Raw genomic sequence first — 115343 nt, forward strand, 5'->3', positions numbered from 1 at the left:
GGATGTCGGCCCAGAGGCTACCCCGGGAGGCCAGGTACGAGCCGTGGTGCCCGCCGCCGTGGTCGGCGGGTCCGGCATGCGTGTCCACGGTGGTCATGGTGCGTCCCTCCAGAAGTCGAATCGGGCGGCCCGGGCGAATCGATCAGCCATCGCCCGGCTCCATCATGCCCGTGCCATCACCCGCGGCGCCGGCCTGCCCGTCGGCTTGCTCACCCTCGGCCGCCTCGCCCTCCGCGTCGGGATCGACCTGCGCGGCGTCGAGCTCGGCCTGGGGCGTCGAGGTGCTCAGCGTCTTCATGTACGCGATGATCCAGCCGATCTGCTCGCTGGTCAGGATGCCGTCGTAGGGCACCATCTGATTGGCGTAGCCGGCCCGGATCTTGGCGCCGGGCACGAGGATGGACTCGCGGAGATGGTTGTCGTCGGCCAGCACCATGCTGCCGTCGGCGTACTGGTTCTCGGTGTTGTACAGGTTCAGCCAGGTCGGGCCCGTGCCGGTGCTGCCGTCGACCGAGTGGCACGAGAAGCAGCCCTGCTGCTGCGAGACCAGCTGGCCCCGCTCGGCCAGCGTGCCCCGCGGCGAGCCGAAGACCTCGAGCTTGGCGTCGTAGATCTCCCGCGGCACGATGCGGATGATCGCCGCCATCTCGGAGTGCGAATCACCGCAGAACTCGGCGCAGTGCATGACGTGGTCGCGATAGGGATAGGGGCCGAGTTCATCGTCCTGGGGCGACATGGTGACGGCAGTATCGTCCAGCATGTCCGGCGTGAACGTGTAGCTGGTGTAGCGATTGGGGAAGAGATCCATCTTGGTGCGGAAATCGGGCACCCAGAAGCTGTGGATGACGTCCGTGCTGGTCATCCGCAGCAGCACGGGCTCGCCCTCGGGGAAGTACCAGACCGGCGCCTCCAGGGACGCGAAGGCCTGCTCGTTCTCGCTGGCCCGGGCGCCGCGGGTCACCGTGGCGGTCTCGTTAGAGATCTGGCCGTTGGGGTACTCGAGCTTCCAGCTCCACCGGAAGCCGGTCAGGTTGCACTCGATGGCGCCGGCGGGCGCGTAGTTGAGGTTGACGTAGCCGCGGAAGCCCTCGAAGAACATGAACAGGAAGAACAGCGTGGGGATCACCGTCCAGGTGATCTCCAGGATCGTGTTGTGCGACGCGCTCACGGGCGCCGCGACGCCCTTGCGGCGGCGGTAGCGGATGGCGAACAGCACCATCAACGCCATCAGCAGCAGGAAGAAGGCCACCGACGACCACCAGATGAACATGAACATCCAGTCGGCCTGGCGGGCGGCATCGGTGAACGGCCGGTCGCCGAACCAGAAGACGTCCCAGAACTTCTTGGCGGCATCGAAGCCACCCCCACCCGAGGAGCCCAGCAGCACGCGGCCCGCGTCAACGGAATCCACAAGCCCATAGATGGACGCCAGCAGCGTGCTCATGCGTTCACTCCCACCGCTCTCACCGCTCCCGCGGCCGGGCCGCGCTCCGAGTCCGCGCGTGCGTCGCGCGCCTTCACCACCCGTTCGCCCAGCTTGAGCACGGCCACGAGGCCGCCCACCAGCACGATCGAGATCGCCGCCCCGATCTGCATCACCCGCGTCGCCGCCAGCGCGTAGGAATTGCGATTCGGGTCGTACGAGAAGCAGAACAGCAGCACTCGATCTCCGAAGCTCGCGCCGATGCGGCCATCCGCGGCATCGAGCAATGCCAGGCGGACCTGCCGAGGCTCGTAGCCGAAGCCATAGAAGTACCGCGAGACGGTGCCATCGGGCGCCAGCACGACCACGCCCGTCGCGTGGGCGTACTCGTTGACCTCGGGCAGATAGCGGAAGCCGAAGCCCACCGAATCGGCGATGGCCCGCGACGTATCGCCGCTGGCCCGCAGGAAGCGATAGCCCTCGGCCACGGTCTCGGGATTGTCGGCGTTCTGCTCGTAGCCCGAGCGGTACAGCGTGGCGTACTGGCTGGCCTGGGCCTGTGTGTTGGTGGGGTCGAAGGACACCGCCAGCACGTTGAACTCATCGCCGATGGTCCAGTCGTCGAGGCCGTTGAACGCCCGGTTGAGGTTGTTCAGCAGCGCGGGGCACGCGATCGGGCAGTCGTAGTAGACCATCAGCAAGAGCGTCGGCTTGCCCCGCTCGGGCGCATCCCGCGAGTCGAAGAAATCGCCCAGGCGGACGGTCTCGCCCTCCACGGTGGTGAGCTCGGCGTCAAGGGGCACTCGCTCGCCGAGCTTCTCGACGATGTCCAGACCCCGCGCCTCCTCCGGCACCTCGCTGTTGACCACCTGCGCACGCACGGGCGACGCGGCAATGGCCGCGGACGCCGCGAGGAAGGCCAGGATGGTGCGCATCGAGCGTGTCATGGGTCGTGCTGGGTCCGTGCGTGCTGCATCCGTTCGTCGTGCGTGCTCCGTCCTGCGGGCGGTTCGCCCGCCCGCTTAGCCCCCTCCGGTGCCGTAGCCCGCCAGTACGCGATCCCGGGCCTCTGCGATGGGGACTCGCACCCGCGTTCCCGTCTCCTCGGCCCAGCCATAGCTCTCGAGGGCCTCGAGGGATTCGTCGCGGTAGGCGTTGGCCTCGCGAGCGAGGTTCAGGGTTTCGATCTTGTCCTGGCGCACCTGCCGCATGTAGTGGCCGTAGAACAGGCCGACGCCCACGACGCAGACCACGACGAAGACCACCATGCCGGCGTAGAAGACGAGGATCCCGCGCGTGCTGATGTGGCTGCCGTTCTCGCGCTGCGGCAGGCCCTCTTCGCGCGAGTGCGCAAACCAGTCGTCGTGCTGGTCGTGTTCGTCGTGATGGACGGGCGCGTCGGACATGGTTGCTTCCTGGATCGTCGTTCCCTGGGATCGTCGTTTCTTGCCCAGCAGTACAATTTACTGTATGACAGCGTCTAGACGTAGTTCTTGTGCACGAGGGTTTCTGGCAGCCTCGGTTCGCGGACGTTGAGCAGCGGCGCCTTGGTCAGCCGCCAGACCAGCACGCCGGTGTACAGCAGGACGACCCCAGCGATGGCCGGGATGTCCACGAGCAAGCCCGGGGCGAACCCGACGGGATCCTCTCGGGCGATGGTGAGCGCGGGCCGGATGATCCAGTAGATGTCGAGCACGTGCATGAGCACGAGCCAGCCGCCGATGCCGCAGTAGAGGATCGTGTTGCGGCGGAAGACCCTCCAGAGCAACGGGAAGAACGGGACGATGAAGTGGCCGATCACCAGGAAGGCCGTGAGCACCGGCCACTCCTGCTTGCGGTGGATGTACCAGACGGTCTCCTCGGGGATGGCGCTGTACCAGATCAGGAAGTACTGGCTGTAGGCGATGTAGGCCCAGAACACCACGAAGCCGAACATGAACTTGCTCAGGTCGTGGTGGTGCTCCTCGGTGACCAGCCCCACGAGCGTGCCCTTCGAGCGGAGGAAGGTCAGCAGCAACGCCATCGCGGGGAAGGTGACGAAGAAGGCGCCCGCGAAGAAGTACACCCCCCACATGGTGCTGAAGAACTCGTAGTCGGTCAGCGCCATGAGCCAGTCGAAGGCGAAGAAGGCCGTCGCCAGCGCGAGCACCAGCAGTCCCCAGGCCGAGTGGAACGACGCCTTGTTGTTCAGCCAGCGGTCGCCGGAGGCCTCGAGCCTGCGAGAGATGCCCCAGAGCAGGCGGGCCAGGCCGATCCAGACAACCAGATAGAAGACCAGCCTCGCCCCCACGAAGAAGGGATTGAAGTAGGGCTTCTTCTTGGTAATGAAGTACTCTTCGGCGGTGATGGCGTCGTTGAGCCAGGTCGACACGATGCCCGTGCCGCCCGACATGGCGCTGACCAGCTCCGATAGCACGAAGAGCAGCACGCCGATCGCCGGCAGCCAGATCAGCAGGGCGACCTGCTCGAGCACCCGCTTCATCGCGATCATCCAGCCGGCATTGACGACGTAGTTGATCATCAGGAAGAACAGTGCGCCGAGGCTCGGACCGAGCACGGCCACCACGCCGACGAACAGCGCCCCCTTGGTGTGCGCGATGGCCGACGAAACGCTGTGCGACTGCGCGACGATCACGCACGCGACGATGGACGCGGCGATGCCCACCACGCCCGCGGCAACGAGCGCCTTCCACAGCAGCGCGACCCGGCCCGATGCGAGGTTGATGTTCTCCTCGGTGAGGGCTGGATGGTCGGGGATGGGTGCGTCGGCGGCGGCCCCGGCGGCGTCAGCGGTGATCTGGCTCATCCCGCGGCTCCCTTCTCGGCCGGGTCGGCGGCGCCGTCGGCGGGCCCGGCATCGGCGCGGCCCCGCAGCTCGCGGAGGCGGCGGGCCTCCTCGGGCGGCAGGTCGTCGATGTCGTTGTTGAGCGCCTCCTGCAGCACCCGGATGTGGGCAACGATGGCCCAGGTGTCCCGCGCGGTGAGCGCGTGGCCGTAGCCCGGCATGCGGTAGCGGCCGTCGGGGTGCTTCAGCCCGTTGCGGGCGATGTGGAACATGTAGCCGTCCGTGCCGGTGTCCAGCGAGCGGTCGAGGTACTTCTCGTCGTGGTAGCTGGGCACCGGGGCGGACCAGCGGCGGCCGACGGTGCCCAGACCATCGCCCTCGTAGCCATGGCAGGCGGCGCAGTAGATGTTGTACCGCTCGGCCCCGCGCTCGAGCAGCGCCTGGTCGACGGCGACCGGCATCCGCTGGACGAACTCGCCACCCTCGGTAAGCCCGACGTAGAGCGCGGTGTCGCCGGCCAGCGCCTCCTCCCGCTCGAGGAGGAAGGGCTCGGCCCAGTCGGCGTCCTCGGGCAGCATCGACTCGTCGAGCATGAATGCACCGAAGGCGACAGTGCCGTCCTCGGGCGGCCGCATCGCGCGACCGTCGGCGAAGAACTCCGTCTCGGTCTGCGGCTTGAACTTGGGCGAGTCGTCCATGTCGGGGAAGAACTGCCGCGGCGGCTTCTCGGAGCGTTCGCCGCGGCACCCCGCGAGGGGCGCCGCGACGCCGAGGAGCGCCGCCACGCAGACGCTTGCCCGAACGAACTGTCGGATGGCGGGCCGCATGGCGTCTACTCCTCCACCAGTTCGACGTGGACGGCGCCGAGCTCGCCCAGCATGGTCGCCGTCGGGGCGCCCTCGAACCTGGGGTCGCCCGCCTCGATCACGATGGCGTAGGCGTCGTCGCTGGTCCGCAGGAAGCGGTCGTTCTTCATGAGTGCATGGTGCCAGCGGGGCAGGCCGTTGAGCGCCAGCATGCCGAAGAGCGCGCTGAAGGCCGCGAAGAGCACGCCCAGCTCGAAGGTGATGGGCACGAAGGGCTCCCACGCGTTGTACGGCTTGCCCTGGACGACGATGGGGTAGTCCACGCCCGTCATCCAGTACTGCATCGCGAGCGCACAGCCGATGCCGGTGAAGCCGCCCATGGCCACGATGAGCGGCAGCTTGGTGCGGGCGATGCCCATGGCCTCGTCGATGCCGTGGATGGGGAAGGGGCTAAACACGTCCCACTTCTTGAAGCCCGCGTCGCGGACCTTCTCGGCGGCGTGGTAGACGTCCGCCGGCGTGGCGAACTCGGCCAGCACGCCGTGCACGACCGCGCCGTCCTCGGTGCGGAAGGCGTGCGTGGGCTTGTCGGGGAGACCCAGGATGCCCATGTCAGGAGCCCTCCTTCGAGTCGCTGGCGCCCGGCGCGGCGGCCCGGCCGTGGCCGGGCTCGTCTGCGTGTCCATCACCATGGCCATCGCCGTGATGATGCGGATCGGCCTCGGGCAGGATGGCCTTGATCTCGGCGATCGGGAACACCGGCAGGAACCGGAGGAACAGCAGGAACAGCGTGAGGAAGATGCCGCAGGAGCCCGCGAAGGTCAGGATGTCGACCCACGTCGGATAGAACATGTGCCACTCGCCCGGCACGAAGGCCCGGTGCAGGCTGGTCACGATGATCACGAAACGCTCGAACCACATGCCGATGGTCACCAGCAGCGCCACGATCCAGATGACGATGGGGTTGCGGCGGAGGCTCTTGAACCAGAAGACCTGCGGGCTGAGCACGTTGCAGGAGATCATGGTCCAGTAGGCCCACCAGTAGGGCGCGCCGTCCTCGTGCAGCCAGATGGGCAGTGCCCGGTTGAAGGCGAACACGTCGTACTCAAAGCTGTTGCCGCCGTACCAGGCGATGAAGAACTCCATCGCGTAGGCGAAGCCCACCAGCATGCCCGTGACCAGCAGGATCTTGGACATGTTCTCGAGGTGCCTCAGCGTGATGAGGTCCTTCATGTTGGGGAACAGCTCGCGCGCGGGGATCAGCAGCAGGAGCACCATCGCGAAGCCGCCGAAGACGGCGCCCGCCACGAAGTACGGGGGGAAGATCGTGGTGTGCCAGCCCGGCAGGATCGAGGTCGCGAAGTCGAACGACACGATCGAGTGCACACTGAGCACCAGCGGCGTGGACAGGCCCGCCAGCAGGATGTAGGCCTTCTCGTACCGCATCCAGTGGCGGCTGCTCATCCGCCAGCCCTGCGCCAGGAAGCCGTAGATATACACCCGCAGCGTGTCGGCGGCGATCGGCAGGAAGGGGATGCGCACCGGGTTGGGGTTCTGGCGGAGCCGGAGGTCGGCCCGGTCGCGGAGCGTCGCGAAGTCCGGGATCATGCCCATGTACCAAAAGAGCGCCGACACCGTGGCGTATGTGCTCACGGCGAATACGTCCCACAAGAGCGGGCTGCGGAAGTTGGGCCAGATCCAGTTGTAGTTGGGGATGGGCGGCAGGAACCACGCGAACCACACCCGGCCCACATGGATGCCCGGGAAGATGCCCGCGCAGATCACCGCGAAGATGGTCATCGCCTCGGCCGCGCGGTTCACGGCCGTCCGCCACTGCTGCTTGAAGAGGCACAGGATGGCGCTGATGAGCGTGCCGGCGTGGCCGATACCGATCCAGAATACGAAGTTGGTGATGTCCCAGGCCCAGTCGACCTGGTTGGTCAGGCCCCACACGCCCACGCCGGTGATGATCAGGTAAACGATCATCAGCTGGCACACGCCGGCGAGGGTGGCGGCCATGCCGAAGAGCGGGAGCCACCAGCGGCCCGGGCTCTTCTCGGCGTAGCCACACACGATCTCGGTAATCTCGCCGACCGAGCGGTTGTTGAGCACCAGCGGGCCCCGGAAGGCGGGGTCCTCGGTCAGCGAGCCGTCGCCCAGCCCGGGATCGACGCGGCCGTCGATGGCCTCGGGACGGCGACCGGCGAGCCGCTCGGCGGTGACCTGGTCGGGGTTCAGTGAGGTCACAGCAGGCCTCCGGTCGGTCCAGTCGCCGCACCGCCGAGCACACGCAGGCTCAGCGCGTAGCCGTCGTCGTCCTCCCGCCGCAACAGATCGATGAACGTGCTCCGCGAGGCGTGGCCCTCGTCGCCGTGCTCGCCGTGCCCGCCATGCTCATCGAGGTGCTGGTAGTGCGGCTCGAGGCCCTTCTTCTTCCACTTCACGTCGTGGGGGTGCCAATCGAGGTACTCGTAGCGCTTCTTGTCGTAGACCTTCAGGATCTCGGGGTTGGGGTTGTGCACCGCCATCAGGTGCGTGGTGCGCGGCCGGGTGTTGAGGTAGCCCAGCACGGCGTAGTTGCGGCCGCTCGTGCGGGTCCGCGTTACGCGGCTCTCGGGGTCCTGGATGTCGCCGAAGGTGATGCAGCCCGTGGGGCAGGCTTGCTGGCAGGCGGTCTGCACGAAGCCATCGGGCACGTGCTCCAGGCCCGTGAGCTTGGTCTCGATCTTGGCCTCGTTCGTCCGCTGGATGCAATAGGTGCACTTCTCCATGACGCCGCGGGAGCGCACGGTGACGTGGGGGTTCTTCTGCAGCTTCTCGATCTCGGAGAGCTGCTTGCGGAGGCGGGGCGGGATGAAGTGCTGATTGGGTGGCAGCTTGTCGTCGAAGAAGCCACCGGTGGCCCTGCTGGTCTCCTCGTTCAGCCCGCCATCGAGCGGCTTGACGCCATAGTCGAAGAAGTTGAACCGCCGGACCTTGTAGGGGCAGTTGTTGGCGCAGTACCGCGTGCCGATGCAGCGGTTGTAGACCATGTAGTTGTGGCCCTCGGGGCCGTGCACGGTCGCATTGACCGGGCAGACGACCTCGCAGGGCGCGTTCTCGCACTGGACGCACGCCACCGGCTGGTGCAGCACCTCGTCGGGATCGTTCAGGTCCTCGCCCACGAAGTAGCGATCGATGCGGATCCAGGCCATCTCGCGGCCCTTGGCGACCTCCCGCTTGCCGACGATGGGGATGTTGTTCTCGCTCTGGCACGCAACGGTGCACACGCCGCAGCCCAGGCACGAGGCCATGTCGATCGTCATGCCCCACTGCGGCCGCCGGGCGTACTCCGATCCGGGCTCGGGCTCGCCATAGCCCTCGTTGTACGGGTTCTTGTAGATCGAGCGATTGGGCGGCGCGTGGCTGACCACGCCCAGCTGCTCGGCGAAGTTCAGGTCGCTGGTGCCCAGATCGTACTGATCGTCGTGATCGATCCGCAGGTTGCCGTAGGTCTGCCACGCCGGCAGCTCGACGCGGCGGACGATCTCGGTGCGGCCCTCGAGCGACCAGTGGTTCTGCGTGCTGGCGATGAGATAGTCGCCGGGCACGCGCTCCATGGTTGCGCCCGACGCCCGCCACTGGCCGGCGCCCCGCAGCGCGTAGGTGTTGAAGCCCGAGCCCTCGGCGATGGGGCCGCCCCGCTCGCGGCCGTAGCCCAGCCGTAGCACGATGGTGTCGTCGGCGATGCCCGGGCAGATCCACGCGGCGATGTCGAGGGTGCGGCCTTCGACCTCGAGGCGGACCATCTTGGCGGTCGTGTGCTCGCGCAGGTAGACGTGCCGCGGGTTGCCACCGCCCGGCACCAGGCCCAGCCGCTGGGCGGTGCCCGGACTAATGAGCGCCGGGTTGTCCCAGGTGGTCATGCTGCCGATGTCGGGCAGCTCCTGCAGCCAGCCGTTGCCGGCCATCCGCCCGTCGAGCGTGCGGCCCGGCGTGAAGAGCACGTCGAGCGACGACTCGGCGGGCGCCCCACCCACGCGGATCGAGCCGATGCCCCGAACCACGCCAGCGACATTGAGCGGCGGCGTCTCGGCGGGCGTGCCGCTGCCGGTCACCAGGCCATCGTGCAGGGCCCGCCTCCAGCGCTTCTCGAAGCCGCCGGCGCTCATCATGCCGAATCGGTCGGCCAGCAGCCGGCGCCACACGCTCCGCACGATGTGGTGCCCGCGGGGCCACGCGGGCAGCTCCGATCCTCCGGCCTCGTCACCATCACCAGCGTCGGCCTCGAGGTCGGCGACGTACACGTCGTCGGGATTGCCCACTCGCTGCAGGCCCTCGGCGCCGCTGACGACGACCGCGCCCTCCTCGCGCGCCGACTGGTGCAGCGCGGTCAGGCGGGCCTCCTCCTCGAAGGACTCGCCCGCCAGGAAGGCCAGCAGCTCGATGTCGGTGCGGCCGCCGTAGAGCGGCGCGATCATCGGCTGCACGACCGACAGCGTGCCGTCGGCGGCGACCGCGTCGTTCCACTGCTCCAGGTAGTGCGTGCCGTTCAGCCTCCACGTCGACGCCGCCGCGGTCTCGGTGTCGTGCACGTCCAGCGTCACGCGGACGGGCACGCGGGCGAAGGCGTCGGCGAAGCCACACTCGACGGGCGCGTCGTACACCGGGTTGGCATCGATGCACACGATGGCCTGGATGGCCTCCGACCCCGACTCGATGTCGCGGCACAGGCGGACGAGGTCGGCGTGGCCGTCGCTAGCGACGTCGTCGGCCATCGGGCGGTACCGCACGATCGGGCCGACCGCGCCCAGGGCCGCGTTGATGGCGTGCACCAGCGCGTGCACGCCCGCGGGCAGCGAGCGGCCGGCGAGCACTACCGAGCGCCCGGGGTTGGCCGCGAGATCGTCGGCGCACAGGCCGATCCAGGCCTCGTCGAGCGTGGCGTCCGGCGGGATCGACACGCCGTCGAGCGCGGCGCGGATCCGGGCGTCGCCGCCGAGCCGTTCCATCAACGCCCGAGCCAGCGCGACCACGAAGGCCGGCTGGAGCGACGGGGCCATCCGCAGGCGATGGTCGGCGCGGCCACCGGCACTAGAGAGCGCGCCCTCGACCGCGTAGATGCGGCTCATATCGACCGGCGTGCCGTCTTCGTTGGTGGCGTGCATCGGCGCCCGCTGCGAGACCAGGCCCCGCGCGTTCTTCAACTCGCCGGCGCCGCCCGACGCCGGATCGTGCTCGATCAGCAGGATGCGGTGGGCGTTCTCGAGCCGGAGATCCTCGACCATCGACGAGCCGAAGGCGAGCCGCGAGCCTTCGACGACGGCCGGACTCTCAAGCGGCTCGTAGGCGATCCACCTCGCGTTGGGCCAGCGGCGGAGGACGGCGTCCCGCATGGCGTCGCGGCTCGGGCTGGTCTTCTTGCCGACGACGAACGCCAGGCCCGCGCCACCCGTGGCGTCGAAGCGGTCGAAGCCGTCGCCGCTGCGGGCCCAGACGGCGAAGTCATCCCAGGTTGCTTCCAGCGGCCCGCGGTCCGGGTTCTCGAAGGTGACGCCCATGAGGCGGTACGGGTCGTAGAGATCCAGCACGCTGGCCTGCGACCACGCACTGGTGCAGCCCTGGTTGATCGGGTGCAGCGGGTTGCCCTCGACCTTGATGGGGCGGCCGTCGTAGGTCGCGATCAGCAGGCCCTCGGCACCGCCGCCGGGCAGCGGCATGGCCGTGGCGTAGTACAGCGGGCGGCCCGGGGTCTGGTCCTCGGGGACGTCCTTGGAGTAGGCGTAGATCGTGTGCTCGGGACGGCGGCAGCCGGGAATCGTCGCCGCTCCGGCGAGCGCCACCGAGGCGCCCATGATCTTCAGGAAGTCTCGCCGGGAGCCCTGCAGCAACTCGCTGGCGCGCGCCGGGAACTCGCGGTCGAGCCACTCGCGGAAGCCCGGCGTGTCGACGAACTCGTCGGCACTCCGCCAGACGCTCCGGCCGTTGCTCTGCTGCAGCGTGCGGGGCGTCCGATCGACGGCCTTGGCGCCGCGGGTCGAGGGACACTGATCGATGGTCTTATCCGCCATGGTGCGCTCCGGGAGCCGTCCCTAGTAGTGGCACGCGCCGCAGTTCTCGGGCGGCGCCCTGCGGATGCCCTCGATCAGCTGCTGCACCGCGACGGCCTGCCGGTCGGTGCCCATCCAATCGCCCAGCCAGACCGTCTCGACCCACTCGATGTCGGTGACCTTGTCGTGCGGCACGAGCCGCTTGGCGACCGCCGTCGGATCGTCCTTGTCGTCCCATGTGTCGCGGTGGCAGTCGAGGCACCAGCCCATGCTCAGGCTGTGCGCCTGGTAGACCACCGGCATGCCCTCGATCTGGCCGTGGCAGCTGTAGCAGCTCACGCCCGCGTTGACGTGGATGTGGTGCGGAAAGTCGCGCACGTAGTCGGGCAGCTTGTGGATCCGCACCCACGGGATGCTCTCGTCGTCGGCCCACGCCGTGCGGACGAACTCGACCTTCTCGCCGGGGTCGTACGTCGGCGCCAGCATGCCCTCGGTGTGGCAGCCCATGCACGTCGAGACCGCCGGGACGTTCGAGTGGGCCGCCTTCTCGACGTTGGTGTGGCAGTAGCGGCAGTCCATGCCGAGCTTGCCAGCATGGATCTGGTGGCTGAAGCCAGATCCCGGCTGCACCGGCATGTAGCCGACCTCCCAGTAGGAGGGCGTGAAGTAGTGCGTGACGACGGCGATCACCAGGATCGCGCCGCACACCGTGCCCAGGGCGCCGGCCGTGGGCAGCAGGTTCATCCAGACGGGGAATCGTGCGGACACCGGACGCCTCCCGAAAACTTGCCGTGCCGCGGGTGGCCCGACTGCCATCCCGCATCTCGCCACCCGGCATCCCGGACCGCGGACGGCATTCTCCCCTCTGTCGACCCTCAGCACCCGATTTGGTGTACACTTAGACAGAAAAAAGTACTGTCTTACCGTAATTGAGATCTAGTCTCATTCATGCAGGGGGAGCTCGGAGGGCATGGCATCAGGTACGGCTAACGCCAGCAGCACGCGCGACTCCGCACCGCCCAGCCGCATCGCCGGACCCACGATCGTGCTGGGCTTTGCGGCCGCGATCTCGATGTGGCTGGCGTGGCTGGTGGCGCACCAGCCCTGGATCGACCTGCCCGCGGGGCTCTCCGGGCCGGCCATGGTGCTGCTGCTGGCCGCGGGCGCGGCCGTCGCGGGCGGATGCGCCGGGAGGCGGCTGGGGATCGCCGTTGGGGCGGCCACGGGCTTGGTGGCGGCCGCCCTCAACCTGCTGGTGATGGGCTCGCTGGTGTCCGAGCAGGCCGATGAGGCCGCCCGGGCCGCCGGCGAGGCCGCCGCGTCGCTCACGCCCTCGGGCCAGACGGCGATGCTCGGCTTCCTCGGCCTCGGCGTGGCGCTCGGCGGGGTCGCCGGCGGCATCGCCGGCCTGCTGCGCGCGAACCCCTCGCCGGTGCCGCTGGCCCGGTGGACCGCCCGCTTCGCGATCGTGGCGGTGCTCTCGGTGGTCCCGCTGCTCCTGCTGGGCGGCCTGGTCACCAGCACCGACGCGGGGCTCGCGGTGCCCGACTGGCCCGGCAGCTACGGCGCCAACATGTTCCTCTATCCCATCGCGCTGATGGCCGATCCGCGGATCTTCCTGGAGCACTCGCATCGCCTGTTCGGCACGCTGGTGGGCGTGACGATGATCGCCCAGGCCGTGCTGGTGTGGTCGCAGCGATCGATGCGGAGACGCTGGGACCTGCGCATCTCGGTGGCGGCGGTGCTGGTGTGCGGCTTGCTGCTCGTGGGCGGCATGGCGATGCACACGCGCGGGGATCTCGACGGCCTGGCGTTCGGCGGCGTGGCGCTGCTGATCGGCGTCGCAAGCGTCGCGTGGTTCCTGCGGGGGCTCGCGGCGGAACGTCCCGCGCAGGCGGCGGCGGCGTTGCTGCTGATGGTCGGTGCGCAGGGCGTGCTGGGCGGCACGAGGGTGACCGAGGCCAGCCCGCTGCTGGGATCGATCCACGGCGTGCTCGGACAGGTGTTCTTCGCGTCGACGGTGCTCTTTGCGGCGTGGCTATCGCCGAGCGCCGCGACGCTGCGCGCCGACGGGGCCGCCCGCGCCTGGGTGCGCGGGGCGGCGTGGTTCCTGCTCGCGGCGCTCGTGCTGCAGCTGACGCTCGGCGCGCTGCACCGCCACGGCAGCCACGCCGAGGAGCACCTGGCGCCGTGGGCGCTGCACGGGCACATGGGCTTCTCGGTCGTGGTCGTGCTGGCGGCGGCGATCACGGGATTCGCGATGGTGGCGCAGGGACGCGGGCCGTCGGCGTCGGCCGATACGCCGCACGAGCGCACGGCCGCCCGCGCGTGCGGCCGCATCGGCCTGCTGCTGGCGTTGATCGTGTTCGGGCAGTTCGTGCTGGGCTGGGTGACGTTCTTCGTCGTCAGCGGCGCCCCGCCGCGGACGGTGCCGACCGCCGGCGAGTTGCAGGCGGTCCCACCGGTGCCGGTGGCCGAGGCGATCGTGACCTTCCTGCACCAGGCGACGGGCGCCGGGCTGATCGCCATCGCCAGCGCCGCGGTCGTGTGGGCCGGGCTGGCCCGCCCCGCGGTGCACGCACGGCCGGCCCGTGCGGCGGTGCAGCCGGGGTAGACGCGTCCGGAGCCGCCCGCATCGATCTAGGACCATTCGCGGCAACGCGCTGCAATGCTGCCTCATAGATTCCGTTTACCACTCGGGTACGGGCGGGCCGATGCTCGCCCTGGCGATTCGATATCGGATGCGCGGGAGGCCTCCCATGGCCCAAACGACCGCAGCGGGACAGGCGACGCAGGACGGCACCCGGCCGAAGGAGCGGCCGCGGCGCACGCCACGCCGGGAGATCTGGCGGCCCATCGACCGGCAGGACTTCGGCTTCGACGAGGCGCGGCACCTGTTGTGGCGGGCGGGCTTCGGCGCGACGCCCGACCAGATCTCGGCGATCGAGCGTTTGGGCCCCCAGCGCGCGGTGGACTACCTGCTGAGCGCCGACGAGATCCCCTACGAAGATCCGCGGGCCGACCTGTTCGATCCCAACATCATCCGCCCCTACACGCAGGAAGAGCAGCGGATGGCCGCGCTGGCGCGGCGGCAGCGAGACGAGGACACCCTCGCACGCCTGCGGGCCATGCGGCAGCAGGCCCAGCGGGAGGACCGCCGGCAGATCCGCGGCGTGCAGCGGTGGTGGCTGGAGCGGATGATCGAGACGCCCCGGCCACTCGAAGAGAAGATGACGCTGTTCTGGCACGGCCACTTCGCGACCAGCTACCGCACGATCGAGAACAGCTACCACATGTACCTGCAGAACCAGCGATTCCGCCGGCACGCGCTGGGCAGCTACGCGGACCTGATGTTCGAGATCATCCGCGACCCGGCGATGCTCGCCTACCTCGACAACAACGACAGCCGCAAGGGCCAACCCAACGAGAACCTCGCCCGGGAGCTGATGGAGCTCTTCAGCCTGGGCGTGGGCAACTACACCGAGCGGGACATCAAGGAGGGCGCGCGGGCGCTCACGGGCTACACCTTCCGCGACGACGAGTTCTACTTCGATCGCGGCAACCACGACGAGGGTCCCAAATCGATCCTGGGCGCGCGGGGCGGCCTCGACGGCGATGGCTTCGTGAACGCGATCCTGTCGCGCGACGCCACCGCCGAGTTCATGACGCGGAAGCTGTACCGCTACTTCGTGGCCGACCTACCCGAGAGCAACCGCGACGACCCGCGGGAGGCCGCCGAAGCGCTGCGGAACATGCGGAGCGTCTTCCGGCGATCGAAGTACGAGATCAAGCCGCTGCTCCGCGAGCTGTTCCTGAGCAACCACTTCTACTCGGACGCGGTGCGGGGCGAGCACATCAAGAGCCCGGCCGAGCTGGTCGTGGGCGGCGTGCGGGAGCTGCGCACGCCGGTGCGGGACCTGTCGGTGCTGCTGGATGCGATGGAGTTGATGGGCCAGAACCTGCTGTTCCCGCCGAGCGTTGCGGGATGGGCCGGCGGCCGGGCGTGGATCAACACGTCGACGATGTTCATCCGCCAGAACACGCTGGCGTTCCTGCTGACGGGCCGCAAGCCGGGCGGGGCGGACGCCCTGGCCGATCGCCAGGTGTACGACCCCGGGCCGATCCTGGGGCAGCTGGCCGAGGCGCTCGGTGCCGGGGACGAAGCGCACACGGTGCGATCGGTGCTTCGGTACGCGCTGGGCCGCGTGCCCGGGCACGCCCGGGAACCGCTCGCCGGCGCGCTGCGGAGCGCGCGGGGCTCATCGAGCGAAGCGATGCGGGACATGCTGCTGCTGGTCACCGCGATGCCCGAATACCAGCTCTGCTAGCCTCTCGTGGCCCCGCGCAACAGAACGACACTCAGGACGACCGGTTCACGACGAAGGAAGCACGACGATGGATCTGCACAACAGCAAGGCGTTCACGCGGCGGACCTTCCTGGGCCGGGGCGTGATGCTGGCGTCGGCCTCGGTGATGGCGCCGGGCTTCGTCCAGTCGTCGGCGCTCGGCCTGCCCGCACCCTCGGACCTGCTGGGCAGCCTCGCGGGCGTGCCCGAGGACCAAGTGCTGGTCATCGTGCAGCTCTCGGGCGGCAACGACGGGCTGAACACCGTCATCCCCTACGGCAGCGACGAGTACTACCGAGCCCGGCGGAACCTGAACGTCTCCAAGGAGAACGTGCTGCCGATCAGCGAGAAGCTGGGCCTCGGCCTGCACCCCTCGCTCGCCCCGATGAAGGAGCTGTACGACGAGGGCATGTGCTCGATCTTCCAGGGCGTAGGCTACCCCAACCCCAATCGCTCGCACTTCAAGAGCATGGACATCTGGCACACGGCCGACACCAGCGGCGTGGGCACGGGCTGGTTGGGTCGCTACCTGGATAGCGAGTGCGTCGGATTCGGCGCGGGTGAGAGCGGCTCGCGTCCCGATGCGCAGGTGAAGGCCGGCAACGGCGCGCCCCCCGCGGTCGCCATCGGCCGCAGCGCCCCGCTGGCGATGCAGGGCGGCCAGATCCAGCCGGTCGCCTTCGAGACCGCCGACCTGTTCCGCTGGCTGGGCGAGGATCACGACGCGCGGCTCACCGACGAGTACCACGCGCTCAACTCGCACGAGCCGGCGGATGGGAACGACGGATCCAACGCCTCGTTCTTGACCAAGACCGCGCTGGATGCGCAGGTCAGCAGCGAGCAGATCCGCAGGGCCGTCGCGCTGCGGCCGCTGGTGCAGTACCCCGGCAACCCGCTGGCGCAGCAGCTGGCGATGATCGCCCAGATGATCCGCGCCGGGCTCAAGACCCGCATCTTCTACGCGACGCTGGGCGGCTTCGATACGCACGCCGGCCAGGGCGGACGCTTCGGGCGGCACGCGCAGCTGCTGGGACAGATGGCCCAGTCGATCCGCGCGTTCTACCGCGACCTGAAGGAGCAGGGCAACGACGGCCGCGTCATGACGCTGACCTTTAGCGAGTTCGGCCGTCGCGTATCGCAGAACGCCAGCGGCGGCACCGATCACGGGACGGCCGCGCCGATGTTCCTCTTCGGGCCCATGGTCCGCCCCGGCATCCACGGCACCCACCCGTCGATGAGCGACCTGGACAACGGCGACCTGAAGCACACGCTGGACTTCCGCCACGTCTACGCCGGCGTGCTCGATAGCTGGATGGGCGCCGACGCGAGGGCCATCCTCAAGCGGAGTTACCGGCCCGCGCTCGTGCTCCGCCGGGGCTGACCGGACCGGCCCGAGCGGCAGCCGCGGCGGCGATGGGCCGCGTGACCGCGCCAGATGGCTCTACCGGCGATCGCGTCCGCGATGCCGCGGCGGTTGGGCGAACCACCGCCCCAGGAACCCCGATGCCACCGGCGGGTATGCCCGCACCCCTGGAGGCCTCGGCATGTTCACGCGGTTCCGCAACGGCTGGTCGCTCGGCATGGCGAGCGTCGGCCTGCTCCGGCAGAATCCCAAGCTGCTCGTCTTCCCCTTCTTCAGCACCATCGCGTGCGCCGTTGTGCTCGCGAGCTTCGTGCTGCCGCTGGTTGGCACGCCCACGGGGCAGGCGATCCTCGCGTCCGAGGATCCCAACGCCGGCATCGGGCACATGCTCGTGCTCTTCCTGATGTACTTCTGCTGCTACCTGGTGATGCTGTTCTTCAACTCGGCCCTCGTCGGCGTCACGATGCTCTACCTCGATGGACGGGACTACAAGCTGACCGATGGCCTGCGGATCGCCTGGGATCGCTTCTCGCTGATCATCCTGTGGGCGCTCATCGCGGCATCGGTGGGCTTTGCGCTCAAGATGATCGAGCAACGCTCCAAGCTCGTCGGCAAGATCATCGCGCTGCTGCTGGGGTCGGCGTGGACCGCCATCACCTACTTCGTGGTGCCGGTGCTGATCGTCGAGCGAGCCCCGGCGCACCAGGCGATCGGTCGATCGTTCAGCCTGATGCGGCAGACCTGGGGCGAGGGGCTGGTGGCCAACTGGGCGACCGACCTCGTCGTCGTGCTCGGCACGCTGCTGTGCGTGCCCGTGATGCTGCTGGGCTTCGCCACCGGCGATCCGATCGTCATCGGCATCACCATCCTGCTGTGCCTGGCATGGTTCGGCTTCATGATGCTGGTCTCCATGACGCTCGAGACGGTGCTCACCGCCGTGCTCTACGTGTACGCGCGGACGGGCGAGGCCCCCGAGGGCTTCGACGCCGAGATGCTGGGGCTGGCCTTCGCGGGCCGCGGCGGATCCGAGGCGATCCGCATCGGCAACGAGGGACCCGAGACGGCCGAGGCGCAGTCGGCGATCTCCGCCGGCGGCGGCCTTCCCGCGATGCCCGCGATGCCCGCCGCTCAGGCCGGGCCGTCGCTGGCCGACATCCGGGCGCGGCAAGACGCGGACGCCGGTGCGTCCACCGACGCCGCGTAGCAGAGGGGATCGCGTTCGGCCCGCGGGCCGCCGAACCCTGAGCGTTGATTGAGGTCCGTCCTCACGCCGGGCGGGTGCATGCGGCGTCTGCTGGCCGGCGTACACGAAAACACCCCGGACGATGCGTCCGGGGTGCTGGTATCGAGCATGCCAGGGTGCGTGCCCCCTTGGGCTTCTACGCCGCGATGCCGATTACGGGCAGCCGGCGTCGAAGAGGTTCTGGAACTCGAGGAAGTCGAAGATCGTCAGCTCGCCATCGCCGTCGAAGTCGGCGGCCAGGTCGCCGGCGTCGAAGAGGTTCTGGAACTCGAGGAAGTCGAAGATGGTGGCCTCGCCGTCGCCGTCGAGGTCGACCGGGCAGCCGGTGCCGAGCAGCGCGTCGATGGCGTCGAGGTCGTCCTGGTTGACCACCAGGTCGCCGGTGACGTCGGCCGAGAGATCGAAGAGCACCGCCTCGGCGATGTCGTCCCAGTTGGCCTCGCCGTCGCCCACGGCGTCGATCTGGGCCTGGATGTAGGCGCGGTCGTTGGCGTCGACGACGCCATCGGCGCCGGCCTCGGGCGACCAGCCCGGCGTGGTCAGGCCCGCGGCGTTGGACACGTCGAAGCGGGAATCGCCGCTGGAGTAGGCGATCGAGCCATCGCCGATGGTGGTCATGAAGAAGTTGCCGCTGGCCGAGGCGTCGTCGATGGCCGTGAAGCCGGCGACGCGATCGAGCAGGCCGGTCGTGGGATCGATCGCCAGGCCATCGGCGGCGTAGCGGGCGTCATCGGCGTCGAAGTTGCCGTCGCCGTCGAAGTCGCCGATGATCTCGAGGACGAGATCGCTGCCCGGCTCGAAGCCTGCACGATCCTCGAGGGCCTCGACCAGCTCGTCGAGGTCGTCCAGGTTTCGCTCGCCGTCATTATCGAAGTCGCCGGCGATCTTGTTGCGGTCGGACAGCTCTGAGGCGTAGAGCACCGGGGCGCCGGACTGGTCGACGTAGTTGCCGCCGCCGACAACGCCGTCGGTGTAGGTGACGCCGGTGGTGCGGGTGGGCACCAAGCCGGCCTCGTCGAAGTCGAAGTCCTGGGCCCGCGGGTCGCCCAGCACGTCGCTGTTGACGCGGATGAAGTCCTGCAGCGACTGGTTGAAGTCCGGGTTGGCGATCAGGTTCAACGGATCGTTGAGGTCCTGGACGAAGTCGGTCGAAGCCGTCAGGGTGAAGTTGCGGGCCAGGAACTCGGCCGGGGTGAACTCGGCCTCGGGGACGGTGGGATCATCCTCGAACACCGAGATGCTGCCGGTGATGTTGTTGAGGTAGGCCGCGGCCTGCTCGTTGGCCATCGGGGGCAGGGTCGAGCCGGCCTCGCCGCCCAGCGACGGGGCGACGGCCTTCGGCGAGCCGATGGTCGTGAAGCTCTCGGGGCCGCCGATGGTGTAGCCGTTGGCGTCGTTGTCGAGCACCTCGTCGATGACCGCACGCGAGAACTCGGTGCCGCCCTGGAGGTCGTTGCGGACGGCCAGCATGTTGGCCTGGCCCGAGAAGAGCCAGCGGCTCAGGCGCTCGGCGCCGGTGTGGCCGATGGCCAGGCGGGTGTTGATGACGGTCTGCTCAAGCGAGCCCGAGCCGCCCTTGTTGCCCGGCACAAAGTCCGGACCGAGGATGTTGAACTCGGCGCGGTTGTTCTTGACGCCGATGTTCTCGCCGCGACCCCACGAGGGATCCAGGCCGATGGAGTTCTGGAAGCCGTTGCGGGTGCCCGAGCCCGAGTCGCGGACGACGAACACGAGGTTCTCGCCGTTGCTGCGGCGGCCGGTGGCGTTGCCGTAGCGGAGGTCGCTCATGTCGATCTCGCTGAGGCCGACGCCGTAGTTGACGACCGGGGCGATGGGCACGAAGGCGATCGGCGTGTCGAAGATCACGTCGGTGGCGTCGATGGCCGGCGGGTTGGTGGGATCGAACAGCGACAGGCCGCCCAGATCCTTGAGGCCCTGGCCCTGGCCGCTGGGCGTGCCGTCCTTCTCGACCGACGAGATGCCCGAATCGCCGTAGCCCACGGCGCCAGGGTTGGCCTCGAACGAGCCGGTGCCGGCGATGGTCACGAACCACGACGACGGCACGTCGAGGACGCCCATGTCGATGCGCTTGCCGCCGGCGCTCTCGGTGCCGGGGAAGGTGTAGGTGCTTGCCAGGAAGCTGCCGTCGGTGGCCGACCGGAACGGCGAGCCGCCCGGGTTGGCGACATTGAAGACGCCGGCGACCGGGCCGGTGTCCTCGTTGATGAACAGCTCGCGGTTGGCCAGGGCGTTCTCGGCGTCCTCGGAGAACAGGCCGACCTGCGGATCATCATCGTCGCGGGTCTCGTCGAAGAAGGGGAAGCCGCCGCCGCCGAAGGGGCCATCGGGATCGCTGGTCAGCACGAACTCGGCGAAGCCGTTGCCCGAGCCGGTCGAGCGGTAGGTGACGATCCAGTGGGCGTCGTCGTCGAAGGGCACGGTGCGCTGGCCGGCGGGGGCGAGCTGGTCGACGCCCGGGCCGATGCGCCGCGCGAATCCATCGAAGTCCGGATCGAGGAAGTCGTTGGTCGAGGCGGGCGCCTCGAAGAAGCTGGCGAACAGGGTCGCACCCGAGATGTTGATCAGGTACGGGCCCTGGACCGCGAAGTCGAGCGGCGTGACGCCGGGGCTGGCGACGCTGACGTCCGGGCCGGTGCCGGCCGGGGCGCTCTCGACGGCGCCGTCCTTGCCAGCGGTCGAGAGGGCGTAGCTGGTGCCGTCGGTGTCGTCGTAGAAGGGGTTGGTCAGGTAGATCGAGGACACGCCGTCATCGGCGGGCCAGACCGTGCCATCGTCGTCGTAGGTGATGTCGACGACGGCGGCCGAGAAGTCGCGGACGCCGCCGTGGGCCGCGAAGCTGTCCCACAGGCCGAACTGGTCGCCGCCGTTGTTGAGGGCCTGCCAGGGATCGACGGCCACGAAGTTGATGCCGGTGCCCCAGGCGGCCTCGACATCGGCGAGCGTCAGATCGCCGCCGTTGTACAGCACGGCGGTGCCGCCGGCCGGGAGGGTGCCGCCGGCGATGTTGGCGGCGCCGACGGGGTCGCCGCCGATGTCGTCGATCACCCAACCGGTGAGATCGATGTCGCTATCGGAGGCATTGAAGATCTCGACGAACTCCCAGGAATTGTCGGGCTGGAACAGCGGGTTGTACAGGATCTCGGTGACACGGACGTCCTGGGCGGCGGCGCCGGCGGCCAGGCCGCACGCGGCCAGCAGGGTCGAGACGCGAATCATGGTGTTCATGCGGAATCTCTCATCTACCACGGTGCTTCGGCCCGACCGCCGATCGCGCGATCGGCGGCTCTCCTCTCGCCACGCATCGGGCCAACGAACGCGGCGTGTACGCGCGTGTTCTGAAACACGAGCGGCCGCGGGTTACCGCGGCCGTCGCGGGTTTGGTTAGCCATCTTCTTCGTACAAGTCCACCTTGATGTTGGTACCGGTGAGGCTGTAGAACCGCTCGCCCCAGAGGTTCTCGCGGATGCTGTCGCGGACGTCCATCAGGTCCACGTGGCCGTCGACGAACACGAAGTTCGCCTTGCCACCGTGGGTGCGGCCAACGGCGTTGAGATTGGTCCGAGCGTCCTCGATGGCGCCATCCCCGGGCTCGGTAATGTCGCGATCGGGGTCGGGGTAGGCGAACCGGGCCTCGCCGCCGCCGCTGCCGGGCGGCTCGCGGTACACGTCCTGGCCGGCGCTCTTGCCGATGAAGGGCGTGATCGGGCGGTGGCTCTTGATGACCTGGGAGACGCGGAGGGTGCCCCAGTCGCGGCCATCAGCGAACTCGGTCGCCAGAATGGTCTCCGAATGGCTGTTGATCCAGTCGGGATTCACCAGCCGGTTGCGCCGGGGCGTGGCGATGGAAAACTTGTTGCGTGGGAAGATCGCCGCATTGCCCGTGAACGCCATCCGCTTCAACTGGCGATCCTCGGGCGTCGGGGCGCCGATCGTGCCGCCGGTGTCGTTCACCTGTCCCGGTTCCCAGTCGTCGGGGTCGCGCCCCGGATTCGTGGCGGGAGCGCCCCCGTTGAGCACCGCCGGCGACTCGAAGGCGTCGCCCTTGATGTTGCCGCTCTCGAACAACGCCCACGACCAGTGGATGTACCCGTTCGAGGGCGTCGGATGGCTCTCGATCTGATCGTTGACGTCCCAATCCTCCCCATCGGGGGAATTGCCGTAGACATACGCCGGCGGGAACAACGTGTTGTCGACGGTATAGGCGGTGACCGACTGCCCAACCCCGCGGATCTGCGCCGCGGCCTTGATCTGGCGGGCGGCGTCGCGAGCCCGACCCAGCGAAGGCAGCAGGATGCCGATCAGCAGGGCGATGATGGCGATGACGACGAGCAGCTCGATGAGCGTGAAAGCGGGTCTTGTGGCCGATTTGAGCGATTTGTTGGACGGCGTGCGTTGCACTCTGCGAATCATTAAATTCCCCCGGAAAACCAGGTCCATTGATGGACGGCGGGCACGGCTAGGGTCCGTGCGATGATGGTACAGACGATCGCGAGGACGCCCAGGACCGCAACGGCCGCGCGGACGCAAAGGGCGATGGTTGCGAGCTACGCCTTCGTTAAGGCGACACCCCCGAGCGACAGCCGCTCGCACGCGATGTATTTAGATTTTGCTAAGACGCATGCGGCGCCTGCATGGCCGGACGTGCACCAACTCCCGTGCATGCCGCGGATTTCACGATGAAGGGCCGAAAGCCGGCCAGAGCCGCGCTGCCGGGATGCTCAGGAATCATGCAGATTGCGCTAGCGTGCCGATGCGGCTTCGGGCGACGGGGGTTCATCAAATCTTGTTGAACAATGCACGAAAGATGAAGCCGCGGATGGGGTTCCATGGACGCGCAGACGCTGCACTACGTCGGCATCGATGAGGCGGGCTACGGGCCGATGCTCGGCCCGCTGTGCGTCGGCGTGGCCTGGCTCGTGGTGCGACCCTGGACGCCCGGCGGGGCCGCACCCGATCTGTGGAGCCAGCTCGCGGGCGCAGTCAGCCCGGCGGTCCGCGGCGCCGCCGGGCGGCTCGTCGTCGCCGATTCCAAGAAGACCTGCCAGCCGCTGGCCTCCGGGCCGGGTCGCCTCCGCGAGGCCGAGCGGACGGTGTCGGCCTTCGCCCGCGCCGCGGGCTCTGCTGTGGCGGCATCGGACGCGGATCTGTTCGAGGCGTTGGGCGTCGGCATGCCGCCGCAGCCGTGGTACGCCGGTGCGCCCGCCGGCTTCCCCGCCCACGCCGACGCAGCCGAGATGGCGATCGCCGCCAATGCGCTCCGCGCCGCGTTGCCGGCTGGGGGTGTCGAGATCCGCGCACTGCGAGTCATCGCAATGGGCGAGGACCGATTCAACGCGATCATCGAGCGGGGCGGATCGAAGGCGGCAACGACGCTGGCAGCCATGAAGGAGGCTCTTCCCACGATGCTCTCGGCGATCGCCGGCACCGACGAGCCGGCATGCGTGCGGATGGTGCTCGATCGCCAGGGTGGCCGCACCCGCTACGCCGCCGCGCTCGCGGACGTCCTGGGCCGGAGCGTGACGCCCGTGGCCGAAGCACCCGCGGCGAGCGTGTACGCCATCGACGGCCTCGCCGACGCCCGCGTCCGGGTGCAGCCCGAGGCGGAACTGGAGCACTTCCCCGTGGCGCTGGCGTCTATGGCCGCCAAGCTCGTCCGCGAGATGCTGATGGAGCGATTCAACGCCTACTGGGGGGCGCGGCGGCCGGGCATCCGCCCGACCGCGGGCTACACCACCGACGCGCGGCGATGGCTTGGCGACATGGCCGACGTCCTGGACGAGACCAACCGCCGGGCGATGATCCGGCTCGCGTAGGCCTAGCTTGTCGTGATGTCGGACGCCGGACCGGACCACGCGCACGCCGATCGCCCACCCGCCGATCGCGCGCCCACCGATCCCGCACGCCTCGATCGCGCCATGCTCGATCGTGCCGGGCGGCTGGCGCTGCTCGGGCTCGGCCGGGTCGAGCCCAACCCGATGGTGGGCTGCGTAATCGCCAGGAATGGCCAGATCCTGGGAGTGGGCGCCCACCGCGTGTTCGGCCAGGCCCACGCCGAGCGTCGCGCACTCGACGACTGCCGGCGACGGGGCCACGACCCGGCGGGCGCGACCGCCTACGTCACGCTGGAGCCGTGCGCGCACACGGGCAACCAGCCGCCGTGTGCCGAGGCCCTACGCGAAGCGAACCTCGCCGAGGTCGTGTACGCCGCCGCCGATCCCAACCCCCAGGCCGCGGGCGGCGCCGCGGCGCTGCGCGACGCGGGCCTGCGGGCGCGGTGGAGCGATGCCAGTGCGCTAGCGGCCGCGGTGTCGGCCCCGTTCCGCCGGCGGGTTTCGGCGGGGCTGCCGTGGGTCGTCGCCAAGTGGGCGCAGACGCTCGACGGCCGAATCGCCACCCGGAGCGGCGAGAGTCGCTGGATCTCCAACGACGCGTCGCGGCGGCGGGTGCACGCCCTCCGCGGGCGGGTCGACGCCATCCTGACGGGCATGGGCACCGTGCTGGCCGACGACCCGCGGCTGACGGCCCGCGGCGCACACCCCCGCCGTCGGCCGGCGCGCGTCGTGCTCGACCCGGACCTCGATCTCCCCGCCGACAGCCAGCTCGTGCGGACCGCCCGCGAGACCCCCACCATCGCGTGCTGCAACGCGGCGTTGGCGACCGCGGCGATCGCCGCCGATGCGCGCGCACGCCTCGGCGACGCCGGCGTCCAGATCCTGCCCTGCCCGCCCGGACCCCGGGGGCTAGACATCTCGGCGACGCTGCGGCTGCTGCACGAGCGGCACGGCATCGGATCGGTGCTGGTCGAGGGCGGCGCGGGGCTGCTGGGCTCGCTGCTCGAGGCCGACGCGGTGGACATGGCGATCGCCTACGTCGCACCGCTCATGCTGGGCGACGACCTGGCGCGATCCGTCGCCGTCGGCCGCGTGGCGGCGGTGCTGTCGGCCGGCGTCCGGCTGCGCCTGTCGCGCGTAAGGCCCACGGGCGAGGACGTCGAGCTGACCTACTTCCGGCGCGACCCACGGGACGGCGCGGCGTAGAACTCCCGTGACCCAGGACGCGCTCCGGGGGCCAGAGCTAGTCCTCGATCAGCGTGAAGTCCGTCAGCAGGAGCGAGAGCGGCCGCGGGCCCGCCAGCTTCCACTTCCACAGGTGCAGCTGCACGTCGTTGGCGCCCTTCTTGAGCCGCACGGGCAGCGTGATGGCGTGGTCGGCCAGCTCGCCGGTCACCGGCACCGCCATCTCGCCGGCGGGCTTGCCGTTCACGACGACCCGCAGCCGCTGACCCTTGAGATGGTTGCGGCAGGTCAGCGCGAGCTTCGCCGGTCCCGGCTTCGACGCGTGCATGATCGCGCCCGCCGAGCCGCCCTTGATCCAGCGGTGCCGGCCTAGGTTCTTCTCGGGCATCGCCGGCTGCCAGTACTCGAAGCCCCAGCGAGGCTCATACGCCGGCAAGGTCGGACGAATCAGCGCGGGCTGGTCGGGCATCGGTGCCGGCCGGGTGAAGTCGATCTTGCGGGACAGTCCGATCCGCGACCCGGCGCCGCTGGACGCGAGCGCCGTGTGGATCCGCTGGTAGGAGGCGAAGAGCGAGAACTCGTTCTCCGCGTGGATTCGGGCCCAGCGCCCCAGGTCGCGGCGGTACGCCTCGTCGCGGTGCAGCAGCTCGATCGCCTCGGCGAGCGCCCCGGCGCCGACCTCCCGCGCAACGACGCCCGTCACGCCGTCGCGGATCGCCTCGGGCACGCCGCCGACGGGGAAGCCGACGCTCGGCGTGCCGCAGGCGGCCGCCTCGATGAACACCTGGCCGAAGGCCTCATCGGTGCTGGGGGCGACGAAGACGTCCGCGGCCGAGTACAGCATGGCGAGCCGCTGGGCGTCGCGCATGTAGCCCATCGCCCGCATGCCGGGGATGGGCAGTTCGGCCTTAGGCGGCACGTAGCCCACGCCGACGACGGTCGCATCGGGCAGATCCAGCTGCCGCATCGCGTCGGCCAGCAGCGCGATGCCCTTGCGCTCGTCGTCGAGCGAGCAGGCCGACGCCATCACGATGAAGTCGTCCGGCGGCAAGCCGAGCAGATCCCGGCAGGTTGCCCGATCCCGCGGGCGGAAGACCTGGGCATCCAGGCCGAGCGTGATCGGCCGCACGGGCGGGCGGTGGCCAAGATCGACCGGCGTGCCATCCTCGGCATCGGCCATCGGGGCCGCGAGCGCGTCCTCGGCGCACCGGGCCATCCATCGGCTGTTGGTCAGCACCGTCAGCCGATCCGACCCAGTGAGGAAACGCCGCTGCGCCTCCCACGTCGGCCGGATGCGATCGGCCGGCATCACGGGGTAGGACGCCCCGAGGGCCTCCCGCGACACGCCGCCGTGCAGGTGGTCGGTGGCGTCGCCCACGTAGGTCTGCTTGCCGGTCAGCAGCCACTGGTCGTGCATCAGGAAGACGGTCTCGTGCCTTGCCGCAACGGCCGAGAGCGCCTCGGCGGTAATGCCCGAGCCATGGACGTTGCCGACGACGACGAGATCGGGCTTCTTGGCGGCGACGGCCTCCAGCACGTCGGCGACCGCGATCTCGGTGGACTCGCGGTAGGGCTCGGTGATCGTGGCCGACAGCGCATCGACGTGGTGGCCCGCGGACGCGAACGCCTGGCCCACGCGTCGCTGGCCGATGCCGGCGCCGTACTCGAAGCCCACGTCGTTGAGCAGCAGCACGCGGAGCCGCTTCTTGGGCGTCTCCTTCTCGCGGGGCTCCGGCTCCATCTTCCTCGTCTCGCAGAAATCGGCGACGACCTTGGGAAGCTCGCCCTTGAAACCCCCGCCGCCGTCCTCGCTGGTCTTTTGGTCGTCGTGGGTTCGGAACCACACGATGGGCCGGCCGATGCTGTGGACCCGGGCGCCCGCCTCGGCGAAGCGGAGCCACAGCTCGTAGTCCATCGAGTAGTACCAGTCGACGCGGACGTGCGCCCCCGCCCGCTCCCACAGATCCCGCGTGAAGAAGCAATCGGGCTGCCACCAGAACTGGCCAGTAAGCCAGCAGTTCTCCAGGTCGAGCATGTCCCGCAGCGGCATCGGGCCGTCCGCGCACGACGTGATGCACTGGTGGCTCAGCTTGCCATCCTTGAATACCTGCGCCATGCCGTTGAGGAAGTCGGCCCCCGACGTGCGATAGGCGATCGCGGCCGCCGCCAGCGCGCCCGGCGCGAGCATGTCGTCGGAATTGATCCAGGTGAGCAGCTCGCCCGTCGCCCGCTCGAACCCCTTGTTGAGCGCGTCGGATTGGCCCTTGTCCTTCTCCGAGACGGCCACCGCGAAGTGGTCGCGGTATCGCTCCGCGACGCGCATGGTGTCGTCGGTGCTCGCGCCGTCCATCAGGATGTGCTCGAGGTTGGGATAGCCCTGCCGCTGGATGGACAGGATCGTCTCCTCGATGAAGTGGCCCTGGTTGTAGCTCGGCGTGACGATCGTGATCCTGGGCCAGGGGCTGCCGTCGGGCATCGTCGACGGCAGCGGCGCCGCATCGGGCGTGACCCAGGGCCAGCGACCGAGCCCCTCCAGCAGCCGGCGCTGCGGCCGGGGATCGATCTCAACCCGGGCAAGATCGAGCGCCGCCGCAAGTTCCCCATCGCCCGCCCGCGCTCCGACGCCGGGCGCGGGCCGAACGACGGGCGTCCGTGTCGTCGTGGCGTCACCGCTGCCATCGTCACGCGATTGTGCGAGCCGCTCGCGGACGGCCGAAAACTGCTCGGCGGGCCACGCCGCCGGCTCGACGCCCGCGCCCCCCTGGTCGAGGCGTAACGCCACCGCGTTGCCGACGCTCCGCACGACCCGCCACGCCCCCGCATACCGCGACGATCGCAGCGCGGCGGCGTCCGCGCCGACCACGATGGCCGTCGTGCCCGCCGCCATGCACCCGGCGAGCGGGCCGAGCGCCGCGTCGATCTCCGCAACGTCCCGCGCCGCGACGATCGCGAGCGTGGGCCGCACCGGCAGCTCGCGGAGCGTGCGGTGCAGCGTGGCCTTGGATATCGCGGCGTCCGGCGCTCGCGGCCGTAGACCCTCCGCGTTCTCGGCGTCGCCCGCCGCAACGAAGACCTGGCCACCACCGCCCGCGAGCGCCCGCATGATGGCATCGGGCAGCACTCCCGCCGCGAGCACGACCCGGCCGGCGGTCGGCACCGCGGCCGACACCAGCGCCGCCGCGTCGGCGGCGGCGGGAAGATCGATCGACGCGAGGTGGTCCGCCAGCCGCCGCGCCGCCTCGAGCAGCTCGCCTTGATTTTCTGAGATCGTGGTGGCGCTCATGCGTTCCTCGCACTCGCGTGGCCGTTGCCGCCGACGTACTTGCGGCGGGCCTGCTCCTCCCAGGGAAGCTGCTGCGCGACGCCCAGCCGCTGGCCGAGCAACCGCCAGCGGGACGCCAGCAGCTCGCTGAGCTTGTTCTCCGTCCACTGGAGCGCCTCGAGCCGCTGGTCGGCGAGCTTCTCGATCGCCCGCCGCTCGCGGACCAGCCGCTCGATGCGGAGGGCCATGTCCTGCTGGCGGCCCTGGGCGGCGGCGGCCACGCGGCGGGCGGCGGACAGGTCCTTCCGCAGCGTGGCGACGTCGACCTTGCTGGCCCGCTCGCGGAGTGCCCTAGCGTCCTGCCGGGCGGCATCACGCTCCTGCTCGGCGGCCCGGACCTCGCCGCGGGCCTCCTCGATCCGCTGCTCGGCACGACGCTCGGCCTCTGCAACCCTCTTCTCCGACTCGCGACGCAGCGATTCGATCGCCGCTTGCTTGTCCTGGAGCTTCTGCCGCAGCTCGGCCACCTGATCGCGGAGCGCCTGGGCCTGCTTGCCCGAGCTCTCGGCTCGCTCGGCGGCGTTGGCGAGCTTCTTGCGAGCCTCGGCGAGCTGCGCGCTGCTCTGATCGAGCTTGCGGGAGATCTCGCTCGCGCGCCGCTGCGCGTCGCCCCCGGCGGCGTTGCGCTGGATCGCTTGTTCCAGCCGCTCGAGCCGCTGCATCACCGCCGATTCGCTCATCCTCGTTCTCCGTGCTTCGTTCTCGGCGTCGGCGAGCCCCCGCTTGGTGCGCAGCAGCTCGGCCTTGTAGTCCTGGGCCGCCCGGGTGGCGTCGCCCGCGATGGTCGCCAGCATGGCACGACTGGGCTCGACCTGGCGGACCTCGGCCCCGGCGATCGCGCCCGACTCGAAGCGGTCCGCCGCCGCCCGGACCTCCGCCAGCGGCACGTCCTTGACGCAGTACGACCGCCGCTGCTCGCACCGCCAATCGCACGGCGAGCATGGCACCGCGAGCGTGATGGTGTAGCTCGGCATCGCCAGCGGCCGGAAGCGGGGCCACGTGCCCCCGCCGAAGACCGCGAACACCGGCCGGCCCACCGCCGCCGCCAGGTGCATGGGTCCGGTATCGCGGCCGACGTAGCACCGCGCCGCCTCGAGCAGCGCCGCCATCGCGACGGTGTCGCCCTCGGCGCGGCCGAACCAGCGGCGGGGCTCGAGCCCCTTGGTCTCCAGGCCCTCGGCGATACCGTCCGCGACCGGCCGCTCGTCGTCGCCGCCAACCAGCAGCAGCGGCCGGCCGTGCCTCGCCGACCAGTGCGCCAGCAGTTCGACCCAGCGCTCCGGGGGCCAGTTGCGGACGGCCGTGTGCTCGTGGTGCGCCACGCACGCCGCCAGGAACTCGCCCCGCGGAAGGTCCAGCCCGGCGAGCACCGCGTCGGCCGCGTGCCGCGCATCATCGCCGACGTCGAGCGTCGGATTCTCGAGGGTCACGCGCCGACCGAGCACCGCTCGCGCCAGCGCCTCGGACTTGCGCAGCTCGTGCAGGTCCTCGTTGACGCGGATGATCTCGTCGAAGCGTGACTCGTCCGCGGGCGGCGGGTAGGACGGCGGCACGAAGCGGCCGCCCGACATCCCGATCCGGCGCGCCTCGGACAGTTCGCCCGCGAGGCGGGCCTCGAGCGTCGTCCACGTGTATGGGGCCGCCAGGAAAACGTCGGGCGCGAACTCGCGCGCGGCCTCGGCGACGCCGTCCAGCGACTCGTCGTCGGCTTCGAGCCCGCCCTCGTAGGGATTGGCGCCGCACTCGATGAGCCTCGCCGTTGGCGCCGCGAGCCCCGCGATGGGCTGGACGAGCGGACGCACCACGACCGCCAGTTCGTGACCCTCCGCGGCAAGAGCCGCGAATAGCGGCTGGCGGAGCACCACGTCGCCGATGGTGTCGGGATTGGAGATCAATATCCGCATGGATGGCCGGCCCGTGTGCGGGCCGCTGGGCTCCCCCCTTCCGGCAGCCATGACTTTAGGGCTCCGCCGGCCGCGTTTGGGCCCCGGACCTACCGCCCCTGCGCCGCGGGCTCGGCCGCGGGCGGCCCCGCCAGCGCGTCCATGAACTCGCGGTGGTTGGCGCAGCGGGGCACCTTGTGCTGGCCGCCGAGCTTCCCGCGATCGGCCATCCACCGCTGCACCGCTCCGGGCTCCAGCGGCGAGACGATCGGAGCGGCCATGCCCAGCCCGTCGGTCCGCTTGACCTCGTAGTCGTGGCACTCGTGCTGCAGCGTCGCGTCGAACTCGGCCGCGAAGGCGTCCAGCCGTCCGCGGAAGGGCTCGGCTACCTCCACCGCCAGCTGCAGCCCGGCGCGCAGGCCATCGCCCGGGTACACCGGCGAGGCGGTGAACTCGCCCACCTCGATGCCGGTGGCCTCCGCCGCGTGCGCCACGGCGGTCTCGATGTTCTCGACGATGATGTTCTCGCCGAAGGCATTGATGAACAGCTTGTGCCGCCCCACGATCCGCAGCCGGCAGGGACCGTCGCCGCCGATGCCATCGAAGCCCGCGGGCACGGCATCGAACTCGACGACGTCGCCGATGAGGTACCGCCAGAGCCCCGCGCAGGTGGTCATGACCACGACGTAGCGCTGGCCCTTCTCGACCTCGTGGACCGAGAACGCCGGCGGGTCCTCGCGGCCGGCGTCCTCCAGCGGCACGAATTCGTAGAAGATGTCGTGGTCGGCGTTCAGCCGCAGCCCGCGGTCGCCCGGCTCGTCCTGCACGGCGATGAACCCCTCGCTGGCGGGGTAGAGCTCGAGCCGCACGGGGATGTCGCGCTCGCCGCCGCTGAACAGCCGCCGGATCGTGGGCGCGAACGGGTCGTACCGAACCCCGCCGTGCGTGAACAGCGTCAGGTGGGGCCAGACCTCCTCGATGGTCCGCGTGCCGGTCTTCTCCAGCACCCGCTCGAAGAGCGCGACCGTCCAGCTGGGCATGCCGCTGATCATGCGGACGTCCTGTGCGGCCGTCCGCTCGGCCATGGCCTCGATCTTGGTGGGCCAGTGGTCCATAAGGGCGATATCACGGCCCGGCGAATACACGGCGCTCAGCGGCCAGCGGATCTGCTGCGTGGCGATGCCCGAGAGGTCGCCGATGATCACGCCGTTGTCGCCCGCGGTGAGCGCGCTCGACCCGCCCAGGAAGAGCGCATGCCCGCCGAACACCCGGAAGAACGGCACGCCCCACCGCACCGCGTGGGCGAAGATGTCCAGCGACGCGCGATAGTTGGAACGCATCATCGCGTCGCTGATGGGGATCCGCTTGTCGCCCGCGGTCGTGCCGCTGGTCTGCGCGAAGCAGCGGACGAAGCCCGGCCACAGCACGTCCCGCTCGGCGTCCTCGTACATCCGCCGCAGGTACGGCAGCAGCGCAACGTACTCCTTGGTAGGAACGGCGGTGCGGTACGCGGCGGCGAGCTGGTCGTCCGGCGATCGCAGGACGGCGTCGTAGCCATGCTCGCGGCCGAACGCCGTGGCCGCCCCGCGCTCGAGCAGCCCGCGGAGTTGGCGGGCCTGGATGCCCGCGGTGTGCCGCTGCCAGAAGCCGCGGTCGCCCAGCCGCCGCGCGCGGCCCCGGACCTTGGCGGCCAGCCCCGCCCCGATGGCTGACGTCCACCGGAACCCGCCCGGACTCGGAAGGTACACCGTCGATCGGCTGGGATCGGGCGCGCTCACCGCGCCGCCGCCGAGGCCAGGCTCTCGACGAAGTCCACCAGTTCGGCCGCGAACGGCTCGGGGTGCTCCATCATGGGCACGTGGCCGCAGCGATCGAACCACACGATGCGGGCGTTGGGCAGCCTGGACGCGAACTGCTCGGCGGCCTCGGGCGGGGTGACGATGTCCTCGCGGCCCCAGATCAGCAGCGTGGGCGTCTCGATATTGGCGATCCGCTCGCCCAGGTGGTTGCGGCGGGCCGACCGCGAAAGCCGCACCATCGCTCGCGCCCCGCCCCGCTCGGAGAGCTGCTGGTGGGCCCGCTCGATATCGCTGGCCCGCATGTACCGCTCGGGGTCGTGGAACAGCTCGGCGATCTTCCGTTCCAGCCACGCCCGGCTGGGACGCAGCTGCACGTCGCTCACCATCGATTTCTCGATAAGCCCGCTCGAGCCCGCCAGCACCAGCCCGCGGACGAGATCGGGCCGCTGCAGCGCCACGCGCAGCGCAACGTGCCCGCCGAAGGAGTTGCCTACCAGCACGACGGGCCCGTCGACGTGCCGCTCGAGGAAATCCACCGTCAGGCGGGTCACGCCGTCGATGGAGCAGTCGTCACCCCGCAGATCGAGCAGCGGCACCTGCAGCAGCACGCAGTGGACCGAGGCTTCGACCTGGCGGACGACATCCTCCCAGTGCTCGTTGAGGCCGACCAGGCCGTGCAGGAAGACCACCGTCGGCCCGCCGCCCAGGTGCTCGACCTTGGCGGTGACCGACCCCGCGCTGCCGCGCAGCGTGATCACGCGGCCGTCCGAGAGGGCGGCCTCGTGGTGCCCGGTTGCACTTGATGGTGTCAACGCGACCGCTTCCCTGCACCGTGTCTCGCCGGGCGGTGGTCCCGCGGGCAGGCGTCCACCAGCCGAACATCCCCGCTCCGGCCCATCCAGCATACTACGCCCCGCGGCCGACACGGGCCGCATCTAGCCCCCGTGGGACGACCCAGGCTCAGGCCGGCTCGATGCGGCCGTCGACCATCCGTACGACGCGATCGGCCCGGGCGGCGACCCGCTCGTCGTGGGTGACCATCAGCAGGGCGCGGGGCCGCGCCGCGTCTCCCTCGCCGCGGACGGTGGCCTCGATCGAGTCGAGGATGGTCTCGCCCGTGGCCGCGTCCAGGTTGCCCGTGGGCTCGTCGGCCAGCAGCAGCGGCGGATCGGTGATCAGGGCCCGGGCGATGGCCACCCGCTGCCGCTCGCCGCCGCTGAGCTCCGCGGGCTTGTGCCGCAGCCGATCGCCCAGGCCGAAGGCGTCGAGCAGGCTCCTGGCCCGCCGCCGCGCCTCGGCCATCCGCTCGCCGCCACCGGCCAGGCCACCGGTGGCCCCCCGGCCGGTCATGGCGCCCAGCAGCACGTTGGCCATCACGTCCAGCTCGGGCAGCAGGTGGTAGAACTGGAAGACGATGCCCACGTGGCGGGCGCGGTAGCGGTTCAGCCCGCCGCGGCCGACGCTCCGCAGCGGCCGGCCCTCGAACAGGATCCGGCCCTTGTCGGGCTTGTCCAGACCGCCGATGAGGTGCAGCAACGTGCTCTTGCCCGAGCCCGACGCCCCGAGGATCGCCACCCACTCGCCCGCCGCCAGCTGAAGCGACGCCCCCCGCAGCACCGGCACCGACACCCGCCCGAGGCGATAGGTCTTGGCCAGGTCTTCGACGACCAGCAGCGGCAACGCCGTCGTGACCTCGGCGGCATCCGCCGCACCCGAGGCCGCCACGCTCACGAGCCCTCCTTCGCTTCGAGCGCGCCCAGCGCCCGCTGCACGGCCTCGTCCATCGGCACGATGTCGCCCTTGCCGGCGTCCCGGCGGAGCTTGAGCTCCACACCCCCCTGCTCGAGCGCCTTGTCGCCCAGCGTGATCCGCACGGGGATGCCCACCAGGTCGGCGTCCTTGAACTTGGGGCCGGGCCGCTCCTTGCGGTCGTCGATCAGCACGTCCGCACCGGCGGCCGACAGCTGCTCGGCCAGCTCGCCCGCGATGCGGTTCTGGTTCTCGTCGTCGTGCTTCATCAAGATGATCTGCACGTGGTAGGGCGCGACCGCCGCGGGCCAGACGATGCCGCCGTCGTCGTGGCTCATCTCGACGCACGCCGCCATCGTGCGGCTGACGCCGATGCCGTAGCAGCCCATGGTCACCGCCCGCGGCTTCTGGTCCTCGGCCAGCACGGTGAAGCCCATCGCGTCGCTGTACTTGGTGCCCAGCTTGAAGATGTGGCCGACCTCGATGCCCCGCTGCGTTGTGAGCTTCGCGCCCTCGGCCCGCGGCGACGGGTCGCCCTCCTCGGCATCACGGATGTCGGCAACCTTCGCCTTCTCGAGATCGACGCCCAGGTCGCGTGCCCAGTGCCAGCCCGTGACGTGGTGGTCCATCTCGTCGGCACCGGTCGCCCACGCGGTCGGCTGGGCCGCGTCGGGATCGACCACCAGCGTCGCCCCGGCGAGCCGCCCGATCATGCACGGGCTGACGTAGCCGATCGCGAGCCCGTCGGCCTTGGCCCTCTTCTCGTCCGCCAGCCGCACGCCCGAACCGACGGCGTCGCGCACCTTCGCCTCGTTCACCTCGTGGTCGCCGCGGACGACGCCGAGGACGTACTTCGTCGCATTCGGATCCTTCAGCACCCGCTCGAACACGATCGTCTTGAGCATCTGCGACGCCGCCACGCCCAGGTGCTGCGCCACGCCCTCGATGCCCGGCGTGCCCGGGGTGTGCTTCTTCTCGAGATCCCTCGACGGCGTGCCCTCGAACGACCAGGGCCGCTCGCCGATCTCGGCCTTCTCGACGTTCGCCGCGTATCCGCTGACCGGGCAGACCAGGATCTTGTCCTCGCCGCTCTCGGCGTGCACCATGAACTCGTGGCTGGCCGACCCGCCGATCGGACCGCTCTCGGCCTCCACCGCCGTGAAGCTCAGCCCGCACCGCGCGAAGATGCGCGAGTAGGCCTCGTAGAACTTGTCGTAGACGACATCCAGGCCGCCCTCGCCCTCGGCGTGGAGGTGGAAGGAGTACGCGTCCTTCATCAGGAACTCGCGGCCCCGCAGCAGCCCGGAGCGCGGCCGCGGCTCATCGCGGAACTTGGTCTGGATCTGGTAGAGGCTCAGCGGCAGCTGGCGGTAGCTGGTGATCGCCGCCTTCATCATCTCGACGATCGGCTCCTCGTGCGTCGGCGCGAGCGCCAGCTCCCGGCCGTGCCGGTCGATGAGCTTGAACAGGTCGTCGCCGTACGCCTCGCGGCGGCCGGTCTCCTCCAGCAAGCTCATGGGCTCGAAGGCCGGAAAGAACATCTCCATCGCCCCGATCCGCTCGTGCTCCTCGCGGATGATCTGCTGGATCTTGCGGAGGCTCCGCCAGGCCAGCGGCAGCAGGTCGTACACGCCCGCGGCCAGCTGCCGGATGAAGCCCGCCCGCACCAGGTACACGTGGCTGGGCGTGATGGCATCCGCCGGCGCCTCCCGCGTGGTGGGGATCAGCGTCTGCGTCCAGCGATGGACGTCGCCGCGGCGGGCGGTGGTCAGGACGGGCGGCAGCGATTGCGCAGGGGCCTCGGCGGTGGTCATGGCGGGAGAGGGTAGGGGAAGCGGGGGCGTCTATGCTGCGCGGAAACCGGTCACAAGGAGACCCTCCCATGCCCAAGCCCGCCCCCGTCGTCCACTTCGAAATCGGCTGCAAGGACCTCGCCAAGACCCGCCAGTTCTACGGCGACCTGCTCGGCTGGCAGTACGGCATGGCCGACGACACCATGGCCATGGTCGGCAACCTCGGGCCCAAGGCCAGCCCGGCCACCGAGGGCGTGGGCGGCCACCTCACCGCCCTGGGCCACGAGCCGCACCAGTACGTCACGGTCTACGCCGAGGTCGAGGACATCGAGGCCACGCTCGAGCATGCCGAGGAGCTGGGCGGCTCGACGGTCGTGCCCAAGCAAGAAGTGCCCGGCATGGGCTCGTTCGCGTGGCTGGCCGACCCAGAGGGCAACGTCGTCGGCCTGTGGACGTCGATCAAGGGCTGACGCCAAAGAGCCCGCGCCTGACGATCTAGCCCCCGAACAGCTCCTCGAAGAGCCCGCGCATCGCCCGCCACGAACGGCGGTCGGCCGTGGCGTTATAGGCCACCGGGCTGCCCTCGCGGCGCTCGCCAGCGGCCCTGCTCGTGAAGCTGTGCACCGCGTCGGCGTACTCGATGAACTGGAAGTCGGCGCCCGCGGCCTCCATCTCGTCGATGAACGTCCGGCGATCCTCGACGCTCACGAGCGGGTCGTCGTTGCCGTTGCACACCAGCACGCTCGCCCCGACCTGGCCGGGTCGCGGCGCACGCTCGAAGCTCAGCCCGCCGTGGAAGCTCACGGCCGCGTCGACCTCCATGCCGGCGCGGGCGCACTCGAGGGCGACGGTGCCGCCGAAGCAGTAGCCGATGATCGCCGTCCGGCCCGCCTGGGCGAAGCCCTTGTCAGCCCGGAGCGCATCGATCGCCGCCTGCACGCGGCCGCGCATCAGCTCGCGATCGTTGTAGTAGATGGTCGCCTGCGCGGAGGCCTCTTCGCTCGTCGCGACGTAGAGCCCGTCGCCGTACATGTCGAGCGCCATCGTGTAGTAGCCAAGCCGCGCGAGCATGCGGGCCCGCTCGCGTTCCTCGTCGCCCTGCCCCTGCCATGCGTGGACGATCAGCACGGTCGCGCGGATCTCGCCGGTGTTGGCCGGCTCGGCGATGAAGCCGCGGAGCGTCGTGCCGTCGTGGTCGTACTCGAAGTACTGCTCGGCGATGGCCACCGGGGCGGCCTGCTGGGCGAACGAGAGCGGCGCAACCGCCGCCACGAGTGCGGCGGCAACAAGCATCAGGGCGTTGGGCATCGGATCCTCCGGGCTGGGACTGGATCGGCAGCATAGTGGCATCGCCAGCAATCCTCCTAGCACCGAGCGGGATGCCCGCAGCCGCCGGTCCGCGAACACCGGCCAACCAGCCCCTGCCGTCTATGGTGCCGCATGCCGGCGTTCACCCTCAGCCCGGGCGACGAGCGTGCCAAGGCCCGCACCATCGCGGTAGTGCTGGGCGACCAGCTCGATCGCGGCAGCGCCGCTATTCGCGCTCTCGACAAGGGCAGCGACGCCATCGTCATGATGGAGGTCGACGAGGAGGCCAACGCCGGCCCGAGCCACCGCCAGCGGACGGCCCTGTTCTTCAGCGCCATGCGGCACTTCGCCCTGGACATGAAGGACGCCGGCCACCGCGTGCGGTACACGCCCGTCGACCAGCGGGGCAACACCCACGGCATCTCGGGCGAGGTCGAGCGGGCCGCCGCCGCCCTGAAGGCCGAGCGCATCGTCGTCGTCCGGCCCGGCGAGTGGCGGCTGCACGAGGAGGCCACGACCTGGGCAGAGCGCACGGGCTGCGAGGTCGAGATCCTCGAGGATGAGCACTTCACCTGCTCGCTCGAGGATTTCGACGACTGGGCCGACAGCCGCAAGAACCTCACGATGGAGTACTTCTACCGCGAGCGTCGGAAGGCCCTGGGCATCCTCGTGGACGGTGACGGCACGCCCGAAGGCGGCCAGTGGAACTACGACCACGACAACCGCGAGAGCTTCGGCAAGGACGGACCCAATGCGCCCCCGCCGATGCACTTCCGACCCGATGACATCACCAAGGATGTCATCGACCTCGTCCGCGATCGCTACCCCGACGCACCGGGCAACCTGGACGAATTCCGCTGGCCGGTCACGCGGCGCGAGGCCCGCCGCGCCCTGGACGACTTCATCGAGCACCGCCTGCGAGATTTCGGCCCCTTCGAGGACGCGATGTGGACCGGCCAGCCCTGGCTCTACCACAGCGTGCTCAGCGTGCCGCTGAACCTCAAGCTGCTCGATCCGATGGACTGCGTCGAGAAGGCGCTCGAGGCCTACGAAGACGGCAAGGCCCCGCTGAACTCGGCCGAGGGCTTCGTCCGCCAGCTCATCGGCTGGCGGGAGTACATCCGCGGCGTGTACTGGCGGGAGGGCCCGGACTACCGCGACCGCAACTACCTCGGCCAGCACGGCGAGCTGCCCGGCTTCTATTGGACGGGCGAGACCGACATGAAGTGCATGCACGAGTGCCTCAAGCCCGTGCTCGATCATGCGTACGCGCACCACATCCCGCGGCTGATGGTCACCGGCAACTTCGCGATGATCGCCGGCGTGCATCCCAGGGCCATCGGCGACTGGTACTACGGCATGTACGCCGATGCCGTGGACTGGGCGACCACGCCCAACACCATCGGCATGTCGCAGCACGCCGACGGCGTCGCCCGGGGCACGCACAAGAAGAATCCCGTCGTGGGCACCAAGCCCTACGCCGCCAGCGGCAAGTACATCAGCAAGATGAGCAACTTCTGCAAGCACTGCCCCTACGACGTCTCCCGCCGCACGGGCGAGGGCGACAAGGGCCGGGCCTGCCCGTTCAACACGTTCTATTGGGACTTCCTGATCCGCCACGAGGACCGCTTCGGCGGCAACAACCGCATGGCGATGATCATGAAGCACGTCGAGAAGATGGGCCGCGAGGAGAAGGTCTCCATCCGCGTCACGGCCGGCAACCTCCGCAAGGAGATGGGCATCGGCGACATCGAGAGCTGAGGATTCCATGCGCGCACTGATGTGGTTCCGGGCCGATCTCCGCACGCGGGACAACACCGCCCTCGCGGCCGCGTGCGCGGCGGCCGACCGCGGCGTCTTGGCGGTCTTTGCGATCTGCCCCGAGCAGTGGAAGGAGCACGACTGGGGCGACATGAAGGTCGACCTCATCCGCCGATCGCTCGCCGGGCTGTCGGAAGGACTCAAGGGCCGCAACATCGCGCTCAAGATCCTCGTGCACCCGTCCTTTGCTGGCATCGAGGACGAGCTGCTCGCGCTCGCGCGGGAGCACGGCTGCGACGCGCTCTTCTTCAACGCCGAGTACGAGGTGAACGAGAAGCAGCGCGACGGTCGGGTCGCCGCCGCCTTTACGAAGGCGAACATCACCGTGAAGACCTTCCACGACCAGGTGGTCTTCCCGCCAGACTCGGTCCGCACCAAGGAGGACAAGCCCTACACCGTCTACTCGCCCTTCAAGCGGCGGTGGTACGAGTTCTACAAGAACGGCGAGGCTCCCAAGAGCCAGGGGCTGCCCAAGAAGCAGGCCGAGATGGTCTCGACGCCCGACGCCATCCCCGATGCGTTCGAAGGCTTCGACCCCGACGGCGGCCGGCCCGACCTGTGGAAGGCTGGCGAGGACTTCGCGCTCAACCGCCTGCGGGCCTTCGTCGAGTCCCGCATCGACCCCTACAAGGAAGACCGCGACTACCCGTCGATCAACGGCACTAGCGTGCTGAGCCCCTACCTCACCGTTGGCTGCGTCTCCAGCCGCCAGTGCATCGACGCCGCGCTCGACGCCAACAACGGCAAGCTCGATAAGGGCGGCAAGGGCCCCGTGCACTGGATGAGCGAGGTCATCTGGCGGGAGTTCTACAAGCAGATCCTCGTCGCCTTCCCCCGGGTCTGCAAGGGGCGGCCCTTCAACGCGAAATACGACATCGACTGGCGCCGCGACGACGAGGCGCAGGGGCAGTTCGCGCTGTGGTGCCAGGGCCGCACGGGCTATCCGATCATCGATGCTGGCATGCGGCAGCTCAACCAGACCGGCTGGATGCACAACCGCCTGCGGATGGCCGTCGCGATGTTCCTCACCAAGGACCTGCTCATCGACTGGCGCTTGGGCGAGCGGTACTTCATGCAGAAGCTCGTCGACGGCGACCTGGCCAGCAACAACGGCGGCTGGCAGTGGTCGGCCTCCACCGGCACCGACGCCGCCCCCTACTTTCGCATCTTCAACCCCATCAGCCAGAGCAAGAAGTTCGACGGCGACGGCGAGTACATCCGCAGGTTTGTCGACGAACTCGGGGGCTTCGAGGGCGACGCCGTCCACGAGCCCTGGAAGCACGACTCGCTCTTCGGCGATGCGAGCTACCCCGAGCCCATCGTCGACCACGCCGAGGCGCGCGAGCGGGCGCTCGACGCCTTCAAGATCGAGTCGGCGAATTCGGGCTGAGCCGGCGGCGTCGCGGCTCGCGTCAATCCCAGAACGGATCGACGATCGTGAAGCTGCCCTCGCGGCGGACGTTCTTGTAGGCTCGCAGCAGCGCGTTCTCGCCTACGCCGGCCCGCTGGTCGGGCTGCGACGGCGCCCCACGGCGATCGTCCTCGTTCACGAAGATGTTGTCCGACTGTGTGGGCAGCGAGTACTCGCGGAACACGAACGTCAGGTTCTCGGGGTCGGGCTGGGTCTCGAATTCAACCCGCAGGTCGTTGTACGCGACGTTGCCCTCCCACGAATTCTCGCGGCCGTGGATCTCGAGCGTCTTGGATTGCCGCCCGAGCAGACCCGGCGCGAGCCCCCAATCGCCGGGCCGGCCGCCGTACACCGGGCCGCGGTTCGAGACGATGGCCTGGTTGGGCTCGGCGTTGGCGGTCCACAGGTCCTCGCGGTCGTCGAACACGGGGCTGTGGCCGTAGGACGTGTTGCCGATGCGGCCCTCCTCGCGGCGGACGTCACCGCCCGCGCTGCCGCCCCGCTCGACGGGCACCCCCGTGAAACCCGGATCGAAGACCGCCAGCGTTGGATTGACCGCCGACTGCGGCAGCCTGTTCTCGTAGCCGCGATCGACCTCGATCTGCAGGCTCGTCTCCGCAGGGCTCACCAGCAGGTCGGGCTCGACCAGGCCCTGGAAGAGCATCAGCGAGAGGATGTTGCCGGTGTTGTCCTTGAATTCGGGCTCGTCGGCCACCACCGTCGCGTCCCGCTTGTCGATCAGGCTCGGCCGGGGGTACACCTCGTCGTTGTTCTGGCCCCAGATCGCGAGCGCCTGCGCCACGCCGCGTATCTGCGAGGCGTCCTTGACCTGCCGCGCCGTCGCGCGGGCCGAGCCCAACGCGGGCACGAGGATGCCCAGCAGCAGCGCGATGATCGCGATGACCACCAGCAGCTCGATCAGCGTGAAGCCGCCGCCGCTCCGTCCAAGCCCCCGCGTGCCGACCATGCCCACCACCTTCCCCGTGCTCCGGCGAATGGTACGGGACGGCCCGGGGGCGTGTTGCACACCGGATCTCGTCTCCGACGCACGCGCGACCGGATCGGGCCGAATGAGCCGCGAAACGTTGGTGCAAAAAAGCCGCCGGAAGCCTTCGCTCCCGGCGGCCGAGTAATCTCATTGACAAGGTGGGAGCAGGCTCACGCCCGCCCACCTAGGCACGTTGCATTAGTCGTGCCAGACGGTGACCTGGAAGGTCCGGGCGCCGCCCGAGGCGACCACCGCATGGACCGGACGCAGGTAGGCGTTGCTCTGGTCGAGCGCCTGCGAGCCACCGGCGGCACCGGAGCGACCGGTCGACCGCTGCGTGGACTCGCCACCGAACGAGCCGCTGCTCGGATCCTGATCGGTCGGGTCGCGATCCTCGTCGGCCTCCGACACGAAGAGGTTGTCGTTGAAGGTGCTGCCCTCGGTGCCCGAGGCCAGGCCGAAGAAGGTGAAGGTCAGGTCCTCGGGATCGGGCCGGGTCTCGAAGTCGACGTGCTGGTCGCCGTAGCCGATGTTGCCCTCCCACTTGGCCTTGCCGCCGTGGATGAGCAGCGTCTTCGACTGGTCGCCGAACTCGTCGTCCTCGGGCAGACGCCAGATCTCGCCATCCAGCTCGTAGACCGGGCCACGGTTGCCGAGCACCGCGTTGGTCGACTGGAACGTGTTGCTCCAGCTGCGGCGACGCTCGCCCCAGTACATGGTCTGGGCGTAGGAGTTGTTGCTGGGATCGCCGGTCTGGCGCTGGTCGAACGCGTCATCGAGCGGGGTGCCGGCGAACTCCGGATCCCACAGGGCCGACTCGGGACGCTCGGTGCCACGGGGCTGGCTGTTCTCGTAGCCGTTCATCTCCTCGGCATCGCCGACCTCGGCCGGGCTGATGGCCAGCTCGACGGGGATCGAGCCGTTGAACACCAGCAGGGACAGGGCGTTGCCCGTCGTGTCCTTGGTGAAGTCCGGGCTGGTCTCCGGGCCGGTGCCCGAGAAGGGCAGCGTGGCGTTGTTGCGGTCGATGCGGCTGGGCGTCGGGTAGTCTTCCTTGTTGTTCTGGGCCCAGATGTCCATGGCCTGGATGATGCCACGGACCTGGGTCGAGTCCTTGAGCTGGCGGGCCGTCGACCGCGCCTTGCCCAGGGCCGGCAGCAGGATGCCGATGAGCAGCGCGATGATCGCGATGACCACCAGCAGCTCGATGAGCGTAAATGCCTTGCGAGTCCTCATTGTCGAATCTCCAATCGCCTGTTGGCCCGCACGCACTCGCGCAGGCCAGCATCATCATCGGATCGCGTGATGAGCGCACGATCCACACGCCACCGGCGAGAGATCGCTTCGCCACCCGTCGCAGCGCCGGCAGGCTGCGCACCGCGAAACGCGATGCCGGGGGCTGGCCCGCCAGCGACGCCCGAAGGGACGGTCGGAGCGGCCATCGAGTTGTCGGAAGGGAGTGCCGCGAACCGGGCGGTGATGATGCTGGGCGAGGAACCTCGACCCATCAGAACGGTTATTGCATGCCCTGCTGCGTGCGCCTTCCAGCCACGTGGCTCCACAGAATACGAGATACGGTTCGCCGGTCAACCCCATCTGGTTGCATTCTCGGATGTCGACGGACGTTCCGCACCAAACACAATGCTATCAAGGACCGAAGCACGCATGAGCACCCCCCATAACCGACTCCGAGAACTCGGCATCGAGCTGCCCGAGGCCCCCGTCCCCGTGGCCGCCTACGTGCCGGTGCGGCTGGACGGCGATCTCGCCTACGTGAGCGGCCAGGTGCCCTTCGAGGGCGGCCGGCTGGCCGAAACCGGTCCGGTCGGCGACGGCGGCATGACGCTCGAAAGGGCCCAGGCGGCCGCCCGGCGGTGCGCCATCAACGCCCTGGCAGCCCTCGACGCCCACGCCGGCGGACTGGACAACATCGCCGGCATCGTCCGCGTGGGCGTCTTCGTGGCCTGCGGGTCCGAGTTCACCGACCACCCCCGCGTGGGCAACGGCGCCAGCGAACTGTTCGTCGAGGTCTTCGGCGACGCGGGCCGACACGCACGGGCGGCCGTCGGCTGCTCGTCGCTGCCGCTGGGTGCATCCGTCGAGGTCGAGGTGCTCGCCCGGCTGCGCGAGCAGCCGGGCTAACGGTGGCGGTCAGGCGAAGGCCTTCTTGTAGTCCGCCAGGAAGCGCTCGAGACCGATGTCGGTCAGCGGATGGGCCATCATCTTCTCGATAACGCCCAGCGGCACGGTGGCCACGTCGGCCCCCGCCAGCGCGCACTGCAGCATGTGGTTGGGGTGGCGGATGGAGGCGGCCAGCACCTTGGTCGCAAAGCCGTAGTTGTCGTAGATCTGGCGGATCTTGGCGATCAGCTCCATGCCGTCCTCGCCGATGTCGTCGAGCCGCCCGATGAACGGGCTGACCAGGAAGGCCCCCGCCTTGGCGACCATCAGCGCCTGCAGCGGCTGGAAGCACAGCGTCAGGTTGGTGCGGACGCCCTCGTCGCTCAGGGCCTTGCACGCCCGCAGGCCCTCGGTGGTGCTGGGCAGCTTGACCACGATGTTGCCGGCGATCTGCGCCCGCTCGCGGCCCTCGGCGAGCATGCCCTCGGTGTCGGTGGCGATGACCTCGGCCGACACCGGTCCCGCAACGATCTTGCAGATCTCCTCGAGCCGCTGGCCGTAGTCCACGCCCTCCTTGGCGATGAGCGAGGGGTTGGTGGTCACGCCGTCGAGCACGCCCATGTCGTGGGCCTTGCGGATGTCCTCGAGGCTGGCTGTATCGATGTAGAGTTCCACGGGTGACCTCGCTGGCGGACGCTGGGCCCCGCCGCGGGGCCCGTCAGGCCGGCACGGTAGCCTGCGCCTCGCGCTCCAGCATGGCCTTGAGTTCCCGCCGCATGATCTTGCCCGTGGGGTTCCGCGGCAGCTTCTCCAGCGTGCGGATGTCGCGGGGCACCTTGTAGCCCGCCAGATGCTGGCCGCACCAGCGGCGGAGTTCCTTGGTGTCGATGTCCTCGCCCTCCTCGGGCTCGACGAAGGCGATGATCTCCTCGCCCCGCACCGGGTCGGGGCGGCTCGAGGCCCCGCTGGCGTGGACACTCGGGTGGCGGTTGAGCACCTCCTCGATCTCGCGGGGGAAGACGTTCTCGCCGCCGACGATCATCATCTCCTTCAGGCGGCCGGTGATCAGCAGCCGCCCCTGCTCGTCGAGCCGGCCGATGTCGCCCGTGCGGAAGTAGCCCCGCTCGTCGAAGACCCTGGCGGTCGCCTCGGGGTCCTTGTAGTAGCCCTGCATGACGTTGGGCCCCTGGACGCGGATCTCGCCGGGCTCGCCCGGGGCGGCGTCCCTCCCGGTCTCGGTGTCCACGATCCGCTGGGTGACGTCCGGCAGCGGCCGGCCCACGCTGCCCGAGAGCCACTCGCTCGGGCGGCACCAGTGCGTCACGGGGCTGGTCTCGGTCAGGCCGTAGCCCTCGTGGATCGTCAGGCCGAACCGCTCGCGGAAGCGATGGCAGACGTCGGCGGGCAGGGGCTCGCCGCCCGAGACGATGAATTCCAGCTGCTCGAAGTCCTCGGGCGTGGCGCCCTTCACCGACAGCAACGCCCCGTACATAGATGGGATGGCGACCATGACCGTGGGCTTGTGCTCGCGGAACAGCCGCACGATCTGCTGCGGCACGAAGCGGGCGGTGTACACCACGTGCTGGCCCAGCAGCAGCGGCACGAGGGTCATGACGGTCAGCCCGAAGCTGTGGAACTGCGGCAGCACGCTCATGAAGGTGTGCTCGTGCCTCGCGAAGCCCACGAAGGAATCCACCTGCCGGACGTTGGCCAGCAGGTTGCCGTGGCTGAGCATCACGCCCTTGGGCCGCCCGCTGGTGCCCGAGGTGTAGAGCACGACCGCCAGATCGTCGTCGCGGGCGGTCGCGGGCCAGCGCAGCTCGGGGATGCCGCTGAAAGAGACCTCCTCGAGCATGAGCAGGTTCTTGCACTCCGGCCGATACCCCAGGTGCTCGAGCATCGGGCCGGCGGTGATGATGGTGTCCACCCCGCTGTGGTCGATAACGTACTGCAGCTCGTCGCGCTTGAGCAGGTAGTTGAGGGGGACCACGACCTTGCCCAGCATCCAGCCCGCCAGGGCCGCGATCGGGAACCCGCCGCCGGTGGGCAGCAGCACGCCCACGGTCTCCGACGTGCACCGCCGCTCGACCTCGGAGGCCACGAACAGGCTGGCGCCCAGCACCTTGCCGCCCGTGTACGACCGGCGGTCGTCGGTGATGAGCCGCCGCTTGCGGTACTTGAACAGCGACCGGCACAGCCTCCACTGGATGCTCACGACACGCCCCCTCGTTCCCCGAACCGCGGAGCAGACCCCACGCCAGCCCCGGATGGATCGACGATGGTATACCAGTCACTAACTTATAGCCGCCGCCTGGGCTTCCGCGTTTCGCTCGGGATCATCGCCGGGACGATAGCCGTCGCCGCGGGCTGCACCGCCACGCCGGGCTCGGGCTACCGGGATGCCTACGCCGGGGGCCGCTACCACGCCGCCATCTCGGGCGCGCGGGCGGCGGCCGGCTCGCCCGGCAGCACCAACGAGGCGGCGCTGACTACCGGGCTCGCGCACGAGGCCCTGGGCAACGACGCCGAGGCGCGGGCCTGGCTCGGGCCCATCGCACGCGGCGGCGATGCCACCATGGCCGCCCACGCGTCGGCCGGCCTGGCGCTCATCGACCTCCGACGCGGCCGCACGCTGCAGGCCGCCGAAGCGCTGGATTCGGCCAGCCTGCGGATGCGGGGCACGGCCGCCCGGGACGCCGCCCGCGTCGCCGCCGACGCCTACGAGCGAGCGGGCCGGCCCGACGACGCCGACCGCCTCCGCACCCGGGCCGCGGGCCTGGCCGACGCGGGCGGCCGGGCCTCGGGGGGCGGCTTCGCGGTGCAGGTGGGCGCGTACAGCACCCGCCATCGCGCGCAGCAGCGGGCGGCCGAGCTGCGGGCGTCGGCCCGGGCGTCGGGCTTCGGCGACCCGCGGGTCGAGCCGGGCGGCACGAGCCGGCGGCCGCTGTACCACGTCCGCATCGGCCGCTTCCGCACCGAGGACGACGCCAACCGGGCCCGGCGGCTGCTGGGCGGCGAGTCGATCGTCGTCGGCGCCTCCTGAGCGTCCGGCACGCACCGGGACGCGAGCCGCACCAACAAGGAAGGGGCCCGCGTGATGCGGGCCCCTTTGCACTCCTCCCCGAGTTCGATCGACGCGCTACGGGCAGCCGAGCGTGAAGATCTGGAAGGTGTCGACGGCCGCCTCGGTCACCGAGTCATTGGGGTTGTCGGTGGCCAGGAAGCGGAACTGCATGGTGCTGGTCAGCGGGACGAAGTCCTCGATGGTCCAGCGCTGCTGCACCCAGCCGACGGTGTCGGGCACGCTCTCGATGGTGACCCAGGTGGAGCCGCCATCGTTGGAGACCTCGACGTCGAGGCGGTCGATGTCCGCGTCGTCGTTGGTGAACCAGCGGGCGTAGCTGAGCTGGGCCCCGGCGTCGCCCGCGAGGTCGAACACCGGCGAAGTGAGGATGGTCGGGCCGCCGTCGACGTCGCTGTTGCCCGCGACGTTGTCGGTCAGCCAGCACTGGCCCGAGCCGTCGAAGTCGGCGAAGGGATCGCCGCGGCCACCGGCGGCGGGCACGCCCCGGTCCCACGCACCGTCGGTCAACGCGATGCTGTCGACCGTCCAGCCCGGCGACGTCTCGAAGTCGAGATCGACGATGAAGCTCTTGGCGACGACCTCGTAGCCGAAGGTGTCCGCCGGCGCCGTCGGCGGGAAGGTCACCACGCCCGAGACGGTGCCCTCGGCCTGGACGTAGAACTCGACGTCGGTGCCGCAGGGTGCGGCCGGGATGGTGCCGTCGAACAGGCCGCCTCCAGCGTCGGTCAGCGCGACGCTGGTGAACGGTGCGCCGTCGAAGCTGTAGAGCAGCGCGGGCGAGCCGGCGACGAGCTCCTCGCCGTCCTTCACGTCGATCTCGACCTGGATGTCGAGCGGCGTGTCGGGATCGACCAGCCCGGGGATGAACGTGGGCACCTCGAAGTCGATGCCCAGCGGCGGACGGTTGTTGTTGACGTAGATGTCGTCGATGCCCAGCCGGCCCGTTGCCGAGCCGTGCGAGGGGCCAAAGTCGAAGCGGACGGCCGAGATGCCACCGAGGTCCAGCCCGCTGTCATTGTGCAGGAAGTCGGTCAGGCGGATGCGGACGGTCTCGTACTCGTTCTGCCAGCCGGCGCCAGAGCCCGAGCCGGTCCGCTGGTAGGGCTCCTCGATGCCGCCGGAGAAGACGCCGGTCTGGATGGTGCTCTCGGTGCCGTCGCCGTCGATGAGCGTGACGCTGAAGGTCAGGTCCCGCAGCTCGGCGGTGGTCCGCGGGTGGCGGGTGCCCTGCGCGGCGCGGAACGACAGGAACTCGTCGTTCGAGAAGTCGGCCTCGGCCGCGATCACCTCGAACTCGATGAAGCTGTCGGCGTTCCAGTCGAAGACCAGGCCGCGGGAGTCGTCGCCGCCCGTAGCGCGGGTCATGCCGTTGCTGGCCTGGCTGCCCGTCCACGTGTAGGCACCGTCGGTATCGGTCTGCAGCACCTCGGCGGCGTTCTCGACCGTCAGCGTGACGGTGCCGCCCGAGCTGCTGACGCCGACGGCCGGGTTCTCCTGGAAGTCGTCGATGTAGAAGTCGTCGCTATCGGTGCTCTCGCGGTACTCGCGGACCACCGTGGTCGACTGCGACACGCCCAGCGACTCGAGCGCCTCGGCCTGCCGCCAGAGGTACTCCAGGCCCATGCGGCCGCCAACGCTCTCCTCGGCGTGCAGCTTGGCGAGCACCAGGTACACCGAGTTCATGACCCGCTGGGCCTCGGCGCGGCCGATCTCGGTGCTCGGCGGCCCCGAGAAGTCGTTGAAGCCGCAGCAGTTGAAGTCGTTGTGGTCGGCGCCGTGGACGTAGGTCGAGTAGCGGTTGCCGAAGGCGCGATCGTGGATGGCAAACGAGTGCACGCCTGCGAAGGGCGCGCCCGAGATGTCGCCGTCGGCCGAGCCCCACAGCAGGTGGTAGTTCACCAGCTCGGGCTTGGTCTGCGAGCTGCCCAGCGAGTTGTTGGGCGCGATGCTCGAGACCAGCAGCACGTCGTCGGAGTCGTAGTTGACGGTGCTGACCAGGCCATCACGCACGCGGGTGTAGGCGCGGGCGACACCCTCGCCGCCGCGGCTGTGGCCGATCCACATGATGCGGCTGGAGTCGACCTCGCCCTGCAGCACGCCGCCGCCGATGGTGTCCAGTGACCCCAGGAAGGCGTCGGTGTGCAGGTAGGTCGTGGTCGAGGCGGTCTCGATGCCCGGCACGGTGTCGTTCTGGTTGGTCACGACGATGAAGCCGTGCGAGGCCAGGTGCTGCTGGATGAAGTCGTACCAGCGGTAGTCGTGGCCGTTGCCGTGGCTGATGAGCACCATCGGCAGCGGGGGCAGATCGGCGATGTTGGCCGGGTACACCACCGTCTGGCGGTTGCGGCTGGCGATGATGCCGGGCCAGCTGACGGCGTAGTCCAGGGTCGGAGCCGTGGCGAACGGGCCCAGGTCGTTGAGATTCTTGAAGATCGCGAAGCCGCCCAGGTCGGCCCCGAGGTCGCTGGTCAGGCCGTCGATCAGGTCGCCCGCGCCCAGCTGGCCGTCGCGGTCCACGTCGACCACGAGGTCGTAGGCCTGGGCGATGTCCTCGTCGGCCGGGCCGGCCAGCGTCGTCGAGCCGGTGAGCGGGAAGGTGTTGCTCTGGATGTCGCCGCCCGGGAAGGTCACCTCCTGGGCCGAGCCGCGGACGTCGGTCAGGCTCGGGTCGGCGTCCCACTCGGCCGCGGTCCGGTTGGCGACGATGTACACGTCGGTGGTCGCGCCCGCGACGCCGGGGAACTGCCCGGTGTCGACCGCGACCCGCACCGTGGAGCCGGTGTTGAACGCGTCAACAAAGGTCGTGAACGGGAAGCCCGGCACCGCGATCGACGCCAGTTCGGCCTCGAGGATGCCATCTACGGGGCAACCCGCGTCGAACTGGTTCTGGAATTCCAGGAAGTCGAAGATCGTCAGCGAGCCATCGCCGTCGAAGTCCGCCGCCAGGTCGCCCGCATCGAAGGCGTTCTGGAAGGCCAGGAAGTCGAAGATCGTCAGCTCGCCGTCGCCATCGAAGTCCGCGGGGCACTCGGGGGTGGCCATCGCGGTGCTGGCCAGCAGGCCTGCGGCGAGCCCGGCAGCGAGGGTCAACGCCCTCGGACGCTTGGTGCATCCCATCGCCTCAACTCCTTCTCAATCTCTTGGTTGGGCTCTTGGTTGAGCGTTCTCAATGAGTAAAGCGGCGGGCTCTCCACCCGCCTCCGGTCCAGCATACAGGCGATGCCCCCGTGGCGCAACGTCCCGCGGGACGGAATCCCGCGAAAACGTCGCGGGATGCCCGAGTCACCCGTGGGTTATCAGGACGCTGATCGGGTCGCCGGCCCGGCAAGCGGCCGCAGGTCGGTCTCCGCCGCCACCGCCTCGATCTCGTCGAGCACCAGCGCGAGATCGGCCTCGGTCGCGCGGTCGTTCGAGGCGATGTGCCGGAACGCACGCACGCCGAACACCGGGGCGTAGTTGGTCAGCACCCGGCCCCGCAGCCGCACCCGCTCGCGGAGCACGTGCGTGCCGGCATCGAGCGCCCGCAGCTTGGCATCGGGCGGCAGCCCGTCGAGCGACTCGGCGTGGTACACGAAGCAGGTGTTGCAGCCCCCGCCGGCGGCGTCGCTGTCCGAAAGCAGCTCGAAGCGATCCCGCTCGGAGACCAGCCGCCGCATCGCGGCCGCCAGTTCGAACTTGCGGTCGACGATGTCGGCCATGCCGGCGTCGCCCCGAGCCTTCCAGGCGAGCCAGACCTTGAGGGCGTCCACCCGGCGGCCGCACTGGATGCTCATCTCGCCGGTGTCCAGGTCGGGCTCGTCGTTGTCGGCGTGGTAGAGGTACTCGGCGTGCACCGCGTTGCACCGGTGCAGCAGCCCGGGCTTCTTCACGAGGATGACCGAGGCCGACAGCGGCACGTTGAGCATCTTGTGGGCGCACCAGGTCAGCGAGTCGGCCCGCTCGATGCCCGCCATCAGGCCGCGCCGCCGCTCGCTGAGCAGGGCGCTCGCGCCGTAGGCGCCGTCCACGTGCAGCCACAGGCCGTGCCTCTCGGCGATGTCCGCGGCCTGGTCGATCGGGTCGTAGCCGCCCAGCACGGTCGTGCCCGCCGTCGCGACGACCAGGAAGGGCTCGTCGCCATCGGCCTCGGACCTCGCGACCGCGTGCTCGAGCGCATCCATCCGCATCCGGCCGAAGCCGTCGGTGGGCACGCCGACGACCGCCTCGCGGCCCAGCCCGAGGATCACCGCGGCTCGCTCGACCGAGTAGTGCGATTCGGCCGACGCGAATACGACCGGCCGCCGGCCGGCGGTGCCCCGCCGCTTGGAATCCGGGAAGCGGTGCTGCCGCGCGAGCAGCATGGCCATGAGATTCGACAGGCTCCCCCCCGGCGTGAACAGCCCCTCGGCGTGCTCGAAGCCCGCCGCTCGGCCCATGCGTGCGATGACCTCCCGCTCGACGAGCGTCATCGCCGGCGCCACTTCGTAGGTGTACATCGAGGCGTTCATGACCGCCGCAAGCCACTCGCCGACGATCGCGATGGGATCGAATCCGCTGAAGAGCTGGTTGGAGAAGTGGACGCTGCCGGTGCGGACCGAGAGATCGAGCAGGTCCCGCGCCTGGGCCATCAGGTCGTCGACGCCCGCCGCCTCGCCGAGCGCCAGCGGGATCCGCTGGCGGATGGCGCTCGGCGCCGGGTTGGCCGTCACGGGCTCGTCGCCGTCCGCCGACCGCGCGAGGTACTCCGATGCGAGATCCGCCGCGGCGCGCAGCACCTCGGCGATCTGCGCGTCGCCGAGCTGCGGGCGGGCGTCCGCCTGGCCTGGGTGGTGCATGCAACTCCTTGGGTGTGCGTCGTTTCCGGGAACCGGTCGAATCGGGAAGAGGGTATTCGCGCGACGCCGCCGGGCCGTACGCTGCGGAGTTCCCCGATGGTCGCCCACGCGACGGGAGCCGCCGATGGACGTGCCCCATGCCACGCCGCCCGAGCAGCCCATCGTGCCGCACGACGGCCGGTTCTCCGAGCGTCTCCGGCCGATCGAGGCCTACGCGCCCGGGCCCTCCGATCGGCAGCCGATCGCGATCCTGGGCATGCCCGACGACACGGGGGTGCGGCTCAACAACGGCCGGCCCGGGGCGCGGGAAGGCCCGAGCGCGATCCGGCGGGCCTTGTCGCGGATGGGCGTGGCCGACCCCGCGGGCTTCGATTGGCCCCAGGTCTTCGACGCGGGCGATGTGCTGCCCGCGGGTGACGATCTCGACGAGACCCACCGCCGCATCAGTGAGGCCGCCGAGGCGCTCGTCCGCGCCGGATTCTTTCCCATCGGCCTCGGCGGCGGGCACGACCTGACCTTCGCGTTCGTGCGGGGCGTCATGCATGGGCTGCCGGAAGCGGAACGCCCGCTGAGCGGCCACTACCTCGATCCCCATCTGGACGTCCGCGAGACACCGGGCTCTGGCATGCCGTTCCGGCGCTTGCTCGAGGACTGCGGCGTGCGGACGCTGCATATCTACGGGTTTGATCCGGTGGCCAACACCCGCGAGCACCACGACTGGTTCACGTCGCACGGCGGCGTCGTCGATCGCGGGCACGCGCGGCTGCCGTCCGAGCCGTTCTTCGTGAGCCTGGATCTCGACGTGCTCGATGCATCCGCGGCGCCCGGCGTGAGCGCGGCCAACGCCGCGGGCTTGCAGCCATCCGCGCTCGTTCCCTGGCTGCGCGAAGCGGCTGGCAACGCCAACATCCGGTGCTTCGACGTCATGGAGCTGTGCCCGGCCCACGACGACGCCGACCGGACCGCCCGCGTCGCCGCACGGTTGCTCCTGGCCTTCCTCCAGGGGCGCAGCGAGCGCCGCACGAAGGGTCTTGCCTGATGGCGCCGGCGACCACCACCATCGCCAACGCCCGCATCCTCACGCTCGACCCGAGCCTCGGCGATGGGCCGCTGGGCATCGTCGGCCGCGGCTGGGTCCGCTTCGACGACGACCGCGTGGCGGAGGTCCGCCCGGGCGATCCGTCGTCGCCGGCCGACCTCGACGCCGGCGGCCGGGTGCTCATGCCCGCCTTCGTCGACTGCCACACGCACGCCTGCTGGGCGGGCGACCGCGTCGACGAGTGGTGCCTGCGGTGCGCGGGCGCGGACTACCTCGAACTGCTCGAGGCCGGTGGCGGCATCATGAGCACCGTCCGCGCGGTGCGCGCCGCGTCGCAGCAGCAGCTCGCCGACGATCTCCTGGAACGGCTGGGCACGATGCTGCGACTGGGCACCGCCGCCGTCGAGGTCAAGTCGGGCTACGGGCTGGCCACCGCCGACGAGTTGAAGATGCTCCACGCCATCACGGACGCCGGCGAACGCTGGCCGGGCCGCGTCGTCCCCACTGCCTGCATCGGCCACGCCCTCGACCCCGACGCGCCCCGCGAGCGGTTCATCCGCACGACCATCGACGAGACGCTGCCCGCCGTCATCGCGGAGTTCCCGGGCGTCGCCGTCGACGCGTACTGCGAGCGGGGCGCATGGACGATCGAGGAGTGCATCGAACTCTTCGAGGCCGCGCACGCCGCGGGCCACCCGTGCCGCGTGCACGCCGACCAGTTCCACGCGCAGGGCATGACCCAGGCCGCCATCGAGCGCGGCTTCCTGAGCGTGGACCACCTGGAGGCCACCAGCGCCAGCGGGCTGCGGACGCTCGCGAAGAGCAACACCTTCGGCGTGATGCTGCCCTGCAGCGGCTTCCACGTCGACCGCCGCTACGCGGACGCGCGGACCTTCCTGGACGCCGACGGCCGGCTCGCCATCGCCACCAACTACAACCCCGGCAGCGCACCCTGCCCCGGCATGCCCACGGCCATCGCCCTCGCCTGCCGCTTCAATGGCACTCCGCCCATGACGCCCGAGGAGGCGATCATCGCCGCGACGCGGACGCCCGCGGCGCTGCTCGGCTTCGATGATGCCGGAAGGCTGGTGCCGGGCGCCCGGGCGGATGCGGTGCTGCTCCGGTACACGAGCGAACGCGAGCTAGCGCACACGTTTGGCGGCGATGCCGTCGAGCGGGTGTGGGTAGCCGGAACGCCGATCTAGCGTGCGTGCGGATCGATGAGGTGGTCGTGCAATGCCCGTTCCACCTCGCGGACGTTGGGCACGCTCATGAAGCCGACCTCCTGCACGGAGCGGCGGGCGTCGCCGTCGCCGTCCCGCCAGCGCTTCTCGCGGCGCTCGAAGACCAGGTCGCCCGAGCCGTCGGACCGCTGGCGGCGCTCGAGCACGGCGAGGTCCTTGGCCCAGTGGCTCGACACCTGCGTGCCCCCGAACACCGCGCCCTGCCAGATGATCGCGCGGCGATCTGTAATGGCGTACAGCGACTTCTTGAGCCTCCGGCGATACCAGATCGGCGTGGACATCATGCCGAGCCCGACCAGCACGAACGGCAGGCCGAACAGCGGAAACACCGTCCCCATGACGCCGCCGCTGGGGCCGGGACCGCCCTGGCCGGGGCCGCCCATCCCGCCGATGAGCCCCGCCGCCCCGGCGATCCAGAATACCGCGAAGCCGGTGAAGGGAATGGAGAACAGCACGGCCGACACGGTCGCCTTGTTGAAGGCCCGCGGCACGGGTCGGTCGGCCCACAGCACCCGCTCGTCGTCGCGCAGCTCGGGGGCGATGCGGGGATCCTGCGTGGGATCGGTGATCGGGAACACCATGGCGAACGCTAGAACATCTTGGAGCGCTCCGTAGCGGCCTGCCGGCCGCACACCCGCTTCTTTGCGGCCTCGCCGGAGTGAATCCGGCGGGCCTACCCCGGCGCACACGCTACGCCCGGATCGAGTCTGCTCTGCGCCGCGTTAGGATTCGCCATGCCGGCCGCCACAGAGCCATGCCCCTCACCCACGACCGGAGCGGCCCGCGCCTCCGCCATCGGCAGGCCGCTGGTCATCGGCGGAGTGCGGCTGTCGACCAACCTGCTGCTCGCACCCATCGCCAACTACTGCGACCTGGCCTTCCGCCTGATCTGCCGCGAGCAGGGCGGCGTGGGCCTGGCGTGCACGGACCTGCTCAGCCCCCAGGGCCTGCTGCGGGGGACGGCCACCTCGCTCGACCTGGCCCGCACCAACGCCGAGGACTCGCCGGTGGGCATGCAGCTCTACGGCGCGGATCCGGCGATCATGGCCCAGGGCGCCCGATGGGCGGCCGATCACGGCGCAACCATCGTCGACATCAACATGGGCTGCCCGGTCGACAAGGTGTGCAAGAAGGACGGCGGCAGCAAGCTGATGTGCGACCCAGAACGAGCGATCCGCATCGCCGAGGCCGTTCGCACCGCCCTGCCCGACGGCGTGCCCCTGACCGCCAAGATGCGGCTGGGCTGGAGCGAGGCCGACTGCCGCAACGGGGTTGCCGGGGACCTCGCGGTGCGGCTCGTCGGCGTGGGCGTGTCAGCCATCACCGTGCACGGTCGGACCACCGAGATGAAGTTCTCGGGCGCCTGCCGCCGCGACGAGATCCGCCGCGTCGTCGAGGCCGTGAAGTCCGCGTCCCCCGACGTACCGGTCATCGGCAACGGCGACGTCCGCGAGCCCCGCCACGCCATCGCCATGCTCGAGGACACGGGCTGCGATGGCGTCATGATCGGCCGCGGGGCGCTGAGCACGCCCTGGATCTTCCGCGATGCCTGGACCCTCCAGACCATGGGCCGCGTGCCGCCCGAGCCCAGCGACGCCGAGAAGCTGGCGATCGTGGAACGATTCTTCGATCTCATGGTGCGATACCGAGGCGAGCACTTCGCGATGACCCAGATCCGCCGCCGCATCAGCTGGTTCGGCAAGCGGATCAACGGCGGTCGCTGCAAGGACTTGAAGGAGTCGGTGCGGCTGGCAGGGACAATATCGGACGTTCGGCGGGCCCTCCGGCGTGGTTCTGGGGCCCCTCGTGCACATCGTGGGGTTCCCGCGCTACAGAAGGCCTTCTCCTAGCGCCCGGTTTTCGGTACACTGGGCCGAGAAATACGCCGGAACGCGACGCCGGCTGTTCCCTTGGGGGGGACGGCCGCCTCCCTCCCCGAATCACGCATCCGCGAAGCCGGCATGGAGAGTTGTGATGACGAACATCAATCGCTGTGGAATGCTCGCCTCGATTGTCGGCCTCGCCGCCGGCGCCAGCCTCGCCCAGACCGACAACGAGGCCTGGCTGCTGCCGGACAACCAGCCCCGCACCAGCGGCGGCTTCTCGGCCATCGGCGATTCGGTCGGCTGCCCGATCGACGTGGACACCATCACCGGCGACCGCACCTGCCTCGGCGTCGAGTTCGCGTGGGGCTTCTACTGGATCAGCGGCCGCAACATCGACGGCGGCGACGTCCAGATGATCTACCAGCTCGATGAGGACTTCAACCTCGTCGACATGTACCTCCAGGAGACCGCTTCGCCGCTGTGGGGCGGCCGGGACGGCGAGGCCATCGAGTCCGAGAACGCCCTGTTCTTCGGCTCCGAGGGCGGCGAACTCGTCGAGTACCGCTACGACCCCTCGACCGAGCGCCTGGACCTGACGCAGACGACGGTCATCGAAACCGACGCGGCGGGCACCGTCCGCGCGCTGGCGTGGGACCCCGATCGCGAGGTCTTCTACACCAAGAGCTTCGGCGGCGAGATCGAGGTCTTCGATCGCGACGGCGTCTTCGTCGACCTGTTCCTGGACCCGGGCTTCAGCACTTATGGCGCCGGCTACGACCCGGTCAACGGCACGGTGTGGTTTAACGACTACATCGACCTGACCGTGGACCCGCTGGTCAGCATCCCCAACGTGCGGGCCCAGGAATGGGACCCCGACACCGGTGCGCTCACGGGCCGGATCTTTGAGGCCATCTCGAGTTCGCCCGATGGCACCGTTGGCTTCATCCCGGGCGGCATGGACGTGATCAGCGACGGCACTACCGTCACCGCGATCTTCATGAACCAGGCCGATCCGAACGACTTCGTGCAGGCGTTCGCCATCGAGGGCGATGGCGTCCCCTGTGACGCCGACTGCCGCGCCGACATCGACGGCGATGGCTCGCTGACCATCTTCGACTTCCTCGGCTTCCAGAACCTCTTTGACGCGGGCGATCTGGGTGCCGACTTCGACGGCGACGGCGTCCTGACCATCTTCGACTTCCTCGAGTTCCAGAACGAGTTCGACGCCGGCTGCCCGTAAGCGCCGCAGGAACCAGCATCTCGACGGTGACGGGGTGTTCGCCTCGCACCGATGAACGCACGGCGGGCCCTTGGGGCCCGCTTTTTTTGTGCGCCGTGGCCGGGCTACGCTCGGCTTCTTTCGATCCGTACGGCCCCCAAGCAGGAGCTCGCGTATGTCCGGCGGCGACGTATTCGTAGATCAGGCGCTCCCCCGGCTCGAAGAAGCCGCCTCGCACTCCAGGGCCCACCCCGAGACGGTGGCGCGGCTCCGCCAGGCCGAGCTGTTCACCGAGGTGGCCATCCCCGTCCGCAAGGACGACGGCTCGCTCGAGGTCTTCACGGGCTATCGCTGCCGCTACAACACCGTCCGCGGGCCCGCCAAGGGCGGCATCCGCTTCCACCCCGACGTCGACGCCGGCGAGGTGCGGGCGCTGGCGTTCTGGATGACCTTCAAGTGCGCCACGGTGGGCATCCCGCTGGGCGGCGGCAAGGGCGGCGTCATCGTCGATCCCAAGAAGCTCAGCCAGGCCGAGCTCGAGCGGCTCAGCCGCGGCTTCGTGCGGGGGCTTGCCGACGTCATCGGCCCGGACATCGACGTGCCCGCGCCCGACGTGTACACCAACCCCACCACCATGGCGTGGATGATGGACGAGTACAACACCATCAAGCGGGGCCACTTCCCCGGCGTGATCACGGGCAAGCCGGTGCCGCGGGGCGGCTCGGTCGGCCGCGGCGACGCCACGGCCCGCGGGGGGTACTACATCCTCAAGGACCTCGAGGAGAAGCGCGGCTGGACGCCCGAGGACGTGACCGTCGCGATCCAGGGCTTCGGCAACGCGGGGCAGCACTTCGCCACGCTCGCGGGCAACGACGGCTACCGGATCGTCGCGGTCAGCGATTCGAGGGGCGGCATCCACGCCAAGGACGGCCTGGACGTCCAGAGCACCATCCAGACCAAGCTCGATTCGGGCCGGCTGCCCGACGCGGGCGAGTCGATCTCCAACGAGGACCTGCTCGAGCTGGACGTCGACGTGCTGGTGCCGGCGGCCCTGGAGAACGTCATCACCAAGGACAACGCCGGCCGCGTGCGCGCCGGGACGCTCATCGAGCTGGCCAACGGCCCGCTGACCGGCGACGCCGACAAGATCTTGCACAAGGCCGGCAGCCTCGTGGTGCCCGACATCCTCGCCAATGCCGGCGGCGTGACCGTGAGCTACTTCGAGTGGACGCAGAACCAGAGCGGCTACTACTGGACCGAGGACACGGTGCACGAGCGGCTCCGCGAGATCATGGTCCGCGAGTTCAACGCCGTGTACGACCTGGCCGAGGACAAGGACCTGCCGATGCGGACCGCCTGCTACGTGCACGCCCTGGACCGCCTGGCCGAGGCGATGGAGGCCACGGGGACCGAGAAGCTGTTCGGGACGTAGTTTCCCGGGCGGGCGTTCTGCGTTTGCTTGGTTTTCCCTCGGATCTGCGGTTCCGATCGTGACGGATAGCGGGGTTCGACGTCTCTAGGGATGTGGCGTCTTTGGCTGCCATCCGGCCCGGGATTGTGGTATCGTTTATGGGTGTCCGAGCCCAGCGAAGCCGCCCGAGCGGACCGGAGACGTCCAGGCCGGATCGCCGTGGATGGCCGAGCGAGAGACGACCGATCCTGAGCGGTGCCGACAGTCCCGCGAGAGACCCAAGCCCAAGGGGATACCGACATGGCCCATGCCCGACCACGCGTTGCCCTCCTAACCGCCCTGCCCGTGTTGCTCGTCGGACTGGCCGGCGCGACGGCGTCCGCGCAGTCGTCGGCCCAGCAGCGTGAGGTGCAGGACGGCGTGGCCGAGCCCGCGCCGAAGTTCGAGATCGAGTCGCAGGTGCTGGATTTCGGCCGCATCCTCGATACCGAAGAGGTCACGCGAGCCATCGTGTTCCGCAACGCGGGCGACGCGCCGCTCGAGATCGTGAACGTCCGGACGACCTGCGGCTGCACCGCGGCGGAGCCGCCAGACGGCCCGCTCGCCCCCGGCGAGAGCTTCGAGCTAGAGATCGGCTTCAACCCCATCGGCAAGCGGCCCGGCCAGCAGGAGCAATCGGTGACGCTCCGCACCAACGACCGCGAGAACTCGGTGGTCGTCGTGAAGGTGCGCGCGAACATCCAGGCACTCGTGGCGGTCGAGCCCGCGTCGGTGAACATGGGCAGCGTCGCCAAGAAGGCGCGCAAGGACGCGATGATCTCGATCACGGGCATGACCTCGGACTTCGAGGCCCACACGATCACGATCGTGGGCGAGGGTTCGAAGTACTTCGAGACCGAGATCCTCGATCCGATGCAGATCGAGAACGAGGACGGCACGATCTCGCAGCGGACCGACATCATCGTGTCGCTCAAGGCCGACGCGCCCCCCGGGCGCGCGCAGGCCATGGCGGTGATCCGCACCAACGAGCAGCGCCGCCGCATCGTCAACGTCGGCCTGACCGCGGAGGTCAAGGGCGACGTCGTCATCAGCCCCACGCGGATGCAGCTGGGCGTGCTGCGGGCCGGCGAGGGCGTGACCGAGACCATCGAGATCACCAACGCCAAGGGCCAGCCCTTCCGGGTCGTGGGCGTCGAGATGCACCCGCTGGATCCGGCGGGCCTCAACCCCTTCCCGATCGAGTACGAGATCGTGCCGGCCAACCCCGATCCCGCCGCCACCGAGGCCGACAAGGCCAAGCCCAGCGATGCCTACCGGCTGACGCTGCAGGTGCCGGCGCAGGAGGCCGGTGGTCGCGTACGGGGCAGCATCGTGATCCGCACCGACGTGGCACTCGAGGAAGAGATCAAGATGCCCTACGTCGGCCGCGTTCGGGCCGCCACGGGCCAGTAGCGGATGCGCTTCGTCGGCTGGGTCGCGATCATCGTGCTCGTGTCGCTGGGCGCGGCCGTCGCGCATTCGATGATCTGGGAGATCACGACCGATCCCGCCGCGGCCCTCGCCGAAGCGCGGGCGCAGGGCCGGGCCGCCGCGCGTCCGCCGGCCGGCGATGGCGCGTCGCAGCCGGGCGGCGACTCGGGCGGCGACTCGGGCAGCGAAGTGGCCGACCCCACGGATCCGATCGAGGGTGATCGGGTCGAGGGCGGTCCGGGACCGGCGGCGGACGTCGCGGGCGCCGACGGGGACGCCGACCTGCCCGACTACTACGTGTCGATCGCCCGCGCCCGCGAGTTGTGGGACGAGGGCTACGACTTCATCGATGCCCGGACCGACCGCGAGCGGGAGATCGGCTGGGTCGAGGGCTCGTACCAGCTCGAGACCCGCAACTTCATCGACGGCAGCGCGTTCGGGGTGCTCGCGGGGCTCTCGCCCGAGCTGCCCATCATCGTGTACTGCGACGGCGGCGAGTGCGACGCCTCCGAGAACGTGGCGCTGCGGCTGCAGCAGAACGGCTTCACCGACATCTACATCATGCACGAGGGCTTCCCGGCCTGGGCCGAGGCGGGTCACCCGGTGGAGATGCCGGAGGGCGGGCCGTGAGCGCGTGGCGGCGCTTCGACATCGGCCTCACGATGCTGGTGCGGGTGTTCCTCGCGGGCGTGTTTGGCTTTGCGGCGTACATGAAGCTGCAGAACCCGCAGGCGGCGCAGGCGTTCGCCGAGTCGATCAAGGCCTTCGGCATACTCGAGGAGGGGGCCCACGACCACGTGCTGCGGCTGTCGACCTTCGCGGTGCCGTGGACCGAGGCCATCTGCGCGGTGCTGCTGCTGATCGGCTTTAGGACCCGTGCGGCGGGATTCGTGCTGCTGGCGGCGATGGGCGTGTTCATCTGGGCGGTGGCCGACGTGCTGGCCGGCGGCCGGTCGGTGCAGTGCGGGTGCTTCGGAGACTTCAGCTGGCCCTGCGGCGACGTGGTGGGCAGCTGCCACCTGTGGCGGAACGGCGTGCTGGCGGCGCTGTGCCTGTTCGCGGTCGTGCGCGGCGGCGGGCCGGCGTCGATCGATGGGCTGCTCCACGGATCGGGCGGGAAGCCCGAGGACGACGCGGGGCCGGCCGGGGCGCCCGAGGCTCCGGATTTTGGGGACCGGCCCGCGCCGCCGCCGGCTCGCGCAGTCGAGGTGCCGCTGGCCCCGGCGAGCACGACCCCGCTATCATCTCCGCCCGCCGGGGATGACCCCGGTGGACGGCCCCGCTGGGATTAGCGCCCGCGGGATCCCGGACGCATCAAACCGTCGCGCCCCGCCACCGAGGCCGGGCGCCCAAGACCACGACGGAAGGACGAGCATGAGCAGGTTTTCTCGCTTCGGCGGCGGCCCCAACAAGAAGTCGGTCATCCACACCTCCGGCAAGGGCGTGACCTATGTCGACTGGAAGGACGTGGACAACCTCCGCCGGATGATGAGCCCCAACGGCAAGATCTACGGCCGCAAGCGGCTGAGCACGACCGCCAAGGAGCAGGCGATGATTGCCCAGGCGATCAAGCGGGCCCGCTTCATGGGCCTGCTGCCGTACACGTCGGCGACGCTGTAGGCCTCGTGGGCGAGGCGGCCGCCCCAACCAGAAACTACGCGGGTCTTCTCGAGGCGTGCGAACGCTTCGGTGGCGATCGCGATGCGCGGATGCAGCTGTTCGTCGATGCGGCCTGGGACGCCCTGCGCAACGCGGACGTCTCGTGGCTGGGCTTCTACATGCCCGATCCCAAAGATTGCACGCAGATGGTGCTGGGCCCGCGGCGGGACAAGCCGGCGTGCTCACCCATCGGGCTGCATGGCGCCTGCGGGCAGAGCTATGCGGAGCGGATGACGCTGGTCGTGACCGACGTCGCGAATCTGGGGGAGGGCTACGTCGCGTGCGACCCCCGGGACCTGGCCGAGCTAGTCATCCCCGTGCTGGACGATGCCGGCGAGGCCTGGGGCGTGCTGGACCTCGATAGCTTCTCGCGCGGCGTCTTCGGCGAGCGGGACGCGGCGGAGCTGCACCGCGCGCTTCGCTCCGCCGGGCTGACGCACGGCGGAGCGCCCGCGGTGCGCATCATCTAGCTGACGCGCGTGCCGGAATTCGCGTGCCTCTTGCCCTCAGAACTCGGGCTGGGCCTCGAAGTAGAGCAGCTCGTGCGTCCAGGGGTCCTGGAACTCCAGCGACCAAGCGTGCAGGCAGAGCCTGGGGTGCGCGGCGGGATCGCCGTACAGGGGATCGCCCAGGATGGGCACGCCCAGTCCGCGATGGTCGGCGGCGTGCACGCGGAGCTGGTGGCCCCGGCCGGTGACCGGCGTGAATTCGACGCGGGTGCGGCCGTTCTCGGTGCGTAGCACCCGGTAGCGGGTGACCGAGTCGCGACCGTCGTCGGCCACGATGTGCCGGGGGCGGTTGGGCCAGTCGATCCTGAGGGGCAGGTCGATGGTGCCGGCGTGGGAGGCCAGCTCGCCGTCGAGCAACGCGACGTATCGCTTGGTGACGCGACGGAACTCGAAGACCTTTGACATGGAGCGATGGGCGGCGGCGTCGAGGGCGACGACGATCAGGCCCGAGGTGTCCTGGTCGAGCCGATGGACCGTCATGGGGCCGTCGGCGCGGTGGTAGCGGGCCTTGACGCGGCTGCGGACGCAATCGGCCTTGTGCTCGCCGCGGCCCGGCACCGAGAGCAGGCCGGCCGGCTTGTCGACGACGACGAAGCGGCCCGTATCCCCGACAATCCGGATGTCGCGGGTGGGGGCGGGGCTGGCCGCGGGCGGGATGCTCGCCGGCGGCGCTGGGGCTTCCTCGGCTGCGGGCGGCGTCGCGGGTTCGTCGGGCACGCCTGACGATATACTCCCGCATGATTGCGACACGGTCTCAACGAGTGGTTCGGGCTTCGGGGCCGATCGCGGCTCTCTCGGCGATGTGCGGACTCGCGGCCGGGGCGTTGGCCCAACCGGGCCAGCCGGACGCGGCAACGGCCTCGGACTGGCGGGAGGCCGAGGCGGCGATCCTGACCGATCACGTGCAGTTGACCAGCCGCGAGATGTTCACCCGCGCGGGCGAGGCCTATTTCGATCCGTGGATGAATTGGCTCATCTTCCAGGCCACGCCCGTGCCCGATGCCGGCGAGTTGCCGAGCCCCCACTATGAGATGTTCGTGGCCGAGTTGGCCCGCGACGCCGGGGGCGCGATCACGGGCCTGGAGAAGCCGATCCGCGTCAGCACGGGGCTGAGCGCCAACACCTGCGGCTGGTTCCACCCGACGCAGCCCAACATGGTGCTGTTCGGCTCGACGATCGCGCCGCCGTCGGCGGACAAGGTTCCGGGCTATCAGCGCGGCACGGGCCGCTACGCATGGTCGTTCCCCAGCGAGATGGAGATCGTCAGCGGATCGCTCTCGTCGCCGATCGTCGAGGGCGAGGCGGACTTCGATGCGCGGCGGCCGGCGATCACGTCGATCGTCTTCGAGAAGCCGGGCTACACCGCCGAGGCGTCGTGGTCGCCCGATGGCCGCACCATCCTGTACGCGCAGGTGGACGACGAGAAGAGCGCGAAGATCGGTCGCCCGGACGCGGACCTCTGGTCGTACGACACCGAGACGGGCGCGCACTACCCCCTCGTGGTCGCCGAGGGCTACGACGGCGGTCCGTTCTTCTCGCCCGATGGCACGAAGATCTGCTATCGGTCGGACCGCGAGGGCACCAACCTGCTGCAGCTGTTCGTGGCCGAGCTGGAGCTGAACGAAGACGGCGTGCCCGTCGGCATCCGCCGCGAGACGCAGCTGACGGACAACCGGCACGTCAATTGGGCGCCGTTCTGGCATCCCGACGGCGACTTCCTGGTCTACGCATCGAGCCAGATCGGCCACCGCAACTACGAGGTGTTCGCCATCAGCGCCGAGGGCGGGGAGCCGGTGCGGGTGACCGAGGCACCCGGCGCCGACGTGCTGCCGGTGTTCAGCCCCGACGGCGAATACCTGCTGTGGACGGCGCAGCGGGGCCCGCTGGGCGAGGGCGATAGCCGGCCAACGAGCCAGGTGTGGATCGCTCGCGTGGACGCCGACGCCATCCGGGCACGCCTCCGGGCGACCGCAGAGGGCGGTACCGCCGACGATTAGCACGCGGGTGCGGGGGCTAGCCTCACGCCATGACGCCCGACACGACCAATGCGCTCCCGCAGGCCGCCAGCGTGCTCACGCATGGGCTGATCGACTACGCGGGGCTGTTTCCGCCCGCGTCGCTCGACATGCCGCCCGCCGCAGAGAACTACGCGCGGTACCTCCGCGGCGCAAACGCCGCGATGCTGGGGCGTCTGATCTGTCCGGCGGGCCGGCTCGATGAGCTGACCAAGCACGCCCAGATCCTGATGCCGGGCACCTACGCCACCAGCGGCTACCGCGAGATGGCGGAGCACGCCGACCCGTGGCGGATTAGCGCGATCGTGCCGCACAACGACGCGTCGCCGGTCGACGATTCGCTCGAGCACATCCGCGCGTTCAACCACCGGCACGAGGACGAGGACCAGGGGCTGGCAGTCGTCGACGCCATCGAGACGCCGGTGAAGGCGGTCGACGAGATCGATGCGTTGCTCGACGTCATCCCCGAGCAACTGCAGGTCGCCATCGAGGTGCCCGGGTCGGCCGACGACGGCGTCGACGTCCGCGGCTACGTGGCGGCGCTGGCGGGCACGGGGGCGGCCGCCAAGATCCGATGCGGCGGCGTGACGCCGGACCTGTTCCCCTCGGCGGCGCGGATCGTCGGCTTCATGATCGCCTGCCGCACCGCGGGCGTCGCCTTCAAGTGCACCGCGGGGCTGCACCACGCGCTGCCGGGCGCGTATCGCCTCACGTACGAGAACGGCAGCGCGACGGGCACGATGCACGGGTTCGTGAACGTGTTCACGGCCGCGGTGCTGATCGGCGCTCGCGCCATCGACGAGGCGGCGGCGATCGAGTTGCTGGGCGATCGCGACGCCGCGAGCTTCGTGGTGACCGACGGGGAATTGGGCTGGCGGAATCACCGCGTGCCTGTCGCGGTCGCGGCGGAGCAGCGCAGCCGTTTCGCGCTCGGCTACGGCTCGTGCTCGTTCGACGAGCCGACCGAGGAGCTGGCCGCGCTGCTGCGCGAGTCCTCTCGCTAGCCGCTAGCAGCCGCCGTCCTGGAAGAGGTTCTGGAACTCCAGGAAATCGAAGAGCGTGAGTGCGCCGTCGCCGTCGTAATCGACTTCCATCGAGCCGTCGTCGAACAGGTTGCTGAAGGCCAGGAAGTCGAAAAGGGTCAGCTCGCCATCGCGGTCGAGGTCGGGCGCGCAGGGCGGCCAGGCAATCTCGCCCCGTAGCACCCGTTGATCGATTTCCTCGGCGACGTCGACACTCCAGGCGCTGCGAAACGTCTGGTCGCGGTGGTTGAAGAGCACGACGATGCTCACGCCATTGCCCCGCTGCCACGCCACGGTATCGGTGCCGGGCAGCGAACCGCTGTGCGCCGTGAACCAGCTCGGGCCCTCGGACCCGGTGCGGCGGCGGCCCGAGATGGTGCCGAAGAGCACGCGGCTGTCTGCCAGGCGGAGGATGGCCTCGGCCGTCGCGATGAGACCGCCAACGGAGCGGGCGCCCTCGTGATTCCAGCCGCCGTAGGGCCAGCGAACGCGCTCGCCCGCTGGGTCGTAGACGTTGACGGCGAAGCCGATGTCCTCCTGGTCGTACCAGGGCTCCAGGGGGTTGTGATCGGCGGCGAAGGTGCGACCGACCTCGACCTGGCCCGGCACGCCGAGATCGGCAAACAGCCGCTCCACCGCGTCGCCGTACGCATCGCCGGTGACCTCCTCGATGATCAGGCCGAGTGCGAGGTAGCCGAGGTTCGAGTAGACGTAGCCGGTGCCCGGGCTGAACTGCAGCGGCTGGCCCAGGATCCATCGCATCATGTTGGTCGCGCCGGGCGGGCTGGGGATGCCCATCTCGCCGGCGATCTGGATGTCGCGGAACATGTGGTTGCCCGCGGCGGCCCGATCCCATCCGGCACGATGCTGCAACAGGTGGAACACGGCGATGTCCTCGAGGCGGCCGTCACCCAGCAAGGGGAACGGCTCGAGATCGAGGATGCCGCCGCCCGGCTGGCCGAGATCGAAGGCGTTGTCGGTCAGCGCGAGATCGCCGTCGCGGACGAGGTCGTCGATGATCGAGGCGGTGATGGGCTTGGTCACGCTGGCCAGCCGCAGCATCGCATCGTGCGGCAGCGGCGTGGTGCGATCGCGGTCCTGCCAGCCGAAGGAGCGCATGTACACCGTCCGCCCCTCGAAGCGGACGCCGAGCACGCCGGCGGTGATGCCGTTGGCGTCCATCGTGTCGCGCATGAGCTGGTCGAGTTGCGTCAGCTCGGGTATCGCGCGGCCGCGGATGGGCAGGTCCTGGGCGGCTGCCGGCCCGCTGGCAAGCCCGAGAGCGGCGAGGGCGAGCGCGATGCGATGCATAGAGGACCTCCTAAGGCGTGGAGAGTATCGCCGATCATGCCGGGGGATGCAAGCTCTTGGACGCCCGATCGGGGCGGCGCACCCAGCGTGCGATGTCCCGCAGCGCGATGGCGATCCAGGCGATCTGCAGGCCGAAGGGCGGCCAGGCGTCCTGCTTCCAGCACAGCACCGCGATGAGCAGCGACCCGGCGATGTTCAGGGCCGAGTAGGGCAGCACGTGGAAGGTGTTGCGGTTGGCGTAGGCGACGAGCAGCAGGACCATGCCGGCCCAGCCCAGGAGTTCGATGGTGTCGGGCATGGGGGATGATTGGGGGTTGGTACGCCCGCCGGGTCGGGAGACCGATCCGGCGAGGTTTCGATCCGGATCCCTCGTGGATCTCCCCCTCGCCTGGGAGTGGCAGCCCAGGCGGGGTTTCAGTCGATCGCGTCGCTCGGATCAGACCGTGTGCGTTTGCGCGCCTTCTTTGTCAACAGAAGAAGCTCCTCATCCGAGGCGAACCGCTCGCAGATGGCGCGCAGCTCATTCAGACCCTGTTCGAGTTCGTCGATCTCCCGCGCGGCCGCTGATACATCGAGCGGGTCGTACTTGTGATCCGTGTACATGGACTGGACTAGATTCGCAACTTCCTCTCGACTCTCCGTAATCCCGAACATCGTCGAGATCACCAGTCCAGAACCGACGCCGTGGAGCGTCTTGACGCGGTCTCCCTTGTATCCGACAACTTCCGAGACCTTGTCTCGAAGCGTGGGATCTACGAAGCTGAGGACATCTTGGCCCATGAGCAGACCAGAGATGGAGTACAGCCGACCGGCTTGCAGGTGAACGAAGACTTTGAACTGTTCGAGGATTGTGGCGGCGTCTTCGTCTGATGCTCTTTCGAGCGTCTGAAGGGGATCGCAGCCGCCAAGTTCCAAGAGGGCGCGGCCATCCTCCACAACGTCCAGCAGAACGAAGTAGATCGAAAGCAGTTCGAGGAGCGCGTCTTCCCTCGCCTTTTTGGATCTAAGTCCAGCGACACCGCTTGCGCCCGTTCGGATGACATCGACTACGTTCTTGATGTCAGCGAACATGCAGGACCGCCTATGTTTCAGAGAACAGGGTTTCACGCCCCCGGATGGTCCGCAGATCGACTCCCGGTTCCGCAAGCGCTAGACCGTAGAGTTCGAGGAGTTCTTCCTCGGATGCTTGGGCACCCGCGAACCTGAAGATGGAGGCGGCGACATACTCGCGGTCGAGGTCGAACGACATCCATCGCCTTCCCTCTGCCTCGGCCACCTGACCAGTCGTGTTCGAGCCCGCGAAGATGTCAACGACGAGATCTCCAGGATCCGACAGGAATCGGATGAAGAACTCGGGCAGCTTCGCTGGGAAACGCGCAGGATGACCTTTCACACCTGCGATCTTGCAGCCGCGTAGATACTGACCGTTCGATTCTGAGTTCGGGATCTGGAGGAGGTTCGATGGGATCGCGCCGCCGTTGTCTTTGCCGAAGCCCTTGCCGATGTCGTGGCCCGACGGGCGTTTCTTCGGTTCGTAGAACCCCTCCGGGTCCTTGAGGAGCTTCTTCATCCGCTCCGAGTATTCGGTGAGGACGCGCGTGACATCCGCCTTCGGATGAGGCGACTTCGAGAACCACCATACGTTGTTCACCGAGTCCTTCGCGCGGATCTTCCGCTTGTTCACCCACTCGATCGGACTCGGGAGCTTCGAGGGGTTGAACCAGTAGAAGTCCTCGGCGAGATGGAACCCGACCTCGTCACAGAAGCGGATCGCGACGCGGAACGTGTAGAGCGATCGGACGGGTACTCCCTTCTCGTACGCGCCGCCCAGGTCCAGGACGAAGCTCCCATCGTCGGCGAGCTTGCGATAGACGACCTCCGCGAAGCTCGTGAGCCAGTCGATGTAGTCGGACCCGGTCTTGTTCCCGTACTCCTTCTGGCGCTGGAGAGCGAACGGCGGGCTCGTGACCACGAGGTTCACCGAGCCGTCGGCGAGGTCCTCCAGGAGGTCGAGGGAGTCGCCGCAGAACGCCGCGCCGAGTTCGGTTGAGTAGATCGGGGTCCGTCCATGCGCCATCCAAGCCCTCCTCGTGAGTGCTACTTATATGCTGTAGACCGATAGTCGTCAACAGCCGACTGTTCCCTTCATGGTATCGGGACGGTCGAGAACTCGGGCCCGGATGGTCTTCGCGGCGAACCTGCGCCGCATCCGCACCGATGTCGGCCTCTCCCAGGAAGCTCTCGCCGCAAAGGCGAAGCTGCACCGGACTTACGTCGGCTCAGTCGAGCGCGGCGAGCGCAACATCTCGATCGACAACATGGAGAAGCTCGCGCACGCCCTCGGCGTCGTGGTGGTGGACCTCCTCGCGGAGGACGCCGCGTGAAGTCACACGACGACTACGAGGAACTCGTCAGGCTGTTCCCGGCGGTCCAGAAGTACCAGGAGCTGGCGAAGCGCCACGGGATCGACGACATCTTCCAGGACAACGGCGGAAAGCTCCTCCAGGTCCTCCTACTCCTCGGGCTCAAGATTCTCCCCGGTCGCCTCGGTAACGACGCGATCGACGCGGAGGGGAACGAGTACGAGTTGAAGTCGGTCAACACCGAACTCACTCGGAGCTTCTCAACCCATCACCACCTCAACCCCGTCATCATCGAGAAGTACAGACAGGTTGACTGGATCTTCGCGGCATACGAGGGCATCGAGCTTCGGGAGGTCTATCTCCTCACGCCCGGCGATCTGGAGCCCTACTACGCGAAGTGGTGGGCGAAGTGGCACGACGAGGGCGGGAAGGACATCAACAACCCGAAGATTCCGCTCCGGTTTGTCCAGACCAACGGACGAAAGCTCTACCCGACCTCGGACGGTGGGTTGATCGAGCCATCTGGGTAGACGGGCCTGGTGTAGCGCCCTTGTAGCGCAAAAAGACGCAAGGCCCGGTAAAACCGGGCCTTGCAAGCACGGGCGGAAGGATTCGAACCCTCAACCTCCTGATCCGTAGTCAGGTGCTCTATCCAGTTGAGCTACGCCCGCTCGCTGTTTTTCGTGCCGATGCACTACAAAAAGGATCGGCTCTGCACTACATTTGTCTGCTGACGCCGTGGTGAACGTCGAACAGAGCCCTGAGTATACGCGCGATGGCCAAGGCCGGAAACGCCCGGAAGCAACGGATACCCAAGCTCTGCTTCACCGAGAGCCGCGGTGTTGGCTGGCACGTCTCCTTCCGGGATCCTGATACTGGTATTCCCAAGAAGCACCGCTTCGGCGTGCGCGATCGTGCGGACGAACCGGAGGCCTTGCGGCGATATCACCGCTGGGTCTCCGAATACCTCGGGAACTCGTCAGAGGAGGAACCACTCGTACCCGAACGGACGAGTACGAAGACCTCGAACAGGGGTGTTCGAGCACGCTCGCAGACCCAGGAAGCACTGTCGGGCTCACTCCTTGAGGTCGCAAACGGCCTCCTCGACGCCGAAGAGTCGCGCGTACGAGCCGAAGGCGACCCCCGACGCCGAGGTTCTATCTCCGGCGCCTTATTCCGCGACCGCCGCAAGCAACTCCGGGACTTCCTGATCTTCTTGAATACCCGGCACGGCGCCGGAGCAGTGGGCCGAATGCGTCTTGAAGATCTCCGCATGCGAGATGTCGAGGAGTACAACCGATCGCTCGTTGAAGCTCGATTGTCGGCCTCCTTGGTGACGAAGCGGATGCAAATTGTGAAATCGCTGATCGATCGCGCCGGGCGTCCTGAGCACGGCCACCAGCAGCTTCCATGGAACTGGAATTCACGAGACGTTGCACACGGGGAACCCGCTCGCGAACGCCAGCTGCCCACGGTCACACAACTGGAATCGCTCCTCGCCCACGCGGACGTTCGGGGCCAAGCGATGATCTGGCTTGGGATGGGCCTAGGCTTTGGCCCGCGTGATCTCGCGAGTGTCAGAGTTGGCCAGATCGCCCGTGACGCGTACGACCTCAGACGCGAGAAGACCGGTGTGGATCGCTATGGAGCCACCCCGCCATGTGTGTGGGCGCATCTTGAACGCTACCAGGCGGACAGTGGCAGACCGAGTGGATCTCTTCTATTTGTGACAAGAACCGGGCGCCCGGTCGTACACGGAGCGACCAACACTATTGCCACTTGGTGGCGTCAACTGAAGATCCAAACCGGCCTCCAAGACACTGTCGACGGCTTCTATGTACTACGACACTTGGGAGCTACAGAGCACGGCTCTCGACCAGGAGCGTCGATCGGTAACGTAAAGCGTTGGCTGGGTCATGCCACCAGCTCACAGGTTGCCGATGTCTACATGCGACCAGTTGCTCCGGAACACCGACTGGTGATCGACTGGCTGCGGTCACATCTAGATGCCAGTTCCACCAAATAACCCAAGGCCTGCCGATCCACCTCTCGGCTAGAGCAATGGGCTGTAAACCGCCGACGAACCAGTTTGGAGTAGCCTTCGAGTTCTCCAACGCACTAGGTTCTCAGGCTTTATGCACATCGGCAAGCAATAAGTGCGCGGATTTTGCCACCACCGGATCGACAGCCCCCCCGAATAGCCAATACCGCCCTTGCGGTGCCGTGAGTGGGGTTTGGTGCTGTGACTGTTGTGCAAGTCTGGTCCCGGTCGAGCCGGTTCATGGCACACTTTGGGGCGCACTCGACACTGACCCCCGGCGAACCAAACCAGCCCACTCGAGTCCTCTGACCGCGCCTTGTATCTCGGGGTGACAGGACTCGAGTTGAGCTATCTGCGGCCTAGATCGGCCTCTGGAGCCTGGAATCGCGGACTCTGCTTTCACGTAGAATCTGCTGAAGACGATTCGTCGAGAATCAGTCACTCACAGGCACAACGCTGAGCGGTCCATGCTTGTTGGCAGTAGTCAGGTCGATACGGCAGTCAGATATGATTTCCGAGATCGTCCGCGCTTTTGGGTCCAAGCAGCGGCGGCATCCGGATCCGAATCTGGTCGCATCCTGACAGGGTTCAAAATCGTGCGCGGACGATTTGCCATTCTTGTGAGCAGTGCCTCGTTCGCGCATCGGACGATGCCGCATAGCTCTTGATTCGGCCGTCGACGTTTGGCTAGTTGGAGTTCACATCCAATCGCACGCCCTAGACCAACAGGCACAGCATTCCCGATCTGCTTGTACTTCTGCGGGATCCCACCCGCGAATTTCCACCACTTCGGAAACTGCTGAATGGCCGCGTACTCTTCAACAGCGAGTGGTCGCAACTCGGTGGGATGACAGAGCATGGTGGCCTTGCTGTCAGGGCGTGTCGTCAACGCTGGAGACGGGCGATCCCATGCCAACCTTCGAAAGAAGCCTACTCTTCCTCCCCAGGAATCAAACGCTCCGCCGAGAGCTTCGCGCTGCAGCCTCGCAGGTAAATCTCGCCAGTTTCCACCTGCAGGAACAAGACTCAGGTAGCGCCTTTTGCTCTGACATAGATCTGTGTGCGTTCGTGGTAAGCCTGCCAACTCGTCGAGAACAACCCGCAAGTTCACCCAGGGGTTAGACCGGGAGTCCCGCCCATGAGTAGGCTTCGGTGTCGAAACAGGATTGCCGTCTCTTGAACCGAGAATAATGACTCTTTCTCGAGTCTGAGGGACACCGTAGTCAGCCGTATTGACAAGATCGAAAGAGATGTGGTAGCCCGTCTCGGCGAGCTCATCCACTATTTTCTTGAATGCGGATCCCAGCTCTTCGCTAGGGCGCAGCGGAGGAAAGGCGGGACCGCGTTCGGCCAGGGGACGATGCTTGATCGCTGCCGACAGCACTCCGCGGACGTTCTCCATCACAAAGAACCGTGGTTGTGCTTCGTGTACTACACGGAGGAACTCACGAAACAGACTCCCGCGATCATCTACGAGTGAACCTCTCTGGCCAGCAGTGCTGAACGCTTGGCAGCATGGACCGCCAACAACGAGTTCGACTTCACCCGCATCCAGCTCGGCGATCTCCAGAAGTTCGGAAGTCGGAACTGATTCGATCGGCCGATCAACAAGACCAAAGCCGCACCTCTGCATGAGCTGGATCGAAGGTCGATTCTGACGAATTGTGTCAACTGCAAACCTATCGATCTCGACCAGTGTCCGGATCTGATAACCGGCTTGAATGAGCCCAAGATCAAGGCCCATTGCGCCCGAGAACAAAGATATGACGGAACGGCGGGACACTGCTATCGCTCTGCCTTTCTAGATGCAACAGGGTTTCCGAAGTCGAGAGGCAGTTGCCCATCGTCCGCACGCCCAATCAATTCCCGAACAGCATACTCGACGACGTACCGCAGGCTCAGCGGTGGCTGACGTCCTTCGGCAAGCTCCCTGAGGCGCTCATAGGCATCCTCGGGGAGCGAAATTGTGAACCGCTTCACCGGATGGTCTTTCGGTGGTGACATACTGCACCAGTATGCACCACTCTGCACCGGGATGCAAGGGGGAGTGCCCCAGTTTTTCCCCAAGCCCTGTCGCGCAGGAGGCACTTTCTAGTAGAGCCACTGTCTGACCGGAGCCCCCCGCGTTGATTGATCCAAGCACCATCGATAGTGAACATCATGCCGCCGATGCCGCGGCCAAGGCGGCGATTGCTGGGCAACCCGGACAGATGCTCGTTGAGCTGCGCGCCGCTGGCTTCCTCGACGCCGCCGCAAAGACTCTGCGAGGCAAGCACCCCGCACTCGACCACGACCAAGTTGACGCCTCCATCGCAGAGGGGATCGATGAAACCTATAGACGATGCCGATCAGCCGGTCAGATTCGCAACTTCACTGCCTACATCTGGAAAGTAGCCCATCACAAGTGCTCGGCCCGCGCCCGAGTGGTTGCGCGAGAGTCATCTCTGGAGCACACGCCTCCACCGCAAGCCCCCGGCAGTGGGATCCCCGAATCGGAAGCCGAAGACCGCGAGAGCCTTCGCGAAGGCTTGCGAGTAGCGCGAAGCCTCATCCCGAGACTCGGGCAAGAGAACGTTGTGACTGTGATGACGTTACTGCTAGAAGCAGTCGAATCCGGCGTATTTTATGTGAGCGCAGCTGATATCAGTGATGCAACGGGCTTAAGTGAGAACACTGTGCGCCAGTGTCTAAGTAGAGGACGCCGCCGCCTTCGCGAGCTCGCTCGTCAGCAAGGGTTCTGTGTCGACGCCAGTATCGAATATACCGCACGATCCGCTGAAGGAGATCACGCGTGACAAACTCTGACCTGGACGTTCACTCGGGCGACGCCTCGAGCCACCCGACTGACGAGCACGGAACCTTCGGACGCATTCTGGACGTACTCGAGCAGGCTGCGACGGATCCTCACGATGAGATCCTCGCGAGCGTACGTAGAGCTGTTGGCGAGCCGCTGCCCCCCGACGAGGCCGTGCGTCTGCTCCGTGTGGTAGTCGAACGACTCCAGCGGTCGATTTCAGATGAGAGCATTAGTGCTGAAGCAAGCGCATTAGTTGGCGATGCTCGTCAGCTGGCCGAACAGATCGAAGCTGAAGCATCCGCTCGCAAGGCCGATGCGCCGTCACCATTGCGACTTTGGCTTGAGGACGCCTCATATGTTGAGCCACGACCGTGGTTCCACGGCCAAGAGATCCGCATGAAGCAGGGCTACGTGGACACACGCGATATACAACTCTGGCCGCATAACGAACGCCTGGAGATTCACCTGGCCCAGTTCCGCCAGCGTACCGGCCGTGAGCCATCGGCAGAGGAACTGATTGACATCATGCTCAGTCGGATGGACCTGCCGGGCGCTCCGGATGGTGATGATCGTGACCAGTTCAAGATTGTTCAGCTCGCTCGCAGCATCGCCATCAATGGCGTTCGCAAACCGCCAATCTTGGCATCCGACGGGCGGCTGCTTGACGGCAATCGCAGGGTCACCGCGTGCCAATACATCCTCCATAATCCTGAGTTTGGCGCCCACGAGAAACGTCGTGCTGCCAGAATTTTTGTGTGGCAGATGACCGAGGATGCCACTGACGACGAGTGCGACAAAGTTGTTGTGTCGCTCAACTTTGAGCCGGACTGTAAAGAAGATTGGCCGGAGTACGTTAAGGCTCGAAAGGTCCACGAGGAATGGAGATCACGTCTAGCCCTTGAGCCGAGAGAACCTGGGCCCAAGGAGCAAACTCGCATCCGCAAGGACATCTCAAAGCAGTTTGCGCTCGGCCCTGATGCCAGCCATGTGAATCGATACATCAAGATGGTCGAAATGGCCGATGAGTTTGAAGAGTATCAGCAGCTGGATCGCAGAAAGGATGAATACGAAACAAAGCATCGATCGAGCGAGTACTTTCAGTACTTTGATGAGCTGCAGAAGGGGAAGAATGCCGGTGGAGTTGCTTGGTCTCTCGGGCAAGACGATGCGTTCAAGCACACGGTCTTCGACCTACTTTACGATGGCAAGTTCAAGAATTTTGCGCAGATCCGGGATCTGAAGCACATCTACGCCAACCAGGAAGCGCGAGATGTTCTACGCAAGGCTCGTGAGGAGTCAGATCCGGATGAGGCCCAGGAGCGCATAGCCGAGGCAATCGCGATCGCTCGAACGGCAAAAGCCGAAGCGAGAGAGCTTGGAGCAAACACGCGGATTGAGACGTTCGTCAAGTGGCTTGAGGAACTTCCCCTCCGCACATTCCGCGACACAGTTACGGACCGCAATCGGACCCGGCTGCATGAATCGCTTTCCTTGGTCAGTCACTATATCGGTGCGATCGAGACCGAGGAGAGCTCGTGAACGCTCGTCCCTTTGTTGATGTCAAGGTCGATGCTGCTCTACGCGGCTTGGTCCTCACTCCTCGGGATCCTTCCCAATCGGTACTCGTCGCGGCAGCTCTTCGCGAGACGAATCCAGGTATCTCACTGCGCCGTTCGGCAGCTTCCCTAGTAATCGCTGACGCTGGTGTTGGGCAGGTGATCCTACCGGAGGAGCGTCTTGGGACATTGTGGACTGAGGAGGCCACTCGCTACATCGAGAATCGGCGCGTACGACGACCGTTGCACCATGCCAATCGATCAGATGCCATGGCACTGCAAGGCCGATCTCGAGCAGAACTGCTTGACGATCTTGGCCATACGGATGGGCTTGAAGTACTGGATGATCACCAGGTAACCAATGTCGCAGTCATGACGGCACCAGGACTGTGCGGAGCCTGCGTGTTTGATGAACAGGGAGCAGGGAAGACTGTCTCGCTGATCTTTGCATTCGACCAACTAGTTCAGCGCAATGAAGTGGACTCTGCTCTGATCGTCGCACCGAAAAGCATGGTGGCAGAGTGGCCGAATGACTTCACCAGATTTTGCGGCGATCTCTACAGCGTCATGGTCATTGGCGGCACGCGAAAGGAGAAACGGAAAGCAATCAAGAGCGGAGCCGATGTACTCGTCACCAACTTCGAGACGGTGGTCTCCATGGAGCCGGATCTCGCAGCTGTGCTGAGGCGTCGATGTCCGCGAAGTGTGCTTGTGGTTGATGAGTCGTTCTATGTGAAGAACATCGATGCAAAGCGCACCAGATCCTTGCGGAGGCTGCGCGAGTGGTGTGGGCGGGCATACGTACTGTGTGGTACTCCAGCTCCGAATGCTGCGTCGGATGTGGTAGAACAGTTCAATCTGGTGGACTTTGGCGCAACCTTCTCGGGAGTGTCAATTCCAGACGACCGCGAGTCAGCGTTGCCTGTTGTACGGGAGCGGCTGCAGGAATGCGGTGTCTTTATCAGACACTTGAAGCAAGACGTGCTGCCAGATCTCCCTCCAAAGGTGATTCGGCCGACCGTTGTACGACTGCAGCCCCAGCAACGGGCAGCATACGAAGCGGCTCTGACTAGCTTGTATGACGATCTCAAGCAGACAACCGATATCTCGTTTCGGAAGCAGATCTCGTCATTCCTGGCACGCCGGTCAGCGTTACTACAGCTGTGCTCGGCGCCTCAGGCTGTTCTCGACGATTATCGCGAAACCCCCACGAAGTTGCTGGCTCTCGAAGAGATTCTCCTAGAAGTTGTTCGAAGACGAAATGAGAAGATGGTCATATGGTCGTTCTATACGAAGTCAATTGAATCCATCATGGGATTGTGCGAGCCATATAGACCTGTTCGGTACGATGGCACAGTTTCTGACACAGCTGTACGTCGCGACTTGGTATCGCGCTTTCAAGAGGACGATTCGACGATGGTCATGGTGGCCAACCCCGCCGCGGCTGGTGCCGGCTTGACGTTGCATCGCGCTCGTGTGTCTGTTTGTGAATCGATGTCAAACCAGGCCGCGCATTACCTTCAGAGCTTGGATCGGATTCACCGTCGTGGGCAGACGCGTGATGTCGAGATCATTGTTCTGCTTTGCGAGGAGACCTTGGAGATGGACGAGTACGACCGGCTGCAGCGCAAGGAAGCAGCTGGGCAGAACCTGATGGGTGATCCGTGTACCTCGACAGTGAGCCGCGATCAGATGTTGGCAGAGATGATAGCGGGACTCAAGAAAGTGGGCCGGCAGCCGTAGGCTCGAAGACTCACATAGACTCTGGCCTCAAACCCGGGGCAGGTCACTAGTCGCTACGTGACATGTCGCCATCAAGGACAGATGGACGTCACTACCACAACGCGAGGCGGATGATCACACGGCAACGATATGGTTGCGCCTACGCCTTCGCAGGCCCGCAGCGAGCATAGAGGGAGATCATGCAACCTGACTCTTGCGACCGTTCAAAGACCCCGACTCTTGCCATACGATGGCGAGGAAACGATGATTGCATCGCTCGCAATACGATTGGAATGCAATAGCGATGCCTGGCTCCAGCACGCTCAATCGCAAGCACAGAGTTCACTCCAGTATGCCAGTTCTTGGATTGATCAGCAGAATTGCGTCTCTATCCACGATCGCACCGCCTGAACCTTGCGTGATCGGCATCTGGAACTTCATGATCGCCTGGATGTAGGCACGCGGCGTGTCATCATTGCTCGCCCTGGCCTCTACATGGAAGAGCTGCCCCTTCTTGAGCGTTCCGGACGGCGCACCGTCGGTGACTATCAGATCCATCGTGTGATAACATACAATCTCGTCCGGACCATTATTGTCTCGAGGCCTAATACAATATAGCGTACTCGAATTCCCGGAGGTCATCGCTTCCAATGCCGTACCGTGATCCTTATGACCGAGTATATTCTCGTTCACCCATCCGTGCGCTTTTATATTACTATAAAAAGGCTTTACACCCGTCGCACTCACCCCGAGCCATTTCCTACGCACTTCTGCCTTTGCAAACTCATCGATCAGGGGCAACGCAGCCACTCCTGCGTTCTTTCGAAATTCCTTGTCGTGCGACATGCGACCGAAGTCGATCTCTAAGTACACGCTGATGTCTTTCGCCGGAATCTCGGTTAGCTCTGCGGCCATGGCCATGTCCCTTCTCACTGGGTGTCTAGATCTTCGCTTCGCGCGCAGCGGAAGCCGAAAGCCACTCGTCGCTGCGATGGAGACATCATGCTGGCACTCAAATCAACCAACTCATTTTGATCACCACGTGTCCAGGGCTCGCCCACAATGGTCCAAAATCCGCTCGCCTCGGCCTGCGAAGCCGGGGATTTTGGCAGCACGTAGGGCGTCTCCGTCCATTCGGTTACGTTGCCGAGCACGTGCGTGACACGCTTGCCAGCAATCTCAATATAGTCCTGGGCGTAGTCACCAACGGACTTGACCCGGCTCGCGATGTACGCCTGCAACTCTGCCCGGTGTGCCGCCGGCACTAGAGTCAACTCCGACCAGCCATCGATCAGTCGCCCATCGACGCCCTGCGCTTCGTCGGCCGGCAGCCGGTGCTCGCGAGACGCGTTGTACGTGTTCGCTCGGGCACGGATCGATGGCACATCGCTGGGCTCATTGCCCCACGGAAAGCGCCGTGCATCGGCACCCCGAGCCATGAACTCCCACTCGAGGGCGGTCGGCAGCCGCTTGCCGCTCCATTCAGCGAATCGCTGCGCTTCCTCCCACGTGACTCCGGTCACGGGCAACTCTGCCCAGCCGTCGGGATGGACAGGTCCATCCCAGATCGGTGGCGGCTCAGCCTCGGTGTCATCGACAAACTTGGCGTACTCTGCGCATGTAACTTCAGTGGCATCGATCCAATACGAAACGAGACCGGTCACACGCCTGGAGTATGCAGTATCCGCTTCAACCGGAAGGCGCCGAACGACAAACACCATGTCTTTGGTCGCTTTCTGCCGCGGAACGACGTGCCCTTTAATTTCCACACGAGCGGCTCGTGGTACGAGTCTCGTAAATTCGGCTTGATGCCCTTCCGCGTTGATTATAATGAAACGGATTAGTCCAAACGGGACTTCGTGCACACGATCGGCGCGGCCGAGCAGCACGGGGTCGTGTACACGTCCAGACCTCATGTCAATTTCTCGCATCCAGATAGTGGCTGAACGACCAAATGTAGATGCATCGACAAATTGCCGTTCGTGGTCCGGACCTACGAAGAACGCCGCACCGATCGCGATGCCGGCCGCCATCGTGGCCAACGCACCAATCATGTACCGACGTGTGTACACCACGCGCTTTACGCGGCGCATGGGAGTTGCTGGTCTAGCGAGTATTGGAGCACCTTCAAGCCACGCTCGAAGATCCGCCGCCATGTGCCCCGCGGTCGGATACCGGTGCGTCGGCTCCTTCTCCAGAGCCTTGAGACAGACGATAGACAGGTCCTTTGGGACCGTTGGATCCACCATCGTTGGCGATCTGGGGTGAGAGCACCGCACTGCTTCGAGGACCTGATGGATCGTCTCGCCTTCAAACGGCTTGATCCCGGTGAGCGATTCGTACATGACCGCCCCGAGCGAGAAGATGTCTGATCGCCTATCGATCTTCACCTGTCCCTGAGCGACCTGTTCTGGACTCATGTACTGCGGTGTCCCTGCGATGCTCCCATCGATGGTGAGCGTGTCCACCGCGACGATCTTGGCGATGCCGAAGTCAGTGAGCCTTGCCCGATTGCCCGAATCGATCAGGATGTTAGACGGCTTGACGTCGCGATGAATGACCGGCGGGTCGTTGCTGTGCGCAATCTCCAGCGCACGAGCAACCTGTTCGATGATCGACGCGACGCGGCGGATGTGCTCCTTGGCGGCTCGTCGATTTAGCTCGCCGCCGTTGCGTGTCACTGCGGCATCCCGTTCATGGGCACGCCATTCGGCGAGAGTCGGGCCGTCGACATGCTCCATGCACAGGTAATGCTGGCCGTGATCCTCACCAAACTGGTAGATCTGCACGATGCCCGGCGCTGCCAAGCCAGCCACGACCTTGGCTTCGTGATAGAACCGAGCCAGCGCTGTTGGGTCGGCCGCGCGCGCGCCAGAGAGAATCTTGAGAGCTACTGGCCGCTCCAAGATCTCATCATGAGCAAGATACACGATCCCCATCCCGCCTTCGCCAAGCTTTCGGACGATGCGAAAGTGGGCGAGTGCGCTCGGGGCCTCTTCAGGACTGATTGGCTCGTGCGATCGCAGCAGCGCTTCGATACGCTCCCGGGCCTTGGCATCAGGACATGCCCCACGAAGGAACGCATCTCGATCTGCAGCGGCGACAGCCAGGGCCGCGAGGAACACCGCTTTTTCGTCCACGGGCTTGGTCACGCGCATCCCTCAGATCAATGCGTCCGTCTCCCACCGAGATCACGCACCCAGCGTGCGCGGAAACTACGATCTATTCTCGTGCGTCCAGTCGTTCGCGCAGCCACGCCATTCCGTACTCGACATGCTGGCGGACACGGTGCAAGGTGACCCCCATCAACTCGGCGGTCTCGCGGAGGGAGCGACCCGCCAGCTGATGGAGCTCGACTGCTCGGGCGGCGTCCGGGTCCGTCGCTCGCAACGCATCCATGCCATCGCGGAGATCCGTGGCGGCGATACGCGTGCTCGATTGGTCCGCCAGTTCGACAAGCATCTCGCGTCTTCGCCCATGCCCTCGCTTTACCGTCGCGTGCCTCCGAGCTTCTTCGACGAACACGTCGTGCATAGCGCGACCCAGTAAAAAGAAGAAGTGGGCCCTATCTTCCACGCAGGGTTGGTCTCGACCCAGTAGTCGAACGCACGCCATATTGACCAATTCAGTCCCGCGGAGCACGTCAATACCGACCCCCTTTGATGTCAGCAGGGACTGGGCAGCCCGCCGAAGCTCACCCTCAACGCGGTAGAAGAGCTGATCTTCAGCACCTGGTTCACCGGCACGAGCTGCCTGGATCAACCGTGTCACGGTACCATCTGGATCCGTGCGGTTCTTCATCGCAGAAATTCCTCATTTTTTTCAGCATGCGCACACACTCTAGGTGCGTTTGCGGTAGTCGTGCGACAGCACTCTCTCCGCAAGCACGACGAACGAGGCATTCCCATGAGAAACTCCCTACTGCTCGGCTTGTACAGCGTCACGTTTCTCTGTAGCTGCGCCGGCTACAAGATTAGCCCACTCGCCCCTGATCAGCTCGACGAATGGGGCAACGACCAGGACGACGGATACATTTTCTACGAGCCAGAACTTTTCTTGATCGCTCGCATGAGATCTGAGTCGATCCAGAAGTTAGAGGACAATTTGGAGACTCAAGACAAATCCCTTCTTCTGGATACGTACGAGCTAGAGGTCATCTATCTCCCCGATTACTCTCGCCCTTACCGCTTCTCTCAGTACGAGTTTTTTGCAAAATCAGAACTAAAAATAACATTTGAGAATGGCTGGATGTTCACCGGCGCAGAATCCAAGACCGATACGACCGCGATCCTCGATCTCTTGGCCGCGGCACTGCAAGCGGCTCCTTTCACGGATCGAGGCGCGGATGTCCCGACCGTGATGATGTTCCGCATTCACATCACAAGCCGGTCGATCGAGCTCACGCCGGTGTCGATCAACATCACGCAGGATCCGGACGCCTGAGCACCCAGGTAACCAACTCGGCCTGTGGCGGACGCCGCATCGGGCGGCGTTGTTGCCTCACGCCCAACCCGCAATGCACACAACAGGAGCAACGGCATGGCACGAATTACAGGAAGCAAGCTGAGCATCTCGGTTGACGTGGCGAATGCCATCGTCCAACTTGAGACCCGCGTCGAGTTCTCGGAGTTCGATCGGCGGACCGAGTTGCTCTATGAACTCGGTCACGCGCTGTATGGAGACGATACGCATGTTCGCCCCGCAGATCGGTGGGCGTTCGGCGATGATCCAATCGACGACGATATTGGATCAGTCCGTTTTACGGCTGAGGGAGACACCGAGCGATGGATCCCGTTCGTCATCAAGGTCCCGCTCAGCAAGCTGGACGAAGACCGGCCCAGGAACTCACCAGACGATATCCGTGCTCGGCTCAAGCTGACGCCACAGCTACCGCAGGTCCACACGTTCGAGTCGAACCTGGCGCAGCTTGAGGCGGGCCGGACAAGCTGACGCACATTGGCGCATGCACCATGCGTCACGTGAACCAGAATAGCTCCTTGCTAATCAGGGAGCTGTCGGCCGTTGATGAGTGGCAGTGACTTCGAGTGTGGCGCGACGCGCGCGACATGCCCTACAGGTTTCACCCGGATCTGTGCAACCCACCATCGCACCAAAGCTCCGCGGCGCGTAGCGGGCTGGTTGGCAGCCAGACGTCATCACTCAGAGCAGATCCTCCAGATCGCTCCGTATGGAGCCGCTCGTCGTTTCCGGCGTCCTCAGCCGCCGCTCTTCCCAGGCGATGACGTCGCTGAGGCGGGCGTAGCGGACGCGGCCGCGTCGCTCGTAGGGCAGCTCGCCGGCTTCCATGGCTTCGATGACGCGTTCGCGTCGCATCCGCTCCCGCTTTCGGATCTGCTCGACGCTGAGCCACACCGGCACCTCGGGCGGCTGGCTGGTCGTCGGCGTCGGATTGGGCGGCTTGCGGTGGGCCATTCGCCCGCGAGTGATGGCCCATCCAAGCCGGCCTCGACGCCCGAACGTCCACCGACGCACGGAGCGACCTTGCTCGGGATCGAGCGGATCCATAAAGCTACTTGCGACGCGTCTGCTTCAGCGCCAGCAGCAGGAAGTCGGCCATGTCGTCGAGGTAGTCGGCCATGTCGAAGCGGTTGCCGTAGGACGGGCGCTCGAGGCTCGGCGCGCGGGCCGAGAGCCCCGCGAGTTCGTCCTGCGAGCGCACGGCGAGCGTCCAGAGCGCCCGCGTGACCTCGCTGGTGTTGATCTTGCAGCCGAGGTAGCCCGAGAGCGTCCGGGTGAAGCACTCGATGTCCTCGGCCTCCGACACAGAGAACCGCGCCTTGAGCTGCCGCGTGGCCTCGGGACGCCGCCGGCGGTGAACTCGACGCTCGTGCTCTACCGGTCTGTCGGACTCCGGCGACTCCACGTTCGCGTCACTTGGTGCACCTCGCGCGGGGACCACGCCAGCGATCGCCGCGACGTGATCGCGCTTGAGCGGGTTGGACACGAGGCGGTCACGCGGCCTGGCCATGCGCCCCCTCCCCCGCTCTCGCGACGTCGAGCCTCTCGAGGAGCTCGCGCGCCAGCCGGCGGTACTCCTCGGCCACCTTGTGGTCCGGCATCGCCTGCACGATCGTGCGGCCGCTCGCCTGCGCCTCCGGAACCTTGACGGAGCGGCTGATCCGCGTCTCGAAGTCGCCGAACGCGCCGGCGTCCCGGAACGTGTCCTCGACCCAGCCGATCACCTCCTTGGCCAGGTTGGTCTCTCGATTCACGCAGGAGAGCACGACACCGAGCAGCCGCAGGTTCGCGTTGCTCAGCTCGCGGACGGTCTGGATGTCGCTCATCGCGTCGTTGAGCCCCTCGATCGCCAGCCGCTCGGGCGTCGCCGTCAGCAGGAACCACTCCGCGGCGTGGTACGCGGCCACCGTCGGCGTGCTGATGTTGGGGGCGGTATCGAGGAAGACGAAGTCCCACCGGCCCGAGCGGACGATCTTGTCGATCGGATGCCGCAGGCAGTCGTGGCGGCCGGCGATGCGGTACTTGCGCTGCAGCTCCGCGTCGATCCGCTCCAGCTCGCGGTTCGCCGGGATGAGCGAGACGTTGGCCGGCAGCTCGATCTCCTCGTCGGGATCGGTCGTGAGCGCTACGGCGATGGGATCCTCGTCGCCGAGCAGCACCTCGTAGCTGCCCTGGTAGCTGTCGGGCGGCACGCCCAGGCATCGGGTGGCGCCGCAGTTGGCGTCGAGGTCGATGATGAGCGATCGCCTGCCGAGCGTGCCCAGGGCGGCGGCGAGGTTCACCGTCGTCGTCGTCTTGCCCACGCCGCCCTTCTGGTTGCCGACGGCGATGATGGCTGTGTGTCGAGATCTGGTCATAGGTTCTTATCCACAGTTGAGTTTCGTTGGGCGCCCCCTCTTCGGGCCCGGTCGTCTGGTCCCAAGCGAACCGGACCGATCGATGGAGACCTGTCGAGTGGCACCGATCGATTGGACCACGTCTGTGATGACGTGCTTCACGCGCCTCGTTGAGCGGGACCACTCGAATGGCGCCCATCGGGCGTTGCATCTACCACATTGGCACGAGCGAGATGTTCCTGTCAACACTCGACTCTGAGCTTTCCACACGATTCGGGACCGGTCACCCCTAGCCGACCGGAACCAGTCAGTTGGTACCAGTCTCTGTCGCCGTTCGACTGGTCCCGCACGACCTGCACCGGGCGTATGCGACCTCTCGAACGGCCCCACTCGTTCGGCCCTGGACATCTGGCCCCGGTCGTGAGGGACCAGTCGGTGAGATCGTTGTGCGATGGCGCGACGCCGGGCCGATTGACACATCGCCGCGACTCGCGCGACAGTGAGGCGTCACGCCCCATGCCGGCCCGGCACGCGGGACGGAGCGGGGCCAACCACAACCATCGAGGCGCGGGCGTCGCGCCGCCACATGCGAAGACCGCCCCCAGAGAGAGCGGCCTGCTTGAGCCGAGTGCGGAGCACGGGGCCTGTATTGAACTGATCCTCCGAAGCTACCGCGATCCCGGCCCGCTGTCAATCCCGTCCGGATTGGCCGGTGGCTCGCCATGCCCGTGCAGAGAGGAGGCCGCATGGCTACATCCACACAAGCAAGGACACCGCAACGCACGCACCAACAGAGCAAGGGCGTCTGGGTCGACCGCATCGCCGGGTCGTACCGCCCCATCGCCGTCCACCAGCTCGCCATGGCCTGGTGGTGCTACCACGCGAGGCACATCACCCGCCGCCAGTTCCGCATCTACTTTGCGGCCCACGAGATGCACGAGCGGCGACGCTGCGGAGGGTCCGCAGCAAAGGGGACGCGGCCGCTGTACACCACGGCGGAGCTGCGAGCCCTCGTCGGCGGGCGTGGCTCGCCCTCGGCCGATCGCGAGCTCGAGGCAGATGCCCGGCGGCTGGCCCGACTGGGACTCGTCAGCCTCGGCGAACACGCCATCGACTTCGCCACGTCGATCGGCGACCTAGCGATCGAAGACGCCACCGATTTCGACGACATGCTGGAGCGACTGCCGCATCCGCGCCGGACGGTGCCGGTGCCGCGGCGGATCGTGCGTGCCATTGCCGGGGCATTCAGCCGGGGCGCCGCGGCCGTCGCCATCGCCACGCTCATCCGATCGCTGTTCTGGCACAAGGGGCAGGGGAGGTACCGCGTCGATGGCCGGACCACGCGCGAGTGGATCACGGACGTATTCGGGATCTCGCCGCGCACCGTCACCGAGGGCCGCGCGCAGCTAGTCGCGCTCGGCTGGCTGCGACCGCTCGAAACACCGCAGCACCTGCTGAACCGCTACGGCGCGCACGATGCGATCGATACTGAATGGACCATGCCAAGGGACGATGCAGCTCACGTCCCTGTGGATAGCTCCGTGGACAAAGCCGTGGAGGACTCAATGGAGCAGGGACAAGACGGAGGCAGATCCGCTAGCCCGACCGGGTCAATCCAGTGTGGATCCGCCAGCCCTGATCTAAACAGGTCCCTTCCTCTAGCGAGGAATCAAGCTACCAGGAGGCCCGCCCGCGAACGCGCAGGCCGTCCTGGTGCCTCGCTTGGATCAGCAGGAACTGGCAGGAGGACACTTCGAGGCCGGGCTTCGGACGCTCCGAACATCCGCAACATCCGGCCCGAGGATCTCCGCGACATCGACCGCCTACGCAGCCTGCACGAGCAAGCCCTCAAACTCGATCTTGCCCGCGCGAGCGACACCGAACGCCTCGACTTCCACGAATTCGCCGCCATGGCCGAGCGGGCCAAGACCCACGGCGAGCGGGCAGGGGCGCTGTTCTACTGGCTGCTGCGGGAGCGCAAGACCGCGTTCATCACCCAGGCCGAGGAGCATTCCGCCCTCGCCAGGCTCAAGGAGCACCGCTACGGCTCGCAGAAGAGGCGGGGTAGCCACGAGGGACCAACTGCGGGTGGTGCGGGAGCTGCACCGGATTCGGGCAGCATGTCCGACGAGGAGCGATTCGTGGTAGCCTGCATCCGCGTCGCGAAGCAGCAGCGGATCGAGGATCCGTTCCTGGTCGCTCGCGAGGGCAGGGGATGGAGCAGGGAGGCCTGGGATGAAGCTTGCTTCGCCTTCCAGCAATCCCAGCTTGACCGCCAGAGAGCGGTAGAGGGCGAGCGGTGGATCTAAGAGCAGCCCACGTCGAACGCGTTCTGGAAGGCGAGGAAGTCGAACAGCGTGAGTTCGCCGTCACCGTCGAAGTCGGCGGAGGCGTCGCCATCCTGGAATGCGTTCTGGAAGGCGAGGAAGTCGAAGAGGGTGAGGCGACCGTCGGCGTCGAAATCGGCCCGGCAGACCAGGCAGTCCAGTTGGAATGCGTGCGCACTGCCGAGATCCGCGCCCTCGTAGCGAGAATCAGACCCAGCCATGACGAGCATTCCGCTCCCGAGCGCGACCGACTCCCCGATGTTGACCGGCACCAGATCGACGATCGATGGGGTGACGTAGGCGGCACGCAGCCAGTCGCCATCCGGGGCACGGCGAAAGACATGCGCGGCCCCATACAGTGCGTCTCGAGTTGAACCAACCGCGATGACGTCGCCATCAACTGCTACGCTGCTCCCGAAATACGCTCCTGGCCGCGGTTCGAGCGCCTCAAGTTCGGTTTGCAGTTCCCAGTTGTCGCCATCCCATCGATACACGAACGCTGCGCCTTCGCCTGCGAGCGGGTCCACTGTTCGTCGAGATAGATTGGCGCCGACGACCAGCGTGTCGCCATCGATTGCAACCGAGTACCCGAATCGGTGAAACTCGTCCGTTGTCGGCGGAAGCAGCTTTTGCGTGAAGACCGGCTCGTTGTCGCCATCGTACCGATACAGGTATACCGCCCCGTGCTCGGGGCCGAAGATGTCCTCGCCGAAAGCACCGATGACGATCCAAGTGTCGTCGATGTCCATGGCGTCGCCGAAATCGGAGCGCGCCGTCGGGCTATCGGGGGAGGTCAGCATGGCGGCCTTCTGCCACGCATCGCCGTCGAAGCGGAACACCATCACGGCCTCGCCGCCGTTGCCGAAGATCGCGCGGTCGCCCCAGATGGCGGCGTGCTCGCCCCAGGGGTACCGCCGGGGATCATTCGGCGGGAGCAACTGCGCTATCTGGGCCCAGCGTGTGCCATCGAACTCGAAGATGTACGCACCGCCCAGTTCGCCCGCGCCGTACGCCCCGATGATGGCCCGGTCCTCGTGCACATCGACCGCCGGGCCGAAACCACCCGTCCGCGGCTCGGCGATGTCGTCGGGGAAGATGAACTCCAGGAACACCCACTCGCCGAGATCTTCGTCGTAGGTGTAGGCGTAGGCCGCTCCCTTGCCGCAGAGCGGATCGCCGCCGCACCAGACGTCGCTGGCCGGATCGCCCACGATCAGGTGCCGGCCGTGCATGCCGAGATCGAAGCCGAACTCACCCAGGCCGGGCTGGCGAACAGGATCGAGGAGCTGCTCGGGACAGGTCGGCTGGGCCGTGACGACTGTCGCGACCACCCCCCAGGCCACTAGCAGTGCTCCAACTCGTGCCGTGGTTGTCATGGTCCAATTGTGGCAGCAAGGACGCGGTCGTGCAAGCGTCCATTCTCCGCTTGGCATATACGGCAACCCACACATATGGCAAACAGGGGCTTCTCGATCCGTTTCTCGTCGGCTGACCACACGGCGTTTCCTGATGTCCTATAAGTGATCGCTCCAATTGGTTCTCCCCAACAGAGCAGAACTTTGATCCAAGCGAAGGAGAGTGTATTTATGGTCTGTAAGCGCAGCACTGCCGTCGTTACAGTGGCCCTGGCTTTCGCCGGATCATCGGCCGGCCAGGTTGAAATGGTGGCTCGTACCCACGATCCGAACGCCGAATTTGGCGAGAAGGCGACGGATGCGGCGATCTCCGTGGGTTCGGATGCCATCGTTGTGACTTCGAACCACGGCATCACGATGCTCTCCAAGACCGGCGTGATCCTCGATGATCGACCGGTGGGCGTCGGTGGTGTAACGCCATGGCCGTTCATTCGGGTGGGTACTGGATCGGCGACGCCCGCAGAGAGCCGCTTTTTTGACGGTCGCACAGATTACGGCGAGGGCAGGCAGTGGATCAGCTACAGCGAAGAGAACCGGAGCGGCACCGGGGCAAACAACATCTCGCCGCTGCACCTCGCCGTCAACAAGAACCCGGCCCTGTTTCCAGCAGGAGGCACTCTCAATACATTTAACGACTCGCACTGGTGGTACTTCACCGGGACGGACACCGATCCAGGCAATGGCGGTTCGGCGTTCCGGATGTGGGATACGACCATGGACCGCTACGACGATGGTGGAACGCACAATCCGTTTCCGCTGCCGATTGACCAAGCAGGCCTCTTCGATCTCCCAGTCATCTCGATCGACGAACAGGCGATCTACGTGACCGCATTCGGTTTCGACGTCCCACCTGGGGCAGGGGCCGAGTTCTCTTGCCTCTTCATCATTCCCCTTCGCTTTAATCCAGACGCATCGGGAGTGCCGCAGTCGTCCATCCTCGACGGCGATCGTCCGGATGAGGACGACTTCCTCTGCATGCGGTTTGAAGATCTGGAGGACACGCCCTTTGTGAGTGCACCGGATTCTCACACGCGCCAGTATCCCGTGCAAGAACCGCATGAGCAATACGAGAACACCCAGTTGTTTGTGGGTGTTGGAGAAAGTGGCGAGCAGACCGCCATTCGCATGGGCGGAATGTGGTTCGATGAGAACGCGAACCCGGCACCTCGCTGGCGATACACTCAGCGGCTAGATGTCAGTGGTTCTAGTCCAACCGGTGATCTTGAGGACATGGAGATCAACACGAGCGGTGGATTCAACTTCTTCTACAGCGGTGTACCCGCGACCGCACCTGGATTCAGTCCGAACGTTCCTGGGTCGTTTATTTCATCGGCCGTTCTAACCGAGGACAACCAAGGGAATCCACGGGTCTTCGTGGCCCACCATTGCAACCCGTCAGATGAAGCCAGTACTCCCCAGAGATTGGACGAATGGGTGGTTCAGTGGTACGTGATCGATCCAGATCTGGGCAACTTCCAGACATCTCCGTCTGTCTGGCAACCCAGCATCATCGAGCGAGGACGATTGTCCGGTACCGGCGACTACTACCACCCGACCATTGGGGTGACCAGGCAAGGTACCGCGTATCTAGAGTACACCTACTCCGACAACATAGTCGGCCCCGAAGTACGCCGGGCGCGGCTCAACAGTTCCTACGACGCAATCGTCTCTGGTAGCGAGGTTGTCGTCGAGGCCGGACCAGGTATCCCGTACATCCTGACCGATGGCAAGTGGGCCGACTTCTCGGATATGCAGCACGACCCCGTCTCGTGCAAGCTCTGGTCGGTGCACACGCTGGTTCATGAACCTGGAAATCAGGACACCTTCACCGACAAGCGAGACATCTGGCTGTTCGAACTCCCGTACAACTGCTTCAGCCCGGACCTGAACCAGAACATGGTCATGGATCCGGGTGACGTCGCGTTGTTCGACATCTACTACGCCGACCAAGACGAACGAGCCGATGCCGATTTCAGCGGCGAGATCGATGCGTACGACGCCGCGGCGTTCATCGACGCATACACCGCCGGCACGCCGTAGGCAGCCGGTCGCGATCGCCATCGTGCGACCGCCAGAGTCTGGCAGCCAATTCGGACCGAGGGCCTGCCGTTCGCCGGCGGGCCCTCTTGTCGTTTTGGCGTGTTCATCGTGGTCTTCGCTTCTGCCCGTTTCGTTCGTTGAAGTTGGTGCTGGAGCTTGACGCTCTCCGCCGCCCGGTCAAGGGGCCGTGTTGCCCTTGCGAGGCTGCGCTTCTCGGGCTGCCCGCACCAACCCCTTGACCCGCCGGCTCTGCCGAGCATCCTTGGGCATCCATCACTTCAACGAACAGAAAGCAGCACGTGATATGGCCACACAGAAGAACACACCCATCAGGACCATCGCCGATGGCCGCATCAAGGCGAGCATCTAGCGGAACTACCCCAAGAACGGGAGCGAGAAGGGCCCCTTCTACGGCGTGACGTTCACCCGGTCGTACCGAGACGCCGACGGCACCTGGCACGACAGCGACAGCTTCTCTGGCACCGAGCTCCTAGTCCTCGGCCGGCTATCCGCCAGGGCCTACGACGCGATCGCCGAGCTGCGAGCCGCGGACAGGGCCGCCAGCCAGGCCGACGCGGCGTAGGCATCAATCCCGGGCCCCGCAACGGGGTCCGGGTGCTTGCGTTCAGGCCAGATGTGTGGCAAACTCGACGGAGACTACCATTGACCAGCGAGGCCACCATGCGAATCGAAATCCACCTCCCAGCACAGATCGAGGCGGCCGTTCGGGGCCGGCTCGAGGATCTCGAGCGAACGGCCCGGGAAGCCCTGCTGATCGATCTGTACCGGCGGGAGTTGCTCACCCACCGCGAGCTGGGCGAGGCCCTCGGCCTGGATCGCGACGAGACGACCGACCTGCTCCGGCGGCGGGGCGTCTACGCCGGCAGCGCCGGGCTGGAAGATCTGGCCGGTGATCGTGCGACGCTCGATCGCGTCCTCGGTCGCAACGGCGCCGAGCCGCACTAGTCCATGATCGTCGTCTCCGACGCATCCCCGATCATCGCGCTCGTGAACATCCGGGCGATCGGCGTGCTGCCCGAGCTCTTCGGCACCGTGGCGGTTCCAACGGCGGTTGCCCATGAGCTGAGAGACGCCCGTCGACCGGCGTCAGTCCGTGCCTTCATCGAGGCACCACCCGAGTGGCTCCAGATCCACGATGTGGGCCCGCACGAGCCGATCGCCCGCATCCACGCCGGCGAGGACGAAGCCATCGCCTTGGCCATGGAGATCCAGTCGCCGCTGATCCTGATGGACGATCGCGATGGCCGTGCGGCCGCCGTGGCTCGCGGCCTCGATGTCACCGGCACGGTTGGGGTGCTGGAACTGGCCGCCCGCCGCGACATGCTGGACCTGGCCGAGGCCTTCGTTGCCCTCAAGGCGACCGATTTCTACATCTCGCCGCGGGTACTGGAGCTCGTGCTGGAGCGCTTTCGAGCCGAACGCGGGACGTACTGATGCCACCCCATCCGGTATCGATACGGGCTGGTTGAGCTGCAGGGAGTCATCGCGCCCCTACTGTTGTTTCACCCAATGGAGTCTCATAATGACGGATGCTCTACGCATACAGATGGCTGTTGATTCGCTGGCAAGCACACTTGACCTTTACCAAGATGTCCAAAAGATGGTCGTCGGATCCCTAGTCATCGCCATAGGCTGGCTCCTCACAGTAGATAAGACGCGCAGATACCTCCGTCAGCAAAAAACACTTGGGTGTGTTGTCGCAGGCGTTTTCTTGGTCGGAGCAATCGGACATCTTATTCTCGTGTGGAAGAACCTATATGCAGAGTCACAAGCCCTCATGGATCTCTTGAGGCAGCAGCACTCGGACGTGCTGCTGCCTGAGTACTACAAGACATACGAGATCGACGCTCTAACTTTCGTGATGCACATGGCAATCAACCAGGCACTCTTCTTGCTGTTTATTGTGTTGGTCCTCGTTGCATGCTATAGCAAAAAGGGTGTCTCGCGCGAGTAGAGTCTGATGCGATTGGTGTTCCGATGCGAACCAGCAAACGACGGCCCGAGTGTGGACCGTATCGCCAAAGAGGGTTCAGTAGCTGACTTTAAATGTCGGCGAGTCCTCCGGCCGCGACCGCCTGCGGTCGTAGAGCCTGGTCGTGGCGATCGAGGCATGCCCGAGCCACATCTGGACGTAGGCGATGTCGGCCTGGTGCTCGAGGGCGTTGGTGGCGGCGGTGGCCCGCAGCGCGTGCAGGCACAGCCCGTCCATCGAGATGCCGGCCGCAGCCCCGTACCGCTTGAGCAGCTTGTAGATCCCATCGCCGGTGATGGCCTTCTCGAGGTTGCCGGTGGGCGATTTCACCGGCCGGAACAACGCCCCCGGCCGATCGTCGGCGTGGCCCGCGGTTGCCAGGTACTCCTGGATGGCCGACAGCGCGGCCGGATGCACCGGCACGTACCGCGTCTTTGAGCCCTTCCCGAACACCGTGAAGTGCATCACGCCCCGCCGCTCGCGGAGGTCCAGCACGCGCAGGTCGGCGACCTCGCTGCGGCGCAGCGCATGGAACAGGTAGGTGGCCAGGATCGCGCGATCGCGGATGGCCTTGAGCGAGTCGCCCTCGGGCGCCTTGAGCAGGGCCCTCGCCTGGTCGTCGGACAGCGCGGGGGTTTTGCCCTCGTTGGCGCCCTCGGTGGGCCGCTTGACGCCGGCGACGGGATTGGACTCGACGGCGTTGGCGTTGCACAGGTAGTCAAAGAGCGAGCTCACGGCCGAGAGCTTGCGCCGGATGGTGGCCGGGGCGAGCGATCGACCCTCGGGCCCAGCCGTCTCGAGGACGCTCCGCCAGGCGATGACGTGGGCGCGGGTGACGTCGCGGAACTCGTCGGCGTGCTCGATGCCGCAGAAGGCGACGAAGGCCTCGACGTCGCCCTGGTAGGCCCGGCGGGTGTTGGGGTTGTCGATGTTGGCCAGCCAGACGGCCGCGGCGGGCACGTCGGCCAGGGAGCGGAACTGCTCGTCGGTGAGCATCCGGGCGGGCAGCGAGGCGTCGCCGCCCACCCGAACAATCTGCGTCTCTGTATCCTGGCCCACCCCGATCATATCGTCCATTATGCTCTTGATAATGTATTTTATCAAGAGTAATTATTCGGGCTTTGCTTGGAGATTTGCGACGACTTGTTCAGCCGTTCAGGAACCGGCGCCATCCACATCCGCACCTCCTAAGGGGTACCATGCCGATTCTCCACGTGTTGTGCTGAGTCGTGGAAGGGCTGAAGATGGCAAGAGCGGTACTCGACCGAGAAGTTGACATCGATGTCGAATCCGTGCCAGATTCGGCGGATGATGGCCAAACATCCCAGACCGGCACGATGCTGATCGCGGACGGAGAGTCGCTCCGCGAGGCGAACGCGGCCCTTCGCCGACAGAACCAGGAACTCGAGCAGGAGGTTCGTTCTCTGCGGTCAATCGTCGGCCCGGTCTTCCATGCCGATGCGCGTACCGACATCGTGGGTGCCCTGACGGAACTGGGCGAGACGATCACGGCACGGCACAAGCCGGAAATTGATCGTCTGAACACCATCTTCGCCGAGGCTGGCGGTGCAAGTCTGCCGGAACGCCTTGAAAGTATGGAATATGTTCGTGATTCGACCCGCTGGTTCCAGAACCGGCTCGGGACCGACCTCACGTCCAGTGCCGGAGACACGGGCCGGCTCCGGATCACGCTGAGCGCGAGCAATAGCCTCCCGTACTTCCAGTTTCAGTCGAAGCGATCGGGAGCCAAGCAAAGGTACCGGGGCTTGGGCTGCGCAGCCTGGGGTTTCCCCAATGGGCTGTCCCAAGTTCTTGTCGAACCAGCTCCGGAGCCCCCGCCCCTAATCGGTTGACGTCTGCCGTTGGCCGTTTTCGGTCTGCGGCCAAAGCCGGCCGCGTGTAACAGTAGCGTCGCAACTCTACTATTGCTCCTAGACCCGATATCCTGGTGGATATCGGGAAGGAGGGTTCTATGGGTACGCAATCTGTGACCATTCGTGCGGCGTATATTCGGGTTGCCGGAGCACTGGCCGCCGCGCTGGTTCTTGGCCTTCTCGCGTGGATGGCCCGGTCGCCTGCCGGGCAATCCGCAGTCGTCACCGGCGACGGTAATCAGGTCGAGCAGAACATCGGTCCGTCCAAGGAGGCCATAGCCAAGCTCGGTGGGATCGAGCGCGATGTTGACCGCCAGACGAACATCGCCGAACTGATCGAGTGGCGCAATCGTGCCGAGCGAAAATTCCTCGAGTACGAGGGGCCGGCGGACTATGCGATCTCGGTCATGTCCTCCGCGGTCGATCTGGGTCTCTCGCAAGGCAAGACGCCGGGCGATATCATCCAGATCTTCCAGCCGGTGTACACAAACTTCCGCATGTCCGTCGATGAAGCAGCGACCGAGCTGGAAGCGGTCGGAGTGCCGATCCGCGATCACCCCATATACGCCGAGCTCGAGAGGCACTATGCTGAGTTCGAGGCGATCGGCGCTGCCGAGGACCCGAGCACCCAGCAGGCCAGGTACGCCCAGAAAAAGCTCTCCAGCATTCTTGCGGTGTTCAATGCATGTGCACGCGTGGCGATCAACGATGAGTACGCTCGCCGACACGAGGCCCTGAAGACGACCTCTGGCATCGCGCCCGGCGGCACACCATCGGTCGTACGCGGTTCGAGTGTCCGCGTCTGGATGTTGGTCCTCGCAGGGATTCTGCCGCTCCTCGCCGAGTGCTGGATCAGGCGAAGCTCTATCTCGAATCTCCTTTGCACAACCCGGGCTGTGGCACACGGTGCAAGCCCAACACACCCAGCGTAGCAGCGCCACCGTTTGCAGCCCGCGTCAGAAGTGGCAGCGAGCCTTCGACGGCATTCGCTGCGGCTTGTGATCGTGGGTCGGACGTACCTGCTTCTGGAAACAGAGAAGGAGATGCCCCGTGCACAGCAGTTGGATCTACACGAACTTGGACTCCGACGGAGTTGCACTCGCGGTTCTTGCGGAGCCCGAGGCGGACGGCCTGATGGCTCGAAGGACACCCCCAAGACTCGCTCGTCCAACGACCAGCATTGCAGTCGTTACGCTGCTGGTTGTGTTCGCGTCCTTGTGCGTCAACTCGCTCTCCTTGGCGATCGCGTACGACGCCCGTGAATCGACCGGGCGCTACGCCGAAGAGGGCTTGAGGCTTGCCCAGGAACAACACGGGTTCCTAGTTCGCATCGTCACCGATCGGGAGTTTCGCGATGCGGTACGCCAACCTGATGGTGCAGAAGATCGCGAAGCATCGGCTAGGCGAGCCAACGAAGGCGTCAAGCTGGCCGTCAGGCTATATCGCGACGACAATGCGAACCCCTACGCTCGCACGAGATTGCGCGTGTGCCTGAACCACCTAGCGGATCGGCAGAAACAGCTCAATAATCGGGATGCAGAAAAGGCCTTGTTCGGATTGGCGGGCAACGTCCTACTCGGTGTTGCACGGTTCTTCGACGAAGAGGTGATGCTGGTCATCGACGAGGGCTACAACGCTGCGAATGCGGCCGGCAGTGTGCTCAAGGACGAGATCGACCGAGAAGATCCGGCCAAGCGCGATGCAGCTATCAAACTAATCCAGCGACACATTGACGCTATTGTGCCGATCCGCAACGCCGCACAGAATCCGTGGGATCGTTCCGTGGCAGCCGGTGCCCAGTTAGCCCTGCTCATCTCACGCCTCGAGGCTCCGACGTCCGAAGCCGAGCTCGAAGAGATCCGAGCAGAGATCGTCGACATCGTCGAGAACGATCTCATCATCGGCACAACCCACCACACCCGTGTTGACATCGAAGCGACTCTCGAGAAGCTCGAGCACAAGGTTCCGTGAGCGAGCCGATCGGGTCGCAACCCCAGAATCAACTATCCGCAGACATCACAGGTGCAACGGCTTGATCGATCGCGATCACCATCGAGAGCGGCACCCACACCCTATCCGTGCCCGTCGTGCCTGCGCGCGGGCGGCGATCGATGGCAATCCACCCACCGCCAATGCCGTGGAGCGTCCCGCTGACACTCAAGACTGCCCCATTGTGTGCGTCGGCCAGCCAGCTTCCGGGCAGGTCCGAGGATTGGCCCAGCACATCCCTTCGATACCGAACGGTCACGGATGCTCCAGCCTGCGGTCCGTCTACGAACCCCAGAATCGGCGCCGAGAAGGATGCATCGCCGCCTTGTTCGCCGCCGTCGATCACGGCATAAACCAGCGTGATCACCCACAGCACGATCAGCACACCGTGGCTGATCGCGTTCCCCAGGCCGCCCCATCGCGCGAGCTTCTGAAAGGCTGGCAACTGGGCATGGCCGAGCTGGTCCTGTCGCCCGAACACTGCCTTGGAATAGACGATCATGCCTATTGCTGTGCCCAAAGAGACGCCGTTCTGGACAATGAAGGCAATTGCGAGCAACCACGTCGCGAATGGAGTGGTGACCTTCTCCAGCACGACGCCGATGGCCACGAAGTTCACCGTCAGGAACACGGTGTAGAACTTGATGTAGATGTCCCAGGCCTTGAGAACCTGGTCCTGCAGCCCGGATGCGAGCAGGTAGGACTCGACGGGTTCTGGCGTGTCTGGTGGTTCTGCCATGTTTGCACTTCGGCGAGGGCGTCAGCCACCACCGGCTTCGGTGGACGGGCCATATGCTCCACCACCCGTTGACGCATCTTGGAGGTGGTCGCCGCGCTGTTCTGCACGGTCGGCGCCCGCAAACGCAGCATCAAACACGAGCAACTCCGCATCGGAGGCGAATCCCAGCAGAAGCCGCTGTCGAGGTCTGGGCATAGGCCATGCTATGACCAGCGGCAGGAGCTGCCTCGAGGGTGACCATGGCCAGCTCCTGCCCGCCGGATTCAGCTATCGCATTGCAGCCCCCTCCGGATCTCCTGGGCACGATTCCTCTGGACACACGAACCAAATCGTGCGACAATGCCAATAGACAGTAATGCATTGTCTGGAGGCAGCCATGATCCGATCCACGCTCACCGAGCGGTGGCAGACCACCATCCCCGCGGCGATCCGAAAGGCGCTGCGGCTCAAGCCCCGCCAGCAGCTCACCTACGAGCTGGTCGATGGCGGCGTGCTCATCCGTGGCCAGTGCGGATCGCTCGACGACTACTACGGCTGCCTGGGTGATGACGCCCAGGCGGGCACCAAGGCCGAGGAGCGTCGCGCGGCCCGCGAGAGCCGCGTCGCGCGGTACACCCAGCCGAACCCGCCGGCATGAGCACGCAGCGGTACCGCATCGACACCAACGTGCTGCTGCGCTTCCTGCGGGCGGACCACGCGGAGCACAGCCCCGCGGCCAGGTCCGTCTTCGACGCCGCCGGGGCCGGCCGATGCGTGATCGTGCTCGACGCGATCGTCCTGGCCGAGGCCGTGTGGGTGCTCTCGTCGTTCTACAAGACCGAGCGAGAGGACATCGCCTCGGCACTGGCTGGCCTGCTCGTGCAGCCGGGGATCGAGTGCGCCGACGCGGACGTTCTGGCGGATGCGCTGGACCGCTTCGCCGCCCAGAACCTCGACTTCATCGATTGCTATCTCGCGGCTCGCTCGGTGGACGGTGGCGAGGCCATCGTCACATTCGACGGCGAATTCCGGAAGTTCGGCGACGTGCTCGCGCTGCAGCCCGGGGCAGCGGCGAAGACGAACTGAGTGAACGATGCACCATTGCATCTGTTGATATGGAACGACCACGCCACCGAACGCACACACGGACTAGCACGCTACTCGTTTACACTCAGCCATGAACACTCCAGACGAGGTTGCCAAGGTGATCGCGGCGTACGACGCCCGAGCAGGCTCCTTCAACATCCACGAATTGCACGGTGCGATCTTGAGAGAGGTTGACGTCGGCTCTCTCCCGAATGAGCACCGCGCTCGCTACTGGGCTGCCATCGAGGCCTTTGGATTTAGTACACACAGAACTCCCCACGATGGCCCATGGAAGAGCTACTTCCAACCCCGCATGACGTTCAAGGGAGTGGACGGGACACTCGGATGCAACCCCGACATCAACCAGGCAACCGCGGACACGATTGCCTACTGGGCGACCTGTGCGAGGGAAGCCAAGCACCCCGTTCTCGCCGCTCGCTACGCCGATCTCGTTTGGGACTTCAGCAAGCGAGTGACCGGCGAGGCCCCCGATATCGAGTTCGCTAGGCTCGCGATCGACTCGTACATTGCGGCGCTCAAGAAGGACGACGGTGAGGCATGGGGCGACAATCGGAAGAACGTGGAGCGCGTGCTCCATCTCGCACAGAGCGTCGGGGATGGCAAGCGTGTCGTGCGTGCCGCGAACTCCATCATCGACTACTCGGATCGAACTTCTGAGGACGGCAAGCTCGGGACCTACTGCTACCTCTTTGAGCTGTTGATCTTGCCGAAGAAGACGCCCCCGTTGGAGCCAGACCAGCGAGAGGCGATCATCACGCGATTTGAGACGTTGTTCGCCAAGATGACCACGCCCGGCGCCTACGACGCCGCTCCGCGCTTGCCTCAGACAATCGGCTTGCTCCTCGCCGAGTACTACAACCGAGAAGGTCGCGACGATGACCGCAGACAGACGCTCGTAGAAGTCGCCAAAGCTCACGAGCGCCGAGCGGGTATCGGCGACGCGATGGCCGGGATGCACTTCCTCAACGCAGCCCGTCAGTTCTACACAGAGGCTGGCGTGAAGGGCGAGGCGGAGCGGGTCCTGCGTGCCGCTCAGGAGCTCGCTCCCAATGTCAAGAGGGAAATGACGACGCACACGGTCGAGTTCGATATCTCGAAGGATGAGAAGCAGGAGATACTCGACCGGATCATGACGAACGGCGTCGAGGAGGGACTCCTCCGCTGGACGGCCCAGTTCCTGCCGAGGCAGAAGGCAATCCGGCAGCAGAAAGAAGAACTCGACGAACAGTTCGTGTCCCGCCGCCTGTTTCCTCCGACGGTCATGGACGACGAGGGGATCATCGCTGAGGTCAGCGACACGCAGGGCGACCCCGACGGTCCGATGATCTACGAGACGTCCCGCTACATGCAGCTCTACACGGTCTTCATGTCCTGGTGCCTCGACCACTTGATCCAGAACGGCCTCACCTCCGAGAAGTTCGTCGGGTTCGTCGCCGAGTCTCCGGTGTTCGAGGAGTCGAGGCTGCCCCTCATCCGACGTGGCATCGAGGCCCACATCAATGGCGACTACACACAGGCGATCCATCTCGCGATCCCGCAGATCGAGCGAGCGTTGGTCGAGTTGATCCACAAGGTCGGGGGCTCCAGCAAGAAGCCGCACCGCTCGGGTCGGGGCGTCATGCAGTCAAAGAGCCTGAATGACGCGCTCGCCGACGAACCCACCCGAAAGGCACTGGGTGAGGATCTCACTATCTACTTGGCAGCTACGCTGTCGCATCCAAAGGGCATGAACATCCGGAACCTTGTCTGCCACGGCATCATGCCGCCGGAACACTTCACCAAGACCCATAGCGAGCGGGTACTCCACACTCTGGCGGCGTTGTCGCTCCTTCGAGCGAAAGGCACTCAGGACACAGAACGGGAAGACTGACTGGTTCCGCCGGCATGAAACCGCCACCGCTCGATCCCGAACTGGCTTTGTGGCCAACTTGGACGCCGTTACGCGCTCACCGCGTACGACGGGGCCTACCTGACGCTTGCGGCCCGAACAAGAACGACGCTGGCGACACTGGACAAGCGGCGTTGAAATCGGCCGTCGAGATCATCGGGGGCGTGTAGTGATGAGCCCATGGATCATGCGTGATGGAGTGCGGAAGCCATGACCGAGCGCGAAGACAACCACTACGAACGGGCCCTCGAGGTCCTCAAGTCAACCGCTGATGCGTTCAACGACGCAGGCGTGCCGCCGCACGAGATCCCGCCGGCGATGGCGGATCACCTGATGTATCTCGTGTTGGTTCTTGGGCAGCCCAATGGCGTAGGCGATCTGGCGGGGCGGACCATCATCAAGCGGATGCGCAAGACGCTGGACGACTGGCGCGCGTGCCGCCATCCATTCGAAGACAATGGCGGACCCGACGACTCTTCCGGCGACGCCATTGCTGAGGCGTTCCTCTACGCGATGAACGAGTTCTTGTTGTTCTTCTTCGCTTCGCTCGACGAGGACTTTGTCAAGCAGTTCCTGCGAGGGGGCACGAGGGAGGAAGCCGCGCAAGCCATGCTCGGCGACGTCGTGGCGCGCGTTCGCGGCAATCGACCGGACGAAGCCGCATTCGGCCCGATGGACATCGGGGCCGTGATGGATCGCCTCGCGGCGCTACATCTTCAAGTCCGCCATGGCGAAGAAGCAGTTAACGTGCCGGGGCTCACCTACGACGAGGATCCGCCCGCCTGAAACCACCACCGGCCGATCCCGAACTGGATCTGTGGCAAGGCAGGAGAACGCATCATGCTTGCGAGCACCACGGCACAGATGATGCCAGCCATTCCGCAGATCATCGACTACGGCAGCATCGTGTTGGCTCGCGTCGCTGTTGTGGCTGCCCTCCCCACGATCGGGGTGGTTCTCTGGCTGCTTGCGAAGCTCCTCCGCCGCATGGGCCACCGCTTCTGGTAGACTTCCCCTCCCCCACCACCCGATTCCTGATGTGCCGTTTGAAGACTGCGCACATTCGCGAAGTTATGGAGCTGTTCTATGCTAGGATCAAGGCGCTTGCACGGACGGAGGTCGTCATGACACACAGTAGATTCAGCGTATTGATGATACTCGCGACGGCCAGCACCTCCACCGGCGTTGCACAAACCTGCGATCCACAGTCCTTGCTTGATCCAGATCGGGCGTACAGCGAGGGCAACCAGCCGACGGACATCGCCGTTGCCGACCTGAACGGTGACGGTCTCTTGGACATGGTGTGCTCTGCGGTGGCGGACGGATCCGGTCGGGACGATCTACAGATCTGGTACAACTCTGGTGCGGGTCGCTTTTGTCAACCTGCGACCGGCCGCGCCGGGCAGGGTCCAAACGCTGTCGCAACAGGTGATCTCAACAACGACGGGCGCCCCGACATCGCGATCAGCAATGGCATCGACGATACGGTCAGCGTTTTCTACTACCGGGATCACCTCCGTGTGTCCGGGCAACAGGTGTACGACGTTGGCACGACGCCGCAAGACGTTGCGATTGGGGATGTCGATCTCGACGGCAACGCCGACATTGTCTCCGCCCACGCGCTGAGCGCAGACGTGAGTATTCTGTACAACAATGGGGACGAGACTTTCGAACCGGAAGAACGCCTGGAGGGCGTGGCAGGTGCCTTCTACGTCAGCGCCCATGTCGCTGATCTGACTGGCGATGGTGTGCCGGATCTTGTCGCCGCGGCCCTGTCCCCAGGCATCGTCAGCATATGGCCGGGCCAGGGAAGCCGATCATTCGGTCCACGCCACGATATCGACGTGTGCGACGGCCCTCACCAGCTCGCTCTCGTGGACCTAGATCTCGATGGCAGTCTGGACCTAGCCCTGACCTGCCGGGATGACGTCGCCACGCTCGAGAACAAGGGAGGCTTGAGTTTTGCTCCGTGGCAGACCATCGAGCTGCCACTCCGCCCGTCGGGGATCACTGTGGCAGACTTCGATGGCGACGGCCACCAAGATATCGCAGCAACTACGGGTCTGGATGGTCTGCTCAGAGTGTTGCTCAACGATGGATCCGGACTGGTGACGGAGGCCACGAGTTTGTTTCTGTCCACGGATCCGAATCGCATCGCCGCCGGAGACCTCAACGCTGACGGAACGGCCGACATCGCGGCGGTGACGGTTGGCGGATTGACCCCTGTCTTCAATCGCTGCGGTTTGCCATGCGAAGCGGACCTCGACGGCGATGGGATCCTGACGCTGTTCGACTTTCTGGAGTTCCAGAACAGATTTGCTCTAGAGGACGCCAGGGCCGATCTTGACTCGAACTGTGAGTTGACAATCTTCGACTTTTTGGTGTACCAGAACCTGTTTGCGGGTGGATGTCCATAGGCACCTGGAGAACGCATCATGCTTGCGAGCACCACGGCACCGATGATGCCCGCCATTCCGCAGATCATCGACTACGGCAGCATCATGCTGATTCGCGTCGCTGTTGTGGCTGCCCTACCCACAATCGGGGTAGTACTCTGGCTGCTTGCGAAGCTCCTCCGCCGCGTGGGTCGCCACTTCTGGTAGAGCTTCTCTCCCCAACTGCCCATCTCGAGTCCTGGCGTGCCGCCGTCCGCGACCCCTCGCCATCTCCTTGCCGCTTTGGCTGCCCGACGATGCGACGCTAGCACGGCGGGCGGTTCCCACGCGAAATGGACGGGGCCGTGTTGGGGCTCCTCGCGTGCTCGGGCCCCTGCCCGCACCACCCCCATCAATTTCACGTGTGCCCCCGCTCCTGGACCCGTGCTGTTTCGAGTGCATCGGCAACCAACACGAAAGGAGACAGACCGATGACACAGACGACCAACAGCAAGCCGGCCGAGACGATCCGTGATGGAGCGATCAAGGCCACGATCTGGCGAAACCAGTCCAGGAACGAAGGCGCAAACGGACCGTTCTATAGCGTCCGCTTCACCCGGACCTACACCGACGAGCAGGGCCAGTTCCACGACAGCGACAGCTTCAGCGGCACCGAGCTGCTCCGGGTCGCTCGACTCGCGGACATCGCCTACGGCACGATCGTCGCCATGCGAGCCGAGGACAAGCTCGAGCACGCCTCGTAGCAACGCACCGCACCGGCCAGGGTCGGTCCCCACTGTTGGGATCGGCCCTTCGTCGTGCGCGTCCAGGTCGATTGTGCTTGCAGGGCGGCCGCGATGTGCGCTATGTCTGGTGGACCGATCGGCACATCGATCGGCCGGGTCGACAAGCCCGCCGCACGAATCTCGGCTCTCTGGGCCGGATCGCGCCCGAATACGTGGCTCCGGCCGCCAATAGGGCGCGCCTTCGTGCGGAGGCTTGTTGGGTCCGGTCCACCAGCGAGAGGAAGCGACCAATGACAACCACCACTCCCCCACCATCCACGCTTGACCAGGACATGAGCGACGACGAGATCGTCGAGTTCTACGCCATGCTGGTCTGGTCCAGGCTGAGCGAGCGGCAGCGAGAAGACTTGCGACGCCCCGCTCGCCTGCGCGGCTACGACGAGCCTGTGGACTTCGTGCTCGCGCTCATCCGCGAGCAACGCGCCGAGTTTGGCAGCCTCGACGCCTGGCTGGAGGCGATGCCGCTGCGGACGTTCGTCGTGGCATAGCGGCTAATGCCCACCCGAGCGATGCTCGCGATGTCCGGCTACGCCTTCCGGCTCCCTCGCCACGTAGCGGTACCGGCGCCACTCGAGCGCACACGCCGCCAGATGGGCCCCGATGGCGCACAAGCAGCCCCAGTATGCCAGGCCGAGGAGCCCGCCGAACCGAGGCGGCCCAAGGACCGAGCACGCGCCCAAGAGCAATGCCACGGCCAGGAGCACGGTCCCGATGGTCTCGGCGCCGGTGCGTCCGCCCACGGCCCTGCCCTTGCTCGGGTGGCCCGATTGGAACCCGAGGATCTCGTGCCCCACCAGCCGGTTGATCCGCTGTTCGAGCAGTTCGATGCGGCGGAGCGCATCCTCGAACGAGCGGGCGTGGTTGATCGTGGTCCGCACGAGCCACACCAGGCTGACGGGTACCATCGCGAGCAGGATCGCCTGCGAGTCGGCCGGCAACAGCGGGATCGTCCCCACGAACGCGGTGATCGCAGCGCCGGCGGCGGGGATCCGGCGATCCAACGCCAGGAGGCGGAACTCCGCGAGGCCATACAGCGCGCGGTATTCCGCGAGGGCCGCCTCGAGCCGTGCGGCGTGGACGAAGGGCGGCGACGGTGATTGCTGGTTGTCGGTCACCCGCCCGGCATACCACACGCGGCCGGCGGTGTAAACCGCTAGCGGAGCTCGGGCATCAGGTCGCCGGGCTGCACGCGGAGCGCCCGCGCGAGCTTCTCGATCGTCTCCAGCGTGGACGACCGCTCGGCCCGCTCGATGAAGGACACGGCCGTGCGGTGCAGCCCCGCCAGCTCCGCGAGCTTCTCCTGGGACAGGCCACGCTCGGTCCGCACCTCGCGGATCCGCTCCCCGAAATCGCGCACGAAGGCCCCGCGTCTCACAGGCCGCAGGATCCGTTGACGCGGACAATACGTCTACATACTATTCGTCACGTATCCACGAGATTGCGAGGCCCAGCCATGACCGCCCCACAGTCCGTGATCGCGTTGACCGGCCTGCGGCTCCCGCTAGAAGATGGTGACCAGCCCACCGGCCCCGAGGTGCTGCGGGCGATGCTGTCGCTGGCGGAGGCCACGCTGGGCCAACTCGCGGGCCAGGCGAACGGGTCCGTGGCCGCCCTGGGCCGCTTGCGGGGGACCGGCCGCGGCGTGTCGTTCGGCCGGATCATCGAGCGTCTCGAACGCGACCAACCACTCGAACTCGTCTCGCCCTTCGAGGGCAGCGAACGCGTGGCGGGAGCCGTCTGGCCCCATCCCGACGGCGGCGATCTCCGGCCGGCGCTGGCCAAGCTGCGGTGGTCAGCGGGCGCGGACGACCTGCCGATGCACGCGCACGAGCACTCGGGCCGGTTCATCGTGGTGCACGAGGGGCGCGGCTACTTCCACGTCAGCCGCCAGCCGCTCGGCCGGTTCGACGGCACGGACGTGCGCACGGTGCCGGCCCGCGAGCGCGACGTGTTCGTGTTCACCCCCGGCGTGGTCCACACCTTCAGCACGGCCCGATCGCCCATGACGCTGCTGTCGTGCCAGGCCCCGTTCCTCGAGTTCGACAACCCGCGGCAGTACACGCTGCCGGCCCATCACTGGTCCGCGCGGACCACCTCCGCCGATCGGGCCGCCATCGCGTGCGACGCGGCCTGGACCTGCCTGACCGCCGCGGGCTAGCCCACAGGATCCGGCCAGAGCCGATTTCACAGCATGGTTCCGCGTCGTTCCGGCTGCGCCACCGCGGCACGCGACCACGAACCCTGATGGCCCGATGCTGCACCGCTCATGGTTGGCGCCTGCGCCGATCTTGCAACTCCCGGTTGGATGTGGTATCGTGCGTTAATCAGAGAGTAGCCAGATGTGTTTTTGTAGCACAAAAACTACCGCTCCGCGGCCGCCTGCGGCGGTCTGGCCAGGGTTTCGCCCCTGGAGACGATGAGCCGTTCTTGCACCCCTGCGCTTGGGCGTCAGGGGGCATCACACGGCTCGCTCGCTCCCATCCGGGCCACTGGGCCGCGGCGGTTGGATCGAGCGTTTCGCCCGGATGACCGGGCGACCAACCCTGTGCGGGTTGGATGCCGCCACCGGTTCGCCGGTGGACCCCATCTTGGGATGGCGAAGCAAGGGGTGTCGGCCCTTGCATGACGAGGGGCGTGTCGCCGCCCCACCACGAGCACCGTTTCGGCGGTGCAACCCGACGAGGGGGCGTCCCTCGACTCGGGGCAGCAGGAGAAGGGGAAGTGTGGCATGGCGAGGCCACGGCTGCAAGACGAGGATCGGCTGGCTGAGGTGGTGCACGTGCGTCTGAGCACCGCCGAGCTCAACCACGTCCGCGGCCAGGCCGAAGCCGCCGGGCTGTCGGTGTCTGCCTTCCTGCGTCGCCGGGCGATGGGCTATGTGGTGCCCGCCGCCGCCGCATCCAGGCGGACCGATCCGGCCCTCGTCAGCGAGCTGAACCGAGTCGGCGTCAATGTCAACCAACTCGCCCGGGCGGTCCATGCCGGCCGGGACTTCGTCCGCTACTGGCGAGAGGTCGGGGCCGAGCTGACCCGCGTCCTTGAGCGGATCGCCGAGCGAGAGCTGGGCGATGATCCGGATCCGAACCGGCGAGAGGACCTCGATGCGGCCTCGCTTGAACCAGACCCAATCGTGCGCCGACAGGCGGCTCGGCGATGATCCCCAAGCTGCACGCCAAGGGGACCTCGTTCGTGGGGCTAGGCCAGTACATCCTGCACGACAAGGACCGAGCCGCGACCTCCGAGCGCGTCGCCTGGACCGAGACCCGAAACATCGCCACGAGCGACCCTCGCCTGGCCATCCGGGTCATGGCCGCGACAGCGATGAACGCCGACCGTTTGAAGCGCGACGCGGGCGTCAGGGCCACTGGACGCAAGAGCCGAAACGCCGTCCAGCACCTGACCCTCTCGTGGCGACCCGATGAGGCCGAGGCCCTCTCCCGGGAAGAGATGATGCGGGCCGCCAACGGCGCGATCCGAGCCCTCGGGGCCGAGGATCGCCAGGTCCTGGTCGTGTGCCACACGGACGAAGAGCAGCCGCACGTGCACCTGGCCATCAATCGCGTCTCTCCGGCCGACGGCCGGATGCTCTCGAGCTCCAAGGAGAAGCTGAACCTGAGCCGATGGGCCGAGACCTACGAGCGCGAACGCGGCGAGATCCTGTGCGAGAATCGCGTGATCAACAACGCCGCCCGCAAGCGCGGCGAGTACACCCGGGGCGAGCCCGATACGCCCCGGCACATATTCGAGCTCCAGATCGCCAACGACAACGCTCCGCACGCCGAGCGGATCAGGAGTATGCAGAAGAAGCTGGATCTGGACCTGGGTCGCAAGACCCGAGAGCTGCGTGCGCGACAATCGAACCAGGCCAGGGCACTGGCGGACCAACTCCGTGCGGACCGTCGGGCCGTGCTGGATGCTCGCGGGGAGCGGTACCGGCGTGCATGCGATCGTGTGCGTGGTGCGTTCCGCGACGCCTGGACCAAGCGATTCTACGATCGGCGGGCCGCGCTGCGAGACTTCGAGCGACGCGAGACGCATCTGGCCGGTCGGCTCGGCAACGCCATCCGCACGATCGACTTCGGGGCCGTGGTCCGGGGCGAAGAACGTCGTGACGCCCTCAAGCGGGCGTACAACGTGCTCGGATCGGCCGGCGCCAGACTCGAAGCGTTCAACCACTCCCAGGATGCCCTCGATCGCCGGCTGGAGCTTCGGCAGAAGGCCGCCGAACGCAAAGCCGTCGCGCAGGAGCGGTCGACGGTCCGGGATGAGCTCTCGAGGCTTGGGTCGATGTACTCGGCCAAGCGTGAGTCACTGGTCCTTCGCCACGATCTCGAGCGTGCCGGCAACCGCACCGAATGGAAGACCCGCGGCGAGCAGCGACAGGCCGCGTGGAAAAAAAACCGATTCCACGACAGGGACTCGGAGCACGGACGTCATCGCGAACCCAACGGCAAGCAGACGATCGAGCAGGATCGCGACATCGATGACATGGTGAAAGCATTCAAGAAGATGCGCGAACGCCGGTGGCGAGATCAGGACCGCGGCCACGACCGTGGCGATGACCACGAGCGTTGATCTTGGGGTGTCGTCGCCAGCTCAGATGCGCCCGCGGCAGTAGTCGGTGTAGTCCCGGCACGTCGCGTTGCATCGCTTGGTCCAGTACGCGATCGCCGTCGCGAAACGCATCTCGAACGGAACATTGGGCGGTTCCCAGCCGTCCACGTCCGCGAGCTCGACGAGCTCCTCGGCCGTGAAGTACCCGCGATCGACGAGATAGTCCAGGGCTCGCCAGACGAGCACCGTGTAGGCGAGCTCGCGCGTCCCGCCGCCGGGCAGCGGGATCCGCCGGGTCTGGAGTTCCAAGAGCGCTTCGGCTCTGTTTTCGGTGAAGGGTGTCATGTTCTATCATCTCACAAACGGCAACACCATGTCAAATTTCTCATGGACACCAAGCATCGACACGTTCGCCAATCCCGGGTGCGACGGAGGACACCGTGACGATCTCTTTGGAACTTGGCTACTACCCGAAGCGCCTCGACTTCACGGTCGGTGACGTGACCGTTTCAACATTGGATGACCTCGATGAATCCGCGATGGGCGTCAACGAGTGCTGCCTAATCGAGAAGGACTGGATCTACGCCCCGCGGCAACGGGTCAGAGACTTCATGAGCGGCGAGCTCACGACGCTCCCGTACAGCGCCCGGATCTTCGGGCTCCCGAAGACACACCGGATCGATCACGCGAACGCGGGCGACATCGAGCACGTCCGGTTTCTTGTGTGGGTGCTCGGCTTTATCAAGGGCATGCGTCTAACCGACGCCGAAGCCGGCTTCCTCGACGCGACGCCGATCAAACCCGGGACGCTGCACGACATGGTCTGGGATCGAAAGAGCGAGGAGAAGGCCCTCGGGATCGCCGATGCCTTCGGGCGGCGTCATGCGGGCAATCCGAAGATCAGCAAGATGATCGTCGGCGTCATCCACAGCCTGTTCCTGAGCCAAACGCCCTCGCTCCTGTGTTTCGAGAAATTCGTCTATCTCTACACGGCGCTCGACGGATGTCACCACGCCCACAGCATCACCACGAACCAGAATCCTCGTGCCGGCGGACATGCCGCACGGATCGCCAAACTCTGCTCAGCGTTCGGATGCCCTGTGCCCGCATGGGCAGACCCTCAGAACAAGCAGGTTGCAGATCTCAGGAATGACACACTCCACGAGGGCTTGTTCTTCGATGAACCGTTGGGGTTTCGCGTCTTTAGCGGGACGAGCCCAACCGGTTCACACCAGAACATCCTGCTGGAAATGCGGTGTCTCGTATGCCGGTTCCTGTGCGCAATGCTCGGGTTCAACGATCAGCAGTACGTCACGTCGCCGGTCAATACCCGGCAGATGATCGAGATCCAGCTTTGAATGATGACGCTGCCCGCCGGATTCCGGCCGGTACGCGAGGGCCAACTACCGATCCAGATCGGGCTCGTCCCGCTCCCGGGCCTTGCGGTTGAACATCTCGCGGAAGACCCCTTTCCTTGCTTCTCTGTTGAACTCGCGTTTCACGAGCGGCATCGTCGGCTTCCGAGGCTCCGGCTCGTCGCCGCGGAGCTGGGGTGAGACCTGCGGGCCGCGTTCGGCTGTCGATCCGGGCGCGCGGTCGCCGAGGCCCGGGCCCATCGGCTCCGGGGGGCGAAGCTCGAGCGTCGGCATCGGTTCTTCGAGCTCCTGCTCCGGTGTCGGGTCCGCGGCGTCGTTGAAGTCCTTGGTCGCCTCCACGTCGGCCTTGATCGGGTTGTCGTTCTCGTGGTCCACGGGGAGCCTCCTTTGGCGGATCATCCGTCCAGGTGTGGGAGCGTCGGGGTAGTCCGGAGCATGGCCTCGTTGCACCGCGCCACGATGGCCTCGGCGCGGTCGATGCGCCGAGCGAATAGCACCCTGCGGCGCCGGTAGCCGTGCGAGATCTCGACGACCGCAGGCGGCATCTCCGCGAGCGGGTGGAACAGCCGATGGCCTTGGACCTCGGCGCGACGGAACCGGGAGTAGTACTCGTCCGCGGTGGCCACCCGGAACCTCACGGGCACGGGACCATTGTCGTCGCGCGGGATCGAAGCACGAAGCAGCCCGCGCCCGACCCTGATCCGATCCTGGGCGATCGTGATCCGGAACCGACGCACAACGATCGGACGGAGGAGGATCGTGGCGAGCAGCGCGGCGAGACGAGCAATGGGCACGCATCCGATCCACAGCGCCAGCGAGAGTGCCCCCAGGTGCCAGTCGATCGGCGAGGTGGGGTCGTAGCGGATCGCTCGGTCGAATTCCGCGAACTCGTTGGCCAGCAAGTCGCCAAGCCACAGGCGCACCGAGACCGCACGACCGGCGATCCCGTACACGAACGTGCCGTCAGCGACCCGGGAGATCTTCGGAGCCCACCAGCCGACCGTCGCCACACCCATTGCGGCCAGACCCAGGGCGACAACCGCGATCAGGCTGATACGCTGGATCGCCGCCCAGGCCCCGACGGTCAGGCAGCGGCCCTCGACCCGATATCCGCGGCCCCTGCGCATCGGCCGCATCGCGGGCCAGTTATGGAAGTTGCGTCGTTGTCTATGCCCTCGCATGCAGCCTCCTAAACACATCGTGCTGGTCGTAGAACGCCCGCTGCAGGATCACCGGGCCGATCCGTGGCAGGAAGACGAGCTGGCGGAGCAGCGGATCGTCGCGATCGAAGATCTCCGCGATCTCCGCGGCGCTCAGCAAGGGGTGCGGCTGCATCGTGAACGACTGGCCGAGCTCGCCGTGGTTCACCGCAGCGTCGAGCGTCGGGGACCGGTGCGCCGGGCTGTAGACGAGCGTCTGGCCCAGCCGCTTCTCGATGTAGTCCAGGGTGAACTGGTCGTTGTTGCCGAAGAAGGTGAGCACCGAGGCGTTCCCGAGGAACGACTCCCACCGCTTCCCGTATATCGTTGCGGGCTGGTTCAGGTCCTGCCAGATGGGCCAGAGCTTCACGCCGAGACCAGCGACCTGTCCAACTGCGACCTCCAAGCGCTCGAGCCGCCCCAAAACTGCTGCTTCGTCAAGAACCATCAACAGGCGATCCCCGCCCTTCTGGTGCTGGAAGTCGCGGCGGTGCGTGTTGGACTCGAAGGCGTTCAGGGTGAGATTTACGAAGAGCCGCAGCCACCCGGCGCAGCTCCCCATCATCATCGCCGGCAGCGACAGATACAGCGTCGCCCGCTCGCGTTGCAGCAGGCCCAGGTCGAACGGCCCGTCCTCGAGGACCCTCTGCATCCGCGGGTAGCCGAGGAAGTGCAGGTGACGCCGGCCCGTCGAGATCACGCCGGAGCGTTCCTTGTCGCTCTTGGAGTAGAACGCCATCGCCCCGGCCGCCACGGCCCCGTGGGCGGTGGTCGCCGAGCCCATCCAGTCGGCGAACTCATCGCTCTCGACATCGATCATCATCACGCGATGGACGGTGGCCAGGTTCCGCCGGCCCGCGTAGTCGGGCGCCGTGCAGACGTGCAGGATCACCGCTTCGAGGAACTGCTTGAAGGCCTCGGACCAGTGGACGTCGCGCTCCTCGGTCGTAACGACCAGGGCGTCGGCAATCAGCGAGGCGGCGATGATCATCGCGTCCACGTCGGCGGGATCGATCCACTGGAGCGGGTTGAAGGAGCTGGCGTACTCTCCTACAGCGCCGCCGGCGGCATCGAAGGGATCGAGCAGGAACACTTTCTGCGACCTGGCCCTGTGGTGGGCCGTCTCCACCGCGAGATCACCCTTGGGGTCGATCGCAATCACGCTGCCGGCGTAAGTGATCAGGTTGTTGATGATGTGCGAGCGGCCCTTGCCGGCCCGGTTGCCGGCGACGGTGCAGAGGTGTCGGTCGTCCCCGTAGCCGATGAGTTCGCCGCCCATCGTGGCTCGAGTGACCCGACCGCCTTTTGCACGGTTCTCCCGCACATTGGCGTTCACGACGCCGAGGAAGATCTTGCCCGAGGGGTTCGACGGATCGAAAAGAAGCTGCGGGTTCGCGGCCAGTTCCTCCGGGGTCGGCCAGCGGCGCAGCGCCGCCGTAGGCACGTCGCCGACACCGCGACGGAGGCCCCGGAAGAGCGGGTGCACTGAGACTCCAGTAGTTCGGGATTTTTTTGATCTGCGACGAATGAGTAACTCCTGATCGGGTTGCGTGAGCGACCGGCAGCGACGAACCGGCTCGCGCCGAGGCACTACCTTCTCTTACGATTCAGGTCCCGAACCGCTTGATGTAGAACGCCGCTTCGCAGACGCATCGATCTCGACGCTCGCAGCACGCGTATTAGCCTGCGGCGCACTCGGGTGCCCACAGTTTCGCCACCGTGAGTGCGTGGGCGTAGCCGCACCGCACGGCGGCGCGCCCGATATTCACGCGATTACCGACCTTCCAACCGGGAATCGCGATCACCCTCGCACCCTGGTCATCGATATCCTGCTCGGCGAGGCCGATGAGCCGGCTGCCGATGCCCTGGCGTTGCCACCGGGAGCGCACGCAGATCGTCTCCATCACACCGACATCGCCGGCACGGTCGGTGCTCACGATGGACACCGGCATCCGGGACGGCGGTATGCGGGGCTCGCGCGAGGCCTGGCCGGCATCGATCAAGAAGCCCCCCAGGAACGCGATTACCATCCCCTCGACGTCCATGGCGATCCAGACGACCGGATCTTGTCGTCGGGCCATCGATGCGAACACCTCTCGCTCGTAGCCGGGCGTGCGGAAGCACTCGTCCAGCACGATCTCGATCGATGGCGCAAATCGGTGCAGCATGGCTCCGGAGACCCGCTGCACCTGGAGGCCACGCGTCTTGAACCGGCCGCCCGGTCGTTCCGCCGAAATCGTTAGCATCCGTAACTCCTTTCAGCTCCGGTGGCACCGCGTCGATGGCACGCGCACGTCGCCGCTGCTTCGTCTGGTCCACGCCTCTCCGGCGCGGCGAAAGGGCAACCAATCGGATCTCTCCGATCGATCACCGGCGGGGTGCTACCTGCGCTCGCCGCCTCGGGTCACGTCGGCGGCCTGCCGGACGATCGAATCCGCCAGCTCACGCACCGATCCGAACGGCGCGACGCGATCGGGACCCGCCAGACGGGCGAAGCCCGGATCCTGTCCATTCCCGACGTCAATCCCCAGGACCGAGCGACCCTCGGCCGCTTCGGACCACGCGTGCAGGTCGGCGAGCAACTGTGCGAAGCGCCCCCGATCCCGGTCGGCTTCGGCGGTCGTGTCACCCACGAGCACAATGCTGGCGAAGGTCGATCGGCGAAGATCCGAGTCCACGAGCTGCATGCCGACGCGCAGCGCGGCATCTGGGTCCACCGTCGACCGCATGGGCTCGACCCCACCCAGGAACGCGCCGAGCCGTCGGCTGCTCCGGCCGCCATCGCTGTCCTCGGTCCGGATGTCGGTCCAGCCCAGGACGGGCAGTGGCTGCTCTCGGAAGGGCACGACGGCGACGCGGATCCGCGCCCCGGCCTCGTAGAGACGCTCGGCCAGCACGGGGATCTCCGATCGGATCTGATCGAATACCTGCTGCATCGACGCGCTCGCGTCGACCACGAAGACGATCGACCAGGTGTTGGCCAACCCAGACGCATCTTCGACCCGGAGGATCTGCCGGCGAAGATCGTCAGAATCGAAGATCACGTGCTCGATGGGCTCGGTCGAGCCGCTCTTGAAGCTGACCAGCACGTCGTTGGCGTGCGCACTCCAGGACGTGAGCACAACACCGCGCTGCTGGCAGTACAGGGTCCAGAACTCCCGAATCCGCAGCCGATGGCCATCGTCCACGATCGGCGTGAGATTCAGCCAGTCCAACCGCGTATTGCGAAGACGACGGGCATCCGCCGTGCCGTACACCGAGTGGCTCCGTGCAGCGGCGACGTGCCCGGCGCTCGGGTACTCGCCCGCCACGAAGTCGTAGCGAGCGTCCGTGCCGTCGCCGAACAAGGCCGATCCAATCAGCAGGATCCGCGTCTCGCTGAACCTGCGATCGGACGACACCGTGGCCTGGTACACGCTATCGAGGAGATTCGGCAGGTGCACCGAATATGGCAGCAGCGTTGATCGAGCGGAGTCGTAGTAACGACGAATCGCCGCGAGTTGCTTGACGACGTGCTTGGCCTTGCCGCGTGCGGATGCAGATGCCGGCATGGCGAACGACGCGACCGGTGCCTGCGTGAGCGCGTCGATGACGCGTACCTCGTCGCCGTGCTCCACATGCATCCCCACCTCGGCCACTGACTGGAGGATGAGGATCAGGTCCTCATCGTCAGCTTGCGGCGGGCCGGCGACGACGTGCAGAGTCTGGCCCGCCGCAGCGTGAACCAGCGCAAGGGTTACGACGAACGCGATGGATGCGATTCGCTTGTTCATGAGATCATCCTCCGAAGGTGGAACCGTTGATGAACGACGACATCAAGATGGGTTGGGGTGCAGGCGTCTGAGCCGATGGTGACCGCTGGTGGTGGAAGACGGCCGCGAGGACCGCGTCGGCGTAGACCTGGGCCCCGCGTTCCAGCTCGCCCTGGAGGCCCTCCAGCGCGGCCTTGGCCTCGGCGACACCGGCCCGCTCATCCGAGATCGCACGGAGCTCCTCGGCCTGGCTGTCGAAGTACCCCGATCGTGAAGATCCGACCCGGCGGGTTTCAATAAGTACCTTGTCGCCGATCAGCTTGAAGCTCGCCGCCGCAAGCACGTCGAGCAAGAGCATGACGATCGAGTACAGCAGCGGGAAGTCGAGGCCCAGGATCGGCTCCGCGGCTGGAACACCGCTCAGAGCTGCGATCACCCCCGCGGCGATCACGTCCGCCGGATCCTCCATCGCCTGCTTACCAACGAGGACGGCGGTCAACGGGATCCACAGCGCGAGCGCAACCAACGCGCTCGCGTGGACCAGCTTCCGCATCGCATCACGCGTGGCGACCAAACGGCACTCCGCCACCGCGAATGCCAGAAGCAGTGCGCCGATGAACGGGATCATCCCGATCGCGGCACCCTGCCACGGAGACGAAGCCAGGCCCGAGTCCCGCAGCATGATCTGCGTGACCGCCACGCTCACGACGCCGAGAGCTAGGAGCGCGAGGCCCGCCAGGATCAGCTTGAGCCACTGGTCAAGGAACAGCTGCTCTCGGCCGAGGTTCTCGCAGTTGTCCGAGGGGCCTTCCGCTACCAGCTCGGCCCGCCGATCGTGCTCCAGGTCCAACTGGCGACCTACCCGATCGAGCTCGCCGAAACAGGACAGAACCCGCCGACGCAGACGGAACACCGCCTGTTCGTACCTCCTGCGAGCCCGCCGCTCCACGCCATCGGACGGGTTCTGGTCCCGCAGCGCCAACGCCCTCTCGGCATCCGGATCGCACAGTGGGACATCCGGCGGAGCGGTCGATGCGATCGCCATCGCCTTCTGCACGACCGGATCGGAGATCCGGACGCGCTGCTGCATGTTCGGGTTGTTCGCCAACATCGTCGTCTCCTGGTCAAGGTGGCCCCCCGGGGAGCCACGATGTCTGTTCTGCGGCACATGGCCGCACGAAAACCGCCGTGGCTGGCATCCAGCCACATCGCTTTCGCTACCAGACTGACCAGGGGGCACGCGTGCTCAAACCTTGAAAGCGTGCCTAAACTCACGACATTGCTAGGGACCGTGAGCCGGCCAATCCGGCAAGCGGAAACTGCGCTGCCTGTCGGAAACGGCGGGCAGCGTTTTTGCTTGGCCCACCGCGTGCGACGAGATTCGTCCTCCTGCTCGGATGCCGGCGAAGCCGTCGACCCGGTCGTTCATCATCCTACTTCATAGAGAATACCGGATTGCGGTGCAGGCCGTATCGTCGCAATCACGTACCTTGAAATACCGCCGACACGCCCGGCGCACGCGTTCGAGACCCCCCTATTCTCGCGACGAACCAATTGGCATCACTCGAAATGTCGTGCTCGCGTTCGTGATGGACGCACGTCCCGCGATCGACTACGACGACGCATGACCAACCACCCTACTACACCACCGGACGAGCTGGACACCCATCGCGGCCTGCGGTTTGGTGTTCTCGATCTCATCCGCTGCACCGAGCAGACGGCGATATTGATGTCCATTGCGGAAGGCAAGGGCATCAACGCCGAGATCCTCGGCGTATATGCCACGCTGTCGATGGCGGGCTACCTGCGTGAGTCAACGTACCGTGCCCACCTCGGCATCTTCGACGAGATCTACGACCGTGAGGGCGAGGAACACAACGAGGACGAGGTTGACGGCGAGAACGAGGGCGAACACCAAGAGAGCGACGACGGTGCCAAGACAAGGACCAGACCAAGAAACAAGACCACGCCGTCGGTCAAGATCCTCCGGGCGCTTGAGAGGGTTGCGGCCCGGTACCGAGGGGATCCGAACAAGGACCAAGACCTTGAGCTTGAGTTCTGCTGTGCGCCCATCGATGGTCGGCGTGCTCTCTCTGCGGGACAGACCGGCGGAACGGTCTCCGCGCTGGCATTCGCCGCGCACGACAAAGACCGTCCGGTGCTTGCACCGCCCCGTGAGACGGCAACCAGCCCGCCCCCTACAGATGGAAGTCGTCCCCGTGGCCGGACGTCTCATGCCGATCAGAGCCCGCCCTGGCTCGTCCTCGCCGGTTCGGCGGAGTGTGCTAGCAGGCTCGGAGGCGTCGAGCAGATCCAGGATTTTCTCCGCAAGGCCGCCCGAAAGGCCGTTCGTTCTCCAGACGATGCATTGGTTGAGAACTTCGTGAACGTCATATTTGATGAGGCCGGATCGAGATCGTCGAGCTCACGATTGCCAATCCAGATCGAGCGAGCGTTGGCAATGCTCGATCACCCGAAGTGGTACACCAAGTGGAACCGCCAGAAGTCGCCGCCCTGCAAGAAGAGGCTCTTCACGGGATCATCGCTCGCCGTCAATCTCGCTGCAATGTTCGACAGTCGCGGCTTTGACTGCGCTCTCTCGATCACGCGGCACATCCACGCGGTGCAGGCAAGCATCGCGGCTCGAACGCTCGGCGGGTTCATCGTCGCCGTCCCATTGAGACGATCAGATCACCAAACAGCGTCACCCAATAACAAGCCACTCTGCGTGGAGTCAGATGACATCTGGACGCACACACAGTTTGTCCGATCAACGGACGCGGCC

104 protein-coding genes and 1 tRNA gene (2 of these 105 cut by a window edge) are annotated in these 115343 nt (G+C 66.8%); 54 read left to right on the forward strand and 51 right to left on the reverse strand.

Features of this window, described 5'->3' with window-relative positions; all coding sequences use genetic code 11:
* The 10 genes from AAFX79_13160 to AAFX79_13205 form a co-directional block, all read right to left on the reverse strand.
* Positions 1-97, reverse strand: the start of a protein-coding gene (locus AAFX79_13160; protein MEO1009505.1) for a cbb3-type cytochrome c oxidase subunit I. Its footprint begins 1673 nt before the window's first position; the window shows 97 of its 1770 coding nt (coding positions 1-97); its start codon is at positions 95-97; its stop codon lies beyond the left edge, outside the window.
* Between the two features lie 45 nt (positions 98-142).
* On the reverse strand, positions 143-1444 hold the full coding sequence (locus AAFX79_13165) for a c-type cytochrome (GenBank protein MEO1009506.1): 1302 nt from the start codon (positions 1442-1444) through the stop codon (positions 143-145).
* A complete protein-coding gene (locus AAFX79_13170) occupies positions 1441-2370 on the reverse strand; it encodes an SCO family protein (GenBank protein MEO1009507.1) in 930 nt (309 codons plus the stop codon). The genes AAFX79_13165 and AAFX79_13170 overlap by 4 nt, the downstream gene beginning before the upstream one ends.
* 75 nt (positions 2371-2445) lie before the next feature.
* Positions 2446-2829 carry a hypothetical protein gene (locus AAFX79_13175; GenBank protein MEO1009508.1) on the reverse strand — a complete coding sequence of 128 codons (384 nt, stop codon included), beginning with the start codon at positions 2827-2829 and terminating at the stop codon, positions 2446-2448.
* Positions 2830-2903: 74 nt separating this feature from the next.
* Positions 2904-4229 carry a hypothetical protein gene (locus AAFX79_13180; protein MEO1009509.1) on the reverse strand — a complete coding sequence of 442 codons (1326 nt, stop codon included), beginning with the start codon at positions 4227-4229 and terminating at the stop codon, positions 2904-2906.
* Positions 4226-5035, reverse strand: coding sequence for a cytochrome c (locus AAFX79_13185; GenBank protein MEO1009510.1), 810 nt, complete (start codon positions 5033-5035; stop codon positions 4226-4228). Before AAFX79_13185 ends, AAFX79_13180 begins: the two co-directional genes overlap by 4 nt.
* 5 nt (positions 5036-5040) lie before the next feature.
* Positions 5041-5625, reverse strand: coding sequence for a DUF3341 domain-containing protein (locus AAFX79_13190; protein ID MEO1009511.1), 585 nt, complete (start codon positions 5623-5625; stop codon positions 5041-5043).
* A gap of 1 nt (position 5626) precedes the next feature.
* Positions 5627-7159: an NrfD/PsrC family molybdoenzyme membrane anchor subunit gene (gene nrfD / locus AAFX79_13195; protein MEO1009512.1), complete on the reverse strand. Its 1533-nt coding sequence runs from the start codon at positions 7157-7159 to the stop codon at positions 5627-5629.
* 98 nt (positions 7160-7257) lie between these two features.
* Positions 7258-11064 (reverse strand): TAT-variant-translocated molybdopterin oxidoreductase, encoded by a 3807-nt coding sequence (locus AAFX79_13200; GenBank protein MEO1009513.1) that lies wholly within the window; start codon positions 11062-11064, stop codon positions 7258-7260.
* A gap of 21 nt (positions 11065-11085) precedes the next feature.
* Entirely contained in the window at positions 11086-11811 is a 726-nt protein-coding gene (locus AAFX79_13205) for a cytochrome c3 family protein (GenBank protein ID MEO1009514.1), read from the reverse strand.
* A 202-nt stretch (positions 11812-12013) separates the two neighbouring features.
* Here AAFX79_13205 and AAFX79_13210 point away from each other — a divergent pair, with 202 nt between their 5' ends.
* The 4 genes from AAFX79_13210 (at position 12014) to AAFX79_13225 (ending at position 17956) form a co-directional block, all read left to right on the forward strand.
* Positions 12014-13657 (forward strand): COX15/CtaA family protein, encoded by a 1644-nt coding sequence (locus tag AAFX79_13210; protein ID MEO1009515.1) that lies wholly within the window; start codon positions 12014-12016, stop codon positions 13655-13657.
* 145 nt (positions 13658-13802) lie between these two features.
* Positions 13803-15371 (forward strand): DUF1800 domain-containing protein, encoded by a 1569-nt coding sequence (locus AAFX79_13215; protein MEO1009516.1) that lies wholly within the window; start codon positions 13803-13805, stop codon positions 15369-15371.
* A gap of 67 nt (positions 15372-15438) precedes the next feature.
* Positions 15439-16770 carry a DUF1501 domain-containing protein gene (locus tag AAFX79_13220; GenBank protein MEO1009517.1) on the forward strand — a complete coding sequence of 444 codons (1332 nt, stop codon included), beginning with the start codon at positions 15439-15441 and terminating at the stop codon, positions 16768-16770.
* A 163-nt stretch (positions 16771-16933) separates the two neighbouring features.
* Positions 16934-17956 carry a DUF6159 family protein gene (locus AAFX79_13225; protein MEO1009518.1) on the forward strand — a complete coding sequence of 341 codons (1023 nt, stop codon included), beginning with the start codon at positions 16934-16936 and terminating at the stop codon, positions 17954-17956.
* 192 nt (positions 17957-18148) lie between these two features.
* Here AAFX79_13225 and AAFX79_13230 read toward each other — a convergent pair whose 3' ends face one another.
* Together AAFX79_13230 and AAFX79_13235 are read right to left on the reverse strand one after the other, a co-directional pair.
* A complete protein-coding gene (locus AAFX79_13230; GenBank protein MEO1009519.1) occupies positions 18149-21241 on the reverse strand; it encodes a lamin tail domain-containing protein in 3093 nt (1030 codons plus the stop codon).
* A 156-nt stretch (positions 21242-21397) separates the two neighbouring features.
* A complete protein-coding gene (locus AAFX79_13235; protein MEO1009520.1) occupies positions 21398-22414 on the reverse strand; it encodes a prepilin-type N-terminal cleavage/methylation domain-containing protein in 1017 nt (338 codons plus the stop codon).
* Positions 22415-22842: 428 nt separating this feature from the next.
* Between AAFX79_13235 and AAFX79_13240 the strand changes: the two genes are divergently transcribed.
* Positions 22843-23829 carry a hypothetical protein gene (locus tag AAFX79_13240; protein MEO1009521.1) on the forward strand — a complete coding sequence of 329 codons (987 nt, stop codon included), beginning with the start codon at positions 22843-22845 and terminating at the stop codon, positions 23827-23829.
* A 15-nt stretch (positions 23830-23844) separates the two neighbouring features.
* Positions 23845-25053 carry a bifunctional diaminohydroxyphosphoribosylaminopyrimidine deaminase/5-amino-6-(5-phosphoribosylamino)uracil reductase RibD gene (gene ribD / locus AAFX79_13245; protein ID MEO1009522.1) on the forward strand — a complete coding sequence of 403 codons (1209 nt, stop codon included), beginning with the start codon at positions 23845-23847 and terminating at the stop codon, positions 25051-25053.
* Between the two features lie 37 nt (positions 25054-25090).
* Here ribD and AAFX79_13250 read toward each other — a convergent pair whose 3' ends face one another.
* The 6 genes from AAFX79_13250 to AAFX79_13275 form a co-directional block, all read right to left on the reverse strand.
* Positions 25091-28315: a glycosyltransferase gene (locus tag AAFX79_13250; protein MEO1009523.1), complete on the reverse strand. Its 3225-nt coding sequence runs from the start codon at positions 28313-28315 to the stop codon at positions 25091-25093.
* A complete protein-coding gene (locus AAFX79_13255) occupies positions 28312-30258 on the reverse strand; it encodes a glycosyltransferase family 9 protein (protein MEO1009524.1) in 1947 nt (648 codons plus the stop codon). The genes AAFX79_13250 and AAFX79_13255 overlap by 4 nt, the downstream gene beginning before the upstream one ends.
* Positions 30259-30347: 89 nt before the next feature.
* Positions 30348-32015, reverse strand: a complete 1668-nt coding sequence (locus tag AAFX79_13260; protein MEO1009525.1) for a GH3 auxin-responsive promoter family protein — start codon at positions 32013-32015, stop codon at positions 30348-30350.
* On the reverse strand, positions 32012-32794 hold the full coding sequence (locus AAFX79_13265) for an alpha/beta hydrolase (GenBank protein MEO1009526.1): 783 nt from the start codon (positions 32792-32794) through the stop codon (positions 32012-32014). Before AAFX79_13265 ends, AAFX79_13260 begins: the two co-directional genes overlap by 4 nt.
* 202 nt (positions 32795-32996) lie before the next feature.
* On the reverse strand, positions 32997-33767 hold the full coding sequence (locus AAFX79_13270; GenBank protein MEO1009527.1) for an ABC transporter ATP-binding protein: 771 nt from the start codon (positions 33765-33767) through the stop codon (positions 32997-32999).
* Complete coding sequence (locus tag AAFX79_13275) at positions 33764-35599, reverse strand: proline--tRNA ligase (protein MEO1009528.1); 1836 nt, start codon at positions 35597-35599, stop codon at positions 33764-33766. The genes AAFX79_13270 and AAFX79_13275 overlap by 4 nt, the downstream gene beginning before the upstream one ends.
* Before the next feature lie 68 nt (positions 35600-35667).
* On the opposite strand from AAFX79_13275, the gene AAFX79_13280 reads away from it, so the two are divergent.
* Positions 35668-36048 (forward strand): VOC family protein, encoded by a 381-nt coding sequence (locus tag AAFX79_13280; GenBank protein MEO1009529.1) that lies wholly within the window; start codon positions 35668-35670, stop codon positions 36046-36048.
* A gap of 25 nt (positions 36049-36073) precedes the next feature.
* Here the strand turns inward: AAFX79_13280 and AAFX79_13285 are convergent, their stop codons facing one another.
* Positions 36074-36886: a dienelactone hydrolase family protein gene (locus tag AAFX79_13285; protein MEO1009530.1), complete on the reverse strand. Its 813-nt coding sequence runs from the start codon at positions 36884-36886 to the stop codon at positions 36074-36076.
* Positions 36887-37018: 132 nt separating this feature from the next.
* On the opposite strand from AAFX79_13285, the gene AAFX79_13290 reads away from it, so the two are divergent.
* Together AAFX79_13290 and phrB are read left to right on the forward strand one after the other, a co-directional pair.
* Complete coding sequence (locus AAFX79_13290; GenBank protein ID MEO1009531.1) at positions 37019-38647, forward strand: cryptochrome/photolyase family protein; 1629 nt, start codon at positions 37019-37021, stop codon at positions 38645-38647.
* A 7-nt stretch (positions 38648-38654) separates the two neighbouring features.
* Positions 38655-40097: a deoxyribodipyrimidine photo-lyase gene (gene phrB, locus AAFX79_13295; protein MEO1009532.1), complete on the forward strand. Its 1443-nt coding sequence runs from the start codon at positions 38655-38657 to the stop codon at positions 40095-40097.
* A 22-nt stretch (positions 40098-40119) separates the two neighbouring features.
* Here phrB and AAFX79_13300 read toward each other — a convergent pair whose 3' ends face one another.
* The gene (locus AAFX79_13300) at positions 40120-41085 is read right to left on the reverse strand and encodes a type II secretion system protein (GenBank protein ID MEO1009533.1); all 966 of its coding nucleotides are present in this window, start codon (positions 41083-41085) and stop codon (positions 40120-40122) included.
* A gap of 219 nt (positions 41086-41304) precedes the next feature.
* Positions 41305-42342 (reverse strand): prepilin-type N-terminal cleavage/methylation domain-containing protein, encoded by a 1038-nt coding sequence (locus tag AAFX79_13305; GenBank protein MEO1009534.1) that lies wholly within the window; start codon positions 42340-42342, stop codon positions 41305-41307.
* 429 nt (positions 42343-42771) lie between these two features.
* On the opposite strand from AAFX79_13305, the gene AAFX79_13310 reads away from it, so the two are divergent.
* Positions 42772-43248 carry a RidA family protein gene (locus tag AAFX79_13310; GenBank protein ID MEO1009535.1) on the forward strand — a complete coding sequence of 159 codons (477 nt, stop codon included), beginning with the start codon at positions 42772-42774 and terminating at the stop codon, positions 43246-43248.
* 9 nt (positions 43249-43257) lie between these two features.
* Here the strand turns inward: AAFX79_13310 and fsa are convergent, their stop codons facing one another.
* Positions 43258-43902, reverse strand: a complete 645-nt coding sequence (gene fsa / locus AAFX79_13315) for a fructose-6-phosphate aldolase (GenBank protein ID MEO1009536.1) — start codon at positions 43900-43902, stop codon at positions 43258-43260.
* A 43-nt stretch (positions 43903-43945) separates the two neighbouring features.
* Positions 43946-45442 (reverse strand): AMP-binding protein, encoded by a 1497-nt coding sequence (locus AAFX79_13320; protein MEO1009537.1) that lies wholly within the window; start codon positions 45440-45442, stop codon positions 43946-43948.
* 63 nt (positions 45443-45505) lie between these two features.
* Between AAFX79_13320 and AAFX79_13325 the strand changes: the two genes are divergently transcribed.
* On the forward strand, positions 45506-46270 hold the full coding sequence (locus AAFX79_13325; GenBank protein ID MEO1009538.1) for an SPOR domain-containing protein: 765 nt from the start codon (positions 45506-45508) through the stop codon (positions 46268-46270).
* A gap of 96 nt (positions 46271-46366) precedes the next feature.
* Here the strand turns inward: AAFX79_13325 and AAFX79_13330 are convergent, their stop codons facing one another.
* Together AAFX79_13330 and AAFX79_13335 are read right to left on the reverse strand one after the other, a co-directional pair.
* A complete protein-coding gene (locus AAFX79_13330) occupies positions 46367-49429 on the reverse strand; it encodes a GC-type dockerin domain-anchored protein (GenBank protein ID MEO1009539.1) in 3063 nt (1020 codons plus the stop codon).
* A gap of 179 nt (positions 49430-49608) precedes the next feature.
* Positions 49609-51126: a pyridoxal-dependent decarboxylase gene (locus AAFX79_13335; protein ID MEO1009540.1), complete on the reverse strand. Its 1518-nt coding sequence runs from the start codon at positions 51124-51126 to the stop codon at positions 49609-49611.
* A gap of 124 nt (positions 51127-51250) precedes the next feature.
* Between AAFX79_13335 and AAFX79_13340 the strand changes: the two genes are divergently transcribed.
* A complete protein-coding gene (locus AAFX79_13340) occupies positions 51251-52165 on the forward strand; it encodes a formimidoylglutamase (GenBank protein ID MEO1009541.1) in 915 nt (304 codons plus the stop codon).
* Entirely contained in the window at positions 52165-53370 is a 1206-nt protein-coding gene (gene hutI, locus AAFX79_13345; protein MEO1009542.1) for an imidazolonepropionase, read from the forward strand. The genes AAFX79_13340 and hutI overlap by 1 nt, the downstream gene beginning before the upstream one ends.
* Here hutI and AAFX79_13350 read toward each other — a convergent pair.
* Positions 53367-53990: a hypothetical protein gene (locus AAFX79_13350; GenBank protein MEO1009543.1), complete on the reverse strand. Its 624-nt coding sequence runs from the start codon at positions 53988-53990 to the stop codon at positions 53367-53369. The genes hutI and AAFX79_13350 overlap by 4 nt on opposite strands.
* Positions 53991-54143: 153 nt before the next feature.
* Here AAFX79_13350 and AAFX79_13355 point away from each other — a divergent pair, with 153 nt between their 5' ends.
* From AAFX79_13355 to AAFX79_13390, 8 genes are all read left to right on the forward strand, one after another.
* A complete protein-coding gene (locus AAFX79_13355; protein ID MEO1009544.1) occupies positions 54144-55259 on the forward strand; it encodes a tRNA-dihydrouridine synthase in 1116 nt (371 codons plus the stop codon).
* A 124-nt stretch (positions 55260-55383) separates the two neighbouring features.
* Positions 55384-56475 (forward strand): GC-type dockerin domain-anchored protein, encoded by a 1092-nt coding sequence (locus AAFX79_13360; protein ID MEO1009545.1) that lies wholly within the window; start codon positions 55384-55386, stop codon positions 56473-56475.
* Between the two features lie 154 nt (positions 56476-56629).
* Positions 56630-57886 carry a Glu/Leu/Phe/Val dehydrogenase gene (locus AAFX79_13365; GenBank protein ID MEO1009546.1) on the forward strand — a complete coding sequence of 419 codons (1257 nt, stop codon included), beginning with the start codon at positions 56630-56632 and terminating at the stop codon, positions 57884-57886.
* A gap of 279 nt (positions 57887-58165) precedes the next feature.
* Positions 58166-59317, forward strand: a complete 1152-nt coding sequence (locus tag AAFX79_13370; protein ID MEO1009547.1) for a DUF1573 domain-containing protein — start codon at positions 58166-58168, stop codon at positions 59315-59317.
* 3 nt (positions 59318-59320) lie between these two features.
* Positions 59321-59965 (forward strand): rhodanese-like domain-containing protein, encoded by a 645-nt coding sequence (locus AAFX79_13375; GenBank protein ID MEO1009548.1) that lies wholly within the window; start codon positions 59321-59323, stop codon positions 59963-59965.
* The gene (locus AAFX79_13380; GenBank protein ID MEO1009549.1) at positions 59962-60627 is read left to right on the forward strand and encodes a MauE/DoxX family redox-associated membrane protein; all 666 of its coding nucleotides are present in this window, start codon (positions 59962-59964) and stop codon (positions 60625-60627) included. Before AAFX79_13375 ends, AAFX79_13380 begins: the two co-directional genes overlap by 4 nt.
* An 82-nt stretch (positions 60628-60709) precedes the next feature.
* Entirely contained in the window at positions 60710-60955 is a 246-nt protein-coding gene (gene rpsR, locus AAFX79_13385; GenBank protein ID MEO1009550.1) for a 30S ribosomal protein S18, read from the forward strand.
* A 5-nt stretch (positions 60956-60960) separates the two neighbouring features.
* Complete coding sequence (locus AAFX79_13390; GenBank protein MEO1009551.1) at positions 60961-61464, forward strand: GAF domain-containing protein; 504 nt, start codon at positions 60961-60963, stop codon at positions 61462-61464.
* 36 nt (positions 61465-61500) lie between these two features.
* Here the strand turns inward: AAFX79_13390 and AAFX79_13395 are convergent, their stop codons facing one another.
* Positions 61501-62220, reverse strand: a complete 720-nt coding sequence (locus AAFX79_13395) for an RluA family pseudouridine synthase (protein MEO1009552.1) — start codon at positions 62218-62220, stop codon at positions 61501-61503.
* Between the two features lie 83 nt (positions 62221-62303).
* Between AAFX79_13395 and AAFX79_13400 the strand changes: the two genes are divergently transcribed.
* Positions 62304-63500 carry a hypothetical protein gene (locus tag AAFX79_13400; protein ID MEO1009553.1) on the forward strand — a complete coding sequence of 399 codons (1197 nt, stop codon included), beginning with the start codon at positions 62304-62306 and terminating at the stop codon, positions 63498-63500.
* Between the two features lie 29 nt (positions 63501-63529).
* Positions 63530-64522, forward strand: a complete 993-nt coding sequence (locus AAFX79_13405; protein ID MEO1009554.1) for a hypothetical protein — start codon at positions 63530-63532, stop codon at positions 64520-64522.
* 3 nt (positions 64523-64525) lie between these two features.
* On the opposite strand, the gene AAFX79_13410 is transcribed toward AAFX79_13405, so the two are convergent.
* The 4 genes from AAFX79_13410 to AAFX79_13425 all read right to left on the reverse strand — a co-directional run bounded on the left by AAFX79_13410 (position 64526) and on the right by AAFX79_13425 (position 67928).
* Entirely contained in the window at positions 64526-65851 is a 1326-nt protein-coding gene (locus AAFX79_13410) for a serine hydrolase domain-containing protein (GenBank protein MEO1009555.1), read from the reverse strand.
* A 34-nt stretch (positions 65852-65885) separates the two neighbouring features.
* A complete protein-coding gene (locus tag AAFX79_13415; protein ID MEO1009556.1) occupies positions 65886-66149 on the reverse strand; it encodes a hypothetical protein in 264 nt (87 codons plus the stop codon).
* Positions 66150-66265: 116 nt separating this feature from the next.
* Positions 66266-66922: a hypothetical protein gene (locus tag AAFX79_13420; GenBank protein ID MEO1009557.1), complete on the reverse strand. Its 657-nt coding sequence runs from the start codon at positions 66920-66922 to the stop codon at positions 66266-66268.
* Positions 66923-66932: 10 nt separating this feature from the next.
* Positions 66933-67928, reverse strand: coding sequence for a site-specific DNA-methyltransferase (locus tag AAFX79_13425; protein MEO1009558.1), 996 nt, complete (start codon positions 67926-67928; stop codon positions 66933-66935).
* A 103-nt stretch (positions 67929-68031) separates the two neighbouring features.
* On the opposite strand from AAFX79_13425, the gene AAFX79_13430 reads away from it, so the two are divergent.
* Positions 68032-68235: a helix-turn-helix transcriptional regulator gene (locus AAFX79_13430; GenBank protein ID MEO1009559.1), complete on the forward strand. Its 204-nt coding sequence runs from the start codon at positions 68032-68034 to the stop codon at positions 68233-68235.
* On the forward strand, positions 68232-68744 hold the full coding sequence (locus tag AAFX79_13435; protein MEO1009560.1) for a restriction endonuclease: 513 nt from the start codon (positions 68232-68234) through the stop codon (positions 68742-68744). Before AAFX79_13430 ends, AAFX79_13435 begins: the two co-directional genes overlap by 4 nt.
* 67 nt (positions 68745-68811) lie before the next feature.
* Here AAFX79_13435 and AAFX79_13440 read toward each other — a convergent pair.
* The 3 genes from AAFX79_13440 to AAFX79_13450 form a co-directional block, all read right to left on the reverse strand.
* Positions 68812-68885: transfer RNA gene (locus tag AAFX79_13440), tRNA-Arg, on the reverse strand.
* 500 nt (positions 68886-69385) lie between these two features.
* Positions 69386-69613, reverse strand: a complete 228-nt coding sequence (locus AAFX79_13445; protein ID MEO1009561.1) for a hypothetical protein — start codon at positions 69611-69613, stop codon at positions 69386-69388.
* Positions 69614-70739: 1126 nt separating this feature from the next.
* On the reverse strand, positions 70740-72038 hold the full coding sequence (locus AAFX79_13450; GenBank protein MEO1009562.1) for a DNA cytosine methyltransferase: 1299 nt from the start codon (positions 72036-72038) through the stop codon (positions 70740-70742).
* 343 nt (positions 72039-72381) lie between these two features.
* Here AAFX79_13450 and AAFX79_13455 point away from each other — a divergent pair, with 343 nt between their 5' ends.
* From AAFX79_13455 to AAFX79_13465, 3 genes are all read left to right on the forward strand, one after another.
* Positions 72382-73050: a sigma-70 family RNA polymerase sigma factor gene (locus tag AAFX79_13455; GenBank protein MEO1009563.1), complete on the forward strand. Its 669-nt coding sequence runs from the start codon at positions 72382-72384 to the stop codon at positions 73048-73050.
* Positions 73047-74591, forward strand: a complete 1545-nt coding sequence (locus AAFX79_13460; protein MEO1009564.1) for a hypothetical protein — start codon at positions 73047-73049, stop codon at positions 74589-74591. The genes AAFX79_13455 and AAFX79_13460 overlap by 4 nt, the downstream gene beginning before the upstream one ends.
* Positions 74592-74878: 287 nt before the next feature.
* The gene (locus tag AAFX79_13465) at positions 74879-76351 is read left to right on the forward strand and encodes a DEAD/DEAH box helicase (GenBank protein MEO1009565.1); all 1473 of its coding nucleotides are present in this window, start codon (positions 74879-74881) and stop codon (positions 76349-76351) included.
* A gap of 321 nt (positions 76352-76672) precedes the next feature.
* On the opposite strand, the gene AAFX79_13470 is transcribed toward AAFX79_13465, so the two are convergent.
* Both AAFX79_13470 and AAFX79_13475 read right to left on the reverse strand, forming a co-directional pair.
* Positions 76673-77251 carry a hypothetical protein gene (locus tag AAFX79_13470; protein ID MEO1009566.1) on the reverse strand — a complete coding sequence of 193 codons (579 nt, stop codon included), beginning with the start codon at positions 77249-77251 and terminating at the stop codon, positions 76673-76675.
* 8 nt (positions 77252-77259) lie between these two features.
* Positions 77260-79482, reverse strand: coding sequence for a protein kinase (locus AAFX79_13475; protein ID MEO1009567.1), 2223 nt, complete (start codon positions 79480-79482; stop codon positions 77260-77262).
* Between the two features lie 121 nt (positions 79483-79603).
* On the opposite strand from AAFX79_13475, the gene AAFX79_13480 reads away from it, so the two are divergent.
* The 3 genes from AAFX79_13480 (at position 79604) to AAFX79_13490 (ending at position 81280) form a co-directional block, all read left to right on the forward strand.
* A complete protein-coding gene (locus AAFX79_13480; protein MEO1009568.1) occupies positions 79604-79879 on the forward strand; it encodes a hypothetical protein in 276 nt (91 codons plus the stop codon).
* Positions 79880-80236: 357 nt separating this feature from the next.
* Positions 80237-80773 (forward strand): hypothetical protein, encoded by a 537-nt coding sequence (locus AAFX79_13485; protein ID MEO1009569.1) that lies wholly within the window; start codon positions 80237-80239, stop codon positions 80771-80773.
* A 96-nt stretch (positions 80774-80869) separates the two neighbouring features.
* Positions 80870-81280: a hypothetical protein gene (locus AAFX79_13490; protein MEO1009570.1), complete on the forward strand. Its 411-nt coding sequence runs from the start codon at positions 80870-80872 to the stop codon at positions 81278-81280.
* 210 nt (positions 81281-81490) lie between these two features.
* On the opposite strand, the gene AAFX79_13495 is transcribed toward AAFX79_13490, so the two are convergent.
* The 3 genes from AAFX79_13495 to AAFX79_13505 all read right to left on the reverse strand — a co-directional run bounded on the left by AAFX79_13495 (position 81491) and on the right by AAFX79_13505 (position 83166).
* Positions 81491-81763 carry a hypothetical protein gene (locus AAFX79_13495; protein ID MEO1009571.1) on the reverse strand — a complete coding sequence of 91 codons (273 nt, stop codon included), beginning with the start codon at positions 81761-81763 and terminating at the stop codon, positions 81491-81493.
* A 97-nt stretch (positions 81764-81860) separates the two neighbouring features.
* Complete coding sequence (locus tag AAFX79_13500) at positions 81861-82319, reverse strand: hypothetical protein (GenBank protein MEO1009572.1); 459 nt, start codon at positions 82317-82319, stop codon at positions 81861-81863.
* Positions 82303-83166, reverse strand: a complete 864-nt coding sequence (locus AAFX79_13505) for a ParA family protein (protein MEO1009573.1) — start codon at positions 83164-83166, stop codon at positions 82303-82305. The genes AAFX79_13500 and AAFX79_13505 overlap by 17 nt, the downstream gene beginning before the upstream one ends.
* A gap of 725 nt (positions 83167-83891) precedes the next feature.
* Between AAFX79_13505 and AAFX79_13510 the strand changes: the two genes are divergently transcribed.
* Positions 83892-85454, forward strand: coding sequence for a hypothetical protein (locus AAFX79_13510; protein ID MEO1009574.1), 1563 nt, complete (start codon positions 83892-83894; stop codon positions 85452-85454).
* Here AAFX79_13510 and AAFX79_13515 read toward each other — a convergent pair.
* Entirely contained in the window at positions 85451-86968 is a 1518-nt protein-coding gene (locus AAFX79_13515) for an FG-GAP repeat protein (protein MEO1009575.1), read from the reverse strand. The genes AAFX79_13510 and AAFX79_13515 overlap by 4 nt on opposite strands.
* Before the next feature lie 90 nt (positions 86969-87058).
* On the opposite strand from AAFX79_13515, the gene AAFX79_13520 reads away from it, so the two are divergent.
* The 5 genes from AAFX79_13520 (at position 87059) to AAFX79_13540 (ending at position 90902) form a co-directional block, all read left to right on the forward strand.
* Positions 87059-88927 carry a hypothetical protein gene (locus AAFX79_13520; GenBank protein ID MEO1009576.1) on the forward strand — a complete coding sequence of 623 codons (1869 nt, stop codon included), beginning with the start codon at positions 87059-87061 and terminating at the stop codon, positions 88925-88927.
* A 415-nt stretch (positions 88928-89342) separates the two neighbouring features.
* Positions 89343-89510, forward strand: a complete 168-nt coding sequence (locus tag AAFX79_13525) for a hypothetical protein (protein ID MEO1009577.1) — start codon at positions 89343-89345, stop codon at positions 89508-89510.
* 98 nt (positions 89511-89608) lie between these two features.
* Positions 89609-89893, forward strand: coding sequence for a UPF0175 family protein (locus AAFX79_13530; protein ID MEO1009578.1), 285 nt, complete (start codon positions 89609-89611; stop codon positions 89891-89893).
* Between the two features lie 3 nt (positions 89894-89896).
* The gene (locus AAFX79_13535; protein ID MEO1009579.1) at positions 89897-90382 is read left to right on the forward strand and encodes a DUF3368 domain-containing protein; all 486 of its coding nucleotides are present in this window, start codon (positions 89897-89899) and stop codon (positions 90380-90382) included.
* Positions 90383-90494: 112 nt separating this feature from the next.
* Positions 90495-90902: a hypothetical protein gene (locus tag AAFX79_13540; GenBank protein ID MEO1009580.1), complete on the forward strand. Its 408-nt coding sequence runs from the start codon at positions 90495-90497 to the stop codon at positions 90900-90902.
* A gap of 75 nt (positions 90903-90977) precedes the next feature.
* On the opposite strand, the gene AAFX79_13545 is transcribed toward AAFX79_13540, so the two are convergent.
* Positions 90978-91916: a tyrosine-type recombinase/integrase gene (locus AAFX79_13545; GenBank protein ID MEO1009581.1), complete on the reverse strand. Its 939-nt coding sequence runs from the start codon at positions 91914-91916 to the stop codon at positions 90978-90980.
* Between the two features lie 233 nt (positions 91917-92149).
* Here AAFX79_13545 and AAFX79_13550 point away from each other — a divergent pair, with 233 nt between their 5' ends.
* The 3 genes from AAFX79_13550 (at position 92150) to AAFX79_13560 (ending at position 94765) form a co-directional block, all read left to right on the forward strand.
* Positions 92150-92773: a hypothetical protein gene (locus AAFX79_13550; GenBank protein MEO1009582.1), complete on the forward strand. Its 624-nt coding sequence runs from the start codon at positions 92150-92152 to the stop codon at positions 92771-92773.
* Between the two features lie 119 nt (positions 92774-92892).
* Positions 92893-93726: a hypothetical protein gene (locus tag AAFX79_13555; GenBank protein ID MEO1009583.1), complete on the forward strand. Its 834-nt coding sequence runs from the start codon at positions 92893-92895 to the stop codon at positions 93724-93726.
* A 118-nt stretch (positions 93727-93844) separates the two neighbouring features.
* A complete protein-coding gene (locus AAFX79_13560) occupies positions 93845-94765 on the forward strand; it encodes a hypothetical protein (protein MEO1009584.1) in 921 nt (306 codons plus the stop codon).
* Between the two features lie 28 nt (positions 94766-94793).
* On the opposite strand, the gene AAFX79_13565 is transcribed toward AAFX79_13560, so the two are convergent.
* Positions 94794-95522, reverse strand: a complete 729-nt coding sequence (locus AAFX79_13565; GenBank protein MEO1009585.1) for a hypothetical protein — start codon at positions 95520-95522, stop codon at positions 94794-94796.
* Positions 95523-95898: 376 nt separating this feature from the next.
* On the opposite strand from AAFX79_13565, the gene AAFX79_13570 reads away from it, so the two are divergent.
* The 9 genes from AAFX79_13570 to AAFX79_13610 all read left to right on the forward strand — a co-directional run bounded on the left by AAFX79_13570 (position 95899) and on the right by AAFX79_13610 (position 102165).
* Entirely contained in the window at positions 95899-96159 is a 261-nt protein-coding gene (locus AAFX79_13570) for a type II toxin-antitoxin system PrlF family antitoxin (protein MEO1009586.1), read from the forward strand.
* On the forward strand, positions 96156-96587 hold the full coding sequence (locus AAFX79_13575; GenBank protein ID MEO1009587.1) for a PIN domain-containing protein: 432 nt from the start codon (positions 96156-96158) through the stop codon (positions 96585-96587). Before AAFX79_13570 ends, AAFX79_13575 begins: the two co-directional genes overlap by 4 nt.
* Positions 96588-96678: 91 nt before the next feature.
* Positions 96679-98478 (forward strand): DUF4209 domain-containing protein, encoded by a 1800-nt coding sequence (locus tag AAFX79_13580; protein ID MEO1009588.1) that lies wholly within the window; start codon positions 96679-96681, stop codon positions 98476-98478.
* Between the two features lie 228 nt (positions 98479-98706).
* Complete coding sequence (locus AAFX79_13585; protein MEO1009589.1) at positions 98707-99282, forward strand: hypothetical protein; 576 nt, start codon at positions 98707-98709, stop codon at positions 99280-99282.
* A gap of 54 nt (positions 99283-99336) precedes the next feature.
* On the forward strand, positions 99337-99504 hold the full coding sequence (locus tag AAFX79_13590) for a hypothetical protein (GenBank protein MEO1009590.1): 168 nt from the start codon (positions 99337-99339) through the stop codon (positions 99502-99504).
* Positions 99505-99620: 116 nt separating this feature from the next.
* Positions 99621-100913, forward strand: coding sequence for a VCBS repeat-containing protein (locus tag AAFX79_13595; protein MEO1009591.1), 1293 nt, complete (start codon positions 99621-99623; stop codon positions 100911-100913).
* Between the two features lie 18 nt (positions 100914-100931).
* A complete protein-coding gene (locus AAFX79_13600) occupies positions 100932-101099 on the forward strand; it encodes a hypothetical protein (GenBank protein MEO1009592.1) in 168 nt (55 codons plus the stop codon).
* Between the two features lie 263 nt (positions 101100-101362).
* The gene (locus AAFX79_13605) at positions 101363-101635 is read left to right on the forward strand and encodes a hypothetical protein (protein ID MEO1009593.1); all 273 of its coding nucleotides are present in this window, start codon (positions 101363-101365) and stop codon (positions 101633-101635) included.
* 272 nt (positions 101636-101907) lie between these two features.
* Positions 101908-102165 carry a hypothetical protein gene (locus AAFX79_13610; GenBank protein ID MEO1009594.1) on the forward strand — a complete coding sequence of 86 codons (258 nt, stop codon included), beginning with the start codon at positions 101908-101910 and terminating at the stop codon, positions 102163-102165.
* A gap of 3 nt (positions 102166-102168) precedes the next feature.
* Here the strand turns inward: AAFX79_13610 and AAFX79_13615 are convergent, their stop codons facing one another.
* Positions 102169-102792 (reverse strand): hypothetical protein, encoded by a 624-nt coding sequence (locus tag AAFX79_13615; protein MEO1009595.1) that lies wholly within the window; start codon positions 102790-102792, stop codon positions 102169-102171.
* A gap of 38 nt (positions 102793-102830) precedes the next feature.
* Positions 102831-103052: a helix-turn-helix transcriptional regulator gene (locus tag AAFX79_13620; protein MEO1009596.1), complete on the reverse strand. Its 222-nt coding sequence runs from the start codon at positions 103050-103052 to the stop codon at positions 102831-102833.
* Positions 103053-103130: 78 nt separating this feature from the next.
* Between AAFX79_13620 and AAFX79_13625 the strand changes: the two genes are divergently transcribed.
* The 3 genes from AAFX79_13625 (at position 103131) to AAFX79_13635 (ending at position 106252) form a co-directional block, all read left to right on the forward strand.
* Positions 103131-103835, forward strand: a complete 705-nt coding sequence (locus AAFX79_13625; protein MEO1009597.1) for a cupin domain-containing protein — start codon at positions 103131-103133, stop codon at positions 103833-103835.
* A gap of 570 nt (positions 103836-104405) precedes the next feature.
* Positions 104406-104834 carry a plasmid mobilization relaxosome protein MobC gene (gene mobC, locus AAFX79_13630; protein ID MEO1009598.1) on the forward strand — a complete coding sequence of 143 codons (429 nt, stop codon included), beginning with the start codon at positions 104406-104408 and terminating at the stop codon, positions 104832-104834.
* Entirely contained in the window at positions 104831-106252 is a 1422-nt protein-coding gene (locus AAFX79_13635; protein ID MEO1009599.1) for a relaxase/mobilization nuclease domain-containing protein, read from the forward strand. The genes mobC and AAFX79_13635 overlap by 4 nt, the downstream gene beginning before the upstream one ends.
* 21 nt (positions 106253-106273) lie before the next feature.
* On the opposite strand, the gene AAFX79_13640 is transcribed toward AAFX79_13635, so the two are convergent.
* Positions 106274-106576 (reverse strand): hypothetical protein, encoded by a 303-nt coding sequence (locus tag AAFX79_13640; GenBank protein MEO1009600.1) that lies wholly within the window; start codon positions 106574-106576, stop codon positions 106274-106276.
* A 95-nt stretch (positions 106577-106671) separates the two neighbouring features.
* On the opposite strand from AAFX79_13640, the gene AAFX79_13645 reads away from it, so the two are divergent.
* Positions 106672-107589, forward strand: a complete 918-nt coding sequence (locus AAFX79_13645; GenBank protein MEO1009601.1) for a hypothetical protein — start codon at positions 106672-106674, stop codon at positions 107587-107589.
* Between the two features lie 45 nt (positions 107590-107634).
* On the opposite strand, the gene AAFX79_13650 is transcribed toward AAFX79_13645, so the two are convergent.
* From AAFX79_13650 to AAFX79_13675, 6 genes are all read right to left on the reverse strand, one after another.
* Positions 107635-107982, reverse strand: a complete 348-nt coding sequence (locus AAFX79_13650) for a hypothetical protein (protein MEO1009602.1) — start codon at positions 107980-107982, stop codon at positions 107635-107637.
* Positions 107983-108002: 20 nt separating this feature from the next.
* Entirely contained in the window at positions 108003-108734 is a 732-nt protein-coding gene (locus tag AAFX79_13655; GenBank protein MEO1009603.1) for a hypothetical protein, read from the reverse strand.
* 40 nt (positions 108735-108774) lie between these two features.
* Complete coding sequence (locus AAFX79_13660; GenBank protein ID MEO1009604.1) at positions 108775-110397, reverse strand: type IV secretory system conjugative DNA transfer family protein; 1623 nt, start codon at positions 110395-110397, stop codon at positions 108775-108777.
* 88 nt (positions 110398-110485) lie between these two features.
* On the reverse strand, positions 110486-110995 hold the full coding sequence (locus tag AAFX79_13665; protein MEO1009605.1) for a GNAT family N-acetyltransferase: 510 nt from the start codon (positions 110993-110995) through the stop codon (positions 110486-110488).
* A 192-nt stretch (positions 110996-111187) separates the two neighbouring features.
* Positions 111188-112579 carry a vWA domain-containing protein gene (locus tag AAFX79_13670; GenBank protein MEO1009606.1) on the reverse strand — a complete coding sequence of 464 codons (1392 nt, stop codon included), beginning with the start codon at positions 112577-112579 and terminating at the stop codon, positions 111188-111190.
* 4 nt (positions 112580-112583) lie between these two features.
* A complete protein-coding gene (locus AAFX79_13675; protein ID MEO1009607.1) occupies positions 112584-113798 on the reverse strand; it encodes a hypothetical protein in 1215 nt (404 codons plus the stop codon).
* 384 nt (positions 113799-114182) lie between these two features.
* Here AAFX79_13675 and AAFX79_13680 point away from each other — a divergent pair, with 384 nt between their 5' ends.
* On the forward strand, positions 114183-115343 hold the 5' portion of the coding sequence (locus AAFX79_13680; GenBank protein ID MEO1009608.1) for a fructose-bisphosphatase class II. The gene runs 285 nt beyond the window's last position; the window shows 1161 of its 1446 coding nt (coding positions 1-1161); its start codon is at positions 114183-114185; its stop codon lies beyond the right edge, outside the window.

Source organism: Planctomycetota bacterium, from assembly GCA_039819165.1.
Classification (GTDB): domain Bacteria; phylum Planctomycetota; class Phycisphaerae; order Phycisphaerales; family UBA1924; genus JAHCJI01.

Coding starts and splice junctions, on each gene's coding strand:
- AAFX79_13165 (MEO1009506.1), bottom strand. CDS start 1,444: ATGAGCACGCTGCTGGCGTCCATCTATGGGCTTGTGGATTCCGTTGAC.
- AAFX79_13170 (MEO1009507.1), bottom strand. CDS start 2,370: ATGACACGCTCGATGCGCACCATCCTGGCCTTCCTCGCGGCGTCCGCG.
- AAFX79_13175 (MEO1009508.1), bottom strand. CDS start 2,829: ATGTCCGACGCGCCCGTCCATCACGACGAACACGACCAGCACGACGAC.
- AAFX79_13180 (MEO1009509.1), bottom strand. CDS start 4,229: ATGAGCCAGATCACCGCTGACGCCGCCGGGGCCGCCGCCGACGCACCC.
- AAFX79_13185 (MEO1009510.1), bottom strand. CDS start 5,035: ATGCGGCCCGCCATCCGACAGTTCGTTCGGGCAAGCGTCTGCGTGGCG.
- AAFX79_13190 (MEO1009511.1), bottom strand. CDS start 5,625: ATGGGCATCCTGGGTCTCCCCGACAAGCCCACGCACGCCTTCCGCACC.
- AAFX79_13200 (MEO1009513.1), bottom strand. CDS start 11,064: ATGGCGGATAAGACCATCGATCAGTGTCCCTCGACCCGCGGCGCCAAG.
- AAFX79_13210 (MEO1009515.1), top strand. CDS start 12,014: ATGGCATCAGGTACGGCTAACGCCAGCAGCACGCGCGACTCCGCACCG.
- AAFX79_13215 (MEO1009516.1), top strand. CDS start 13,803: ATGGCCCAAACGACCGCAGCGGGACAGGCGACGCAGGACGGCACCCGG.
- AAFX79_13220 (MEO1009517.1), top strand. CDS start 15,439: ATGGATCTGCACAACAGCAAGGCGTTCACGCGGCGGACCTTCCTGGGC.
- AAFX79_13225 (MEO1009518.1), top strand. CDS start 16,934: ATGTTCACGCGGTTCCGCAACGGCTGGTCGCTCGGCATGGCGAGCGTC.
- AAFX79_13230 (MEO1009519.1), bottom strand. CDS start 21,241: ATGAACACCATGATTCGCGTCTCGACCCTGCTGGCCGCGTGCGGCCTG.
- AAFX79_13240 (MEO1009521.1), top strand. CDS start 22,843: ATGGACGCGCAGACGCTGCACTACGTCGGCATCGATGAGGCGGGCTAC.
- ribD (MEO1009522.1), top strand. CDS start 23,845: ATGTCGGACGCCGGACCGGACCACGCGCACGCCGATCGCCCACCCGCC.
- AAFX79_13250 (MEO1009523.1), bottom strand. CDS start 28,315: ATGAGCGCCACCACGATCTCAGAAAATCAAGGCGAGCTGCTCGAGGCG.
- AAFX79_13255 (MEO1009524.1), bottom strand. CDS start 30,258: ATGCGGATATTGATCTCCAATCCCGACACCATCGGCGACGTGGTGCTC.
- AAFX79_13275 (MEO1009528.1), bottom strand. CDS start 35,599: ATGACCACCGCCGAGGCCCCTGCGCAATCGCTGCCGCCCGTCCTGACC.
- AAFX79_13280 (MEO1009529.1), top strand. CDS start 35,668: ATGCCCAAGCCCGCCCCCGTCGTCCACTTCGAAATCGGCTGCAAGGAC.
- AAFX79_13285 (MEO1009530.1), bottom strand. CDS start 36,886: ATGCCCAACGCCCTGATGCTTGTTGCCGCCGCACTCGTGGCGGCGGTT.
- AAFX79_13290 (MEO1009531.1), top strand. CDS start 37,019: ATGCCGGCGTTCACCCTCAGCCCGGGCGACGAGCGTGCCAAGGCCCGC.
- phrB (MEO1009532.1), top strand. CDS start 38,655: ATGCGCGCACTGATGTGGTTCCGGGCCGATCTCCGCACGCGGGACAAC.
- AAFX79_13300 (MEO1009533.1), bottom strand. CDS start 41,085: ATGGTCGGCACGCGGGGGCTTGGACGGAGCGGCGGCGGCTTCACGCTG.
- AAFX79_13305 (MEO1009534.1), bottom strand. CDS start 42,342: ATGAGGACTCGCAAGGCATTTACGCTCATCGAGCTGCTGGTGGTCATC.
- AAFX79_13310 (MEO1009535.1), top strand. CDS start 42,772: ATGAGCACCCCCCATAACCGACTCCGAGAACTCGGCATCGAGCTGCCC.
- AAFX79_13325 (MEO1009538.1), top strand. CDS start 45,506: ATGGTATACCAGTCACTAACTTATAGCCGCCGCCTGGGCTTCCGCGTT.
- AAFX79_13330 (MEO1009539.1), bottom strand. CDS start 49,429: ATGGGATGCACCAAGCGTCCGAGGGCGTTGACCCTCGCTGCCGGGCTC.
- AAFX79_13335 (MEO1009540.1), bottom strand. CDS start 51,126: ATGCACCACCCAGGCCAGGCGGACGCCCGCCCGCAGCTCGGCGACGCG.
- AAFX79_13340 (MEO1009541.1), top strand. CDS start 51,251: ATGGACGTGCCCCATGCCACGCCGCCCGAGCAGCCCATCGTGCCGCAC.
- hutI (MEO1009542.1), top strand. CDS start 52,165: ATGGCGCCGGCGACCACCACCATCGCCAACGCCCGCATCCTCACGCTC.
- AAFX79_13350 (MEO1009543.1), bottom strand. CDS start 53,990: ATGGTGTTCCCGATCACCGATCCCACGCAGGATCCCCGCATCGCCCCC.
- AAFX79_13355 (MEO1009544.1), top strand. CDS start 54,144: ATGCCGGCCGCCACAGAGCCATGCCCCTCACCCACGACCGGAGCGGCC.
- AAFX79_13360 (MEO1009545.1), top strand. CDS start 55,384: ATGACGAACATCAATCGCTGTGGAATGCTCGCCTCGATTGTCGGCCTC.
- AAFX79_13365 (MEO1009546.1), top strand. CDS start 56,630: ATGTCCGGCGGCGACGTATTCGTAGATCAGGCGCTCCCCCGGCTCGAA.
- AAFX79_13370 (MEO1009547.1), top strand. CDS start 58,166: ATGGCCCATGCCCGACCACGCGTTGCCCTCCTAACCGCCCTGCCCGTG.
- AAFX79_13375 (MEO1009548.1), top strand. CDS start 59,321: ATGCGCTTCGTCGGCTGGGTCGCGATCATCGTGCTCGTGTCGCTGGGC.
- rpsR (MEO1009550.1), top strand. CDS start 60,710: ATGAGCAGGTTTTCTCGCTTCGGCGGCGGCCCCAACAAGAAGTCGGTC.
- AAFX79_13400 (MEO1009553.1), top strand. CDS start 62,304: ATGTGCGGACTCGCGGCCGGGGCGTTGGCCCAACCGGGCCAGCCGGAC.
- AAFX79_13405 (MEO1009554.1), top strand. CDS start 63,530: ATGACGCCCGACACGACCAATGCGCTCCCGCAGGCCGCCAGCGTGCTC.
- AAFX79_13410 (MEO1009555.1), bottom strand. CDS start 65,851: ATGCATCGCATCGCGCTCGCCCTCGCCGCTCTCGGGCTTGCCAGCGGG.
- AAFX79_13415 (MEO1009556.1), bottom strand. CDS start 66,149: ATGCCCGACACCATCGAACTCCTGGGCTGGGCCGGCATGGTCCTGCTG.
- AAFX79_13420 (MEO1009557.1), bottom strand. CDS start 66,922: ATGTTCGCTGACATCAAGAACGTAGTCGATGTCATCCGAACGGGCGCA.
- AAFX79_13425 (MEO1009558.1), bottom strand. CDS start 67,928: ATGGCGCATGGACGGACCCCGATCTACTCAACCGAACTCGGCGCGGCG.
- AAFX79_13430 (MEO1009559.1), top strand. CDS start 68,032: ATGGTCTTCGCGGCGAACCTGCGCCGCATCCGCACCGATGTCGGCCTC.
- AAFX79_13465 (MEO1009565.1), top strand. CDS start 74,879: ATGGCACTGCAAGGCCGATCTCGAGCAGAACTGCTTGACGATCTTGGC.
- AAFX79_13470 (MEO1009566.1), bottom strand. CDS start 77,251: ATGGCCATGGCCGCAGAGCTAACCGAGATTCCGGCGAAAGACATCAGC.
- AAFX79_13480 (MEO1009568.1), top strand. CDS start 79,604: ATGCTGGCGGACACGGTGCAAGGTGACCCCCATCAACTCGGCGGTCTC.
- AAFX79_13485 (MEO1009569.1), top strand. CDS start 80,237: ATGAGAAACTCCCTACTGCTCGGCTTGTACAGCGTCACGTTTCTCTGT.
- AAFX79_13490 (MEO1009570.1), top strand. CDS start 80,870: ATGGCACGAATTACAGGAAGCAAGCTGAGCATCTCGGTTGACGTGGCG.
- AAFX79_13495 (MEO1009571.1), bottom strand. CDS start 81,763: ATGGCCCACCGCAAGCCGCCCAATCCGACGCCGACGACCAGCCAGCCG.
- AAFX79_13500 (MEO1009572.1), bottom strand. CDS start 82,319: ATGGCCAGGCCGCGTGACCGCCTCGTGTCCAACCCGCTCAAGCGCGAT.
- AAFX79_13505 (MEO1009573.1), bottom strand. CDS start 83,166: ATGACCAGATCTCGACACACAGCCATCATCGCCGTCGGCAACCAGAAG.
- AAFX79_13510 (MEO1009574.1), top strand. CDS start 83,892: ATGGCTACATCCACACAAGCAAGGACACCGCAACGCACGCACCAACAG.
- AAFX79_13520 (MEO1009576.1), top strand. CDS start 87,059: ATGGTCTGTAAGCGCAGCACTGCCGTCGTTACAGTGGCCCTGGCTTTC.
- AAFX79_13530 (MEO1009578.1), top strand. CDS start 89,609: ATGCGAATCGAAATCCACCTCCCAGCACAGATCGAGGCGGCCGTTCGG.
- AAFX79_13535 (MEO1009579.1), top strand. CDS start 89,897: ATGATCGTCGTCTCCGACGCATCCCCGATCATCGCGCTCGTGAACATC.
- AAFX79_13540 (MEO1009580.1), top strand. CDS start 90,495: ATGGCTGTTGATTCGCTGGCAAGCACACTTGACCTTTACCAAGATGTC.
- AAFX79_13545 (MEO1009581.1), bottom strand. CDS start 91,916: ATGCTCACCGACGAGCAGTTCCGCTCCCTGGCCGACGTGCCCGCCGCG.
- AAFX79_13555 (MEO1009583.1), top strand. CDS start 92,893: ATGGGTACGCAATCTGTGACCATTCGTGCGGCGTATATTCGGGTTGCC.
- AAFX79_13565 (MEO1009585.1), bottom strand. CDS start 95,522: ATGGCAGAACCACCAGACACGCCAGAACCCGTCGAGTCCTACCTGCTC.
- AAFX79_13570 (MEO1009586.1), top strand. CDS start 95,899: ATGATCCGATCCACGCTCACCGAGCGGTGGCAGACCACCATCCCCGCG.
- AAFX79_13575 (MEO1009587.1), top strand. CDS start 96,156: ATGAGCACGCAGCGGTACCGCATCGACACCAACGTGCTGCTGCGCTTC.
- AAFX79_13580 (MEO1009588.1), top strand. CDS start 96,679: ATGAACACTCCAGACGAGGTTGCCAAGGTGATCGCGGCGTACGACGCC.
- AAFX79_13585 (MEO1009589.1), top strand. CDS start 98,707: ATGACCGAGCGCGAAGACAACCACTACGAACGGGCCCTCGAGGTCCTC.
- AAFX79_13590 (MEO1009590.1), top strand. CDS start 99,337: ATGCTTGCGAGCACCACGGCACAGATGATGCCAGCCATTCCGCAGATC.
- AAFX79_13595 (MEO1009591.1), top strand. CDS start 99,621: ATGACACACAGTAGATTCAGCGTATTGATGATACTCGCGACGGCCAGC.
- AAFX79_13600 (MEO1009592.1), top strand. CDS start 100,932: ATGCTTGCGAGCACCACGGCACCGATGATGCCCGCCATTCCGCAGATC.
- AAFX79_13605 (MEO1009593.1), top strand. CDS start 101,363: ATGACACAGACGACCAACAGCAAGCCGGCCGAGACGATCCGTGATGGA.
- AAFX79_13610 (MEO1009594.1), top strand. CDS start 101,908: ATGACAACCACCACTCCCCCACCATCCACGCTTGACCAGGACATGAGC.
- AAFX79_13625 (MEO1009597.1), top strand. CDS start 103,131: ATGACCGCCCCACAGTCCGTGATCGCGTTGACCGGCCTGCGGCTCCCG.
- mobC (MEO1009598.1), top strand. CDS start 104,406: ATGGCGAGGCCACGGCTGCAAGACGAGGATCGGCTGGCTGAGGTGGTG.
- AAFX79_13635 (MEO1009599.1), top strand. CDS start 104,831: ATGATCCCCAAGCTGCACGCCAAGGGGACCTCGTTCGTGGGGCTAGGC.
- AAFX79_13640 (MEO1009600.1), bottom strand. CDS start 106,576: ATGACACCCTTCACCGAAAACAGAGCCGAAGCGCTCTTGGAACTCCAG.
- AAFX79_13655 (MEO1009603.1), bottom strand. CDS start 108,734: ATGCGCAGGGGCCGCGGATATCGGGTCGAGGGCCGCTGCCTGACCGTC.
- AAFX79_13670 (MEO1009606.1), bottom strand. CDS start 112,579: ATGAACAAGCGAATCGCATCCATCGCGTTCGTCGTAACCCTTGCGCTG.